General features: G+C 46.5%; 94 protein-coding genes and 2 pseudogenes (2 of these 96 running past the window's edge). 55 read left to right on the top strand and 41 right to left on the bottom strand.

Annotated features, from left to right (window positions below):
- Positions 1 to 623, top strand: the final stretch of a protein-coding gene (locus NST22_RS01785) for an L-lactate permease (protein WP_003246465.1). Its footprint begins 1,003 nt before the window's first position; only the last 623 of its 1,626 coding nucleotides appear in the window; its start codon lies off the left edge, out of view; the stop codon is at positions 621 to 623.
- 44 nt (positions 624 to 667) lie between these two features.
- On the opposite strand, the gene bmr3 is transcribed toward NST22_RS01785, so the two are convergent.
- Entirely contained in the window at positions 668 to 2,206 is a 1,539-nt protein-coding gene (gene bmr3 / locus NST22_RS01790; RefSeq protein ID WP_003246377.1) for a multidrug efflux MFS transporter Bmr3, read from the bottom strand.
- A 112-nt stretch (positions 2,207 to 2,318) separates the two neighbouring features.
- Here bmr3 and NST22_RS01795 point away from each other — a divergent pair, with 112 nt between their 5' ends.
- The 3 genes from NST22_RS01795 (at position 2,319) to NST22_RS01805 (ending at position 4,317) form a co-directional block, all read left to right on the top strand.
- Complete coding sequence (locus tag NST22_RS01795) at positions 2,319 to 2,783, top strand: MarR family transcriptional regulator (RefSeq protein WP_003246360.1); 465 nt, start codon at positions 2,319 to 2,321, stop codon at positions 2,781 to 2,783.
- A 73-nt stretch (positions 2,784 to 2,856) separates the two neighbouring features.
- Positions 2,857 to 3,486, top strand: a complete 630-nt coding sequence (locus NST22_RS01800; protein WP_003246469.1) for a LysE family translocator — start codon at positions 2,857 to 2,859, stop codon at positions 3,484 to 3,486.
- A 69-nt stretch (positions 3,487 to 3,555) separates the two neighbouring features.
- A complete protein-coding gene (locus NST22_RS01805; protein WP_003246374.1) occupies positions 3,556 to 4,317 on the top strand; it encodes a YqcI/YcgG family protein in 762 nt (253 codons plus the stop codon).
- Position 4,318: 1 nt separating this feature from the next.
- Here NST22_RS01805 and NST22_RS01810 read toward each other — a convergent pair whose 3' ends face one another.
- Entirely contained in the window at positions 4,319 to 5,659 is a 1,341-nt protein-coding gene (locus tag NST22_RS01810; protein WP_003246486.1) for an amino acid permease, read from the bottom strand.
- A gap of 129 nt (positions 5,660 to 5,788) precedes the next feature.
- On the opposite strand from NST22_RS01810, the gene NST22_RS01815 reads away from it, so the two are divergent.
- Both NST22_RS01815 and nadE read left to right on the top strand, forming a co-directional pair.
- Positions 5,789 to 6,385: a DUF1989 domain-containing protein gene (locus NST22_RS01815; protein ID WP_003246345.1), complete on the top strand. Its 597-nt coding sequence runs from the start codon at positions 5,789 to 5,791 to the stop codon at positions 6,383 to 6,385.
- Positions 6,386 to 6,514: 129 nt separating this feature from the next.
- The gene (gene nadE, locus NST22_RS01820) at positions 6,515 to 7,333 is read left to right on the top strand and encodes an ammonia-dependent NAD(+) synthetase (protein ID WP_003246440.1); all 819 of its coding nucleotides are present in this window, start codon (positions 6,515 to 6,517) and stop codon (positions 7,331 to 7,333) included.
- Positions 7,334 to 7,382: 49 nt separating this feature from the next.
- On the opposite strand, the gene tmrB is transcribed toward nadE, so the two are convergent.
- Entirely contained in the window at positions 7,383 to 7,976 is a 594-nt protein-coding gene (tmrB, locus tag NST22_RS01825; protein WP_003246258.1) for a tunicamycin resistance ATP-binding TmrB, read from the bottom strand.
- A gap of 275 nt (positions 7,977 to 8,251) precedes the next feature.
- Here tmrB and NST22_RS01830 point away from each other — a divergent pair, with 275 nt between their 5' ends.
- Positions 8,252 to 8,812 (top strand): shikimate kinase, encoded by a 561-nt coding sequence (locus tag NST22_RS01830; protein ID WP_003246473.1) that lies wholly within the window; start codon positions 8,252 to 8,254, stop codon positions 8,810 to 8,812.
- 27 nt (positions 8,813 to 8,839) lie between these two features.
- Here the strand turns inward: NST22_RS01830 and NST22_RS01835 are convergent, their stop codons facing one another.
- Positions 8,840 to 9,796 (bottom strand): methyltransferase domain-containing protein, encoded by a 957-nt coding sequence (locus NST22_RS01835; RefSeq protein ID WP_306148843.1) that lies wholly within the window; start codon positions 9,794 to 9,796, stop codon positions 8,840 to 8,842.
- On the opposite strand from NST22_RS01835, the gene NST22_RS01840 reads away from it, so the two are divergent.
- The 7 genes from NST22_RS01840 to putR all read left to right on the top strand — a co-directional run bounded on the left by NST22_RS01840 (position 9,719) and on the right by putR (position 18,186).
- Positions 9,719 to 10,693 (top strand): LysR family transcriptional regulator, encoded by a 975-nt coding sequence (locus tag NST22_RS01840; protein WP_003246430.1) that lies wholly within the window; start codon positions 9,719 to 9,721, stop codon positions 10,691 to 10,693. The two genes, NST22_RS01835 and NST22_RS01840, sit on opposite strands and share 78 nt — an antisense overlap.
- 71 nt (positions 10,694 to 10,764) lie before the next feature.
- The gene (gene cah, locus NST22_RS01845) at positions 10,765 to 11,721 is read left to right on the top strand and encodes a cephalosporin C deacetylase (protein ID WP_003246400.1); all 957 of its coding nucleotides are present in this window, start codon (positions 10,765 to 10,767) and stop codon (positions 11,719 to 11,721) included.
- 83 nt (positions 11,722 to 11,804) lie between these two features.
- Positions 11,805 to 12,587: a nucleotidyltransferase domain-containing protein gene (locus NST22_RS01850; protein WP_003246492.1), complete on the top strand. Its 783-nt coding sequence runs from the start codon at positions 11,805 to 11,807 to the stop codon at positions 12,585 to 12,587.
- Between the two features lie 190 nt (positions 12,588 to 12,777).
- The gene (gene putB / locus NST22_RS01855) at positions 12,778 to 13,689 is read left to right on the top strand and encodes a proline dehydrogenase PutB (protein WP_003246421.1); all 912 of its coding nucleotides are present in this window, start codon (positions 12,778 to 12,780) and stop codon (positions 13,687 to 13,689) included.
- A 16-nt stretch (positions 13,690 to 13,705) separates the two neighbouring features.
- Complete coding sequence (pruA, locus tag NST22_RS01860; RefSeq protein WP_003234655.1) at positions 13,706 to 15,253, top strand: L-glutamate gamma-semialdehyde dehydrogenase; 1,548 nt, start codon at positions 13,706 to 13,708, stop codon at positions 15,251 to 15,253.
- A 123-nt stretch (positions 15,254 to 15,376) separates the two neighbouring features.
- A complete protein-coding gene (gene putP / locus NST22_RS01865; RefSeq protein ID WP_010886399.1) occupies positions 15,377 to 16,798 on the top strand; it encodes a sodium/proline symporter PutP in 1,422 nt (473 codons plus the stop codon).
- Positions 16,799 to 16,950: 152 nt separating this feature from the next.
- Entirely contained in the window at positions 16,951 to 18,186 is a 1,236-nt protein-coding gene (putR, locus tag NST22_RS01870; protein WP_003234651.1) for a proline utilization transcriptional regulator PutR, read from the top strand.
- Between the two features lie 36 nt (positions 18,187 to 18,222).
- On the opposite strand, the gene NST22_RS01875 is transcribed toward putR, so the two are convergent.
- The 3 genes from NST22_RS01875 to NST22_RS01885 form a co-directional block, all read right to left on the bottom strand.
- Positions 18,223 to 19,080, bottom strand: a complete 858-nt coding sequence (locus tag NST22_RS01875; RefSeq protein ID WP_003234649.1) for a TIGR03943 family protein — start codon at positions 19,078 to 19,080, stop codon at positions 18,223 to 18,225.
- A gap of 4 nt (positions 19,081 to 19,084) precedes the next feature.
- Complete coding sequence (locus NST22_RS01880) at positions 19,085 to 19,969, bottom strand: permease (RefSeq protein WP_010886400.1); 885 nt, start codon at positions 19,967 to 19,969, stop codon at positions 19,085 to 19,087.
- Between the two features lie 99 nt (positions 19,970 to 20,068).
- Complete coding sequence (locus NST22_RS01885; protein ID WP_003246384.1) at positions 20,069 to 20,923, bottom strand: alpha/beta hydrolase; 855 nt, start codon at positions 20,921 to 20,923, stop codon at positions 20,069 to 20,071.
- Positions 20,924 to 21,084: 161 nt separating this feature from the next.
- Between NST22_RS01885 and ffoR the strand changes: the two genes are divergently transcribed.
- Positions 21,085 to 22,095, top strand: coding sequence for a ferredoxin--NADP(+) reductase (ffoR, locus tag NST22_RS01890; protein ID WP_003234643.1), 1,011 nt, complete (start codon positions 21,085 to 21,087; stop codon positions 22,093 to 22,095).
- Positions 22,096 to 22,126: 31 nt separating this feature from the next.
- Here the strand turns inward: ffoR and cobA are convergent, their stop codons facing one another.
- The 5 genes from cobA to nasB all read right to left on the bottom strand — a co-directional run bounded on the left by cobA (position 22,127) and on the right by nasB (position 30,984).
- A complete protein-coding gene (gene cobA, locus NST22_RS01895; RefSeq protein WP_003234641.1) occupies positions 22,127 to 23,578 on the bottom strand; it encodes a uroporphyrinogen-III C-methyltransferase in 1,452 nt (483 codons plus the stop codon).
- 60 nt (positions 23,579 to 23,638) lie between these two features.
- Entirely contained in the window at positions 23,639 to 23,959 is a 321-nt protein-coding gene (nirD, locus tag NST22_RS01900; protein WP_003246252.1) for a nitrite reductase small subunit NirD, read from the bottom strand.
- Positions 23,960 to 23,990: 31 nt separating this feature from the next.
- Entirely contained in the window at positions 23,991 to 26,408 is a 2,418-nt protein-coding gene (gene nasD / locus NST22_RS01905; RefSeq protein ID WP_003234637.1) for an NADPH-nitrite reductase, read from the bottom strand.
- A gap of 121 nt (positions 26,409 to 26,529) precedes the next feature.
- The gene (gene nasC / locus NST22_RS01910; protein ID WP_003246484.1) at positions 26,530 to 28,662 is read right to left on the bottom strand and encodes an assimilatory nitrate reductase catalytic subunit; all 2,133 of its coding nucleotides are present in this window, start codon (positions 28,660 to 28,662) and stop codon (positions 26,530 to 26,532) included.
- Positions 28,663 to 28,668: 6 nt separating this feature from the next.
- Positions 28,669 to 30,984 (bottom strand): assimilatory nitrate reductase electron transfer subunit NasB, encoded by a 2,316-nt coding sequence (gene nasB, locus NST22_RS01915; protein ID WP_003246389.1) that lies wholly within the window; start codon positions 30,982 to 30,984, stop codon positions 28,669 to 28,671.
- A 179-nt stretch (positions 30,985 to 31,163) separates the two neighbouring features.
- Here nasB and NST22_RS01920 point away from each other — a divergent pair, with 179 nt between their 5' ends.
- From NST22_RS01920 to zinU, 5 genes are all read left to right on the top strand, one after another.
- A complete protein-coding gene (locus NST22_RS01920) occupies positions 31,164 to 32,369 on the top strand; it encodes a nitrate/nitrite transporter (RefSeq protein ID WP_003246358.1) in 1,206 nt (401 codons plus the stop codon).
- A gap of 116 nt (positions 32,370 to 32,485) precedes the next feature.
- Entirely contained in the window at positions 32,486 to 33,400 is a 915-nt protein-coding gene (gene folE2 / locus NST22_RS01925; protein ID WP_003246378.1) for a GTP cyclohydrolase FolE2, read from the top strand.
- Positions 33,397 to 33,981: a L,D-transpeptidase gene (locus NST22_RS01930; RefSeq protein WP_003246380.1), complete on the top strand. Its 585-nt coding sequence runs from the start codon at positions 33,397 to 33,399 to the stop codon at positions 33,979 to 33,981. Before folE2 ends, NST22_RS01930 begins: the two co-directional genes overlap by 4 nt.
- Positions 33,982 to 34,076: 95 nt before the next feature.
- Entirely contained in the window at positions 34,077 to 34,262 is a 186-nt protein-coding gene (locus NST22_RS01935) for a hypothetical protein (RefSeq protein WP_003246405.1), read from the top strand.
- Between the two features lie 27 nt (positions 34,263 to 34,289).
- Positions 34,290 to 35,483 carry a zinc metallochaperone ZinU gene (gene zinU, locus NST22_RS01940; RefSeq protein ID WP_003234625.1) on the top strand — a complete coding sequence of 398 codons (1,194 nt, stop codon included), beginning with the start codon at positions 34,290 to 34,292 and terminating at the stop codon, positions 35,481 to 35,483.
- A gap of 48 nt (positions 35,484 to 35,531) precedes the next feature.
- Here zinU and NST22_RS01945 read toward each other — a convergent pair whose 3' ends face one another.
- Positions 35,532 to 36,212, bottom strand: coding sequence for an amino acid ABC transporter permease (locus tag NST22_RS01945; RefSeq protein ID WP_003234624.1), 681 nt, complete (start codon positions 36,210 to 36,212; stop codon positions 35,532 to 35,534).
- 9 nt (positions 36,213 to 36,221) lie between these two features.
- Complete coding sequence (locus tag NST22_RS01950) at positions 36,222 to 37,085, bottom strand: transporter substrate-binding domain-containing protein (RefSeq protein WP_009966510.1); 864 nt, start codon at positions 37,083 to 37,085, stop codon at positions 36,222 to 36,224.
- Between the two features lie 161 nt (positions 37,086 to 37,246).
- On the opposite strand from NST22_RS01950, the gene NST22_RS01955 reads away from it, so the two are divergent.
- From NST22_RS01955 to bglC, 4 genes are all read left to right on the top strand, one after another.
- Complete coding sequence (locus NST22_RS01955) at positions 37,247 to 37,444, top strand: hypothetical protein (protein ID WP_119122841.1); 198 nt, start codon at positions 37,247 to 37,249, stop codon at positions 37,442 to 37,444.
- An 18-nt stretch (positions 37,445 to 37,462) separates the two neighbouring features.
- Positions 37,463 to 37,918 carry an RDD family protein gene (locus tag NST22_RS01960; protein WP_003246356.1) on the top strand — a complete coding sequence of 152 codons (456 nt, stop codon included), beginning with the start codon at positions 37,463 to 37,465 and terminating at the stop codon, positions 37,916 to 37,918.
- A gap of 81 nt (positions 37,919 to 37,999) precedes the next feature.
- Positions 38,000 to 38,332 (top strand): YckD family protein, encoded by a 333-nt coding sequence (locus NST22_RS01965; protein WP_003246247.1) that lies wholly within the window; start codon positions 38,000 to 38,002, stop codon positions 38,330 to 38,332.
- Between the two features lie 153 nt (positions 38,333 to 38,485).
- Positions 38,486 to 39,919 carry a 6-phospho-beta-glucosidase gene (gene bglC, locus NST22_RS01970; protein WP_003246242.1) on the top strand — a complete coding sequence of 478 codons (1,434 nt, stop codon included), beginning with the start codon at positions 38,486 to 38,488 and terminating at the stop codon, positions 39,917 to 39,919.
- 36 nt (positions 39,920 to 39,955) lie between these two features.
- Here the strand turns inward: bglC and nin are convergent, their stop codons facing one another.
- The 5 genes from nin to hxlA all read right to left on the bottom strand — a co-directional run bounded on the left by nin (position 39,956) and on the right by hxlA (position 44,025).
- Positions 39,956 to 40,354, bottom strand: coding sequence for a DNA-entry nuclease inhibitor (nin, locus tag NST22_RS01975; protein WP_003246342.1), 399 nt, complete (start codon positions 40,352 to 40,354; stop codon positions 39,956 to 39,958).
- 26 nt (positions 40,355 to 40,380) lie between these two features.
- Positions 40,381 to 40,830 carry a DNA-entry nuclease gene (nucA, locus tag NST22_RS01980; RefSeq protein WP_003246436.1) on the bottom strand — a complete coding sequence of 150 codons (450 nt, stop codon included), beginning with the start codon at positions 40,828 to 40,830 and terminating at the stop codon, positions 40,381 to 40,383.
- Between the two features lie 167 nt (positions 40,831 to 40,997).
- A complete protein-coding gene (tlpC, locus tag NST22_RS01985) occupies positions 40,998 to 42,719 on the bottom strand; it encodes a methyl-accepting chemotaxis protein TlpC (RefSeq protein WP_003246498.1) in 1,722 nt (573 codons plus the stop codon).
- A 110-nt stretch (positions 42,720 to 42,829) separates the two neighbouring features.
- The gene (gene hxlB / locus NST22_RS01990; RefSeq protein ID WP_003246343.1) at positions 42,830 to 43,387 is read right to left on the bottom strand and encodes a 6-phospho-3-hexuloisomerase; all 558 of its coding nucleotides are present in this window, start codon (positions 43,385 to 43,387) and stop codon (positions 42,830 to 42,832) included.
- A gap of 5 nt (positions 43,388 to 43,392) precedes the next feature.
- Positions 43,393 to 44,025, bottom strand: a complete 633-nt coding sequence (hxlA, locus tag NST22_RS01995) for a 3-hexulose-6-phosphate synthase (protein WP_003246452.1) — start codon at positions 44,023 to 44,025, stop codon at positions 43,393 to 43,395.
- Between the two features lie 232 nt (positions 44,026 to 44,257).
- On the opposite strand from hxlA, the gene hxlR reads away from it, so the two are divergent.
- From hxlR to NST22_RS02035, 8 genes and pseudogenes are all read left to right on the top strand, one after another.
- Positions 44,258 to 44,620: a transcriptional activator HxlR gene (gene hxlR, locus NST22_RS02000; protein WP_003246265.1), complete on the top strand. Its 363-nt coding sequence runs from the start codon at positions 44,258 to 44,260 to the stop codon at positions 44,618 to 44,620.
- Positions 44,621 to 45,193: 573 nt separating this feature from the next.
- Positions 45,194 to 55,957, top strand: a complete 10,764-nt coding sequence (gene srfAA / locus NST22_RS02005; RefSeq protein WP_010886402.1) for a surfactin non-ribosomal peptide synthetase SrfAA — start codon at positions 45,194 to 45,196, stop codon at positions 55,955 to 55,957.
- A gap of 12 nt (positions 55,958 to 55,969) precedes the next feature.
- Positions 55,970 to 59,062, top strand: a pseudogene (gene srfAB / locus NST22_RS02010) (surfactin non-ribosomal peptide synthetase SrfAB); the annotation flags it as partial.
- A 43-nt stretch (positions 59,063 to 59,105) separates the two neighbouring features.
- On the top strand, positions 59,106 to 59,246 hold the full coding sequence (gene comS / locus NST22_RS02015; protein WP_010886404.1) for a competence protein ComS: 141 nt from the start codon (positions 59,106 to 59,108) through the stop codon (positions 59,244 to 59,246).
- A pseudogene (gene srfAB / locus NST22_RS02020) lies at positions 59,192 to 66,721 on the top strand (surfactin non-ribosomal peptide synthetase SrfAB); the annotation flags it as partial. The gene comS and the pseudogene srfAB (NST22_RS02020), both read left to right, overlap by 55 nt.
- Positions 66,722 to 66,757: 36 nt before the next feature.
- The gene (gene srfAC / locus NST22_RS02025; protein ID WP_003234570.1) at positions 66,758 to 70,585 is read left to right on the top strand and encodes a surfactin non-ribosomal peptide synthetase SrfAC; all 3,828 of its coding nucleotides are present in this window, start codon (positions 66,758 to 66,760) and stop codon (positions 70,583 to 70,585) included.
- A gap of 28 nt (positions 70,586 to 70,613) precedes the next feature.
- A complete protein-coding gene (gene srfAD / locus NST22_RS02030) occupies positions 70,614 to 71,342 on the top strand; it encodes a surfactin biosynthesis thioesterase SrfAD (RefSeq protein ID WP_003234568.1) in 729 nt (242 codons plus the stop codon).
- Positions 71,343 to 71,442: 100 nt separating this feature from the next.
- Positions 71,443 to 72,669, top strand: coding sequence for an MFS transporter (locus tag NST22_RS02035; RefSeq protein WP_003246562.1), 1,227 nt, complete (start codon positions 71,443 to 71,445; stop codon positions 72,667 to 72,669).
- A 14-nt stretch (positions 72,670 to 72,683) separates the two neighbouring features.
- Here NST22_RS02035 and NST22_RS02040 read toward each other — a convergent pair whose 3' ends face one another.
- A complete protein-coding gene (locus NST22_RS02040; protein ID WP_003246703.1) occupies positions 72,684 to 73,241 on the bottom strand; it encodes a YcxB family protein in 558 nt (185 codons plus the stop codon).
- A gap of 53 nt (positions 73,242 to 73,294) precedes the next feature.
- Complete coding sequence (locus NST22_RS02045) at positions 73,295 to 74,233, bottom strand: DMT family transporter (RefSeq protein WP_003246664.1); 939 nt, start codon at positions 74,231 to 74,233, stop codon at positions 73,295 to 73,297.
- 123 nt (positions 74,234 to 74,356) lie between these two features.
- Between NST22_RS02045 and NST22_RS02050 the strand changes: the two genes are divergently transcribed.
- On the top strand, positions 74,357 to 75,691 hold the full coding sequence (locus tag NST22_RS02050) for a PLP-dependent aminotransferase family protein (RefSeq protein WP_003246711.1): 1,335 nt from the start codon (positions 74,357 to 74,359) through the stop codon (positions 75,689 to 75,691).
- On the opposite strand, the gene NST22_RS02055 is transcribed toward NST22_RS02050, so the two are convergent.
- The 6 genes from NST22_RS02055 to bsdA form a co-directional block, all read right to left on the bottom strand.
- Positions 75,686 to 76,360 (bottom strand): 4'-phosphopantetheinyl transferase, encoded by a 675-nt coding sequence (locus NST22_RS02055; RefSeq protein WP_003246659.1) that lies wholly within the window; start codon positions 76,358 to 76,360, stop codon positions 75,686 to 75,688. The genes NST22_RS02050 and NST22_RS02055 overlap by 6 nt on opposite strands.
- A 104-nt stretch (positions 76,361 to 76,464) precedes the next feature.
- Complete coding sequence (locus NST22_RS02060) at positions 76,465 to 77,112, bottom strand: YitT family protein (protein WP_003246558.1); 648 nt, start codon at positions 77,110 to 77,112, stop codon at positions 76,465 to 76,467.
- Between the two features lie 320 nt (positions 77,113 to 77,432).
- On the bottom strand, positions 77,433 to 78,176 hold the full coding sequence (tcyC, locus tag NST22_RS02065; protein WP_003246629.1) for a cystine ABC transporter ATP-binding protein TcyC: 744 nt from the start codon (positions 78,174 to 78,176) through the stop codon (positions 77,433 to 77,435).
- Between the two features lie 13 nt (positions 78,177 to 78,189).
- Complete coding sequence (gene tcyB / locus NST22_RS02070; RefSeq protein ID WP_003234541.1) at positions 78,190 to 78,894, bottom strand: cystine ABC transporter permease TcyB; 705 nt, start codon at positions 78,892 to 78,894, stop codon at positions 78,190 to 78,192.
- Entirely contained in the window at positions 78,881 to 79,687 is an 807-nt protein-coding gene (gene tcyA, locus NST22_RS02075) for a cystine ABC transporter substrate-binding lipoprotein TcyA (protein ID WP_003246699.1), read from the bottom strand. The genes tcyB and tcyA overlap by 14 nt, the downstream gene beginning before the upstream one ends.
- Before the next feature lie 115 nt (positions 79,688 to 79,802).
- Positions 79,803 to 80,675, bottom strand: a complete 873-nt coding sequence (gene bsdA / locus NST22_RS02080) for a transcriptional regulator BsdA (RefSeq protein ID WP_003246552.1) — start codon at positions 80,673 to 80,675, stop codon at positions 79,803 to 79,805.
- Between the two features lie 89 nt (positions 80,676 to 80,764).
- Between bsdA and NST22_RS02085 the strand changes: the two genes are divergently transcribed.
- The 5 genes from NST22_RS02085 to NST22_RS02105 all read left to right on the top strand — a co-directional run bounded on the left by NST22_RS02085 (position 80,765) and on the right by NST22_RS02105 (position 84,420).
- A complete protein-coding gene (locus tag NST22_RS02085; protein WP_009966530.1) occupies positions 80,765 to 81,379 on the top strand; it encodes a non-oxidative hydroxyarylic acid decarboxylases subunit B in 615 nt (204 codons plus the stop codon).
- A gap of 2 nt (positions 81,380 to 81,381) precedes the next feature.
- Positions 81,382 to 82,803: a phenolic acid decarboxylase BsdC gene (gene bsdC / locus NST22_RS02090; protein WP_003246683.1), complete on the top strand. Its 1,422-nt coding sequence runs from the start codon at positions 81,382 to 81,384 to the stop codon at positions 82,801 to 82,803.
- A gap of 16 nt (positions 82,804 to 82,819) precedes the next feature.
- Positions 82,820 to 83,047: a phenolic acid decarboxylase subunit BsdD gene (gene bsdD, locus NST22_RS02095; RefSeq protein ID WP_010886405.1), complete on the top strand. Its 228-nt coding sequence runs from the start codon at positions 82,820 to 82,822 to the stop codon at positions 83,045 to 83,047.
- Positions 83,044 to 83,508 carry a pyridoxamine 5'-phosphate oxidase family protein gene (locus NST22_RS02100; protein ID WP_009969257.1) on the top strand — a complete coding sequence of 155 codons (465 nt, stop codon included), beginning with the start codon at positions 83,044 to 83,046 and terminating at the stop codon, positions 83,506 to 83,508. Before bsdD ends, NST22_RS02100 begins: the two co-directional genes overlap by 4 nt.
- Before the next feature lie 66 nt (positions 83,509 to 83,574).
- A complete protein-coding gene (locus tag NST22_RS02105; RefSeq protein ID WP_003246662.1) occupies positions 83,575 to 84,420 on the top strand; it encodes an alpha/beta hydrolase in 846 nt (281 codons plus the stop codon).
- Between the two features lie 39 nt (positions 84,421 to 84,459).
- Here the strand turns inward: NST22_RS02105 and NST22_RS02110 are convergent, their stop codons facing one another.
- A complete protein-coding gene (locus NST22_RS02110) occupies positions 84,460 to 85,938 on the bottom strand; it encodes a peptide MFS transporter (RefSeq protein ID WP_003246610.1) in 1,479 nt (492 codons plus the stop codon).
- A gap of 279 nt (positions 85,939 to 86,217) precedes the next feature.
- On the opposite strand from NST22_RS02110, the gene NST22_RS02115 reads away from it, so the two are divergent.
- Entirely contained in the window at positions 86,218 to 87,972 is a 1,755-nt protein-coding gene (locus NST22_RS02115; protein WP_003246729.1) for a right-handed parallel beta-helix repeat-containing protein, read from the top strand.
- A gap of 15 nt (positions 87,973 to 87,987) precedes the next feature.
- Here the strand turns inward: NST22_RS02115 and NST22_RS02120 are convergent, their stop codons facing one another.
- The gene (locus NST22_RS02120) at positions 87,988 to 88,209 is read right to left on the bottom strand and encodes a hypothetical protein (RefSeq protein ID WP_003246546.1); all 222 of its coding nucleotides are present in this window, start codon (positions 88,207 to 88,209) and stop codon (positions 87,988 to 87,990) included.
- 125 nt (positions 88,210 to 88,334) lie between these two features.
- Here NST22_RS02120 and gerKA point away from each other — a divergent pair, with 125 nt between their 5' ends.
- Genes gerKA through gerKB form a run of 3 tightly spaced genes read left to right on the top strand, consistent with a single transcriptional unit; the run spans position 88,335 to position 92,328 of the window.
- Complete coding sequence (gene gerKA, locus NST22_RS02125) at positions 88,335 to 89,969, top strand: spore germination protein GerKA (protein ID WP_003246515.1); 1,635 nt, start codon at positions 88,335 to 88,337, stop codon at positions 89,967 to 89,969.
- The gene (gerKC, locus tag NST22_RS02130; protein ID WP_003246578.1) at positions 89,959 to 91,182 is read left to right on the top strand and encodes a spore germination protein GerKC; all 1,224 of its coding nucleotides are present in this window, start codon (positions 89,959 to 89,961) and stop codon (positions 91,180 to 91,182) included. Before gerKA ends, gerKC begins: the two co-directional genes overlap by 11 nt.
- Before the next feature lie 24 nt (positions 91,183 to 91,206).
- Positions 91,207 to 92,328, top strand: a complete 1,122-nt coding sequence (gene gerKB / locus NST22_RS02135) for a spore germination protein GerKB (RefSeq protein WP_003234509.1) — start codon at positions 91,207 to 91,209, stop codon at positions 92,326 to 92,328.
- Positions 92,329 to 92,432: 104 nt separating this feature from the next.
- On the opposite strand, the gene NST22_RS02140 is transcribed toward gerKB, so the two are convergent.
- Together NST22_RS02140 and NST22_RS02145 are read right to left on the bottom strand one after the other, a co-directional pair.
- Positions 92,433 to 93,113: an ABC transporter ATP-binding protein gene (locus tag NST22_RS02140; protein ID WP_003234507.1), complete on the bottom strand. Its 681-nt coding sequence runs from the start codon at positions 93,111 to 93,113 to the stop codon at positions 92,433 to 92,435.
- 15 nt (positions 93,114 to 93,128) lie between these two features.
- Positions 93,129 to 94,589, bottom strand: a complete 1,461-nt coding sequence (locus NST22_RS02145) for an ABC transporter permease (RefSeq protein WP_003234506.1) — start codon at positions 94,587 to 94,589, stop codon at positions 93,129 to 93,131.
- Between the two features lie 212 nt (positions 94,590 to 94,801).
- Here NST22_RS02145 and yclJ point away from each other — a divergent pair, with 212 nt between their 5' ends.
- The 4 genes from yclJ (at position 94,802) to phrC (ending at position 98,310) form a co-directional block, all read left to right on the top strand.
- Positions 94,802 to 95,485, top strand: coding sequence for a two-component system response regulator YclJ (gene yclJ / locus NST22_RS02150; protein WP_003246532.1), 684 nt, complete (start codon positions 94,802 to 94,804; stop codon positions 95,483 to 95,485).
- On the top strand, positions 95,472 to 96,893 hold the full coding sequence (gene yclK, locus NST22_RS02155) for a two-component system sensor histidine kinase YclK (protein ID WP_009969263.1): 1,422 nt from the start codon (positions 95,472 to 95,474) through the stop codon (positions 96,891 to 96,893). The genes yclJ and yclK overlap by 14 nt, the downstream gene beginning before the upstream one ends.
- A 162-nt stretch (positions 96,894 to 97,055) precedes the next feature.
- Entirely contained in the window at positions 97,056 to 98,204 is a 1,149-nt protein-coding gene (rapC, locus tag NST22_RS02160; RefSeq protein WP_003246686.1) for a response regulator aspartate phosphatase RapC, read from the top strand.
- The gene (phrC, locus tag NST22_RS02165) at positions 98,188 to 98,310 is read left to right on the top strand and encodes a phosphatase RapC inhibitor PhrC (RefSeq protein ID WP_003224994.1); all 123 of its coding nucleotides are present in this window, start codon (positions 98,188 to 98,190) and stop codon (positions 98,308 to 98,310) included. Before rapC ends, phrC begins: the two co-directional genes overlap by 17 nt.
- A gap of 99 nt (positions 98,311 to 98,409) precedes the next feature.
- Here phrC and NST22_RS02170 read toward each other — a convergent pair whose 3' ends face one another.
- The 3 genes from NST22_RS02170 to NST22_RS02180 all read right to left on the bottom strand — a co-directional run bounded on the left by NST22_RS02170 (position 98,410) and on the right by NST22_RS02180 (position 100,212).
- A complete protein-coding gene (locus tag NST22_RS02170; protein WP_015482794.1) occupies positions 98,410 to 98,499 on the bottom strand; it encodes a YjcZ family sporulation protein in 90 nt (29 codons plus the stop codon).
- 81 nt (positions 98,500 to 98,580) lie between these two features.
- On the bottom strand, positions 98,581 to 98,694 hold the full coding sequence (locus NST22_RS02175; RefSeq protein ID WP_003234495.1) for a YjcZ family sporulation protein: 114 nt from the start codon (positions 98,692 to 98,694) through the stop codon (positions 98,581 to 98,583).
- 153 nt (positions 98,695 to 98,847) lie between these two features.
- Complete coding sequence (locus NST22_RS02180; RefSeq protein ID WP_003234493.1) at positions 98,848 to 100,212, bottom strand: aspartate kinase; 1,365 nt, start codon at positions 100,210 to 100,212, stop codon at positions 98,848 to 98,850.
- Between the two features lie 384 nt (positions 100,213 to 100,596).
- On the opposite strand from NST22_RS02180, the gene yclN reads away from it, so the two are divergent.
- From yclN to yclQ, 4 genes are read left to right on the top strand one after another with little or no spacing between them, the layout of a single operon-like run.
- Entirely contained in the window at positions 100,597 to 101,547 is a 951-nt protein-coding gene (gene yclN / locus NST22_RS02185) for a petrobactin ABC transporter permease YclN (protein ID WP_003234491.1), read from the top strand.
- Positions 101,540 to 102,487 carry a petrobactin ABC transporter permease YclO gene (gene yclO, locus NST22_RS02190; RefSeq protein WP_003246705.1) on the top strand — a complete coding sequence of 316 codons (948 nt, stop codon included), beginning with the start codon at positions 101,540 to 101,542 and terminating at the stop codon, positions 102,485 to 102,487. The genes yclN and yclO overlap by 8 nt, the downstream gene beginning before the upstream one ends.
- Positions 102,481 to 103,239 carry a petrobactin ABC transporter ATP-binding protein YclP gene (gene yclP / locus NST22_RS02195; RefSeq protein ID WP_003234487.1) on the top strand — a complete coding sequence of 253 codons (759 nt, stop codon included), beginning with the start codon at positions 102,481 to 102,483 and terminating at the stop codon, positions 103,237 to 103,239. The genes yclO and yclP overlap by 7 nt, the downstream gene beginning before the upstream one ends.
- 21 nt (positions 103,240 to 103,260) lie before the next feature.
- The gene (gene yclQ, locus NST22_RS02200) at positions 103,261 to 104,214 is read left to right on the top strand and encodes a petrobactin ABC transporter substrate-binding protein YclQ (protein ID WP_003246619.1); all 954 of its coding nucleotides are present in this window, start codon (positions 103,261 to 103,263) and stop codon (positions 104,212 to 104,214) included.
- Positions 104,215 to 104,260: 46 nt separating this feature from the next.
- Here yclQ and NST22_RS02205 read toward each other — a convergent pair whose 3' ends face one another.
- From NST22_RS02205 to NST22_RS02220, 4 genes are all read right to left on the bottom strand, one after another.
- The gene (locus NST22_RS02205) at positions 104,261 to 105,679 is read right to left on the bottom strand and encodes an MDR family MFS transporter (protein WP_003246604.1); all 1,419 of its coding nucleotides are present in this window, start codon (positions 105,677 to 105,679) and stop codon (positions 104,261 to 104,263) included.
- A 19-nt stretch (positions 105,680 to 105,698) separates the two neighbouring features.
- On the bottom strand, positions 105,699 to 106,577 hold the full coding sequence (locus NST22_RS02210; RefSeq protein WP_003246592.1) for a TetR/AcrR family transcriptional regulator: 879 nt from the start codon (positions 106,575 to 106,577) through the stop codon (positions 105,699 to 105,701).
- A gap of 163 nt (positions 106,578 to 106,740) precedes the next feature.
- Positions 106,741 to 107,490 carry an oxygen-insensitive NADPH nitroreductase gene (nfsA, locus tag NST22_RS02215; protein WP_003234479.1) on the bottom strand — a complete coding sequence of 250 codons (750 nt, stop codon included), beginning with the start codon at positions 107,488 to 107,490 and terminating at the stop codon, positions 106,741 to 106,743.
- Between the two features lie 16 nt (positions 107,491 to 107,506).
- On the bottom strand, positions 107,507 to 107,794 hold the full coding sequence (locus tag NST22_RS02220) for a putative quinol monooxygenase (RefSeq protein WP_003234477.1): 288 nt from the start codon (positions 107,792 to 107,794) through the stop codon (positions 107,507 to 107,509).
- A 139-nt stretch (positions 107,795 to 107,933) separates the two neighbouring features.
- Here NST22_RS02220 and NST22_RS02225 point away from each other — a divergent pair, with 139 nt between their 5' ends.
- Positions 107,934 to 108,248, top strand: a complete 315-nt coding sequence (locus NST22_RS02225) for a metalloregulator ArsR/SmtB family transcription factor (RefSeq protein ID WP_003234476.1) — start codon at positions 107,934 to 107,936, stop codon at positions 108,246 to 108,248.
- A gap of 1 nt (position 108,249) precedes the next feature.
- On the opposite strand, the gene gabR is transcribed toward NST22_RS02225, so the two are convergent.
- Positions 108,250 to 109,689 (bottom strand): transcriptional regulator GabR, encoded by a 1,440-nt coding sequence (gene gabR, locus NST22_RS02230; protein WP_003246571.1) that lies wholly within the window; start codon positions 109,687 to 109,689, stop codon positions 108,250 to 108,252.
- Between the two features lie 106 nt (positions 109,690 to 109,795).
- Between gabR and gabT the strand changes: the two genes are divergently transcribed.
- From gabT to gdh, 4 genes are all read left to right on the top strand, one after another.
- Positions 109,796 to 111,106 carry a 4-aminobutyrate--2-oxoglutarate transaminase gene (gabT, locus tag NST22_RS02235; RefSeq protein WP_003234459.1) on the top strand — a complete coding sequence of 437 codons (1,311 nt, stop codon included), beginning with the start codon at positions 109,796 to 109,798 and terminating at the stop codon, positions 111,104 to 111,106.
- A gap of 68 nt (positions 111,107 to 111,174) precedes the next feature.
- Positions 111,175 to 112,563 (top strand): succinate-semialdehyde dehydrogenase, encoded by a 1,389-nt coding sequence (gene gabD / locus NST22_RS02240; protein ID WP_003246615.1) that lies wholly within the window; start codon positions 111,175 to 111,177, stop codon positions 112,561 to 112,563.
- 122 nt (positions 112,564 to 112,685) lie between these two features.
- Positions 112,686 to 113,549: a glucose uptake protein GlcU gene (glcU, locus tag NST22_RS02245; protein ID WP_003234455.1), complete on the top strand. Its 864-nt coding sequence runs from the start codon at positions 112,686 to 112,688 to the stop codon at positions 113,547 to 113,549.
- Positions 113,550 to 113,568: 19 nt separating this feature from the next.
- Complete coding sequence (gene gdh, locus NST22_RS02250; protein ID WP_003246720.1) at positions 113,569 to 114,354, top strand: glucose 1-dehydrogenase; 786 nt, start codon at positions 113,569 to 113,571, stop codon at positions 114,352 to 114,354.
- Between the two features lie 44 nt (positions 114,355 to 114,398).
- On the opposite strand, the gene NST22_RS02255 is transcribed toward gdh, so the two are convergent.
- Complete coding sequence (locus NST22_RS02255; RefSeq protein WP_003246657.1) at positions 114,399 to 115,013, bottom strand: DUF1775 domain-containing protein; 615 nt, start codon at positions 115,011 to 115,013, stop codon at positions 114,399 to 114,401.
- Positions 115,014 to 115,025: 12 nt separating this feature from the next.
- On the bottom strand, positions 115,026 to 115,343 hold the 3' portion of the coding sequence (ycnJ, locus tag NST22_RS02260) for a copper transporter YcnJ (protein ID WP_003246637.1). It continues 1,308 nt past the right edge of the window; 318 of the gene's 1,626 nt are visible here — the last part of the coding sequence; its start codon lies beyond the right edge, outside the window; it ends in the stop codon at positions 115,026 to 115,028.

A 115,343-nucleotide genomic window follows, 5' to 3' on the forward strand; every position in this document is an offset into this window, starting at 1 on the left:
TTCTGCATCAGCAAATTATGAAAATGCCGCCGATTGCGCCATCTGCCATGCCGTTAGATGCAGTTTTTAAAGTTGATCTGCTGTCAGCGACTGGTACAGCGATTTTAGCGGCGGTCATCGTGACAGGGCTGTTCAGCAAAAAGTTCTCCTCTCGGGATGCCTTTGCTTCCTTGAAGGAGACGGGAAAAGAGCTGTGGGTGCCGATTATGACGATCTGCTTCGTGATGGGGTTTGCCAATCTGGCCAACTTCGCAGGGCTCAGCTCTTCAATTGGGTTAGCATTGGCGAAAACAGGAGACCTGTTCCCGTTTGTCAGTCCTGTTCTCGGCTGGATTGGCGTGTTCATCACCGGTTCTGTTGTCAGCAATAATGCTTTGTTCGGCCATTTGCAGGTTGTCACGGGAGCGCAGATCGGTGCGGGTTCAGATTTGCTGTTAGCCGCAAATACGGCGGGCGGTGTCATGGCGAAACTTGTTTCTCCTCAATCTATCGCCATCGCTGCCGCAGCGGTCGGCCAAACAGGCAAGGAATCTAAACTGTTTAAAAGGACAGTGGCGTACAGCCTGATTCTGTTATTGATCATTTGTATATGGACGTTTATTCTTGCAAGATTAGGAGTGTAATAGAAAAAAGCAGTACATGCCCAGCATGTACTGCTTTTTTTATGTTAATTTGCTTTCTTTGTCATTTCGGCTGTTGTTTTCACTCTGGCTTTTCCCATAAATAAAATGGTAACCGCCGCGAGGACAATTGGAATCAAAGCGAGCAAAAAGACATACGTGATACTTGATGACATCGCGTCAATAATGCGATTCAGGATCGCATCAGGAATCTGGGAACGTGTTCCCGCTTGGAATATCTCCTGCGGGTCGCCAATATTTTGCGCAGCGCCTGATCCCGCTGAGCCTTTCATACCGCTGAAGGCGTCATTCAGCTTGTTTGTGAATACGTTTGTTTGCACCGTTCCGAAAATGGTGACACCTAAGGTCATGCCAAATGATCGCAAAAATGAATTTGTAGAGTTTGCCGTTCCCCGAAAGCGAGGTTCAAGATCATTCATCGATGCCGCCGGCAGCAGGGAGAAGTTAAAGCCTACACCAAAGCCTGAAATCATCATAAAGACTGTCAGCCATACCCGTGCTGTGTCAGGCGTCATATTGGAAAGAAGCAGCATGCCGATAAAGAAAGCTATAACAGATATCAGCATCAAATTGCGGAAGCTTGCCTTCGTTTGGAAGATCCCGCCGATCATGCTTCCGATGACTGATCCAATCATCATCGGCGTCAGAATGAAGCCCGCGCTTGTCGCCGAGCTGCCGTAGACCGCCTGAACGAAAATCGGAATAAATACCGCTAAAATAATAAATGTTCCGCCATACAGGAAAGCGAGAATCTGTGCTGTGGCAAACAAGCGGTTCTTAAACATCCAGAAAGAAATAATCGGCTCTTCTGCTTTTCTCTCCACAATAAAAAAGGCAATGAAGAAAACGGCGAATACAATAAACAGCCCGATGATCTGAATGGAGTTCCAATCGTATGTTTTGCCGCCAAGCTCAAGGGCGAACATCAGGCATACAATGGATACGACTAAGGTAATCGCGCCGCCCCAGTCTATTTTCTGCTTTCTGTGCTCCAGAGATTCTTTGTAGTAGCGAATAATGAAAAACAATGACAATGCGCCGATCGGCACATTGATGTAAAACACCCAGTGCCAGCTGATCGAATCTGTAATGATCGCGCCTAAGAGCGGACCAAGAACACTGGATAATCCAAATACAGCACCGAACATGCCGGACATTTTTCCGCGTTTTTCCGGCGGAAACAAATCAAAGATAATGGTAAAGGCAATCGGCAGGAGCGCGCCGCCTCCGATCCCTTGAATGGCCCGGAAGATGATCAGCTGATTCATCGTCTGGGCAATCCCGCATAAAGCAGAACCGATTAAGAAAAAAATAAGTCCAAACAGGAAAAAACGTTTTCGGCCGTACATATCGGAAAGCTTGCCGTAAATCGGCATGCCAGCCATAACCGCCACCATATAGGATGCCGTCACCCAGGCAAATTTATCGAAGCTTCCAAGATCGGCTACGATATTGCCCATCGCGGTGGCAACAATCGTATTGTCCATTGCAGACATCAAGATGCCCAGCAGGAGACCGAGGACCACAAATTTGGTGGAAGCCTGTTTTGCTGTTGTTGTGTCCATTTGTTCTACCTCCTCTTACTTTTCTATGTAAGTTCTGATATCATGATAATAGTTTGATTGTTGAATATCTCGATTATCAAGATAAACTCGATTTTATAGGGAGGACTGTCAGTTGTCAACAAGAAATTCCAGAAGTGAGTTGGAAAAGACTGCTGTTCAGCTTTTTCGAAAACTGGGCACAAGAACGGTTCTGTTTCATCAGGCAGCCGCTCAAGCTCTCGGTCTGTTTCCCACCGATTTGAAATCAGCTGACATTTTAAATGAAGCAGGGCCGATGACGGCCGGAGAGCTGGGGAAAAAAACCGGCCTCAGCACGGGTTCCGTCACGGCGCTTGTTGACCGGCTGGAAAAAGCGGGGTATGTGGCTCGTGAAAAGGACCCGAACGATCGCAGGAGAGTCGTAATCGTCCCTTTGACTGCTTCGAAAAAACATATAAAGGATTTGTTCCGTCCTCTGTCTGAGTCAACGATGGATTTGTGCCGCGAATATACGGAAGAGGAGCTGGAACTCATTTTCAGTTTTGTAGGCAAAGCTGCCGATATTATGGAGGAAGAGCTTGAACGTCTGAAACAGTAAGTGAATTTGTGCATAGCTTGGCCCGTTCCCGAATAAATTGTACAAGTTACATAAGAGAAGGGAGTACGGGCCGGTGAACATTTTTTTGAGCTATATTGTGCTGGGACTGTCCTTGTCTGCGCCTGTGGGGCCAGTGAATGCGGCGCAAATAGACAAAGGAATTAAAAACGGTTTTTGGCATGCATGGATTTTCGGTTTAGGCGCCATGACAGCGGATGGGCTGTACATGCTTTTTATCTATTTCGGGCTGTCGCAGTTCTTGACCGCTCCATTTGTGAAAACGTTTTTGTGGCTGTTCGGCTTTTTTGTCCTGACCTATACCGGAATTGAAACGCTGAAAAACGTCAGAGAACCGATGGATGTGCGAAGCTCGCGGGGGAAACCGTCATACAGGAAAACATTCGCATCGGGTTTTCTCATTTCATTGTCAAACCCATTGAGCATCCTTTTTTGGCTTGGAATTTACGGAAGCATTCTTGCGAAAACAGCAGAGGCCTACAATATGAATCAGCTTCTAATCTATAGCTCCGGCATCATGATCGGCATTTTAATCTGGGATTTCTGCATGGCTATCACAGCCAGTACGTTCAGAAACCTGCTTCATGAAAAGCTATTGAGAGGATTGACCGGAATCGCCGGTGTATCCCTCCTTGTGTTTGGCTTTTACTTTGGTTATCAGGGCATCAAACAGTTATTGGGCTGATTCATGAAGGACAGTCACCTGCCGCTTCCAGTTTTAATATAGTATCCAGATGATACTGGAGGTGGATCAATGGTGAATGGGATTTACACCAAAAGTTTTCTGGAACGTATTCAGGAAGAGCTTCCTGAATGGCAAAGAATCGCTTTTGAGCTGCTGGCAGAAACTCTGGGGGACGACGCGGATACATTTCCGTGCATTCCCGGACGCCAGGCGTTTCTGACTGATCAGCTTCGGATTGCTTTTGCCGGAGATCCGCGGGAAAACCGCACAGCGGAGGAACTGGCTCCGTTGCTTGCGGAGTACGGCAAGATATCGCGGGACACGGGAAAATACGCATCCCTCGTTGTGTTGTTTGATACACCGGAAGATTTGGCGGAGCATTATTCGATTGAAGCGTATGAAGAGCTGTTTTGGCGCTTTTTAAATAGACTGAGTCATCAAGACGAAAAAGAATGGCCGGAAGACATTCCGGCCGATCCTGAGCATTATAAATGGGAGTTTTGTTTTGACGGCGAGCCGTATTTCATTCTGTGCGCTACACCGGGGCACGAGGCAAGAAGAAGCCGGAGCTTTCCTTTTTTTATGGTCACGTTTCAGCCAAGGTGGGTGTTTGATGACCTAAATGGATCAACTGCATTTGGCCGTAACATGAGCAGGCTGATCCGATCTCGTTTAGAGGCCTATGATCAGGCTCCGATTCACCCGCAATTAGGCTGGTACGGAGGAAAAGATAATCGTGAATGGAAGCAGTATTTCCTCCGTGATGACGAAAAACAGGTATCGAAGTGCCCGTTTTCTTATTTAAAGAACATGTTCAACAAAATGAAATAAATCAAGGACTGGCAGGGCGATCTTTATGACCCTGCTTTTTTTGATAGATCATGGTAACGATGGCGATAATCACGAGAAAACCTATGCTGACGAAAAAACCGGGCCGGCTTGATTTTTCAAACAATGTACCGGACACAGCTGCAGCAATCAGAACCATCGCTAAATAAATTTGCGTTTTTCCCATGCCCTCGGGATCAGTCAGCTTTTTGCTGGAGAACAGGATAAACAGCCAAGTGTATAAAAGCATAAGCCCCGCAGCTGTTGTCATATGCTCATAAATGTTTTTAGGCAGCACTAACGACAAAATAATGGAGAGGACAAGCCCCGCAAACGTCAGCCCAAGTGCCGGCCAGCATATTTTTTTGCCTTCCTTTAGAGTAAAGCATTTCGGCGCGTCGCCGTCATCAGCCATTGTACAAAGCAATGTCGTAACCGCAAATAGCGAAGCGACAAGGGTCGAGAACCCTGCGATGATGAAAATCCCGTTAAATATATCAAGGATGATCTCAAGGTTATATCCTTTTAATGACGTAATGAACGGACTGTCCTGTTCAGTAAACGTGTGTAACGGAACCAAAAGCAGAGCAAGCCCGATTGAAATGATATAAATAATCGCCAGCGTCGCCAGCATCAGTTTCCCTGATTTAGACGCTTCCTCAGGTTTTTTTAAGTGAACCGCCATCAGCCCCATGACCTCAATTCCGCCAAAAGCGTAAAACGCGTAGATTAAACCTGTCCACAGCCCCATGGCGCCGTATGGGAAAAACTCACTCGTCTTATTTGGAACATGTATGCCATGATTTCCGCCGGACAGGATACCGCATAAAGCCAGGATGGCAATGACAATAAACATAAAAATAGCAGCTGTTTTAATGACTGCCAGCACGTTTTCTGTTTTTTCAAAGACGGACAGGCCGGTGAAAATAATAAGGAGCCCAAGTACTGCGTAGATTGAGGCAAACACCCATAGCGGCACTTGAGGAAACCAATGCTTCGTAAAGAGCGAAATGGCTGTCAGCTGGCTTCCGGTAATCAGCATTTCTGATGTCCAGTACACCCAGCCGTTGCTGAAGCCTGCCCATTTGCCGAATGCTTTTCGGGCATACGCACAAAACGAGCCCTTTTCCGGCTGCTTCGCCGATAGCTTGGCGAGCTGTTCAAAGACAAAATACGTACCGATCCCTGCGATCAGAAATGAAAGGAGAACGGAAAAACCGCTTTTTACAATTGCGATGCTGGAACCGAGAAAGAAGCCTGTTCCAATCGTGCAGCCGACTCCGATCAGTGACAGCTGCCACCAAGCCAGATTCCCTTTTGGCTGGTCTTTTTTTGTTTGGCTCATTATTTATTCAACCCCTTTTATCTAAGGTTAGATTGTGATCTGTCCAAAGCTTATATACATCGGATTTTTGCCTCTTTTTACATGGAGAAGGAAGCAGACGCTCATACTAATGAAAAAAGGAGCAAACCAATGACACAGCAATATATTGTGGAGCCGAAAAAAGGGCTTGGGCTGAAGCTGAAAAAGGGGCAGATTTTAAAGGTGGTTGATGTAGAAGGGCAGCAGGTGGCTGATTTTGTCGCATACCATGCCAAGGATTTTTATGAACACCTTGATCAGGGAGCGACGATAGACGCCAATCACTCCATTCATGTGAAGGTCAACGACCATCTCTACTCCAACCTGTATAAGCCGATGTTAACCCTGATTGAAGATACGGTCGGCAAGCATGATCTGCTGTTGCCCGCCTGCCGTCCTGATATGAACAGGCTCTTATATGGGAAGCAAAAGGATGAGTTTCAGGATACGTGCTATGACAATATGAACCGTGCGCTTGAGCAGTTTGGCGTACCGAAGCCCCACATGCATTACCCATTTGCGATTTTTATGAATACTGTCCTTGATGAGAAAGGGAATCTGTCTGTGGAAACGCCGCTTTCGAATGCCGGAGATTATGTAAGGCTCAGGGCGGAGATGGATTTAATTGTCGCGTTTTCTTCCTGCCCGATTGAAAAAGGGAAATGCAATGGCGACAGTGTGACATCCATACGGGTTGAAGTCAGCTGATCTCTCTTGTTCACAGTGAATGAAGACCTGTGCTATATTTAATAGGGATACATAACAGTCATGATTCATTTTCATTGATTTAGGGAAATGATCAGTAATAAGGGAAAATGTACAGGAGGAATGATTGGGATGAGCATGCAGGAAAAGATTATGCGTGAGTTACATGTGAAGCCCTCAATTGATCCAAAGCAAGAAATTGAGGACCGAGTCAATTTTTTAAAACAATATGTAAAGAAAACCGGTGCTAAAGGCTTTGTATTGGGAATCAGCGGGGGCCAGGATTCAACACTTGCGGGAAGACTCGCTCAGCTTGCGGTGGAGAGCATTCGCGAGGAGGGCGGAGACGCTCAATTTATCGCGGTCCGTCTTCCGCATGGCACACAGCAGGATGAAGACGATGCCCAGCTTGCTTTGAAGTTTATTAAGCCGGATAAATCATGGAAGTTTGATATTAAATCGACAGTCAGCGCTTTTTCTGATCAGTATCAGCAGGAAACAGGCGATCAGCTGACGGACTTTAATAAAGGAAACGTAAAAGCAAGAACAAGAATGATCGCGCAATACGCGATCGGCGGCCAGGAAGGTCTTCTTGTGTTAGGAACAGACCATGCTGCTGAAGCAGTGACTGGTTTCTTTACGAAGTACGGTGACGGCGGAGCAGACCTCCTGCCGCTGACAGGCTTGACGAAGCGCCAGGGAAGAACCTTGCTGAAAGAGCTGGGTGCACCGGAACGCTTATACTTAAAAGAACCGACTGCCGATCTGCTCGACGAAAAACCGCAGCAGTCGGATGAAACAGAGCTTGGCATTTCCTACGACGAGATTGACGATTATCTCGAAGGAAAAGAAGTATCAGCGAAAGTATCAGAAGCGCTGGAAAAACGCTACAGCATGACTGAACATAAACGCCAGGTTCCGGCGTCTATGTTTGATGACTGGTGGAAATAAGTTGAAGAAAGCCCGCTCTCGGAGCGGGCTTTTGTCGTGTACAGAAGCTTTATTTGATGCGGATATGATTCAGCTTTACCATTAATCTGTCGGCGAACCTTCGGAGGCTGCCTCTTGTATCAGGATCTAATGGGAGTTCGGCTCTCGCGGCAATGTTCTCTGCCACATCCTGAATCGACAGGTTGTCTGTTTGAATGTGGTCCTCAAAAATGGGTGATGATAATCCTTCAACACAGCGGTCAATTTGTTTGGCGGCCCATGAGTTTTTTCCTTCTGCTCTGGTGCGCAGCCTTTTTAACAAGGTTTCCTTTGAAGCCATTAGTGTAAAGTGGTGAACGATCCTGCCTTCCTGTCTGAGCCTGCCGATGATCTCATTGAAGTATTCAGGGTGTACAATCGTCATAGGCACAATAAGGATGCCGCGGTATGTATCTGTCAGAGAAGCTAGCAAACTGTAATTGAACGCCCGCCATAAAGGATAGCTTTGAAAATCGTCCTTTGCGATCTCCTGCGGCACCATGGAGCGCAGCGCAAAACCCATTTTCTCGGGATCATACACGTAAGATGGGTTCAGCCTTCTGTGCAGTTCGAAGGCTGTTTGTGTTTTTCCCGAACCGAATGCCCCGTTTATCCAAATGATCATCGCCATTTCTCCCTTCCTATTTATCATACAGAAAAAGACCCTTCCATCGAAGAGTCAGCTGGAAAAACAATAAAGGCGGAAGGTTTTAACGCTTTTTTGCGTCGAAGTATTAAAATACCTGCAGAAATGTTGTACAATGAATGTCATTCAGGCAAAAATGGCTACAACAAAGCGCACTATAAGCTTGACCGGTAAAGCCGGTATCTATATAAATATTCGCTAAATAAGCATATAATGAATATATAATTTCATTCCTTAGGAGGATTTCGCCGAAGATGAACGCTAAACGAGCCATCCCAGTAAGAGAAAGAAATATCGTCCTGATCGGATTCATGGGTGTAGGAAAAACAACAATCGGCCAATTGGTCGCTAAAAAATTATATAGAGATTTTATTGATATTGACCAGCAGATCGAAAAGGATTTCAATATGTCAATTCCTGAGATATTTGAGAAAAAGGGAGAAGACTTTTTCCGGAAAACGGAGAAGGAATATATTTTAGACATCTGCCATCATAAACGATTCAAAATCGTATCTCTGGGCGGGGGATCTTTTAAACAAGAAGAAATCAGAAATTGCTGTCTGGAAAACTGTCTCGTGCTTCATCTGGACCTGTCATGGGAGAACTGGAAGCAGCGCGCGGATTTATTGATCGAAAGCCGCCCTGTACTGCATAACCGTTCAATGGATGAAATGGAACAGCTGTTTAACGAAAGAAAAGTCATTTATGACAAGCACAATTCAAAAGTGGCAACAGACAACCTTTCCCCGGAAGAGGTTGCCGATTACATTGTTGAGACATTAAAAATTGGCTGGGATCTTTATCAGCCGATGTAAAAAGCCGTGCGCAGCGCACGGCTTTTTTTATCGTTTTATCCCTTGTATCAAAATCGCTTTTAAACAAAAGGAGATGGGCTGTCCGTTTTGGTTCAATGTAATACAGAACGTGTCGCGTGCTTCGTCTGATGCGTGATTCAAGTGGGTAATGATTTGTTTTTCTCGGTCAGCGGGGGTTCCGCCTCGTTTGATCCAGCTATCGTATTGAATCGGCAAGTTCCACTTTTGGATGTCTTGATAGGCCAGTTGATTGGCGCTGAACATCGCCTGCCATTCTGATAATGAGCTTTCACGAACATGGGAAGGGTCTCGAAGCCGGTTCAAATGATTGACAAACTCATCAAGAACGGGATCTTCAGGCGCGTAATGATCAACTAAGAGAAAACGTCCGTCCTGTTTTAGTACGCGTGCAACCTCTCTGACAGCTTTGCGGACATCTGAAAAATGGTGGGCTGCGTATCGGCAGGTGATGATGTCAAATGAATCGTCGGGGAAGGGGAGTGACTCTGCCGTTCCTTGCTGAAAGCGTACGTTTTCAACTCCTTTTTCTTGCGCGAAGGAGGACGCAACCTCAACCATCTCTTTCGTTGCATCAACACCGATGCACTCCTGTACATAAGGAGAAAATGCCAGCGCCGTATGGCCGGCGCCCGCTCCTATATCCAGCACTCGATGCTCTGCCCGGCATTCCGCTGTTTTGATCATCAACCCCAAATCTTCCCCCTCGGCAAATACCTTTTCATCCCGATACATCTCGGCGTTTTTAGAAAACGGTGTTTCATTTGTCATTTGAACCAGCTCCTTCTTTTCGTAAATGATGATATGGATTATGTTAGCAATTTCTGTTATGATTCGTCCAAGATATAAAAATGATGAAAATGATAGGTTCAACCTATGGAGGCTGAAATGGATATTAAAGTGATGGAATATGCAGCGGAAATTGCCCGGCGCCAAAGCTTTACAAAGGCGGCGGAACATCTTCATATCGCACAGCCGTCTCTCAGCCAGCAAATCAAAAAGCTTGAGGCTGAGCTGGGGCTTACCCTTTTTCACAGATCCCATGGCTCTGTTACACTGACACCTCACGGCAGGCGTTTCATTGAAAAAGCCGAGGACATCATTCGTTCCAGAGATGATTTGCTTCGGGAAATGCAGGAGCGATCACAGGGAATCGGTCATAAATTATCCATCGGGATTCCTGCTGTAACAGGGAGATATCTCTTTCCTCCGCTGCTGAAGCAGTTTTTGGCGCGCTATCCTCATGTGGAGGTTCAGCTTGTTGAAAAAGATCCGGTTTCATTAGAGAAGATGACGGCAAAGGGAGAAGTTGACCTTTCTGTTTTATCCTTGCCCATCGAGGATGAACGGCTCTCCATTACACCCTTGCTCACGGAACCGGTTGTTCTCGCGGTGCCGAAGGAAAAACAAAGGTGGATGCCGCCGGAATTGGTCGCGCTGATTGAGAAAGCGCTGGAAGAAGATGAGGGACGCCAGCCGTGTGTGCCGATTGACATGGTAAGGAACGTGCCCTTTATTCTGTTAAAAGAAGGCTTCGGCTTTCGCAGGACAGTTCTCGATCTCTGTGCGGAAAGCGGCTTTAAGCCGAATGCTGCCTTTAAGACGAGCCATATTGAAACCGCCCAATCTCTTGTGGCTAACGGATTAGGTGTGACAATGGCACCGAATATGGTCAGAAGGGATAAAGATCCGGGTGTGATCTATTTATCGATTCAATCCGCGCCATCACGAACCCTCGTCTTTGTCTTTTTAAAGAACCGCTATGTCAGTCTGACGGCCCAGGCCTTTATGGAACTAAGCCGGGAAAGTCTTAAACAAACGTTTGATGAAGGCTGTCTGGGAAACAAAGATGAAAATATTTAGAAAACAAAGACGAAACGTGGTAGTATAGGAATACAAACTAAATCTTATAAAACAAAGGGGAATAATCGGAAATGCAACTATTCGATCTGCCGCTCGACCAATTGCAAACATATAAGCCTGAAAAAACAGCACCGAAAGATTTTTCTGAGTTTTGGAAATTGTCTTTGGAGGAACTTGCAAAAGTCCAAGCAGAACCTGATTTACAGCCGGTTGACTATCCTGCTGACGGAGTAAAAGTGTACCGTCTCACATATAAAAGCTTCGGAAACGCCCGCATTACCGGATGGTACGCGGTGCCTGACAAGGAAGGCCCGCATCCGGCGATCGTGAAATATCATGGCTACAATGCAAGCTATGATGGTGAGATTCATGAAATGGTAAACTGGGCACTCCATGGCTACGCCACATTCGGCATGCTTGTCCGCGGCCAGCAGAGCAGCGAGGATACGAGTATTTCACCGCACGGTCACGCTTTGGGCTGGATGACGAAAGGAATTCTTGATAAAGATACATACTATTACCGCGGTGTTTATTTGGACGCCGTCCGCGCGCTTGAGGTCATCAGCAGCTTCGACGAGGTTGACGAAACAAGGATCGGTGTGACAGGAGGAAGCCAAGGCGGAGGTTTAACCATTGCCGCAGCAGCGCTGTCAGACATTCCAAAAGCCGCGGTTGCCGATTATCCTTATTTAAGCAACTTCGAACGGGCCATTGATGTGGCGCTTGAACAGCCGTACCTTGAAATCAATTCCTTCTTCAGAAGAAATGGCAGCCCGGAAACAGAAGTGCAGGCGATGAAGACACTTTCATATTTCGATATTATGAATCTCGCTGACCGAGTGAAGGTGCCTGTCCTGATGTCAATCGGCCTGATTGACAAGGTCACGCCGCCGTCCACCGTGTTTGCCGCCTACAATCATTTGGAAACAAAGAAAGAGCTGAAGGTGTACCGCTACTTCGGACATGAGTATATCCCTGCTTTTCAAACTGAAAAACTTGCTTTCTTTAAGCAGCATCTTAAAGGCTGATAAATGTGAAAAGCCGCCGCATATCATCAGGCGGTTTTTTTCTGCAAACTGCCGGAATGAGAACAGACTGGAGACGAATAGATATGAAACAAAGAATCATTGATGAATTAAAACGGATCGAGCAGTCATACGGAGTCAAAATCGTGTATGCCGTCGAGTCAGGAAGCCGCGCATGGGGATTTCCCTCGCAGGATAGTGATTACGACGTCCGCTTTATTTATGTTCCGAAAAAGGAGTGGTACTTTTCAATTGAGCAGGAGCGTGATGTCATTGAGGAACCGATTCACGATTTGCTGGATATCAGCGGCTGGGAGCTGAGAAAAACGCTTCGGCTTTTCAAAAAGTCAAACCCTCCGCTACTCGAATGGCTGTCCTCAGACATTGTGTATTATGAAGCATTTACGACCGCAGAGCAGTTAAGAAAACTCCGCACGGAGGCATTTAAGCCTGAAGCAAGCGTGTATCACTATATCAATATGGCGAGAAGGAACGTCAAGGATTATCTACAAGGACAAGAGGTCAAAATTAAAAAGTACTTCTACGTTCTTCGGCCTATTTTGGCCTGCCAATGGATTGAAAAGCACGGAACCATACCGCCAATGGACTTTACTGTTTTGATGAATGAACTTGTTGCTGAACCCGAGCTGAAGGCTGAAATGGAAACCTTGCTTGAACGGAAAAGAAGAGGGGAAGAGCTTGACCTCGAAGCAAGAATCGATGTTATTCACCAATTCATTGAAACGGAAATCGAAAGAATCATGGAAGCGGCAAAAGAACTGAAGGCAGAGAAAAAAGATATGACATCTGAATTGAACCGTTTGCTTTTGAATACGGTTGAAGAAGTGTGGAAGGATGGAGGAAGCTGATGTTTTTTGTCGCTTCCTTTTCTCCTTTATTCGACAGAATCCCCCCCCGACTTTCTAACTATCTGATTGTGGCAAACCCACAAAAATAATCAGAATCTTTGTATTTTGAGAATATTGTGAACGCTGGTTTTGTCCATTTACAATAAACTCATACAAATACTTCTTAGATTGCGGGGTGTTGAGGTTGGAAGTGATCACAAGAGATTTTTTCTTATTTTTATCCAAAAGCGGCTTTCTCAATAAAATGGCGAGGAACTGGGGAAGTCGGGTAGCAGCGGGTAAAATTATCGGCGGGAATGACTTTAACAGTTCAATCCCGACCATTCGACAGCTTAACAGCCAAGGCTTGTCAGTTACTGTCGATCATTTAGGCGAGTTTGTGAACAGCGCCGAGGTCGCACGGGAGCGTACGGAAGAGTGCATTCAAACCATTGCGACCATCGCGGATCAGGAGCTGAACTCACACGTTTCTTTAAAAATGACGTCTTTAGGTTTGGATATAGATATGGATTTGGTGTATGAAAATATGACAAAAATCCTTCAGACGGCCGAGAAACATAAAATCATGGTCACCATTGACATGGAGGACGAAGTCAGATGCCAGAAAACGCTTGATATTTTCAAAGATTTCAGAAAGAAATACGAGCATGTGAGCACAGTGCTGCAAGCCTATCTGTACCGGACGGAAAAAGACATTGACGATTTGGATTCTTTAAACCCGTTCCTTCGCCTTGTAAAAGGAGCTTATAAAGAATCAGAAAAAGTAGCTTTCCCGGAGAAAAGCGATGTCGATGAAAATTACAAAAAAATCATCCGAAAGCAGCTCTTAAACGGTCACTATACAGCGATTGCCACACATGACGACAAAATGATCGACTTTACAAAGCAGCTTGCCAAGGAACATGGCATTGCCAATGACAAGTTTGAATTTCAGATGCTGTACGGCATGCGGTCGCAAACCCAGCTCAGCCTCGTAAAAGAAGGTTATAACATGAGAGTCTACCTGCCATACGGCGAGGATTGGTACGGCTACTTTATGAGACGCCTTGCAGAACGTCCGTCAAACATTGCATTTGCTTTCAAAGGAATGACAAAGAAGTAAAAAAGGAGAGATTATCATGACAACACCTTACAAACACGAGCCATTCACAAATTTCCAAGATCAAAACAACGTGGAAGCGTTTAAAAAAGCGCTTGCGACAGTAAGCGAATATTTAGGAAAAGACTATCCGCTTGTCATTAACGGCGAGAGAGTGGAAACGGAAGCGAAAATCGTTTCAATCAACCCAGCTGATAAAGAAGAAGTCGTCGGCCGAGTGTCAAAAGCGTCTCAAGAGCACGCTGAGCAAGCGATTCAAGCGGCTGCAAAAGCATTTGAAGAGTGGAGATACACGTCTCCTGAAGAGAGAGCGGCTGTCCTGTTCCGCGCTGCTGCCAAAGTCCGCAGAAGAAAACATGAATTCTCAGCTTTGCTTGTGAAAGAAGCAGGAAAGCCTTGGAACGAGGCGGATGCCGATACGGCTGAAGCGATTGACTTCATGGAGTATTATGCACGCCAAATGATCGAACTGGCAAAAGGCAAACCGGTCAACAGCCGTGAAGGCGAGAAAAACCAATATGTATACACGCCGACTGGAGTGACAGTCGTTATCCCGCCTTGGAACTTCTTGTTTGCGATCATGGCAGGCACAACAGTGGCGCCGATCGTTACTGGAAACACAGTGGTTCTGAAACCTGCGAGTGCTACACCTGTTATTGCAGCAAAATTTGTTGAGGTGCTTGAAGAGTCCGGATTGCCAAAAGGCGTAGTCAACTTTGTTCCGGGAAGCGGAGCGGAAGTAGGCGACTATCTTGTTGACCATCCGAAAACAAGCCTTATCACATTTACGGGATCAAGAGAAGTTGGTACGAGAATTTTCGAACGCGCGGCGAAGGTTCAGCCGGGCCAGCAGCATTTAAAGCGTGTCATCGCTGAAATGGGCGGTAAAGATACGGTTGTTGTTGATGAGGATGCGGACATTGAATTAGCGGCTCAATCGATCTTTACTTCAGCATTCGGCTTTGCGGGACAAAAATGCTCTGCAGGTTCACGTGCAGTAGTTCATGAAAAAGTGTATGATCAAGTATTAGAGCGTGTCATTGAAATTACGGAATCAAAAGTAACAGCTAAACCTGACAGTGCAGATGTTTATATGGGACCTGTCATTGACCAAGGTTCTTATGATAAAATTATGAGCTATATTGAGATCGGAAAACAGGAAGGGCGTTTAGTAAGCGGCGGTACTGGTGATGATTCGAAAGGATACTTCATCAAACCGACGATCTTCGCTGACCTTGATCCGAAAGCAAGACTCATGCAGGAAGAAATTTTCGGACCTGTCGTTGCATTTTGTAAAGTGTCAGACTTTGATGAAGCTTTAGAAGTGGCAAACAATACTGAATATGGTTTGACAGGCGCGGTTATCACAAACAACCGCAAGCACATCGAGCGTGCGAAACAGGAATTCCATGTCGGAAACCTATACTTCAACCGCAACTGTACAGGTGCTATCGTCGGCTACCATCCGTTTGGCGGCTTCAAAATGTCGGGAACGGATTCAAAAGCAGGCGGGCCGGATTACTTGGCTCTGCATATGCAAGCAAAAACAATCAGTGAAATGTTCTAAGCGGGACTAAATGGGCATCCTCCCTGCGGGGGTGTCCATTTCATCCATATACTATAAAAAAGAGGAGGAAGTGCCATAGAAAACACACAGCTGATTATTTCGATTTGTATTTATATGGCGGGAATGCTGCTAATCGGCTACTTTGCTTACAAGCGTACGTCGAATCTGACGGATTATATGCTGGGAGGACGCTCTTTGGGTCCGGCAGTAACCGCTCTCAGTGCCGGCGCTGCCGATATGAGCGGCTGGCTGCTAATGGGGCTTCCGGGCGCCATGTTTTCTACTGGTCTGAGCGGCGCTTGGATCGTCATCGGACTTTGCCTTGGAGCGTGGGCGAACTGGCTTTACGTCGCACCACGGCTGAGAACCTATACTGAAAAAGCGGGGAATTCTATTACAATTCCCGGATTCCTGGAAAATCGCTTCGGAGATCAAACAAAGCTTCTCAGACTGTTTTCGGGAATTGTCATTTTAGTCTTTTTCACGTTTTATGTATCGTCCGGAATGGTGTCCGGCGGCGTCTTATTCAACAGCATCTTGGGGATGGATTATCACACCGGCCTGTGGATTGTGACGGGTGTTGTTGTGGCATATACCCTGTTTGGCGGCTTTTTGGCAGTCAGCTGGACAGATTTTGTTCAGGGGATTATTATGTTTGCCGCACTCATTCTTGTGCCGATCGTTACGTTTTTCCACACGGGAGGAGCAGGTGATACAGTTGCTGAAATCCGCTCTGTAGATCCTGATATGTTTAATATTTTCAAAGGAACGAGCGTCCTTGGCATTATTTCTTTGTTTGCCTGGGGGCTGGGATACTTTGGCCAGCCGCATATTATTGTGCGTTTTATGGCGATAACGTCTGTCAAAGAGATCAAAAGAGCGCGCAGAATTGGGATGGGCTGGATGATTTTGTCTGCAGTAGGCGCAGTGCTGACCGGTTTGGGCGGAATCGCTTATTACCATCAGCGCGGCATGACACTGAAGGACCCAGAGACGATTTTTATTCAATTAGGGAATATCTTGTTCCATCCGATTATCACGGGTTTTCTGATTTCAGCGATTTTGGCCGCGATTATGAGTACAATTTCTTCCCAGCTGCTTGTGACATCAAGCTCTCTGGTAGAAGATTTGTATAAGTCGATGTTCAGACGCTCAGCTTCAGATAAAGAACTGGTGTTTTTAGGCCGACTGGCTGTTCTGGCTGTTTCAATTGTCGCGTTGGTTCTGGCTTGGGAGAAAAATAACACCATCCTTGGATTGGTCAGCTACGCGTGGGCGGGCTTCGGTGCATCATTCGGGCCAGTTGTACTGCTCAGTCTGTTTTGGAAACGAATGACCAAATGGGGGGCACTCGCCGGCATGATTGTGGGAGCAGCGACTGTAATCATTTGGGCGAATGCCGGTCTTTCGGACTTTCTGTATGAAATGATACCTGGTTTTGCTGCGAGTCTATTATCTGTCTTTTTTGTCAGCATATTGACGCAGGCTCCGTCACAAGCTGTCACAGACCAGTTCAACGACTACCAAGATACAATGTCGCAATAAAGATCGAAAGGAGGAGGAAGGGGCTGTCCCTTTTTCCTCTTTTCTCCTTTTAAGCGGCCATTTTTTTCTTTTGGAAACAAACGTATTTTTTTCTATACAAAAAGACCCCGTATGGATATGATTAAAGTAAAAAAAGTATAGGAGAAAAAGGTATGGAAGAGCTTTTAGAGAGAGTTTTTTCATTTTCAGATGTTGATAAGCTAATTGATTTTATTAGCTATGAACTGCAAAAGCCAGTGATACTGGAAAGCGCGGATTTCTTTTTGTTAGCCTATAATTCTTACTATATTAACCATTTTGATTCTGCCAACCAGCAGACTATTTTTTCGAAAAAGTGTCCGGTCCAGATTTTTGAGAGGTTTCTGAAGGACGGAATTATTGAAAAATTGAAAACAGAGCCTGAGCCTTTTCGCGTCAATAAAATTGAAAGCATTGGGTTAAACCAGAGGGTGGTCGTGAGTGCAAAGCACAAAGGGGAAGTCATGGGCTACATCTGGATTCAGGAGCTGGACCAAAATCTGACGGATGAAGAGCTCGACTTTTTGTACGAGACCTCCTTCCATGTCGGGAAAATCATTTATAAAACGAATAAATTGAAACAGGAAAAGGAAGAAAAAGCAGAGGATCTCATCAAACGGGCGATCTATCAGCAATTTACCTCTGAGAAGGAACTCAGACGGGAAGCTGAAAGGATCAACACCGTGCTGCCTTCCATGTTTTCAGTTGTTATCCTGCACGCCGCAAATGGGGATGGGGAAGCGGTTGAGGATTTAAAGGAAAATATCAGGTCGTACCTGAATTTACGGGATAAGGTCAGTCATGTCTTAACGATCGAATCAAACATTGTCATCGTCGTAGCGAGTTTTTCCCAAAAAAGCTCCGTCTCCTCAGCAGCTTCTGAGTTTATTAACAAGCTGTTAACACATTTTCACTTTCAAAAAATACCTACCCCTATTTATATCGGTATCGGAAACGAATATAATCACCTATTAAAACTTGGCAAGAGCTACACAGAAGCACTTGAAGTCATCAAAGCCGCAGAAATCACCGGCAATCAGGAAAACATTCCATATGAATATGCCAAACTCGGCATTTACCGCTATTTAGAAAGCATCGAACAGAAAAATGAATTTTTAGAATACGAGAATAAAGATTTAGCTTTATTAAAAGCAAAAGACGAAGAAAGCAGCACTGAGCTGCTCAAAACCTTGGAAATCTATCTCCTCAACAACTGCAAAACAAAACCAGCGGCAGAACAGCTGTTTATTCACCAAAATACATTGAATTACCGCATCAAACAGATTACTGAGATGACGTCGATCGATTTAAGCGATTTCAGAACGCGGTGCCAGCTCTATCTCGATTTGATGCTGATGAAAAAGAAATAAAAAAGAAACCAGTACTTGTACTGGTTTCGTCTTCACTTAAAATCCTCTGTAAACATACGGATCATCAGGTTTTTTAATGGTATTCCAGTCAGTTACTTTGACGACAGGGAGAGTTGACTTGAATGGCTGGTAATATTCTGAGGCCAGAGTGCCCTTAATGTGAATCCATTCATCATCCTTGATGTCCATGTCCTTCGGAAATTCCACAAGCATCCCGTACACGCCGGAATCAGCGATACAGTGAATGATGCCAAACCTTAATACGAACAGCTGATTTTTGTTAATTGCGTTTCCTTTGTAAGCAAATCCATGAAATTCTATCGTCCGTCCGAGAAATTCACCCGGATAGTTATAGATGGTTTCCATTCCTTTTAGGAAATCGTCATCGGTCAGAGAAATCTCTTTTTTGCTGGAATACTTATTAAACAGCTGTTTCATTTGTTTGTCATAGCTGTCTTGCGCGTAATAAAGGCTGGCATCAGGCCGCAAATACTGTGTTTGGGAGTAGTGATCTCCGCTCTCCATCGCCTTAAACGAGAACCCTTTTGTTTTGACTATGGATGAGTCAAGCGTTGCAATCGGGAAGAAGATGCCTGACACCAAAGGAAAAAGAAAAACAACATAAATCAAATAACGCTGATAAAATGGCTTGTTTTGTTCATGGTCATGCTCGTGATCATGGCCGCACCCGCAATCATGGTCATGGTGATGTCCGCTTTTTTCAGGCGACTTGATAAATAGATATGCTTGGACGGCGGTCAGAATGGCCAGCAGGAAGATCGCAATAAAGGAAAGATAGGCATATTTCATATTGATATATTTTGTTAGATTTCCTGAGGCATGCAGATGATAAAAGAAAAACGTAAATCCCATCAGCACCAATAAACGAAACATCCAATCACCCCTTTACCAGTAGTGATCCCGCTAAAACAATCACGACAATGTATGTAATCAGCAGGAAAACAAATCGTTTTTTGAAGGCCGCAAGCATCATCAATAGATTCTTAATATCCACCATTGCACCAAAGACGAGAAAGGCGATTAACGATCCTAATGAAAACGTGCTGCTGAAGGAAGACGCGATGAACGCATCAACTTCTGAACAAAGCGACAGGACAAACGCCAGACCCATCATCACGAGGGAAGAGGATACATCATTCTGCCCGATCGCAAGCAGAGTGGATGTTTTGACATACGTCTGCATAGCGGCTGCGATAAAGGCGCCGATGATTAAATATTTCCCCACGGAGAAAAATTCATCAATGGCATGCCGCAAGGTCCCGCCCAGTTTTTGGAGCAAGGTGCCGTGATGATGATGGTGGTGCCCGGGTTCATCAGGCTTTAAAAGCTGGTTATCCTTAAATTGATAGGATAAGATGACCCCGATGATCAGCGAAACGGCGAGAGCCAGTCCGCCTCTGTAAAAGACCACGCTCCATCTATTCCCGAACGCAATATAAGTAGAAAATAAAACGATAGGATTAATGATAGGCGCGGTCAGCATGAAAGCAACGCCCGCATGCAGAGGAACTCCCTTTAACAGAAGCCGCCTCGTAATCGGGATGATGCCGCATTCGCAGGCGGGAAATAAAACGCCGGCCAGCGCACCGAATAAAACGGCGAGAAAACGGTTTTTCGGCATGATTCTTGCAATCATTTCTTCAGAAACAAACATTTGAATGATTCCGGAAAGTATGACGCCAATCAGAATAAACGGAATGGCTTCTATTAAAATGCTGATAAAAATAGAATTCAGCTGAAGAAAAGATGATTGTGCTGTCACAATAAAACCTCCGCTCATGTTAAGCTGCCTTTCTTATGATACCAGAAAAAAAGGCACTGCTTGTTTGACGGAGGAGGGGAAAGGATCGTTTCACTTTGGTTAGGATTCCAAAAAGCCGAGTAGGATACTGCCTGTTTCTGCAGCTTCTTTTCCGAGCCAAATCAGGTGTCCCCATGAGTGAAGCAAACAGAGAACAGCGCCACGAATGTGCTCTTTTGCATGATGTGCATGTGACAAGTCAACCAATCCGTCATAAACACTTTGCATAATCAGCACGGGACATATGATGGCTTGCAGGTCTTTTAAAGAGACAGCGGCGGTTTGTGACAAGTCAATCAGAAATCCTTCACCCGAGCGCTGCCGGCTGTTCATTTTCCGAAATGCTTCTATGTCTTTTTCATTCATCAAGGACTTGATTCGCTGAAACGGAAGCGTGCTGAATTGGGGGCTCATAGCTCGAAACATCAAACGCGGGAAAGCGTTATTCAAGGAAGAAATCAGCTTCCATATCCACTTTTCCACCGGCGGGCGGAAGAGAATTTCCCCCAATTTATATTCAGTGTCTTTTGGGGTGAGCCACTCTTTGGTGACTGCGGATTGCAGGGTCAATGTATTTACTCTTTCCGGATAATGTGAGGCAAAGCATATGCCGCTCGGCCCTCCTGCTGAGATGGCGATCACATGGACACTCTCGATTTGTAGATGATCTAATAATTTCACATAGAAACGGCAGGCATTGGCAAGACTTTTTCCAATTTCTTTTGACGTCCGTCCATAGCCAGGCCTTGAAGGCGTAATGATGGAATACCCTTGTTCAATCAACGCTGTGTATCCGAATTCCTCGTAACAATTTGAATGCCCGCCATGCATGACAAGGATCGGAGTTCCCTTGCCTGTCACAGAATATTCTAGTGTACCGCCATCGAAGGTGATCGTTTCAACTCGTCTTTTCATCTGTTTCACCCAATTGGTTTTTGCCTATTATAGAGTTTTCAGCAATTGACCACAAGGTAGAAGAAATGAATAAACAAAGGCCCTTGAAATATGATATACTTTGTATTGATATTCATTCTCAATTAAAACTTTGATATAGATGTGAACGGGAGGCAGGACGGATGGCTGAGAATCAAGAGGTATATGACGTTACGATTATAGGCGGGGGGCCGATCGGGCTGTTTACTGCTTTTTACTGCGGGATGCGGGAGCTGAAAACAAAGGTAATCGAATTTTTGCCGAAGCTCGGAGGGAAGGTGTCTTTATTCTTTCCTGAGAAAATCATTCGCGATATCGGCGGCATACCGGGGATTGCGGGAAAGCAGCTGATCGAGCAGCTGAAGGAGCAGGCGGCAACGTTTGATCCTGATATCGTATTGAATCAGCGTGTGACCGGGTTTGAACGCCTAGATGACGGCACCATTGTTCTGACGGGTTCTGAAGGGAAAAAGCACTATACAAGAACTGTGATTTTGGCTTGCGGCATGGGTACACTTGAGGTCAATGAGTTTGACAGCGAGGATGCGGCCCGATATGCGGGCAAAAATCTTCATTATGGAGTGGAGAAGCTCGATGCGTTTAAAGGGAAACGCGTGGTGATATCAGGCGGCGGAGATACTGCGGTCGATTGGGCTAATGAGCTTGAACCGATTGCGGCGTCTGTGACTGTCGTTCATCGGCGTGAGGAATTCGGCGGAATGGAAAGCAGCGTGACGAAAATGAAGCAATCATCGGTGCGGGTGCTTACGCCTTATCGGCTGGAGCAGTTGAACGGAGATGAAGAGGGCATCAAAAGCGTGACCGTTTGTCATACTGAGTCTGGCCAGAGGAAAGACATAGAAATTGATGAGCTGATCATTAATCATGGGTTCAAAATTGATCTCGGGCCGATGATGGAGTGGGGGCTGGAGATTGAAGAAGGAAGGGTGAAAGCTGACAGACATATGCGAACGAATCTTCCGGGCGTGTTTGTGGCGGGCGACGCGGCTTTTTATGAAAGCAAGCTGAGATTGATTGCCGGCGGATTTACGGAAGGCCCGACAGCGGTCAACAGTGCCAAGGCTTATCTGGACCCTAAGGCCGAGAATATGGCGATGTATTCCACCCATCATAAAAAATTGGTGCATAAATAAAACAGCCCTTGAGGAAAAGGGCTGCTTGCCATCAGGTGTGAAGGAGTTTTTTCTCTGCATGTTGATTGTGGATGAAAGCTAGCAATTCATCCTGTTCTTGTACGGCTGTGAATCCATAAATGCCGGCAGCTGAGTCATCGCCTATGCAGACGATAGGAGGGCGGCTTGCTGACGGTTCCGGCAAAATGCCAATTTGTTCGCCACCATTGATCAATTGCTGAACGGACAGCTTGTTTGGGCAAATGACCATGTGCAGCGGGGATTCACTGATGGTACGCTGAATCATGTGGGTGAACCGGTCATCTATGACGTTTTCATGAGTGATATAAAACGAACAGGATTCATGCTTTTGCATGTTTTCCACTGCATGGCGGCTCCCGACAACAAGACGTTTCTCTGAATCAGGCTGAATGGCGGTGACAAGAAAGCCCCGTTTCTCAAGCTCTGTCTTTGCTTGCTCAGATGCTGCACTCAGTTTGGCTGTCAGCTGGCGGATGTCGATTTTCTGAGAAGCCAGTGCTCTGAAAAATTCACAAACCGCCCGGCGCGATGTGAAAAAAACGTCTTCAAAGGTGCCAATCTTTCGAAGAATTTCTTCATTGACAGGCATGTTTTCGGTCCGCCATTTCGGCCACTCGATGAGATCGGCGCCGGAATCGCGCAGCTTGTCTGCAAGCGGGTCTTCATCTTCGCCATGAGTCACAACCATCAAATGCCGTCCGATGAGCGGTTTGCTTTCAAACCAGCTGTGTGTTTGAAAGTTGACGATGTCTCCGATGACGATAATCGCAGGGTTTGTAATCTGGTGTTCCTGCACTTTTTGCTGAATGTTCTCAAGTGTTCCTTTCACACTCCGCTGGCGGCCCCACGTTCCCCATTGGATGACAATGACAGGGACAGAAGGCGATTTCCCGTATGAAATAAGCTGCTGGCAAATATAAGACAAGTTCTTGACACCCATGTAAAAAACAAGGGTTTGAACGCTTCGGGCCAGCCCTTCCCAGTCAAGGTTCGGCGTGCCTTTTAATGATTTATCATGCGCTGTAATCATGGCAAAAGACGATGCAAAATCCCGATGCGTGACGGGGATGCCCGCATATAGCGGCGCTGCAATTCCAGAGGTGATTCCCGGCACCATTTCATAGCGAATGCCGTGCTCATGAAGAGCATCTGCTTCCTCGCCGACTCTGCCGAATACGCTCGGATCTCCGCCCTTCAAGCGAACGACGGTTAACCCATTTAATGCTTTTTCAACCAGCAGGGCGTTAATTTCTTTTTGTTTCATAAAATGGCGGTTTGGCAGTTTTCCGCAATAAATAAACTGGCAGTCCGGTGATGCAAATTCGAGCAGCTTCGGGTTGGCGAGCCGGTCATATAAAATCACATCTGCTTCCTTGAGCGCCTGTTTTCCTTTGATGGTGAGCAGGCCTGGGTCGCCGGGTCCGGCTCCCACGAAATATACGATTCCGTTCTTCATGATCATGTCATCCTTCCGTCACTGTAAAAAATGAAGGACCACTAGAAAAGTGATCCGGTCTTTTGATCAATATACGAGATAAACATGTTCTCCTTCGATCAGCGTTTCATATGTTTTGACGCATCCGTGGTCAGGTTCTTGGACGATTCCGTCTTCTAAGGAAATTTTCCAGTCGTGCATCGGGCAGAAAACATATTGACCGCTGACGATGCCTTCTGCCAGGACGCCGCCCTTATGCGGACAGCGGTTTTCAATGGCGCGGATGCTTCCGTCTGAAAGCTTGAAAACCGCGAGCTCCTTATCTTCAATATACACTGTTTTGCCTAATTGTTCAGGCAATTCTTCAATTTTTCCGATACATACTTTTGTTACGTCTTTGTTTACCATGTCCATTCCTCCTCAATGATAGTTTTTGTCATTATGATGTGGTCACGACATTTTCAAATAATTCTTTAGAGGTTTGTTTATCCTCTAAAAAGTCTTTCCACGGATCCTTGTGGACAGAGAGTGTTTCATTCATTCGGCCGTTCAGCTCCTGCCGCTTTTCCGGATCGTTTAACACGGATTGGACATGGGATAAACCGACGCGCTCAAGCCATGCGGACGTACGCTCCAGATAGTTTGCGGTTTCCCTGTAATATTGCAGGTAAGCGCCCGCGTATTCTAAGACTTCTTCATTTGTTTTCACCTTCATCAGCAAATCGCCGGCACGCAAATGGGTTCCGCCGTTTCCGCCGACATAAAGCTCCCAGCCTCCGTCGATGCCGACAACGCCAAGGTCCTTAATGCCGGATTCCGCACAGTTTCGCGGGCAGGCAGACACGGCCATTTTGACTTTGTGAGGCGTGTTCAGCCCTTCGAATTTTTTCTCAAGCGCAATGCCCAGTGCCATGGAGTCTTGTGTGCCGAAGCGGCAGAATTGCTCGCCTACACATGTTTTCACTGTGCGGAGCGTTTTTCCGTACGCGTAGCCCGATGGCATATCAAGATCTTCCCATACCTTCGGAAGGTCTTCTTTTTTCACGCCGATAAGATCAATTCGCTGGCCGCCTGTCATTTTCACGAGCGGGATCTCATATTTGTCAACGACATCGGCGATCTTGCGCAAATCTGTGGAGTTGGTCACGCCGCCGTACATCCGAGGAACGACTGAGTATGTTCCGTCTTTTTGAATATTGGCGTGCATTCGTTCATTAACAAAGCGGGATGTCCGGTCATCCTCGTATTTGGTTGGATTGATCATGCCTAAGTAGTAGTTCAGAGCGGGTCGGCATTTAGAACAGCCTTCTGGCGTTTTCCAGCCGAGCACATTCATGACTTCTCTTGTATGTGACAGCCCTTTGGCTTTGATTTCTTCTACGACTTCATCTCTCGACAATGTGGTGCAGCCGCAAATGGCTTCTTTTTGCGCTGACGCATCAAAGTCTGATCCGAGCGTATGCTGGAGGATTTCTTCTACGAGCGGCTTACAGCCTCCGCATGAGCGGGATGCGCCGGTGCATGCTTTGATTTCGTCCGTTGACGAGCAGCCCTTTTCCTGTATGGCTTGAATAATCGCACCTTTTGACACGCCGTTACAGCCGCAGATGATTTCATCGTCGCTCATCGCTGCGGTTATGCTTGTGCCTGCTTCCTGGCTGAGGGGCTGTAAGATTGATATTTTAGAGGTTTCAGAGATATCGGCTTCTTTTTGAATCATAGAAAACAGGCGATTGCCTTCGCTGCTGTCGCCGAATAAAACAGCACCGACAATTTGATTGCCTCTCAGGACAATTTTTTTATAGATGCCGTCCTGCTCATCGAAGACTTTAATCGCTTTTTTCTCCTCTGATTCGTTAAAGTCACCGGCAGAGAAGACCTCGACGCCTGATACCTTTAACTGTGTGGAGAGAACGGAGCCCTCATACGGTTTTGTTTCGATGCCGCACATATGCTTTGCCAGCACTTTTGCCTGTTCATACAGCGGCGCCACAAGCCCGTAGGCGATTCCTCGGTGCTCGGCACATTCGCCGACCGCGTAAATGTGCGGGATTTCAGTCTGCATATAATCGTTGACGATGATGCCGCGGTTAACCGGAATGCCGCTCTCGGCCCCGAGCGTTGTATTTGGGCGGATGCCGACAGCCATGACGACTAAATCAGCTTCAATGCTTGTGCCATCCTTGAATCGGAGGCCTTCGACACGGTCGTCACCGACAATTTCTTCTGTTTGCTTTTCAAGTAAAAAGGTCATACCTTGTTTTTCTAACTCGTTTTGCAGCAGGCGTCCTGCCGTTGCATCAAGCTGGCGCTCCATCAGGAATGGGGCAAGGTGGATGACGGACACGTCCATGCCGAGATTCAGCAGTCCGCGAGCTGCTTCCAAACCAAGTAGTCCTCCGCCGATGACGGCAGCTTTTTTATATTGTTTTGACGCGGCGAGCATTGTGTCTGTATCTTTTATGTCCCGGAAAGCTGTGACGCCTTTTTTGTCTGCGCCCGGAATCGGAAGGATAAAAGGGACCGATCCTGTCGCCAGGATCAATTCATCGTAAGGCTGGATTCTGTCTGCATCTGTGATGACTGTTTTGTTTTCCGTGTCCACTTTGATGACTGTTTCATTTGTATACAATTGAATGTTGTTTTCTTCGTACCAGTCCCAATCGTTTAACGTAATATCTTTAATATCTGTATCGCCTTGAAGCACTTTTGACAAAAGGATTCGGTTGTAATTGGGATGCGGTTCGGCACCGAAAATTGTGATCTGAAACTCGTCTTTAGCAACACTCAGTATCTCTTCAATGGCCCTTACCCCGGCCATTCCATTACCAACAAGAACTAGCTGTTTTTTTCCCATCAGATGATCCGCTCCTTATCAAATGTTTTTTCCAGCGTAGCACAGCAAAAAGGAATATTTAAGATACATGTTATAAAATGTAACAAAATATACGAAAAGTTCTAAAAATTTTATGAAAAATTTAAATAGGTATGATTCGGACGGCGCATACCTTAAAACCGGGCATTTTACAGGCTGGATCTAAGGCTTCCCCGATTAAATCATTCACATTTTGAGCGTCTGCCCAATGGATGGGAACAAAAACGGTATCTTTTCTGATTTGTTCTGATAATTTGCTGCGGACGGTGATGCTTCCCCGCGGCGATTCTATTTTTACCAGTACACGGTCCTCGATATTGTAGGTCGCTGCTGTTTGCGGATGGATCTCCATAAACGATTCAAAATGTCTCGCGGCAAGGGCGGCGCTTTTTCTTGTTTGGACGCCTGTTAAGTAGTGAGACATGACTCTGCCTGTCGTTAAATAAAGCGGATAATCGGCTGTCGGCTTCTCTTTTGGAACAGGTGGTTCGTTTGGAATCACACTTAATGCCGCTTTTTGATCCGGATGAGCAAATGATTCTGTAAACAAGCGCCCAGTTCCGGGATGATCAGATTCCGGACACGGCCAATGAATGCCGCCTTCACGTCTGAGCCTGCCGTATGAGATGCCTGAATAATCGGCAATCCCGCCTCGGCTCGCTTCTCTCAATTCATTGAAAATATCCTCCGCTGACGTATAAGAAAAGTAGCGGCCCTTGCCGAGAGCGGATGCGAGATCACAAATGATCTGCCAATCATGCTTTGCTTCGCCGGGGCATGGCCGGCTTGCTTCTCTTAATGTCACGCGTCCTTCTACATTTGTCATGGTGCCTTCATCTTCTAAGTAAGAGGAGGCAGGTAAAATCACATCTGCGTATTTCGCAGTCTCAGAAATAAACAAATCGATTGCGACAAAGAATGTCAGTCTTCTTAAAGCCTTTTTCACGAGATTTGCATTTGGACTGGAAACAGCAGGGTTGGAGCACATGAGGAACAGTCCTTTGATGTCGCCGTCATTGATTTTTTCCATCATTTCATAGGCTGAGACACCTTTTCGCGGGAGTTCATCCTGATGGATTCCCCACACTTTCGCAATATGCGCCCGGTGTTCTTCGTTTTCGATAGAACGGTAGCCTGGAAGCTGATCGGCTTTTTGGCCATGCTCTCTGGCGCCTTGCCCGTTGCCTTGTCCGGTGATCGCCCCGTAGCCCGAGTAAGGTTTGCCGATTTTTCCTGTGATCAGCACCATGTTTAAGAAGCCTTTCACAGCCGCTGTTCCATCGGTTTGCTGTTCAATCCCGCGGGCTGTAAACAGCATGCCGGACGTTTCCTTGGCAAACTTCACAGCAGCTTTTCTTATATCCACCAGCGAGACACTCGTCTGTTCGGCGATGTCATTCAGGTCCAACGAGTCAGTATGCTGCTTCAGCTCTTCGAATCCATTTGTTCGTGATTGAATGAAATCCTCGTTTATAAGCTGTTCGTCAATGATGATTTTGACGAGACCGTTGGCAAGGGCGGCGTCTGTGCCGGGTTTGATTTTCAGATGAAGATCGGCGATTTTCGTTGTCGCTGTTTCACGAGGATCAATGGCAATGAAGTAAGCTCCGTTTTCTTTCGCTTTTTCAAAATACGGCATAATCGTAGGCTGGCATTCCGCAATATTGGTGCCGGCCAGAATGATCACACGGGTGTGGGGGATGTCTGATAAAGGATTCGTTAAGCCTCTGTCCGCGCCGAATGTTTGGTTGGCTGCGGTGGCTGCTGCGGACATACAAAGTCTCCCGTTGTAGTCGATGTATTTTGTCTGTAAGCCTACTCGTGCGAACTTCCCTAACAAATACGCCTCTTCATTTGTAATCGAGGCGCTTCCGTATACCGCCATGGCGTCATGTCCGTGTTCAGTTTGGATCATTGTCACTTGGTCTTTGATATGATTCAGTGCTTCTTCCCAGGAAACAGGCATAAACTCGCCGTTTTTCTTCAGCAGCGGCCGGGTGATGCGGGAGGAGTTCAAGGCATGCTGGTGAGCATTCATGCCCTTGATGCATAGCCGACCCTGTGTCGTAGGATTATCAATCCCGATCGCAGTGTACTTTTTGCGCGTGACGATGGTTTGTTCCACGAGCTGCATTTTGCACTGCATGCTGCAAAACGGGCATTGAGTGTCATATGTTTTTTCTGATTGGACGTCTTGCTGTTTATCACGGAAATATCTAAGCAGTCGTTCAGTCAAAATGCCTCATCCTTTCTTATATGCGCCCGTCTCTACAGTCGGGTTTTGAATCAGTGACAGATCTGTTTGGAGGCTTTCCAGCAGCTGTGCCCTTAGGTCTTCTTCGAATAGCACTTCTCTGATATGAACGATCCCGAGACGGTCTATCCACTGATGAACACCTTCTAAGTAATGAGCCGTTTCCCGATAATACTGGATCAGTCCTTTGATCATGCCGGCAGTGCTGTCTTCGTTCTCAGTCACGCAAAACAAAGCTCCTGAACGGGCATGAGTTCCCCGGACGCCGCCGATGTGAATGTCCCAGCCAGCTTGTGTCCGAATTGCGCCGACATCTTGCAGGGCGGCCTCGGTGCAGTCTGTTTCACATGATAAGCTGATAGAAATGGGAGCGGGTAAGGGAAGCATCTCAAGTTGTCTTTCGATTTGGGCTGCCAGCTGCTGAATCGATCGATTTTGCCCGCATGTACATGCTTTGATGCTTTGCAGCGCGTGTCGGTGTTCATTAGTGTAAACGGGCATTTTCAGGTCTTTTTTCATGTTCGGGAGATCCGCAGGCTTGATCCCGGAAAGCTTCAGCCTTTGGCCGTGAGTGATGGATACGTCGGGAATGCTGTATGCCTCAATGATGTTGGCGATGGTTCTTAGCTGCTCCGCGTTTGTCCGCCCGCCGTACATTTGCGGAATCAGGATGCATGTCTCTTCAGTGGCTGGCTCAGGCTGGACAAACCCAGGGTACAGCATTTCCAGATAGTATTGAATCGCAGGAACACAAGTACTGCATCCGTTTTTTGTTTTCCAGTCAAGCTGGTTCATCACTTCTGCCGGATTAGTGAATGGCCTGCGCTGAAGCTCAGCGATGATGTCGTCTTCTGTAAAATCAGTACAGCTGCAAAACGAAGGTGTGCTGGCGGGCTTCGTATATTCGCTGTTGGTCATGTATCTCAAAAGGTCTTCAACGAGCGGTTTGCATCCTCCGCAGGACCCAGTGGCTTTGGTGCAGTGCTTGACTTCCTCAACAGTTGTTAAGCTATTCGTGTGCACCGCGTCTTCAATCGCGCCTTTCGTCACTGTGTTGCATTGGCAAATCGTTTCACTGGAAGGCATGGATTCAAATAAAGGGCCGCTTGTCTCCGGTTCGATGATCTGTTTTTTGGCAATGGAGATGTCTCGTTGTTTAAGCAGGCTGTCGAGAAGCCGCTGCTTGTCACGGGTGTCTCCGAATAAAATAACGCCGGCCAGTTTGTCATCTACAAAAAGCGCTTTTTTATAAACGCCTGCTTGTTCGTCGTAGATTTTGATGCTCGTCGTGCGTTCATCCTCTTGGATCTTTCCTGCTGACCACACATCGATTCCAGCTATTTTTAACGCCGCAGATGGTGCTGAGCCTTGATATTCCTCACATGGAACGCCGCAAATATGACTGGCGAGCGCTTTTCCCTGCTCATAAAGCGGAGCCACCAATCCGTACACCGTTCCGTTATGCTCAGCGCATTCACCAACGGCGTAGATATTCGGTTCGCTTGTCTGCATGAAGTCATTCACGATGATCCCGCGGTTCACTTTGATTCCAGCGGATACAGCCAATTCAATATTCGGTTTGACGCCGGCCGCCATCACAATCAAGTCTGCTTTTAATGAAGAGCCATCTTTAAAATGGATTCGGTCTGCCTTCGTGGCGCCGGAAATGGAGACGGTGTCTTTCTCCAAAAGAAAGGTTAGGCCTTTTTGTTCCAGCTCTGTTTGCAGCAGCCGCGCCGCTGTTTGATCGAGCTGTTTTTGCATAATGCCGGCGGAGTGGTGAATGACGCTGACATCCATACCGAGATGCTGTAAACCTACTGCAGCTTCCAGTCCTAATAAGCCGGCTCCGATTACCGCAGCCTTTTGAAAGTGCTGGGCCATGTTCATCAGCGCTTGGCAGTCTTCTATTGTCCGAAATCCATAGACACCTTTTTTGTCTGCCCCGGGGATAGGGAGAATATGAGGGGAGGAGCCTGTTGCCACTATTAATTTGTCATACGACAGAGTGCGTTTCCGATCTGTGATGACCTGCTGCTGATCTGTATCAATCTGAATAACCGTTTCGCCTGTGTAAAGCGTGATCCCGTGCTTGTCGTACCAATCCTTGCTGTTCAGTGTAATATCATCGAGTGACGCTTCACCCTGCAATACAGAGGATAAGAGAATGCGATTGTAATTGGGATGCGGCTCGCTTCCGAAAATGACAATCTCAAACATGTGGCGATTCAGCTTTAATACTTCTTCAATACAGCGGATTCCGGCCATGCCGTTTCCCGCTAACACTAATCTTTGTTTCTTCATGTATCAGACCTCCTTTGGCGAAGCTCGTAAGTTTTCTCCTATTAAAAATTATGTCACAATGCATTGTTAACGCATTAAACGTGTCACAAAAACTTACACATGTCTTTTCCAGAAAATAATGGTCCTATATCCTTGATTCAGAAAATGTAAAATAATGAGGGTCTAGAAAGGGGAATCTTATGAAGCTGTCGGAACTGAAAACTAGCGGTCATCCACTCACTTTGCTCTGTTCCTTTTTATACTTTGATGTCAGTTTTATGATATGGGTTATGCTTGGGGCGCTGGGTGTTTATATTTCTCAGGATTTTGGCCTGTCTCCTTTTGAGAAAGGGCTTGTCGTAGCTGTGCCGATTTTATCTGGATCTGTGTTTCGTATCATTCTTGGTATTTTAACGGACAGAATCGGACCGAAAAAAACGGCAGTGATCGGGATGCTGGTGACGATGATTCCGCTGCTTTGGGGGACATTCGGCGGCCGTTCCCTGACTGAGCTGTATGCCATCGGGATTCTGCTTGGCGTGGCGGGAGCAAGCTTTGCTGTAGCGCTGCCTATGGCCAGCCGCTGGTATCCGCCTCATTTGCAGGGACTTGCGATGGGGATTGCCGGAGCGGGGAACAGCGGCACGTTGTTTGCAACCCTGTTTGGCCCTCGTCTGGCAGAGCAGTTCGGCTGGCACATTGTCATGGGAATTGCGCTAATTCCATTATTGATCGTCTTTATTCTTTTTGTATCCATGGCAAAGGATTCCCCTGCACAGCCGTCTCCCCAGCCGCTCAAAAGCTATCTGCATGTGTTTGGGCAAAAGGAAACATGGTTTTTCTGCCTGCTGTACAGCGTCACATTTGGCGGATTTGTCGGGCTCTCAAGCTTTTTATCTATTTTCTTTGTTGATCAATACCAGCTGTCAAAAATTCACGCAGGGGACTTCGTTACATTATGTGTGGCGGCGGGGAGCTTTTTCCGGCCTGTCGGGGGCTTGATTTCAGATCGTGTCGGCGGCACGAAAGTTCTTTCTGTATTGTTTGTCATCGTGGCACTGTGTATGGCCGGAGTCAGTAGCCTGCCATCTCTCTCAATGGTTATTGTTCTATTGTTTGTCGGAATGATGGGGCTCGGAATGGGAAACGGCGCAGTATTCCAGCTCGTGCCGCAGCGCTTCCGCAAAGAAATCGGCATGGTGACGGGAATCGTCGGTGCGGCCGGAGGAATCGGAGGGTTTTTCTTGCCGAACATCTTAGGATCTCTCAAACAGATGACAGGCACATATGCTATCGGTTTTATCACGTTTTCCTGTATCGCGCTGCTGGCGTTTGCACTTGTGCTTGCCGCAGGCTATTACTGGCGGAAAAGCTGGAGCGCGGAAAGCAGCCCGGCGGATGTTTAGGATTTTGACGGACACGCGTTTGTGCGTGTCTTTTTTATTTTCTCTTGATTTTCAACAGTGAACCGATCAAAATAAATAGTAATTATTACGATTTGTTAGTGAGAGGAGTTTTCTGAATGAATCAACATACGCTGCTCCCGAAAAAAACGGAGCGTCTTCAATACTTTGGATCGGTCAGTCCGATCAAAGGCGAGAAACCAGTGGAAAAAGAGAAAATGAAGGACCTGCAAAATATCAGGAAGGATTATTTTTTTGACATTCAGCATGTAGGTGTAGCTAATGTGTCCCATCCAGTCACAATCACTTCTGCCATGATGCCTGCCGAGCAAACAACGGCTGCGAACTTTACAATGACTTGTAATTTGCCGAGAAATCAGAAGGGGATTAACATGAGCCGGTTAACAGAGCTGCTGCAAGTCTATCATCAAAATGGCTGGATTCTCTCATTTTCCTCTCTTCAGCAATTTACGAAAGAGCTTGCAGAAAACATGGACACATCATCTGCCACAGTTGAAGTGAGGTTTCCGTGGTTTTTCGAACGGAAAAGCCCGAAGCTTGAGAAAGCGGGTTTGATGCATGCTGATATATTCATGTCTGTCACCTATCGCAAAGATCAGCCGTTTAAACAGCGTGCCGGCATCTCAGCAAAAGTAACGACTCTGTGCCCTTGCTCCAAGGAAATCAGCGAATACAGTGCCCATAATCAGAGGGGAACGGTCAGCATTTGGGCGGATATTCACCCGGCCGCATCGCTGCCAAGTGATGTTAAAGCTGATTTGCTTCACGCCGCAGAATCAAATGCTTCTGCGAGACTGCATCCGGTATTGAAGCGGCCTGATGAAAAAGCCGTGACAGAAACGGCCTATGAAAACCCGAGATTTGTTGAGGATCTCGCCCGGCTGATTGCTGCAGATTTGTTTGAGCTTGAATGGGTGTCAGCCTTTGAGATTGAATGCCGAAATGAAGAATCGATCCATCTTCACGATGCCTATGCGAAGCTGTGTTTTTCGAAGGAAGTGGATAAAATATGAAACTCTCATTATTCATTATTGCAGTTCTTATGCCAGTCATCCTGCTGTCAGCCTGCTCCGATCATGCAGAAGAACACGCAAGTATCAATACAAAGAAAACGGTCGAAAACATAACGGACGTTCGAAAAACAGCAAAAACAAGCATTGATTGGACAAAGCCTTCGGGCGGAGAATACCCGGATATTAAACAGAAGCATGTCTGGATTGATGTGAATGTGAAGGAGCAGAAGGCTTACATCAAGGAAGGAAGCAACACCATCTATACAATGATGATTTCTTCTGGTCTTGATCAAACAAAAGATGATGCTACGCCAAAGGGCACCTTTTATGTAGAGCCTGAACGGGGAGAATGGTTTTTCTCCGAAGGATACCAGGAAGGCGCAGAATACTGGGTATCATGGAAAAATCACGGTGAATTTTTATTTCATAGTGTGCCAATGACTAAGGATCAAAAAGTCATCAAAACGGAAGCAGAAAAACTAGGAACGAAAGCATCTCACGGATGTATCAGGCTGACCATTCCAGATGCGAAATGGGTATATGAAAATATCCCTGAACATACAAAAGTGGTGATCAGCTGAATTGAAAACCGTTGACAAAAAGGAAAAAAGACCATACAATTTAAATCGTAACAATTACGTTTTATGATAAATGGCTTATCATTGTCTGTGCATCTGTGAAAAGCGGAAAGGCATCGATTAAGGATCTTGCTGTCGGCAAAGGCAAGGATTTGCGATGGGGAAAAGGATTAAACGCGGTTGGAGTCTTTACTGATTTAGAAATCGGGCGGCAGCGAGAAATGAGCGCGAAAAGCTGCTCTACACCATTGTACATACGGCGAAGTATTCAATTTAAATCGTAATCATTCTATTTTAATGGAGGCACTATTATGAAAAAAATTCCGGTTACCGTACTGAGCGGTTATCTCGGTGCGGGAAAAACAACATTGCTGAACAGCATTTTGCAAAATCGCGAAGGCTTGAAAATAGCGGTTATCGTAAACGATATGAGCGAGGTGAACATTGACGCGGGCTTGGTTAAGCAGGAAGGTGGCCTTTCCAGAACAGATGAAAAGCTTGTGGAAATGTCAAATGGCTGCATTTGCTGCACGCTTCGCGAAGACTTATTAATTGAAGTTGAGAAGCTGGCAAAAGACGGACGGTTTGATTATATCGTCATCGAATCGACAGGAATCAGCGAACCGATCCCGGTGGCCCAGACTTTCTCTTATATCGATGAAGAGATGGGAATCGATCTTACAAAATTCTGTCAGCTGGATACGATGGTGACGGTTGTTGATGCCAACCGTTTTTGGCATGATTATCAGTCAGGCGAAAGCCTTCTGGACCGCAAAGAAGCATTGGGGGAAAAGGATGAAAGAGAAATCGCCGACCTCTTGATCGATCAAATTGAGTTTTGCGATGTACTGATCTTAAATAAATGTGATTTGGTCAGCGAGCAAGAGCTCGAACAGCTTGAAAACGTTCTTCGTAAACTGCAGCCAAGAGCCAGGTTCATTCGTTCCGTCAAAGGAAATGTAAAACCGCAGGAGATTTTGCATACAGGGTTATTTAACTTCGAGGAAGCGAGCGGATCGGCCGGCTGGATTCAAGAGCTGACGGCAGGCCATGCGGAACACACCCCGGAAACAGAAGAATACGGTATCTCTTCATTTGTATATAAGAGACGTTTGCCGTTTCATTCTACACGATTTTACCGTTGGTTGGATCAAATGCCAAAGAACGTGGTACGTGCCAAAGGAATCGTCTGGTGCGCATCTCATAACAACCTCGCTTTGCTGATGTCGCAAGCAGGTCCGTCGGTTACGATTGAGCCTGTATCTTATTGGGTGGCGGCGTTGCCGAAGCTTGAGCAGGAGCAAGTCAAACAGCAGGAGCCGGAAATCCTGGAGGAGTGGGACCCGGAGTTCGGCGACCGCCTAACGCAGCTAGTTTTTATCGGAACTGACCTGGATGAAGAAACGATCACGAAAGAGCTTGATCAATGCCTGTTGACTGAGTATGAATTTGATTCCGACTGGTCGCTGTTTGAGGACCCGTTTAAATGGAAGCTGAATCAATAGAAAAAAAGCCGTCCCATGGGGAACGGCTTTTTTTAATGAAACGTTTGTTTAAACATAATGAGCGTATTTTTTCTCAAGGATATTCTGAAAGACCGCGGCAATGGAGCAGATGGCCCAATAAATGAGAGCGGTCAGAATATACATGGTCATATAATCAAACTCTCTGCCCCCGATGATTTTCGCATGCTGGAGCAATTCCGGCACTGTAATCATCGCAGCGAGAGAGGACGCCTTGATCAAGTCGAGCAATACATTGGCAAGCGGAGGCAGCGCAATACGTATCGATTGCGGCAAAATGATGCCCCTCATCGTCTGCCAATAGGAAAGACCCAGCGAGGATGCGGCTTCCCACTGTCCTTTTTCGACGGATGAAATGGCTGAACGGTTAATTTCCGCAATGTAGGCGGCGCTGTTTAGGCTAAAGCCGATTAAAGCAGCCGTGACAGCGGAAAATTCAATGCCGATATAAGGAAACCCGAAATAAAGGATAAACAAAATCACCAAAATCGGAACGCCTCGCATAAATGAGATATAGAGCTTCGCCGGCCATCTTAACAAAGCAAGTTTAGACATTCTGGCGAGTGATATGAACAGGCCGATCACAGTTCCCGCAAACATGCTTACAAAAGAGATGAGCAGTGTATAACCAATGCCTTTTATGACATAAGGGAACGATTCAATGGCCAGCTTCGTGTTGAAAATATATTCCCACTGAATGCTATTGATCATGGCGTCCGATTACAAATCAACGTCCTGAACGTCGGCATCAATTTTTTTTGATACATCTGCTTTATTGAAGAATTGTTTCGACAGTTTAGTCAAAGAGCCATCCTTGCTCATCTCTTTCAATGCTTCGTTCATCTTTTTCTGAAGTGCCGCATTGCTTTTTTTCATGACAAGGGCCTGTTTGTTCGGCATGTACTTGATGTCAGGATGAATTGTAATGTTGAGATCCGGGAATGCCGCGAGCGCAAGTGTCTGCAGGTAATAGTCGTTTAAAATGACGTCAGTGCGTCCGTTGGCAACATCTTTTAAATATTGCTCATTCGTCGCATTATCATAAATCACTTCTTTGGCGCCGTATTTTCTCGCGACCTCCATGTAGACGGTTGTAGCCGCGCCAGCCGCTTTCTTCCCTTTTAAATCCTTGAGCGTTTTAATCCCTGATAAATCGTCTTTTCGGACAATTGCCGTGCCGTATGAATATTTATATGGAGTGGAAAATGCGAACTTCTCCTCACGGTCCTTCGTCACATCGATGTCATTCGCGGCTGCGTCAACCTGTCCGCTGTTCACCGCTGTCAGCATCCCGTCAATGCCCATCTCCTTGAACTCAACCTTCAGCCCCAAGCGTTTTGCCGCTTCACGAACAACTTCAACCTCGTAGCCCGTCAGCTTATCAGAGCCAGAGTCAGTATCGTGATAAGAAGTGGGATAGAGCGTACCTGATGTAGCGACTACGATTTTCCCTTTATCCTTAATCTGCTCCCAGCCTGTATCCTTGGAATCGGCTTCATTTTTGCCGGAACAGGCTGCCAATATAAGAAAGAAAGCCATTGTGAAACTGAATATAACGGCTTTGGAATGCATGAATGATTTCACCTATAGTTCCCCCAATCTGTTAATCAACTAAAAAGATAGCATTGAACATAAGGGGTTGCAATATGTTGATCGCGTTTTCAAAAAGTTCGAATTGTGTATACAAAAAGCATGGGTGGGTGTTTAAAAGCGTCTATGAAGGGAAGAGGTGATGAAAAAAGGAATTGTCCAAGGATGAATGCCAGACGTACCAAGGAAACGCATGTGAAAGTGAAGGATGCAGCAGACCCGTCACTCATCTATGCCAATACCGGAAGAAATGGTCAAGAGGCATGAAACCGATCTTCAGAATAAATTTAAGTCTTGCTGATGCCCCTAAGGCATATGATATATTCGATGAGAAAGAAAATGGAAACATTTAAACCATAATGGGGAGTCAAATGAATATTTACAAACCAGCCGGATTTTGGATCAGACTTGGAGCTGCATTGTTAGACTACATTATAGTCTCCGTGCCGCTTTTGCTGATCTATTGGCTGATTACAGGAAAAGACCCAAACGACAGCATGTTCATCAGTTTGGTTGTTCTGCTGTATTCTATTTTGCTGCCGATGTTTTGGCGCGGTTATCTTATCGGAAAAAGGATCTGCGGAATCAGAATCGTAAAAAAAGACGGATCACAGGTCAGTCTGTTAACAATGTTTTTACGGGTTATTGTAGCCGGCCTGGTTTACTGTATAACCTTCGGACTCGGCTTGATCGCCAGCCTGATTCTGATTGCCGTACGAGAAGACAAACGGACCCTGCATGATTTAATCGCGGGAACATATGTCACTTATGCGACACCAGGTGAAGAGGAACTTAATGCTGACGAAGAGATTAGAAAGAGCGAATAATGGTTCGCTCTTTTTATTTTTATGCATAAAAAATACAAGGCAGCAAAACATATGAAAAATAGGATTGGAGGAATAAAATGGATGAAACGAATAACCATCAACATTATCACAATGTTCATTGCAGCGGCTGTCATTTCTCTGACCGGTACAGCTGAGGCCGCTGAAAAACAGCAGCAGTCTCCCGCAAATGTTACACTGACAGATCAGCAAAAGAAAGAGATTGAACAACTGGAAGCAGAGATTCTTAAAAAGCGCAAAGACGTGATCTCAAAGTATGTACAATACGGTATCCTGCCTAAAGAAAGAGGAGAACACATCAAAAATCACTTGGACAAACACTTTGAAATGATGAAACAAAACGGCTTTGTTCCAAAGCACCATCCTCATCCGCATAAATTTGAAAAAAGACATTAAGATTTTAAGCATCCAATGGGAATTGGGTGCTTTTGCGTTATTTACAGGTAGGCAATATTAGCTGAGCTGTTCCGCGACTAACATCGAGTTGATATGAAACGCGTTTCATAGCCTATGATAGGTTTATCAAATAATTCAGGAGTGATAAACACTATGATCCACCAGCATCCAGAATCTTTTCCGAAACATTTTTTGTGGGGCTCTGCTTCTGCAGCGTACCAGATTGAAGGCGCTTGGAATGAAGATGGCAAAGGCCCTTCTGTTTGGGATGTGTTTACGAAAATACCGGGCAAAACGTTTAAAGGAACCAATGGCGAGATTGCGGTTGACCATTATCACCGATTTAAAGAAGATGTCGCTCTGATGGCTGAGATGGGGTTAAAAGCATATCGATTTTCCGTCAGCTGGCCACGGGTTTTTCCAAAAGGAAAAGGAGAGATCAATGAAGCAGGTCTAGCGTTTTACGATAGTCTGATTGATGAATTGCTTTCTCATCACATCGAGCCGGTTCTGACTTTATATCACTGGGATTTGCCTCAAGCGCTTATGGACGAATACGGCGGGTTTGAATCCAGAAACATCATAGAGGATTTTAATCACTACTGTATTACTCTTTATAAACGTTTTGGAGACAGGGTGAAATATTGGGTTACGTTAAACGAACAGAACTACAATTTTAATCACGGATTTATTACAGCCATGCATCCGCCTGGAGTGAAAGACAGAAAACGATTTTACGAAGCAAACCATATTGCGTTTCTGGCTAATGCAAAAGCCATCGAATCATTTAGAGAATATGTGCCTGAAGGCAAAATAGGTCCTAGCTTTGCTTATTCTCCGGCTTACCCTTTATCAAGTCATCCAGAGGATATACTGGCATTTGAAAACGCCGAAGAATTTACGAACAATTGGTGGCTTGACATGTATTGCTGGGGAACCTACCCGCAAATTCCATTCCGCTGCTTGGAAAAACAGGGATGGGCGCCGACAATTGAAGCAGGAGATATGGACCTGCTCGCCAAAGGGAAGCCTGATTTTGTAGGTGTCAATTATTATCAGACGATCACCTATGAACGAAATCCGCTTGATGGTGTGTCAGAAGGGAAAATGAATACGACAGGCCAAAAGGGAACCAATCAGGAGACGGGGATACCCGGAGTGTTCAAAACGAAAAAAAATCCGCATCTGACAACGAGCAACTGGGATTGGACAATTGACCCAATTGGGCTGCGTATCGGTCTTCGCCGAATTACAAGCCGCTATCAGCTTCCAGTGTTTATAACAGAGAACGGTTTGGGTGAATTTGATAAAGTTGAGGACGGCACTGTACAGGATGATTATCGAATTGATTATTTGCGTTCGCATCTTGAGCAATGCAGACAAGCCATCAGTGACGGTGTCGATTTAATCGGCTATTGCAGCTGGTCGTTTACTGATCTGTTAAGCTGGCTGAACGGCTACCAAAAAAGATACGGATTTGTATATGTCAATCGTGATGAAGAAAGCACATCCGATTTAAAACGCTTGAAGAAAAAAAGCTTTTATTGGTATCAAGATGTCATCAAGACAAACGGAGAAAGTTTATAAAGAGTCCCTGAGAGTTATTCTCTCAGGGGTTTTTCATTACACAGAAACAGCATCAATAATATAAGTGTCGGCGTGCAAATCTGACATTTCAGCCGGCACAGTCCAGCATGTCAATTGATAGTCTCCTTTAGGCAGATCAAAGGACAGTCTTTTAGACATGATGCTTTCAATATGAATTCCGTTTTCTGTGACATGAAAAGGAACAGTCACTTTTTTTTCGTAGGAGTTTACTGTTTCTGAACTGTTCAGGCGAAAAAGAATAAAGGCCTTTGTATTTCGCTGTGCCTCAAAGGAAATGGCTCCGTCTGCCGCAGCATATCCTTTTTCAATCGCTTCGTCAGTCCAATCCATTACAGGAGGTGTAGAATCCTTTTGAAATACAGTAAATTGATGATATGAAATCGAAAGTTCTTGCGGCTTCCATGATTTGATCAATGTGCTGTTCCTCCTCTATGTACTGTTTACTGAATTGTGAATAAAACCTTTGTGCCGTCTGGGTAATCGGTAAGCCGATGCCCGACCCAAGAGCCTGCTCCGCGGTTGTCAGCGGGAGAAATGTATTCTACAGAAGCTCCCTCACCGCCTTCTTTGCACATGGCCATTGGCCATTCATCTCTGTCATACCCCTTTTTGGAAGGTACGTCCTTTAATGATTGCTCGCGGCGTTCTTCAGCTCCGTCTCTGTCAATAGTGCACACCTCTGAGTGCCCCTCATTTATCGCATCCTTAATATGCTTGGCAGTTTCGGGATACCGGTCAGATGGGAAGGCCATTGTTTCATCATATTCTTTCGTTTGAGACGTTTTTTGATCAGCTGAGAAAAAGTCTCCTTTTATCAGGCCGACAGCTGCAGCTGCTATGATGACGATGACGAGAAGTATCGTTTTTATGATGTCCGTCGTGATGTTCACCTCCCGCTTTTAAAACTGACACAAGAGTAATCCAGAAAGCATTTGGTGTAAAGGTTTAAATTTTATGTTTTACGATCAGTTTATTGCAGAAATCGTAATTTTAGCAGATCGAAATATTTGTTTTCAGCAAAATACGATTGCCAATTTACAATAATGATAGTAAGTCATCAGCCGTTTTCGGCTTGATTAATCATTTTAAATTGGCTTATGATACCGGTAAGCTCCTCAGCTAATTGAGAAAGTGTTTCAGAAGCTGCGGTAATCTCCTCCATTGCAGCAAATTGCTCCTCTGTTAATGCAGCCGCTTGCCGGGTATTTTTAGTAGATTCTTTAATGTCGGCCGTATTGGCTGCAAAGGAATCATTTATTTGATGTGCACTGGCTGAAATGTTTGTTACAGATGCTGATAAATCACTAATCTCGGCGCTGATTTCACCTGTTGCAGCTGCAATTTCCTTAAATGCATCTCTGGTGCGCTGGATCATGGTGACTCCTTCTGCAGCTTCTGTTTTCACATGCTCAACAGATCTTGCAGACCGGTTCATATCCTTTTGTATTTCTATGATCAGTTTTGAAATCTGCCCCGCAGACTGTTGAGACTCTTCTGCTAATTTCCGTACTTCATCAGCAACAACAGCAAAGCCTTTTCCTTGTTCACCGGCTCTGGCAGCTTCAATCGCTGCATTCAGCGCAAGCAGGTTTGTCTGATCAGCAATTTGGGTGATGACCGATAAAATTTGCTCAATTTGTTTAGAGCGGCCGTCTAACTGGTGTATGATTTCTCCGCTTTTCTGAATTGACTGGTGAATCGCATCCATTTGCGCCTGTACATTTGCAATTTCCTTTTGTCCAATGTCTGCTTTTGATTGAGCGAGCTGCCCTTTGTCAGCGATAGCGGCAGTATTTGCAGAAATATCCCGGATGTCTGCTGAAGCTTGTTTTAATGAGCTTTCACTATTTTCAATTCGGGTGATCTGATCTTGGGCTCCATTTGCAATCTGCTGTACAGCTTCTGTGATTTTTTCTGAAGCTTGATTTGTTTCCTCTGCTCCGGCTGAGAGCTGCTGAGAGGCTGACGCAAGCTGAAGGGCTGATTGTTGTACGGTTTGTATGGTATCGTTCAGCTTCATTCTCATCTTATTATAATAGACGCTTAGTTCTGAAAGCTCGTCACCGGTTTTGTCTGACACCTCTATTGTCATATCTCCGTTTCCGGCACTTTCAAAGGCGCTTTTTAAAGCGTTCAGCCGCTTGTTGATTTTTCTGGTGAAAACCAAGACAAGGATGACTGATACCATAATGACGATAACAAGAACGATAGCGAATTGAGTGAAAAGTGATTGTGTAAGTGATGCTAAAATACTTTGATTAGCTCCGGTATACAGCATGCCGATGATGTTCCCATTTTGATCTTTTAACGGCATGTATGCAGTCTGATAAGAAGAACCTGCTACATCTGCTTGTCCGTAAAAACGCTTTCCTTTCTTTAAAACAGCGGCAATAACTTCAGAAGAAGCCTGGGTGCCGACGGCTCTTTCGCCATTTTTCATGACATTGGTTGCAACACGAGTATCGCCTTGGAAAATGGTAATGGTATCACCTGTCTTTTCACCAAGCAGATCAACAATATCTTCATTTCCATTGATTTGTGTTTGCCCTTTATAGAGCTTATTGTTTTTCACCTGCCAGTCGCCTGACATGACATCATCAATATAAGTGCTGCTTAAAGCGAGATCACCTTTCGCTTTTTCAGTTGCCATTTGTTTCATGCTTTCTGTAATTTCCTTAAGCATCACAGTGCCAACTGATGCCGAAAACAAAAGAATCACCACGAAAACGAGGCAAAGAATTTTAGTTCCTAGCTTCATCTTAAATCGTTTTATCAACATAATTCCTCCCTTTACGATTTGCAGGTCATATTACTTATCGGGTTTTTGGGTTTAAAGTTTTATTTTAGAAAAAATAAAACCGGCCTGATCTTCAGGCCGGTTGTGTGATGCTATTCAAGGTTTGCGTGGTGAGTGAACATAGTTTCAGAATCGAGACCTTTTTTCTCCATGAGTTTTAAAATCACTGCATCATAGAAGAGCAGCAAAGTTTGTTCAAATAATGATCCCATTGGCTGAATGGTTTTATAGCTTCCGTTAGACTGGTCTTTAGGGGAACCAGGCATTCTGATGATGAGGTCCGCTTGTTTTCCGATGCTTGATTCCGGATTGATGGTTAAAGCGGCAACAATTCCGTGTAAGCTTTTTGCTTTTGCTGCGGTATGAATCAAGCTCTTTGTCTCGCCTGATCCTGAGCCGATAATAACTAGATCTCCTTCGGCGAGCGGCGGAGTGAGAATCTCACCTACTATATGGGCGTTGAAGCCCATGTGCATCAGTCTCATCGCGAAGGATTTTGCCATCAGGCCAGACCGCCCCGCACCCGCGGTGAAAATTTGGTGGGATGAAAGAATGTGATCGGCAAGCTGGTCAGCTTCTTCATTAGAAATATAAGCTGCTGAATTGTGTAACTCATTGAGAATTTCCGCTACGTATTCAGTCGTTTTCATCGGAGTTATCCTTGGACAATCAGCTGCTTCATTTTTGAAGCTGTTTCCGCCTTATCAGCTGCGCTTGTAATTCCGCCCCCGACAATGACAAGGTCAGGCTTTTGCTGGATCACTTCTGGCAGTGTATCAAGTTTGATGCCGCCCGCGATTGCGGTTTTTGCGTTTTTTACGGTATTTTTGATTGTCGTTAATTCTTCGAAAGAGTTTTTGCCCTCTGCTTGAAGATCATAGCCAGTGTGGACGCAGATGTAGTCAACACCGAGTGCGTCAATTTCTTTCGCACGGGATTCGATATCTTTCACGTTAATCATGTCCACTAAGATTTTCTTCTTTTGTTTTTTGGCTTCTTCTACTGCGCCTTTAATCGTTGCATCGTCTGTAGCCCCTAAAACGGTGATGATGTCAGCGCCTGCTTCCGACGCTTTCATAATTTCGTAGCCTCCGGCATCCATGATTTTCAGGTCTGCAAGAACCTTCAATTGAGGAAATGCTTCTTTTATTTCTTTAACGGCTCTTAGGCCTTCATTGATGACGACCGGTGTTCCGATTTCAACTACGTCGATGTATTGTTCTACCTCTTTGACAAGCTCAATGGCTTCCGGGATGTTGACGAGGTCTAATGCAAGCTGTAATTCCATTGTTGATCCACTCCCTTTTTCGAATTATTGTTCATTCTATAGGTTCCTTCTTTTGTTGAGAAGTAGGCACTTTGAAGTCAACAAGTTACTTGGAGGATACTGTGAGGAGAGACAATCAGATTTCTTTCGCTTGATTTTATGAGTGAGTATAATGAAAAAAGAGTCTGCAAAAAAGTAAGTAAGTGATGATACGTATCTAACATACAAAAAGGTTACTAAGGGGGGGATTCTATTGAGCCGGATGGACGACAAAAGGTTTAATTGTGAGAAGGAATTAACGCTTGCAGTGATTGGCGGTAAATGGAAAATGCTCATTTTATGGCATTTAGGAAAAGAAGGCACAAAACGGTTCAATGAATTAAAAACATTGATTCCTGATATTACGCAGAAGATCCTCGTGAATCAGCTGAGAGAGCTTGAGCAGGATATGATTGTTCACAGGGAAGTGTATCCAGTTGTCCCGCCGAAGGTTGAATATTCTCTGACCCCGCACGGAGAAAGCCTCATGCCTATTCTTGAAGCCATGTATGAGTGGGGGAAAGGCTATATGGAATTGATTGATATCGACAAAAATGTCATGAAAGAATCGTTGTAAGACGCTCTTCGCAAGGGTGTCTTTTTTTGCCTTTTTTTCGGTTTTTGCGCGGTACACATAGTCATGTAAAGATTGTAAATTGCATTCAGCAATAAAAAAAGATTGAACGCAGCAGTTTGGTTTAAAAATTTTTATTTTTCTGTAAATAATGTTTAGTGGAAATGATTGCGGCATCCCGCAAAAAATATTGCTGTAAATAAACTGGAATCTTTCGGCATCCCGCATGAAACTTTTCACCCATTTTTCGGTGATAAAAACATTTTTTTCATTTAAACTGAACGGTAGAAAGATAAAAAATATTGAAAACAATGAATAAATAGCCAAAATTGGTTTCTTATTAGGGTGGGGTCTTGCGGTCTTTATCCGCTTATGTTAAACGCCGCAATGCTGACTGACGGCAGCCTGCTTTAATAGCGGCCATCTGTTTTTTGATTGGAAGCACTGCTTTTTAAGTGTAGTACTTTGGGCTATTTCGGCTGTTAGTTCATAAGAATTAAAAGCTGATATGGATAAGAAAGAGAAAATGCGTTGCACATGTTCACTGCTTATAAAGATTAGGGGAGGTATGACAATATGGAAATAACTTTTTACCCTTTAACGGATGCACAAAAACGAATTTGGTACACAGAAAAATTTTATCCTCACACGAGCATTTCAAATCTTGCGGGGATTGGTAAGCTGGTTTCAGCTGATGCGATTGATTATGTGCTTGTTGAGCAGGCGATTCAAGAGTTTATTCGCAGAAATGACGCCATGCGCCTTCGGTTGCGGCTAGATGAAAACGGGGAGCCTGTTCAATATATTAGCGAGTATCGGCCTGTTGATATAAAACATACTGACACTACTGAAGATCCGAATGCGATAGAGTTTATTTCACAATGGAGCCGGGAGGAAACGAAGAAACCTTTGCCGCTATACGATTGTGATTTGTTCCGTTTTTCCTTGTTCACCATAAAGGAAAATGAAGTGTGGTTTTACGCAAATGTTCATCACGTGATTTCTGATGGTATCTCCATGAATATTCTCGGGAATGCGATCATGCACATTTATTTAGAATTAGCCAGCGGCTCAGAGACAAAAGAAGGAATCTCGCATTCATTTATCGATCATGTTTTATCTGAACAGGAATATGCTCAATCGAAGCGGTTTGAAAAGGACAAGGCGTTTTGGAACAAACAATTTGAATCGGTGCCTGAACTTGTTTCCTTGAAACGGAATGCATCCGCAGGGGGAAGTTTAGATGCTGAGAGGTTCTCTAAAGATGTGCCTGAAGCGCTTCATCAGCAGATTCTGTCGTTTTGTGAGGCGAATAAAGTCAGTGTTCTTTCGGTATTTCAATCGCTGCTCGCCGCCTATTTGTACAGGGTCAGCGGCCAGAATGATGTTGTGACGGGAACATTTATGGGCAACCGGACAAATGCGAAAGAGAAGCAGATGCTTGGCATGTTTGTTTCTACGGTTCCGCTTCGGACAAACATTGACGGCGGGCAGGCGTTTTCAGAATTTGTCAAAGACCGGATGAAGGATCTGATGAAGACACTTCGCCACCAAAAGTATCCGTATAATCTCCTAATCAACGATTTGCGTGAAACAAAGAGCTCTCTGACCAAGCTGTTCACGGTTTCTCTTGAATATCAAGTGATGCAGTGGCAGAAAGAAGAGGATCTTGCCTTTTTGACTGAGCCGATTTTCAGCGGCAGCGGATTAAATGATGTCTCAATTCATGTAAAGGATCGATGGGATACTGGGAAACTCACCATAGATTTTGATTACCGCACTGATTTATTTTCACGTGAAGAAATCAACATGATTTGTGAGCGCATGATTACCATGCTGGAGAACGCGTTAACGCATCCAGAACATACAATTGATGAATTAACACTGATTTCTGATGCGGAGAAAGAGAAGCTGCTTGCGAGGGCCGGCGGTAAATCTGTGAGCTACCGTAAGGACATGACGATACCAGAGCTGTTCCAAGAAAAGGCTGAACTGCTTTCTGATCATCCAGCGGTTGTATTTGAAGATCGCACATTGTCCTATCGAACGTTACATGAGCAATCTGCACGCATCGCCAATGTGCTGAAACAGAAAGGGGTTGGCCCGGACAGTCCTGTCGCGGTTTTGATTGAACGCTCTGAACGGATGATTACAGCTATCATGGGAATTTTAAAAGCCGGCGGAGCCTATGTGCCGATTGATCCGGGTTTTCCTGCTGAGCGCATTCAATATATTTTGGAGGACTGCGGGGCGGATTTCATCCTGACTGAATCGAAGGTTGCGGCGCCTGAAGCCGATGCTGAGCTGATTGACTTAGATCAGGCGATTGAGGAAGGTGCAGAAGAAAGCCTGAATGCAGATGTGAACGCTCGGAACCTTGCCTACATTATTTACACATCGGGAACAACCGGACGCCCGAAAGGCGTTATGATCGAGCATCGCCAGGTTCATCATTTGGTTGAATCTCTGCAGCAGACGATTTATCAAAGCGGCAGCCAAACCCTGCGGATGGCATTGCTTGCGCCGTTCCACTTTGATGCGTCAGTGAAGCAGATCTTCGCGTCGCTTCTTTTGGGCCAAACCCTTTATATCGTACCGAAGAAAACAGTGACGAACGGGGCCGCCCTTACTGCATATTATCGGAAGAACAGCATTGAGGCGACGGACGGAACACCGGCTCATTTGCAAATGCTGGCAGCAGCAGGCGATTTTGAAGGCCTAAAACTGAAGCACATGCTGATCGGAGGAGAAGGCCTGTCATCTGTTGTTGCGGACAAGCTGCTGAAGCTGTTTAAAGAAGCCGGCACAGCGCCGCGTTTGACTAATGTGTACGGGCCGACTGAAACGTGCGTTGACGCGTCTGTTCATCCGGTTATCCCTGAGAATGCAGTTCAATCAGCGTATGTGCCGATCGGGAAAGCGCTGGGGAATAACCGCTTATATATTTTGGATCAAAAAGGCCGGCTGCAGCCTGAAGGCGTGGCGGGTGAGCTTTATATCGCGGGAGACGGTGTGGGCCGAGGCTATTTACATTTGCCTGAATTAACGGAAGAGAAGTTTTTACAAGATCCATTCGTGCCGGGCGATCGCATGTACCGGACCGGGGACGTGGTGCGCTGGCTTCCAGATGGAACAATCGAATATTTAGGCAGAGAGGATGACCAGGTCAAAGTCCGCGGATACCGGATTGAGCTTGGGGAAATTGAAGCCGTGATTCAGCAGGCGCCAGACGTTGCAAAAGCCGTTGTTTTGGCACGCCCTGACGAACAGGGAAATCTTGAGGTTTGCGCATATGTTGTGCAGAAGCCTGGAAGCGAATTTGCGCCAGCCGGTTTGAGGGAGCATGCGGCCAGACAGCTTCCTGACTATATGGTGCCGGCTTACTTTACAGAAGTGACAGAAATTCCGCTTACACCAAGCGGCAAAGTCGACCGCCGCAAGCTGTTTGCACTAGAGGTGAAGGCTGTCAGCGGCACTGCCTATACAGCGCCGCGAAATGAGACTGAAAAAGCAATCGCAGCCATTTGGCAGGACGTGCTGAACGTTGAGAAGGCGGGGATCTTTGACAATTTCTTTGAAACTGGCGGACATTCATTAAAAGCCATGACCCTTTTAACAAAGATTCATAAGGAAACAGGCATTGAGATTCCGCTTCAATTTTTGTTTGAGCATCCGACGATTACGGCTCTTGCAGAGGAAGCTGATCACAGAGAAAGCAAAGCTTTTGCGGTGATTGAACCTGCTGAAAAACAGGAGCATTACCCGCTTTCATTGGCACAGCAGCGAACATATATCGTCAGCCAGTTCGAGGATGCGGGAGTCGGCTATAACATGCCAGCAGCAGCAATTCTGGAAGGGCCTTTAGATATTCAAAAGCTGGAGCGCGCATTTCAGGGATTAATCCGACGCCACGAGTCATTGAGAACATCATTTGTTCTTGAAAACAGCACGCCGAGACAGAAAATTCACGATAGCGTTGATTTCAACATCGAAATGATTGAAAGAGGCGGCCGCTCAGATGAGGCAATTATGGCTTCATTCGTTCGGACATTTGATTTGGCGAAAGCTCCGCTGTTCAGAATCGGTTTGCTGGGGCTTGAAGAGAACCGTCATATGCTGCTGTTTGACATGCACCATTTGATTTCTGACGGTGTATCCATTGGCATTATGCTGGAGGAGTTAGCACGCATTTATAAAGGCGAACAGCTTCCTGATCTTCGTCTCCAGTATAAGGACTACGCTGTATGGCAAAGCAGACAGGCTGCTGAAGGGTACAAGAAGGACCAGGCTTATTGGAAGGAAGTCTTTGCAGGCGAGCTCCCGGTGCTTCAGCTTCTGTCCGATTACCCAAGACCACCTGTTCAAAGCTTTGAAGGGGATCGGGTGTCAATCAAGCTGGATGCGGGGGTAAAGGATCGCCTCAATCGTTTGGCTGAACAAAACGGCGCCACTTTATATATGGTGATGCTTTCCGCTTACTATACGCTTTTGTCAAAGTATACGGGGCAGGATGACATCATTGTCGGGACACCGTCAGCGGGCAGAAATCACTCCGATACAGAGGGCATTATCGGGATGTTCGTCAATACGCTTGCGATTCGCAGTGAGGTGAAGCAGAATGAGACGTTTACCCAATTGATCTCGCGTGTCCGCAAACGGGTGCTGGATGCCTTTTCTCATCAGGACTATCCGTTTGAGTGGCTTGTTGAAGATTTGAACATCCCGCGTGATGTTAGCAGGCATCCGCTGTTTGACACGATGTTCAGCCTTCAAAACGCGACAGAGGGCATTCCGGCTGTCGGCGATCTTTCCTTGTCTGTTCAAGAGACCAATTTCAAGATTGCCAAATTTGATTTGACGGTGCAGGCGAGAGAAACCGATGAAGGCATTGAGATTGATGTGGATTACAGCACAAAGCTGTTTAAACAAAGCACGGCAGACAGGCTGCTTACGCATTTTGCGCGTTTGCTTGAAGATGCTGCGGCTGATCCAGAGAAGCCGATTTCTGAGTATAAGCTTCTTTCTGAAGAGGAGGCTGCTTCGCAAATTCAGCAGTTTAACCCGGGCAGAACACCTTATCCGAAAGATAAAACAATTGTTCAGCTGTTTGAGGAGCAAGCGGCGAATACGCCAGACCACACTGCGCTTCAATATGAAGGCGAATCACTCACTTATCGTGAACTGAATGAACGGGCCAATCGTTTAGCCCGCGGCATTCTTTCTCTTGGAGCTGGCGAAGGCAGAACTGCGGCTGTCTTATGCGAGCGGTCAATGGATATGATTGTGTCGATCTTGGCAGTATTAAAATCAGGTTCGGCTTATGTTCCGATCGATCCGGAACATCCGATTCAGCGGATGCAGCATTTCTTCCGTGACAGCGGAGCAAAGGTGCTTCTCACTCAGAGGAAATTAAAGGCTTTGGCGGAAGAAGCGGAATTTAAGGGCGTTATCGTGCTAGCCGATGAGGAAGAAAGCTATCATGCCGATGCGCGAAATCTCGCACTGCCTCTTGATTCTGCAGCAATGGCCAACCTGACGTATACTTCCGGAACGACTGGAACACCTAAGGGGAATATCGTGACACATGCCAATATTCTCCGCACGGTGAAGGAAACGAATTATCTCAGCATTACAGAACAGGATACGATTCTCGGTCTTTCCAATTACGTGTTTGACGCGTTTATGTTCGATATGTTCGGCTCTTTGTTAAACGGAGCCAAGCTGGTGCTGATACCGAAGGAAACCGTTTTGGACATGGCTCGCCTGTCCCGCGTCATTGAACGGGAGAACATCAGCATTCTCATGATTACAACCGCTTTGTTCCACTTGCTTGTGGACTTGAATCCGGCATGCTTGTCAACGCTTCGCAAGATTATGTTTGGCGGGGAACGGGCTTCGGTTGAGCATGTCAGAAAAGCTTTGCAAACGGTTGGAAAGGGCAAGCTCCTTCATATGTATGGACCGTCTGAAAGCACGGTTTTCGCGACGTATCATCCGGTTGATGAATTGGAGGAGCACACGCTGTCTGTTCCGATTGGAAAACCGGTCAGCAATACGGAAGTATACATTCTTGACCGTACGGGACACGTGCAGCCTGCCGGGATTGCCGGAGAGCTTTGCGTCAGCGGCGAAGGACTCGTGAAAGGCTATTACAACCGTCCAGAACTGACTGAGGAGAAATTTGTTCCCCATCCGTTTACATCCGGCGAACGCATGTATAAAACGGGAGACCTTGCGAGATGGCTGCCGAATGGCGACATCGAATTTATCGGGCGAATCGACCATCAGGTGAAGATTCGCGGACAGCGCATCGAGCTTGGAGAAATCGAACATCAGCTGCAAACCCATGATCGTGTTCAGGAAAGTGTTGTGCTTGCCGTTGATCAAGGAGCGGGAGATAAACTGTTGTGTGCTTACTATGTCGGAGAAGGAGACATCTCATCACAAGAGATGAGAGAGCATGCTGCGAAGGACTTGCCGGCATATATGGTTCCTGCGGTGTTTATCCAAATGGACGAGCTGCCGCTGACAGGGAACGGAAAAATTGACCGGAGAGCGCTGCCGATTCCTGATGCCAACGTTTCAAGAGGTGTTTCATATGTTGCGCCACGCAATGGAACGGAACAAAAAGTCGCGGACATTTGGGCACAGGTACTTCAGGCAGAACAAGTCGGCGCTTATGACCACTTCTTTGACATTGGCGGACATTCATTAGCAGGCATGAAGATGCTTGCCTTGGTTCATCAGGAACTGGGCGTTGAGCTGTCACTCAAGGATCTCTTCCAGTCACCGACGGTTGAGGGCTTGGCACAGGTGATTGCCTCTGCTGAAAAAGGGACAGCCGCAAGTATCAGCCCGGCAGAGAAACAAGATACGTATCCTGTTTCTTCACCGCAAAAACGGATGTACGTGCTTCAGCAGCTTGAGGATGCGCAAACGAGCTATAACATGCCGGCGGTTCTGCGCCTGACAGGTGAGCTTGATGTTGAAAGGCTTAACAGCGTCATGCAGCAGTTAATGCAGCGTCATGAAGCCTTGAGAACCACGTTTGAAATAAAAGATGGAGAAACGGTGCAGCGGATCTGGGAAGAGGCTGAGTGCGAGATAGCCTATTTCGAAGCCCCGGAAGAAGAGACAGAGCGGATCGTTTCTGAGTTTATTAAGCCTTTCAAAATCGACCAACTTCCACTGTTCAGAATAGGGCTTATCAAGCATTCAGACACTGAGCATGTGCTGCTGTTCGATATGCATCATATTATTTCTGATGGTGCATCTGTCGGTGTGCTGATTGAGGAGCTTTCAAAGCTGTACGACGGAGAAACCCTTGAGCCGCTCCGTATTCAATATAAGGATTATGCCGTGTGGCAGCAGCAGTTCATTCAGTCTGAGCTTTACAAGAAGCAAGAAGAGCATTGGCTGAAGGAGCTGGACGGAGAGCTGCCGGTGCTGACGCTTCCGACTGATTACAGTCGGCCTGCCGTTCAAACATTTGAGGGAGACCGCATTGCATTTTCATTAGAAGCAGGCAAAGCTGATGCTCTGCGCAGGCTTGCAAAAGAAACGGATTCCACGCTTTACATGGTGCTTCTGGCTTCATACAGTGCGTTTTTATCAAAAATTAGCGGGCAAGACGATATCATCGTCGGTTCACCTGTGGCCGGACGATCTCAAGCGGACGTCAGCCGCGTCATCGGAATGTTCGTCAATACATTGGCGCTGCGCACGTATCCGAAGGGTGAAAAGACGTTTGCTGACTATCTTAACGAAGTGAAAGAAACGGCACTCAGCGCTTTTGATGCGCAGGATTACCCACTTGAGGATTTGATCGGAAATGTTCAGGTTCAGCGTGACACAAGCAGAAATCCGTTATTCGATGCAGTTTTTTCAATGCAAAATGCGAATATAAAGGATTTAACAATGAAAGGGATTCAGCTTGAGCCGCATCCGTTTGAACGGAAAACAGCCAAGTTTGACCTCACGCTGACGGCTGACGAAACCGACGGAGGGCTTACATTCGTACTCGAATACAATACAGCTCTGTTTAAGCAGGAAACGATTGAACGATGGAAGCAATATTGGATGGAGCTTTTAGATGCAGTTACTGGGAACCCGAACCAGCCGCTTTCCAGCCTGTCACTGGTCACCGAGACAGAAAAGCAAGCGCTTCTTGAGGCATGGAAGGGCAAAGCGCTGCCTGTGCCGACAGACAAAACGGTTCATCAGCTATTCGAAGAGACTGCCCAGCGCCACAAAGACCGCCCGGCTGTCACATACAACGGCCAGTCTTGGACGTACGGCGAGCTGAATGCGAAGGCAAACCGTCTCGCGCGGATTCTGATGGACTGCGGCATCAGCCCGGATGACCGCGTCGGCGTTCTCACGAAGCCGTCGCTTGAAATGTCCGCCGCGGTGCTCGGCGTCTTGAAAGCCGGAGCGGCGTTTGTGCCGATTGATCCTGACTATCCGGATCAGCGGATTGAGTATATTTTACAGGACAGCGGCGCGAAGCTTCTCTTGAAACAGGAAGGCATTTCAGTGCCGGACAGCTATACGGGAGATGTCATTCTTCTCGACGGAAGCCGCACGATTCTAAGCCTGCCGCTTGATGAAAACGACGAGGAAAATCCAGAAACCGCTGTAACCGCGGAGAACTTGGCGTACATGATTTACACGTCTGGAACGACCGGACAGCCGAAGGGTGTCATGGTCGAGCACCATGCGCTTGTGAACCTGTGCTTCTGGCACCACGACGCGTTCAGCATGACAGCGGAGGACCGCAGTGCGAAGTACGCGGGCTTTGGGTTCGACGCTTCCATTTGGGAGATGTTCCCGACCTGGACGATCGGTGCCGAACTTCACGTCATTGAGGAAGCGATCCGCCTCGATATCGTCCGCCTGAACGATTATTTTGAAACGAACGGCGTAACGATCACGTTCCTGCCGACACAGCTTGCGGAACAGTTCATGGAGCTTGAGAACACATCACTTCGCGTATTGCTTACTGGAGGAGACAAGCTGAAGCGCGCAGTGAAAAAGCCGTACACACTCGTCAATAACTACGGGCCGACAGAGAATACGGTCGTTGCCACAAGCGCAGAAATCCATCCGGAGGAAGGCTCGCTTTCCATCGGAAGGGCCATTGCCAATACGAGAGTATACATTCTCGGCGAGGGCAATCAGGTGCAGCCGGAAGGCGTAGCCGGAGAGCTTTGCGTGGCGGGGCGCGGACTGGCACGCGGCTATCTGAATCGAGAAGACGAAACCGCGAAGCGGTTTGTCGCTGATCCGTTTGTGCCGGGTGAGCGCATGTACCGCACCGGCGATTTGGTGAAATGGACGGGCGGCGGCATCGAATACATCGGCCGGATCGACCAGCAGGTCAAGGTCCGCGGCTACCGGATCGAGCTCTCAGAAATTGAAGTCCAGCTCGCCCAGCTTTCTGAGGTGCAGGATGCGGCGGTGACAGCTGTCAAAGATAAAGGCGGCAACACAGCGATCGCGGCGTATGTCACACCGGAATCAGCTGACATAGAAGCACTGAAATCAGCACTGAAGGAAACCCTGCCGGATTACATGATCCCGGCGTTCTGGGTGACGCTGAACGAGCTTCCGGTTACGGCAAACGGCAAAGTGGACCGCAAAGCCTTGCCTGAGCCGGACATCGAAGCGGGAAGCGGAGAATACAAAGCGCCGACGACCGACATGGAAGAGCTGCTTGCCGGCATCTGGCAGGACGTGCTTGGAATGTCTGAAGTCGGTGTCACCGACAATTTCTTCTCGCTTGGCGGAGATTCCATCAAAGGAATTCAAATGGCGAGCCGCTTGAACCAGCACGGCTGGAAGCTGGAAATGAAAGATCTCTTCCAGCACCCGACGATCGAAGAGCTCACCCAGTACGTAGAGCGTGCCGAAGGCAAACAGGCAGACCAAGGCCCGGTGGAGGGCGAAGTCATCCTGACGCCGATCCAGCGCTGGTTCTTTGAAAAGAACTTCACGAACAAGCACCACTGGAACCAATCTGTGATGCTTCACGCCAAGAAGGGCTTTGATCCTGAACGGGTGGAGAAAACATTGCAGGCGCTGATCGAGCATCATGACGCGCTCCGCATGGTCTATCGTGAGGGACAGGAAGACGTCATTCAATACAACAGAGGTCTTGAAGCTGCTTCAGCTCAATTGGAGGTCATCCAGATTGAGGGCCAAGCTGCAGATTACGAAGACCGAATAGAGAGAGAAGCGGAGCGTTTGCAAAGCAGCATCGACTTGCAGGAAGGCGGCTTGTTAAAAGCAGGCTTGTTCCAAGCGGAAGACGGAGATCACTTGCTTCTTGCCATTCACCACTTAGTGGTTGACGGCGTGTCGTGGCGGATTTTACTGGAGGATTTCGCCGCGGTATATACACAGCTTGAGCAAGGCAATGAACCGGTTCTCCCGCAGAAAACACATTCATTTGCAGAGTATGCAGAGAGATTGCAAGACTTCGCGAACTCCAAAGCCTTTTTGAAAGAAAAAGAGTATTGGAGACAGCTTGAAGAACAAGCTGTTGCGGCAAAGCTTCCGAAAGACCGCGAATCTGGTGATCAGCGAATGAAACATACAAAGACAATTGAATTCTCGCTGACTGCTGAAGAGACAGAACAGCTCACCACAAAGGTGCATGAGGCATATCACACAGAAATGAATGATATTTTGCTGACGGCATTCGGATTGGCAATGAAGGAGTGGACGGGTCAAGATCGAGTAAGTGTTCATTTAGAGGGGCATGGACGTGAAGAAATCATAGAAGACCTGACCATTTCTCGCACAGTCGGCTGGTTTACAAGTATGTACCCAATGGTGCTCGATATGAAGCATGCGGATGATCTGGGCTACCAGCTGAAGCAAATGAAAGAAGATATCAGACATGTGCCGAATAAGGGAGTCGGATACGGCATTCTGCGCTATCTGACGGCACCGGAACATAAAGAAGATGTGGCGTTCTCGATTCAGCCGGATGTCAGCTTCAACTATTTAGGTCAGTTTGACGAAATGTCGGATGCAGGTTTGTTTACGAGATCAGAGCTGCCATCAGGACAGTCATTAAGCCCTGAAACAGAAAAACCGAATGCGCTGGATGTTGTCGGATATATCGAAAACGGAAAACTGACGATGTCACTGGCCTATCATTCTCTTGAATTTCATGAAAAAACAGTACAAACATTCAGTGACAGCTTTAAAGCGCATCTTCTCAGAATCATTGAACATTGCCTATCTCAAGATGGTACGGAACTGACCCCGAGTGATCTTGGTGACGACGATTTGACGCTGGATGAGCTGGATAAATTAATGGAAATTTTCTAATAGAGGTGGCATATGAGCAAAAAATCGATTCAAAAGGTGTACGCACTGACACCAATGCAGGAGGGAATGCTGTATCATGCGATGCTTGATCCGCATTCTTCCTCGTACTTCACACAATTAGAGCTTGGGATTCACGGCGCTTTTGATCTTGAAATCTTTGAGAAAAGCGTCAATGAACTGATTCGGTCATACGATATTCTCCGTACGGTATTTGTGCATCAGCAGCTGCAAAAACCGCGTCAGGTCGTGTTAGCGGAACGCAAAACAAAAGTGCATTATGAGGATATCAGTCATGCAGACGAAAACCGCCAGAAAGAGCACATTGAGCGTTACAAACAAGACGTTCAGCGCCAAGGCTTTAACCTGGCAAAAGACATATTGTTCAAGGTAGCGGTTTTCCGCCTTGCTGCAGATCAGCTGTATCTTGTCTGGAGCAATCATCATATTATGATGGACGGCTGGAGCATGGGCGTCCTCATGAAAAGCCTGTTCCAAAACTATGAAGCGCTCAGAGCAGGCAGGACACCGGCAAACGGTCAGGGCAAGCCTTATTCCGATTACATCAAGTGGCTTGGAAAACAGGACAATGAAGAAGCGGAGAGCTACTGGAGCGAGCGCTTGGCGGGTTTTGAACAGCCAAGCGTGCTCCCGGGCCGCCTGCCTGTGAAAAAAGACGAATACGTCAATAAAGAATATTCATTTACATGGGACGAAACACTGGTTGCCCGTATTCAGCAAACCGCAAATCTCCATCAAGTGACAGGGCCTAACCTATTTCAGGCCGTTTGGGGCATTGTTCTCAGCAAATACAACTTTACGGATGATGTGATCTTCGGAACGGTCGTCTCGGGACGACCGTCTGAAATCAACGGAATCGAAACGATGGCGGGGCTGTTTATCAACACCATTCCAGTGCGGGTGAAAGTTGAACGAGATGCTGCATTCGCTGATATTTTCACAGCTGTTCAGCAGCATGCAGTAGAGGCAGAGCGTTACGATTACGTGCCGCTCTATGAGATTCAAAAACGCTCAGCTCTTGATGGCAATCTCTTAAACCATCTGGTCGCGTTTGAAAATTATCCGCTTGATCAAGAGCTTGAAAACGGCAGCATGGAAGACCGCCTCGGGTTTTCGATTAAGGTAGAAAGCGCATTTGAACAAACGAGCTTCGATTTCAACCTGATTGTGTATCCGGGCAAAACGTGGACCGTCAAAATTAAATATAACGGAGCCGCCTTTGATTCCGCTTTTATCGAACGGACAGCGGAGCACCTTACCCGCATGATGGAAGCAGCTGTCGATCAGCCGGCCGCTTTTGTGCGTGAGTACGGGCTTGTGGGAGACGAAGAGCAGCGGCAAATTGTCGAGGTGTTTAACAGCACGAAAGCCGAACTCCCTGAAGGAATGGCTGTTCACCAAGTGTTTGAAGAGCAAGCGAAACGGACGCCGGCGAGCACCGCCGTCGTATATGAAGGAACCAAGCTGACGTACCGCGAGCTGAATGCAGCGGCTAACCGTCTGGCGAGAAAGCTTGTCGAACATGGGCTTCAAAAAGGGGAAACAGCAGCGATTATGAACGACCGCTCAGTAGAAACCGTTGTCGGCATGCTGGCTGTTTTAAAAGCAGGCGCCGCATATGTGCCGCTTGATCCAGCGCTTCCTGGGGATCGTCTTCGTTTCATGGCAGAGGACAGCTCCGTTCGAATGGTTTTGATCGGAAATTCTTATACAGGGCAGGCACATCAGCTGCAAGTGCCGGTTCTTACACTGGACATAGGCTTTGAAGAGAGTGAAGCGGCTGACAATCTCAACCTGCCATCCGCCCCGTCTGATTTGGCGTACATCATGTACACATCCGGTTCAACGGGCAAACCGAAAGGCGTCATGATCGAACATAAAAGCATTCTGCGCCTCGTCAAAAATGCCGGGTACGTTCCTGTTACTGAAGAAGACCGCATGGCGCAAACGGGAGCTGTCAGCTTTGATGCCGGAACGTTTGAGGTATTCGGCGCACTGCTGAATGGCGCAGCACTTTATCCGGTCAAAAAAGAGACACTGCTTGATGCGAAACAATTTGCTGCATTCCTGCGTGAGCAAAGCATCACAACTATGTGGCTGACATCACCTTTATTCAACCAGCTTGCTGCAAAGGATGCGGGTATGTTCGGCACACTGCGCCATTTAATCATCGGCGGAGATGCCCTTGTCCCGCATATTGTCAGCAAAGTAAAACAGGCATCGCCGTCGCTTTCATTGTGGAACGGATACGGCCCGACAGAAAACACGACGTTTTCAACCAGTTTTCTGATCGACCGCGAGTATGGCGGCTCTATCCCAATCGGGAAGCCGATCGGAAATTCCACTGCCTATATTATGGATGAGCAGCAATGCCTGCAGCCAATCGGCGCGCCTGGTGAGCTTTGCGTAGGCGGAATCGGTGTAGCGCGTGGGTATGTCAATCTCCCTGAGCTGACGGAGAAGCAATTTCTGGAAGACCCGTTCAGACCGGGTGAGAGAATTTACCGCACTGGTGACTTGGCAAGATGGCTGCCGGACGGCAATATCGAATTTTTAGGCAGAATCGACAACCAAGTGAAGGTGCGCGGCTTCCGAATTGAGCTTGGCGAAATTGAAACAAAACTGAACATGGCTGAGCATGTGACAGAAGCCGCGGTGATCATACGCAAGAACAAAGCAGACGAAAATGAAATTTGCGCGTACTTCACGGCGGATCGTGAAGTGGCTGTGAGTGAGCTGAGAAAAACACTGTCTCAGTCTTTGCCTGACTATATGGTCCCTGCCCACCTGATTCAAATGGACAGCCTGCCGCTCACGCCAAACGGGAAAATCAACAAAAAGGAACTGCCTGCACCGCAATCAGAAGCCGTGCAGCCGGAATACGCAGCACCAAAAACAGAGAGTGAAAAGAAATTAGCGGAGATCTGGGAAGGAATACTCGGCGTCAAAGCAGGCGTTACCGATAACTTCTTTATGATCGGCGGCCATTCTTTGAAAGCGATGATGATGACGGCGAAAATTCAAGAGCATTTTCATAAGGAAGTTCCGATAAAAGTGCTTTTTGAAAAGCCGACTATTCAAGAACTGGCACTGTATTTGGAAGAGAACGAAAGCAAGGAGGAGCAGACGTTTGAACCGATCAGGCAAGCATCTTATCAGCAGCATTATCCTGTATCCCCGGCCCAGCGGAGAATGTATATCCTCAATCAGCTTGGACAAGCAAACACAAGCTACAACGTCCCCGCTGTACTTCTGCTGGAGGGAGAAGTAGATAAAGACCGGCTTGAAAACGCGATTCAGCAATTAATCAACCGGCACGAAATCCTCCGTACATCGTTTGACATGATCGACGGAGAGGTTGTGCAAACCGTTCATAAAAACATATCGTTCCAGCTGGAGGCTGCCAAGGGACGGGAAGAAGACGCGGAAGAGATAATCAAAGCATTTGTTCAGCCGTTTGAATTAAACCGCGCGCCGCTCGTCCGTTCGAAGCTTGTCCAGCTGGAAGAAAAACGCCACCTGCTGCTCATTGATATGCATCATATTATTACTGACGGAAGTTCAACAGGCATTCTAATCGGTGATCTTGCCAAAATATATCAAGGCGCAGATCTGGAACTGCCACAAATTCACTATAAAGATTACGCAGTTTGGCACAAAGAACAAACTAATTATCAAAAAGATGAGGAATACTGGCTCGATGTCTTTAAAGGCGAACTGCCAATACTGGATCTTCCCGCGGATTTCGAGCGGCCAGCTGAACGGAGCTTTGCGGGAGAGCGCGTGATGTTTGGGCTTGATAAGCAAATCACGGCTCAAATCAAATCGCTCATGGCAGAAACAGATACGACAATGTACATGTTTTTGCTGGCGGCGTTCAATGTACTCCTTTCCAAGTACGCGTCACAGGATGATATCATTGTCGGCTCGCCGACAGCTGGCAGAACACATCCTGATCTGCAAGGTGTGCCGGGTATGTTTGTCAACACGGTGGCACTCAGAACGGCACCAGCGGGAGATAAAACCTTCGCGCAATTCCTTGAAGAGGTCAAAACAGCCAGCCTTCAAGCATTCGAGCACCAGAGCTATCCGCTTGAGGAGCTGATTGAAAAGCTTCCGCTTACAAGGGATACAAGCAGAAGTCCGCTGTTCAGCGTGATGTTCAACATGCAGAATATGGAGATTCCTTCATTAAGATTAGGAGATTTGAAGATTTCCTCGTATTCCATGCTTCATCATGTTGCGAAATTTGATCTTTCCTTGGAAGCGGTCGAGCGTGAAGAGGATATCGGCCTAAGCTTTGACTATGCGACTGCCTTGTTTAAGGACGAGACGATCCGCCGCTGGAGCCGCCACTTTGTCAATATCATCAAAGCGGCCGCGGCTAATCCGAACGTTCGGCTGTCTGATGTAGATCTGCTTTCATCTGCAGAAACGGCTGCTTTGCTAGAAGAAAGACATATGACTCAAATTACCGAAGCAACCTTTGCAGCACTTTTTGAAAAACAGGCCCAGCAAACACCTGACCATTCTGCGGTGAAGGCTGGCGGAAATCTGTTGACCTATCGCGAGCTTGATGAACAGGCGAACCAGCTGGCGCATCATCTTCGTGCCCAAGGGGCAGGAAATGAAGACATCGTCGCGATTGTTATGGACCGGTCAGCTGAAGTCATGGTATCCATTCTCGGTGTCATGAAGGCGGGGGCAGCTTTCCTTCCGATTGATCCTGATACACCTGAAGAACGAATCCGTTATTCATTAGAGGACAGCGGAGCAAAATTTGCGGTCGTGAATGAAAGAAACATGACGGCTATTGGGCAATATGAAGGGATAATTGTCAGCCTTGATGACGGTAAATGGAGAAATGAAAGCAAGGAGCGCCCATCATCCATTTCCGGGTCTCGCAATCTTGCATACGTCATTTATACGTCCGGTACGACCGGAAAGCCAAAGGGCGTGCAGATTGAGCATCGTAATCTGACAAACTATGTCTCTTGGTTTAGTGAAGAGGCGGGCCTGACGGAAAATGATAAGACTGTATTGCTTTCATCTTACGCATTTGACCTTGGCTATACGAGCATGTTCCCTGTACTTCTGGGCGGGGGCGAGCTCCATATCGTCCAGAAGGAAACCTATACGGCGCCGGATGAAATAGCGCACTATATCAAGGAGCATGGGATCACTTATATCAAGCTGACACCGTCTCTGTTCCATACAATAGTGAACACCGCCAGTTTTGCAAAAGATGCGAACTTTGAATCCTTGCGCTTGATCGTCTTGGGAGGAGAAAAAATCATCCCGACTGATGTTATCGCCTTCCGTAAGATGTATGGACATACCGAATTTATCAATCACTACGGCCCGACAGAAGCAACGATCGGCGCCATCGCCGGGCGGGTTGATCTGTATGAGCCGGATGCATTTGCGAAACGCCCGACAATCGGACGCCCGATTGCGAATGCCGGTGCGCTTGTCTTAAATGAAGCATTGAAGCTTGTGCCGCCTGGAGCGAGCGGACAGCTCTATATCACGGGACAGGGGCTCGCGAGAGGGTATCTCAACAGGCCTCAGCTGACAGCCGAGAGATTTGTAGAAAATCCATATTCGCCGGGAAGCCTCATGTACAAAACCGGAGATGTCGTACGAAGACTTTCTGACGGTACGCTTGCATTTATCGGCCGGGCTGATGATCAGGTGAAAATCCGAGGCTACCGCATTGAGCCGAAAGAAATTGAAACGGTCATGCTCAGCCTCAGCGGAATTCAAGAAGCGGTTGTACTAGCGGTTTCCGAGGGCGGTCTTCAAGAGCTTTGCGCGTATTATACGTCGGATCAAGATATTGAAAAAGCAGAGCTCCGGTACCAGCTTTCCCTAACACTGCCGTCTCATATGATTCCTGCTTTCTTTGTGCAGGTTGACGCGATTCCGCTGACGGCAAACGGAAAAACCGACAGAAACGCTCTGCCGAAGCCTAACGCGGCACAATCCGGAGGCAAGGCCTTGGCCGCACCGGAGACAGCGCTTGAAGAAAGTTTATGCCGCATTTGGCAGAAAACGCTTGGCATAGAAGCCATCGGCATTGATGACAATTTTTTCGATTTAGGCGGCCATTCATTAAAAGGGATGATGCTGATTGCCAACATTCAGGCGGAATTGGAGAAAAGCGTACCGCTTAAAGCACTGTTCGAGCAGCCGACAGTTCGCCAGCTGGCGGCTTATATGGAGGCGTCTGCTGTTTCAGGCGGCCATCAAGTACTCAAACCGGCTGACAAGCAGGATATGTATCCATTGTCATCCGCACAGAAACGAATGTACGTGCTCAATCAGCTTGACCGCCAGACGATAAGCTACAACATGCCATCTGTTCTTCTAATGGAAGGAGAGCTTGATATTTCGCGCCTGCGCGACTCACTCAATCAGCTTGTGAACCGTCACGAATCATTGCGGACGTCATTTATGGAAGCTAATGGTGAGCCTGTTCAGCGCATCATTGAGAAGGCGGAGGTTGATCTTCATGTGTTTGAAGCCAAAGAAGACGAAGCGGACCAAAAGATTAAGGAATTTATCCGGCCATTCGACTTAAACGACGCACCGCTCATTCGCGCAGCTTTGCTTCGAATAGAAGCGAAAAAACATTTGCTGCTTTTAGATATGCATCATATCATCGCAGACGGCGTCTCAAGAGGCATCTTTGTAAAAGAATTGGCGCTGCTTTACAAAGGAGAGCAGCTTCCGGAGCCGACGCTTCATTATAAAGATTTCGCCGTTTGGCAAAATGAAGCTGAGCAAAAAGAACGGATGAAGGAGCATGAGGCGTACTGGATGTCAGTTCTTTCAGGCGAGCTGCCAGAGCTTGATCTCCCGCTCGATTATGCCCGTCCGCCTGTGCAAAGCTTTAAAGGAGATACGATCCGTTTCCGTACGGGAAGTGAGACGGCAAAGGCGGTAGAAAAACTGCTTGCCGAAACCGGAACGACCTTGCACATGGTGCTCCATGCTGTTTTCCACGTCTTTTTAAGCAAAATTTCCGGACAGCGGGATATCGTCATCGGCTCCGTTACTGCCGGCCGGACGAATGCTGATGTTCAGGACATGCCGGGAATGTTCGTCAATACACTTGCCCTGAGAATGGAAGCGAAAGAACAGCAAACATTTGCGGAGCTTTTGGAGCTAGCAAAGCAGACGAACCTGTCAGCCCTTGAGCATCAGGAGTATCCGTTTGAAGATCTGGTTAATCAGCTTGATCTCCCTCGGGATATGAGCCGAAACCCATTGTTTAATGTGATGGTGACGACAGAAAACCCTGATAAAGAACAGCTTACATTGCAAAATCTGAGCATTTCACCTTATGAGGCTCATCAGGGAACTTCTAAGTTTGATCTGACACTGGGCGGATTTACTGATGAAAATGGCATTGGCTTGCAGCTCGAATATGCGACAGATCTGTTCGCAAAAGAAACAGCTGAAAAATGGAGCGAATACGTTCTGCGGCTACTAAAGGCTGTTGCGGATAACCCGAACCAGCCGCTTTCCAGTCTGTTACTGGTCACCGAGACAGAAAAGCAAGCGCTTCTTGAGGCATGGAAGGGCAAAGCGCTGCCTGTGCCGACAGACAAAACGGTTCATCAGCTATTCGAAGAGACTGTCCAGCGCCACAAAGACCGCCCGGCTGTCACATACAACGGCCAATCTTGGACGTACGGCGAGCTGAACGCGAAGGCAAACCGCCTCGCCCGGATTCTGATGGACTGCGGCATCAGCCCGGATGACCGCGTCGGCGTTCTCACGAAGCCGTCGCTTGAAATGTCCGCCGCGGTGCTCGGCGTCTTGAAAGCCGGAGCGGCGTTTGTGCCGATTGATCCTGACTACCCGGATCAGCGGATTGAGTATATTTTACAGGACAGCGGCGCGAAGCTTCTCTTGAAACAGGAAGGCATTTCAGTGCCGGACAGCTATACGGGAGATGTCATTCTTCTCGACGGAAGCCGCACGATTCTAAGCCTGCCGCTTGATGAAAACGACGAGGAAAATCCAGAAACCGCTGTAACCGCGGAGAACTTGGCGTACATGATTTACACGTCTGGAACGACCGGACAGCCGAAGGGTGTCATGGTCGAGCACCATGCGCTTGTGAACCTGTGCTTCTGGCACCACGACGCGTTCAGCATGACAGCGGAGGACCGCAGTGCGAAGTACGCGGGCTTCGGGTTCGACGCTTCCATTTGGGAGATGTTCCCGACCTGGACGATCGGCGCTGAACTTCACGTCATTGATGAAGCGATCCGCCTCGATATCGTCCGCCTGAACGATTATTTTGAAACGAACGGCGTAACGATCACGTTCCTGCCGACACAGCTTGCGGAACAGTTCATGGAGCTTGAGAACACATCACTTCGCGTCCTCTTGACCGGAGGAGACAAGCTGAAGCGGGCAGTGAAAAAGCCGTACACACTCGTCAACAACTACGGGCCGACAGAAAATACGGTCGTTGCCACAAGCGCAGAAATCCATCCGGAGGAAGGCTCGCTTTCCATCGGACGGGCCATTGCCAATACGAGAGTATACATTCTCGGCGAGGGCAATCAGGTGCAGCCGGAAGGCGTAGCCGGAGAGCTTTGCGTGGCGGGGCGCGGACTGGCACGAGGCTATCTGAATCGAGAAGACGAAACCGCGAAGCGGTTTGTCGCTGATCCGTTTGTGCCGGGTGAACGCATGTACCGCACCGGCGACTTGGTGAAGTGGGTGAACGGCGGCATCGAATACATCGGCCGGATCGACCAGCAGGTCAAGGTCCGCGGCTACCGGATCGAGCTCTCAGAAATTGAAGTCCAGCTCGCCCAGCTTTCTGAGGTGCAGGATGCGGCGGTGACAGCTGTCAAAGATAAAGGCGGCAATACAGCGATCGCGGCGTATGTCACACCGGAAACAGCTGACATAGAAGCACTAAAATCAACACTAAAGGAAACCCTGCCGGATTACATGATCCCGGCGTTCTGGGTGACGCTGAACGAGCTTCCGGTTACGGCAAACGGCAAAGTCGACCGCAAAGCCTTGCCTGAGCCGGACATCGAAGCGGGAAGCGGAGAATACAAAGCGCCGACGACCGACATGGAAGAGCTGCTTGCCGGCATCTGGCAGGACGTGCTTGGAATGTCTGAAGTCGGTGTCACCGACAATTTCTTCTCGCTTGGCGGAGATTCCATCAAAGGAATTCAAATGGCGAGCCGCTTGAATCAGCACGGCTGGAAGCTGGAAATGAAAGATCTCTTCCAGCATCCGACGATCGAAGAGCTCACCCAGTACGTAGAGCGTGCCGAAGGCAAACAGGCAGACCAAGGCCCGGTGGAGGGCGAAGTCATCCTGACGCCGATCCAGCGCTGGTTCTTTGAAAAGAACTTCACGAACAAGCACCACTGGAACCAATCGGTGATGCTTCACGCCAAAAAGGGCTTTGATCCTGAACGGGTGGAGAAAACATTGCAGGCGCTGATCGAGCATCATGACGCGCTCCGCATGGTCTACCGCGAGGAAAACGGGGACATCGTTCAGGTGTATAAACCGATCGGTGAGAGCAAGGTCAGCTTCGAAATCGTGGATCTGTACGGCTCCGATGAAGAGATGCTGAGAAGCCAGATTAAGCTTCTCGCGAACAAGCTGCAAAGCAGTCTCGATCTGCGAAACGGGCCGCTTTTAAAGGCGGAGCAATATCGCACAGAAGCTGGGGATCACCTGCTCATTGCTGTACACCATCTCGTGGTCGACGGTGTGTCATGGCGGATTTTGCTTGAAGACTTTGCTTCAGGCTACATGCAGGCTGAGAAAGAAGAGAGCCTTGTCTTCCCGCAAAAAACAAACTCCTTCAAGGATTGGGCGGAAGAACTGGCGGCATTCAGCCAATCAGCGCATCTTTTACAGCAGGCTGAATACTGGTCGCAAATTGCCGCTGAACAGGTTTCTCCTTTACCTAAGGATTGTGAAACAGAGCAGCGGATCGTCAAGGATACATCATCTGTCCTATGTGAATTAACGGCAGAAGACACTAAGCATCTTTTAACAGATGTTCATCAGCCATATGGAACTGAAATCAACGATATTCTTCTCAGCGCGCTCGGTTTGACAATGAAAGAATGGACAAAGGGGGCCAAAATTGGCATTAACCTTGAGGGACACGGCCGGGAGGACATTATCCCGAATGTGAATATCTCCAGAACGGTCGGCTGGTTTACGGCACAATACCCTGTTGTGCTCGACATATCTGACGCAGATGCCTCAGCTGTGATCAAAACAGTCAAAGAAAACCTGCGCCGCATTCCGGACAAAGGTGTTGGCTACGGCATTCTTCGTTATTTCACAGAAACAGCGGAAACAAAGGGCTTCACACCGGAGATCAGCTTCAACTATTTGGGCCAATTCGACAGTGAAGTCAAAACCGATTTCTTTGAACCGTCCGCTTTCGATATGGGGCGCCAAGTAAGCGGAGAATCAGAGGCGCTGTACGCATTAAGCTTCAGCGGCATGATCAGAAACGGCCGGTTTGTGCTTTCCTGCTCCTACAATGAGAAGGAGTTTGAAAGAGCTACAGTCGAGGAGCAAATGGAACGGTTTAAAGAAAACCTCCTGATGCTAATCCGCCATTGCACGGAAAAAGAAGACAAGGAATTCACACCAAGCGACTTCAGCGCCGAAGACCTTGAAATGGACGAGATGGGAGATATCTTTGACATGCTTGAGGAGAATTTAAAATAAAACGCAAGGGAATTACAGAAGGCGGGAGCGAAACATATGAGTCAATTTAGCAAGGATCAGGTTCAAGATATGTATTACCTATCGCCGATGCAGGAAGGGATGCTTTTTCATGCCATCCTGAATCCCGGCCAAAGCTTTTACCTTGAACAAATCACGATGAAAGTAAAAGGCAGCTTGAATATCAAATGTCTTGAAGAAAGCATGAATGTGATCATGGACCGGTACGATGTATTTCGTACCGTGTTCATTCACGAAAAAGTAAAAAGGCCTGTCCAAGTCGTATTGAAAAAACGGCAGTTCCATATAGAAGAAATCGATCTGACACACTTAACGGGCAGCGAGCAAACAGCCAAAATCAATGAGTACAAAGAACAGGATAAGATCAGGGGTTTTGATTTGACGCGGGATATTCCGATGCGGGCAGCCATTTTCAAGAAAGCTGAAGAAAGCTTTGAATGGGTGTGGAGCTACCACCACATTATTTTGGACGGATGGTGCTTCGGCATCGTCGTACAGGATCTATTTAAGGTATACAATGCTCTGCGCGAACAAAAGCCGTACAGCCTGCCGCCCGTCAAACCGTATAAAGACTACATCAAGTGGCTTGAAAAGCAGGATAAACAAGCATCACTGCGTTACTGGCGCGAATATTTAGAGGGCTTTGAAGGACAAACGACGTTTGCGGAGCAAAGAAAGAAACAAAAGGACGGCTATGAGCCGAAAGAGCTGCTCTTTTCACTGTCGGAGGCGGAAACAAAGGCCTTTACCGAGCTTGCAAAATCGCAGCATACCACTTTGAGTACGGCGCTGCAGGCAGTCTGGAGCGTATTGATCAGCCGCTATCAGCAGTCTGGCGATTTGGCCTTCGGTACAGTTGTTTCAGGGCGTCCCGCGGAAATCAAAGGCGTTGAACATATGGTCGGGCTGTTTATCAACGTTGTCCCGAGACGTGTGAAGCTGTCTGAGGGTATCACATTTAACGGCTTGCTCAAGCGGCTGCAGGAGCAATCGCTGCAGTCCGAGCCGCATCAATATGTGCCGCTTTATGACATCCAAAGCCAGGCCGATCAGCCGAAACTGATTGACCACATCATTGTTTTTGAGAACTATCCGCTTCAGGATGCGAAAAATGAAGAAAGCAGTGAAAACGGCTTTGATATGGTGGATGTTCATGTTTTTGAGAAGTCGAATTATGATCTCAACCTGATGGCTTCCCCGGGAGATGAGATGCTGATTAAGCTTGCCTATAATGAGAATGTGTTTGATGAGGCGTTTATCCTGCGCTTGAAATCTCAGCTTCTTACAGCAATTCAGCAGCTCATCCAGAATCCTGATCAGCCTGTCAGCACGATCAACCTCGTTGACGACAGGGAGAGAGAATTTTTGCTAACCGGCTTAAACCCGCCGGCTCAAGCTCATGAAACAAAGCCTCTGACGTATTGGTTCAAGGAAGCAGTGAACGCCAATCCGGATGCACCGGCGCTTACGTATTCCGGCCAGACCCTGTCTTATCGCGAATTAGATGAGGAAGCGAACCGCATTGCACGCCGGCTGCAAAAACACGGTGCGGGCAAAGGCTCTGTTGTAGCGCTGTACACGAAGCGCTCACTTGAACTGGTGATCGGCATTCTCGGTGTATTAAAGGCGGGAGCAGCCTATCTGCCGGTTGATCCGAAGCTGCCAGAGGACCGAATCTCGTATATGCTGGCTGACAGTGCGGCAGCCTGTCTTCTGACGCATCAGGAGATGAAAGAACAAGCGGCTGAGCTGCCGTATACAGGCACAACGCTCTTCATTGATGATCAAACACGGTTTGAAGAACAGGCAAGCGATCCTGCAACCGCGATTGATCCTAATGATCCGGCATATATCATGTACACGTCCGGCACAACCGGAAAGCCAAAGGGCAATATCACCACTCATGCCAATATTCAAGGATTGGTCAAGCATGTAGACTACATGGCATTTTCTGATCAGGATACGTTCTTGTCTGTTTCGAATTACGCCTTTGATGCATTTACCTTTGATTTCTATGCTTCTATGCTGAATGCGGCACGGCTCATTATCGCAGATGAACATACGCTGCTTGATACAGAACGGCTCACAGATCTGATCCTGCAAGAGAATGTCAATGTCATGTTTGCGACAACCGCACTATTTAATCTTCTCACAGATGCGGGAGAGGATTGGATGAAGGGGCTTCGCTGTATATTATTCGGCGGAGAGCGCGCGTCAGTGCCTCATGTCAGAAAAGCGCTGCGGATCATGGGGCCGGGCAAGCTGATTAACTGCTACGGGCCGACTGAGGGAACAGTGTTTGCGACAGCTCACGTCGTGCATGATCTGCCGGATTCCATCTCCTCATTGCCGATCGGAAAGCCGATCAGCAATGCCAGTGTTTATATTCTGAATGAGCAAAGCCAGCTCCAGCCATTCGGGGCGGTCGGTGAACTGTGCATCAGCGGAATGGGCGTGTCAAAAGGGTATGTAAATCGTGCTGACCTCACGAAGGAAAAGTTTATCGAGAACCCGTTCAAGCCGGGAGAAACGCTTTACCGTACAGGGGATTTAGCGCGCTGGCTGCCGGATGGAACGATTGAATACGCCGGCCGTATTGACGACCAGGTCAAAATACGCGGACACCGGATTGAGCTTGAAGAAATCGAAAAGCAGCTGCAGGAATACCCAGGTGTGAAAGATGCGGTCGTTGTGGCGGACCGCCATGAGTCTGGCGATGCATCAATCAATGCCTACCTTGTGAACCGAACGCAGCTTTCAGCTGAAGACGTGAAGGCGCACCTGAAAAAACAGCTTCCTGCTTACATGGTGCCGCAAACCTTTACCTTCTTGGATGAGCTTCCTTTAACGACGAACGGGAAAGTCAATAAACGGCTGCTCCCAAAACCTGATCAGGATCAGCTGGCGGAAGAATGGATTGGACCGCGGAACGAGATGGAAGAAACAATCGCACAAATATGGTCTGAGGTTCTCGGCAGAAAGCAAATTGGCATTCATGACGATTTCTTTGCGCTCGGAGGGCATTCCTTGAAGGCCATGACCGCCGCGTCCCGCATCAAGAAAGAGCTCGGGATTGATCTTCCAGTGAAGCTTTTGTTTGAAGCGCCGACGATCGCCGGCATTTCAGCGTATTTGAAAAACGGGGGCTCTGATGGCTTGCAGGATGTAACGATAATGAATCAGGATCAGGAGCAGATCATTTTCGCATTTCCGCCGGTTCTGGGCTATGGCCTTATGTACCAAAATCTGTCCAGCCGCTTGCCGTCATACAAGCTATGCGCCTTTGATTTTATTGAGGAGGAAGACCGGCTTGACCGCTATGCGGATTTGATCCAGAAGCTGCAGCCGGAAGGGCCTTTAACATTGTTTGGATATTCAGCGGGATGCAGCCTGGCGTTTGAAGCTGCGAAAAAGCTTGAGGAACAAGGCCGTATTGTTCAGCGGATCATCATGGTGGATTCCTATAAAAAACAAGGTGTCAGTGATCTGGACGGACGCACGGTTGAAAGTGATGTCGAAGCGTTGATGAATGTCAATCGGGACAATGAAGCGCTCAACAGCGAAGCCGTCAAACACGGCCTCAAGCAAAAAACACATGCCTTTTACTCATACTACGTCAACCTGATCAGCACAGGCCAGGTGAAAGCAGATATTGATCTGTTGACTTCCGGCGCTGATTTTGACATGCCGGAATGGCTTGCATCATGGGAAGAAGCTACAACAGGTGTTTACCGTGTGAAAAGAGGCTTCGGAACACACGCAGAAATGCTGCAGGGCGAAACGCTAGATAGGAATGCGGAGATTTTGCTCGAATTTCTTAATACACAAACCGTAACGGTTTCATAAATGAAGTGATGAAAGGAGGAGACAGCCAATGAGCCAACTCTTCAAATCATTTGATGCGTCGGAAAAAACACAGCTCATCTGTTTTCCGTTTGCCGGCGGCTATTCGGCGTCGTTTCGCCCTCTCCATGCTTTTTTGCAGGGGGAGTGCGAGATGCTCGCTGCCGAGCCGCCGGGACACGGCACGAATCAAACGTCAGCCATTGAGGATCTCGAAGAGCTGACGGATTTGTACAAGCAAGAACTGAACCTTCGCCCTGATCGGCCGTTTGTGCTGTTCGGACACAGTATGGGCGGAATGATCACCTTCAGGCTGGCGCAAAAGCTTGAGCGTGAAGGCATCTTTCCGCAGGCGGTTATCATTTCTGCAATCCAGCCGCCTCATATTCAGCGGAAGAAAGTGTCCCACCTGCCTGATGATCAGTTTCTCGATCATATTATCCAATTAGGCGGAATGCCCGCAGAGCTTGTTGAAAATAAGGAGGTCATGTCCTTTTTCCTGCCTTCTTTCCGATCAGATTACCGGGCTCTTGAACAATTTGAGCTTTACGATCTGGCCCAGATCCAGTCGCCTGTTCATGTCTTTAACGGGCTTGATGATAAAAAATGCATACGAGATGCGGAAGGGTGGAAGAAGTGGGCAAAAGACATCACATTCCATCAATTTGACGGCGGGCACATGTTCCTGCTGTCACAAACGGAAGAAGTCGCAGAACGGATTTTTGCGATCTTGAATCAGCATCCGATCATTCAACCGTGATCAAAAGCGGACAGCTTCGGCTGTTCCGCTTTTTTTGTGTTGAATGCCAATTTCTGCATGGTATAATAGTCGAAATACTCAAATAAAGGCAGGTCGAAACATGCGCACGTCTCCCAGGATGAAATGGTTTGTATTGCTGTTTACGTTTGTTTTCGCCATCGGAATGAACTCATTCAGAAATTCCTTTCAATTTTTTATGCTGCCAATGGCAGACGCCTTCCATGCCGACAGGTCGCTGATTTCGGTTTCTGTCAGCATTTTTATGATCACAACCGGCATCGTCCAGTTTTTTGTCGGTTTTTTTATCGACCGTTTCAGTGTCAGAAAAATTATGGCGCTGGGAGCTGTTTGCATCAGCGCAAGCTTTTTGGTGCTTCCTTATTCACCGAATGTTCATGTGTTTTCCGCCATTTACGGTGTGCTTGGCGGAATCGGGTATTCCTGCGCGGTCGGCGTGACGACCCAGTATTTCATCAGCTGTTGGTTTGACACACACAAAGGTCTGGCGCTTGCTATTTTGACCAATGCCAACTCTGCGGGCCTGCTGCTTCTCTCGCCCATTTGGGCTGCGGCTCCGTATCATGCCGGCTGGCAGAGCACCTATACCATTTTGGGAATCGTCATGGCGGCTGTTCTGCTGCCGCTCCTCGTCTTTGGGATGAAGCACCCGCCACATGCGCAAGCGGAAACTGTGAAAAAATCTTATGATTGGCGAGGGTTTTGGAACGTGATGAAGCAATCCCGCCTCATTCATATCCTGTACTTCGGCGTGTTTACTTGCGGATTTACAATGGGAATTATTGATGCTCACCTCGTCCCGATACTGAAGGATGCGCATGTCTCTCATGTCAACGGAATGATGGCCGCGTTCGGGGCATTTATCATCATTGGCGGATTATTGGCGGGCTGGCTGTCAGATCTCCTCGGCAGCAGAAGCGTCATGCTATCCATCTTATTTTTCATTCGGCTGCTCAGCCTCATTTGCCTGCTCATTCCCATTCTCGGAATTCATCACAGCGACCTTTGGTACTTCGGGTTTATCCTGTTATTCGGGCTCAGTTACACAGGCGTGATCCCGCTGACCGCGGCGTCAATTTCGGAAAGCTATCAAACAGGATTGATCGGATCGCTGTTAGGCATCAATTTCTTTATCCATCAGGTTGCCGGAGCTCTCAGCGTGTATGCGGGCGGTTTGTTTTTTGACATGACTCATGGTTATTTACTGATTGTCGCTGTGTGCATCGTGTTTGTGGGTTTATCGGCTGTAATAGAGCTGGTGCCGTTTTTAGATAAACAGAAGGCAAAAGAAACCCACCATTCAATATAAAAGGATCAGCACTGTCAATGCTGATCCTTTTTAAATTTGAGTTTTTTTGTTTCGGTATTTTTAAGGATAATCTCCTTGAATCTGTTCATCTCCTCTTCGGAGTGAAAAAAATGTTTGGGGATCGCAATATATTGGCCACTTGATGTATTGACCCTGAAGATATTTTTATATTCGAAAACAGCTGTAATTTCATCCCAATTGAAAATGAGGTCATATTTTTTAGAACATATACGAATTCCTTCTTGGTTCAGAGTATATGTTCTTTTGGATTTCATCCGTTCGTTCTTCTTGTATGCTCTGGAAAACTTCACATATAGAAGAAGGAGGAGCAGCAGTGTAAACAGAACGGACATCACGATAATCAACATACTGTTCATAAACAAGTTAAGCGCGTCACTTCCATAAACGATACGGGGCCATCCGTTAATGAAGTTAACTGCAGCAAATATGGCGCAAAACAATAGAAAGTAAAAGCATGATATTTTTGCGATTTGATAAAAAAAGATTTCTCTTACATCCTTAAAAGTGATTTCTCCTGGAAGATTGATACTTTCACTAGCATATTGAATCATACGGTAAACCTACACCTCTAACCATGTTTTTCCTTTTAGTCTAGCATAATTTCTCATTTTTTTGCAGGCATACCAGGGCGCTTTGTTTTTTTCTCCAGATTGATATTGCTCCCCACCACGCCAATCATAATACAAACAGCCCCGGCAAGATGATACCAGGCCAGGCTTTCGTTGAGAATCACAAATCCTGCAATCATCGTCACAATGGTAGATACATGATTAAAAGCGCTCATTTTAAACGCCTCAATTCGCGACAGCGTATAGTTAGACAGAAATGAAGTGACAAGTGAAGACAGCACGCCCAAATACACAATGGCGAGAACGAAGCCGGGCTCCCGGAACGGCAGAAAATAAGTGCCGACTGTTCCCGCCGCTCCGTGACGCACAAGGGCGATGGCGTTGAAGACGACAAAGCCGATGGCTGACATGATGTAGGTGAGCTCGGTCAGCTTGAACCGCTGCGTCATTTTTCTGGCAGCAGTATTGTACATCGCTGAAGACAAAGCGGACAATAGGATCAGCAAAGACCCTTTTAAGCTGGCTGATTCCACGTCAACGCCTTTCATCACAAAAATAAACATGACGCCGGCAACGGATAAAACCGTGAACCCCTTTTGCGTCCACGTTGGGCGTTCCTTTAAAACATAAGCGGCAAAGACCATCGTGAAAATCGGAATGGCTGCCTGAATAATTCCCGCTTCAGAGGAGGACGAGTACACAAGGCCGAATGCCTGAAAGCTGAAAAATAACGCGGGATACAGCAGGGCGAGCGGCAAAATGTCAATGACGTCCTTTACGCGGATTGATAGCTTTACCCAGCCGAATAAGATCGGTACAGTGGCCGCAGCAAACGCAATGGTGAACCGATGCGCCAAAATATCAAACGGCTCTGCTGTTTGCAGTGCGATTTTTACGAATAGAAAGGATAAACCGATAATGAACGAATATAAAATAGCCGCTATATAAGCGGGGGTTTGCTGATGTTTAACCATAATGGGAAGGGCTCCTTTACCTGAATTGCAGCGCCGGTCGCTCCCTTTATTGTATGGCCGCGGTCAGAACGGTACAATGAGAAAAACAATGAACTGTACCGGTACAAAACAGGGGGAGAAGGCATGGAGAAATATATGAGTCTATTAACGAGGATAGAGGAGATGATGCAAAGCACCTCATATCAAGAAGGAGACAGGCTTCCATCTATCCGTCAGCTGTCCGCCCGCTACCAAGTCAGCAAAAGCACAGTGATCCGCGCGCTGCAGGAGCTGGAAAAGCGCCACCTTATCTATTCTGTTCCGAAAAGCGGCTATTATATTGTGAAAAAGTCAGGGAAATCAAAAAGCGGGCAGCCTGGCCCCATCGACTTTGCCACATCTGCGCCGGATCCCGATGTGTTTCCGTATCTTGATTTTCAGCACTGCATCAACAAAGCGATTGATACATACAAAAACGATTTGTTTATTTATGGGACGCCAAAGGGGCTTCCATCACTCATCCGCGTACTCCGAAAGCTCTTGGCCACTCAACAGGTATTTGCGGATGAACGGCATATTTTCATTACATCAGGTGTCCAGCAGGCGTTATCCTTGCTTTGTGCCATGCCGTTCCCAAATGGGAAAGAGAAGATCGCCATTGAACAGCCGGGCTACCATTTGATGGTCGAACAGCTTGAGACACTTGGGATTCCCGCCATCGGGGTGAAACGAACGGAAGAAGGGCTTGATATAGCCAAGGTTGAGCGGTTATTTCAAACAGAATCGATTAAATTTTTTTATACGATGCCGCGCTTCCATAACCCGCTTGGGTGCTCATTGTCAGAGCGTGATAAACAGGAGCTTGTGAGACTGGCAGAAGCGTATGATGTCTATCTCGTTGAGGATGATTACCTCGGTGATCTGGAGGAAAATAAAAAGGCAGATCCGCTGTACGCATATGATCTGTCCTCACATGTCATCTATTTGAAAAGCTTCTCGAAAATGATGTTCCCCGGCCTCCGCGTGGGGGCGGCTGTTTTGCCCGAAGCGCTGACTGACACGTTCTATGCGTACAAAAAGCTGAACGACATCGACTGTTCGATGATTTCTCAAGCGGCATTGGAGATTTACCTGAAAAGCGGTATGTACGGCAGGCATAAGGAGAAAATCAGAGATTCTTATAAAGAGCGGTCGCTGAGGCTACATCAAGCCATTCGAACTCACAGGCAGCTGGGAAGCGGACGCTTTACGTTCTCCAGCGGGCAGGCACCCTGTATGCACACCCATCTGGTGCTTCCTCAGGATCTGCCCGCCTCAAGAGTGATTCATAGACTGGAAAAACAAGGGGTTCTCCTTGAGGCGATAGACCGTCATTATTTATCAGATTATCCGAAAGAAAATCTATTAAAAATCAATATTTCCAATGTGAAAACGGAAGATATTGAGCGCGGTGTCAAGCTGTTGATGAGCCATTTATAAAAGCTCTTCGTACGAGACCATTGTGATATCCTCGGGGAAATCAGGGTGTACGGCGCATACAGCCATTTTGTAGCCGGGATCGACCTCATACGTTTTGATATAGCATGGGGAATGGCTGTCCGGAAGCTCAATGGATACTTGTCCGTCCTGGTGCAGGCGCACTGAAAAGGAATCAAGCGGAAGCGATAAGCCTTTGCCTTCCTGTTTGATAAAGCTTTCTTTCATTGACCATAGATGATAAAAATAGTCTGTCTGCTCGTCCTTGTCTTTTGCTAAAAGGTCGCTGTACTCTGTTTTTGAAAAGAAGCGCTTGGCGATCTCAAGGCTGATCGGTTTCGTTTTTTCGATATCTATGCCGATCGGCTGTGAATCAAACGCGCAAATGACCCAGCGTCCGGAGTGAGAAATGTTGAAATGAGCGTCGGGAAGATCAGGGATGCACGGCTTCCCGTATTCCTGCGTGCTAAAGCGGATATCGGATTTGTCCAACTGATACTGCCTGCTTATGACTGAGCGAACGAGCACATCTCCCAGCAGGGTGCGGTGAGCATCTTCTTTATGATAAAATCTCCGGCATTTCTCCCGTTTTTCAGGTGATATGAAAGACATGAACCGTTCATTTTCTTCCTGTGAAAGCGGGCGGTCCATATAAATTCCGTAAATCTTCATTCTAGATCCTCCGTCTGCAAAAGATTGTCAAAACCATCCTATCATACTTCCACAAGACTCATATAGAGGAGAAAATAAAAAAACAAAGCCAAGGCGGCTTTGTTTTAGTGTACAGGCGGAGATGCTTTCACTGCGGCTGTCCGCCTTGCCACAGCATAATTCAGCAACTGGATTGACTGGGGCAATGAAAAACGCAAAATAAGTCCGGTGAGGATGGCGGTCAAAATGGTGCCAAAACCGATCGGTCCGCCCATGCCCCATGCCGCAAACAAAATGGTTAATTCCATGCCGTTCCGCACCCATTGCACATTCCAGCCGGTTTTTTCTGTAATCAGCATCATCAGTGAATCACGCGGCCCCGCGCCAAGGCCTGCTGATACATAAACACCGACGCCGTAACCAATCAGCACCACGCCTAGAGAGAAGACGATGATCGAGCCTGTGTAGGTCGAGAGGGCAGGCAGAATGAAATTGAAAAAATCTATAAATACACCAATGAGCACCATATTCAGGAGGGCACCAATTTTCGGCCAAGCTCTCGTAAACAATGACGTGAATCCGACGATGAGCGCTCCAATAATGATGGACCACTGGCCGACGGTAAGCCCGAAGTGCTGAAACAGGCTGTAATGAAATGCATCCCACGGACTAATGCCGAGTGCTTTTCCTTCTATCGTCAGGGATACACCAAAAGCCAAAATGATCAAACCGGCAAAATAAAATGTCCAGCGCAGAACAAGTTCTTGCTTCACGTGAGGTCCCTTCTTTCGTAAAAATCAGTCGATTGTCATTGTAGCACATCTGACAGAAGGGCGGAATAGGCGAAAGGGGCTCAACAAAAAAACAGGGCCGCCGGAGGCGCCCTGTTTCAGCGTGTTGGCAAACCCTTGCATTCGTTGTCAGGCCTGTGCTTCGGTGCTCACGAATTTAACATTAGCTGTGCTCCAATGCTCGCCCTTCCTAGACTTCAAAGGTTTTCAATCACGCTGAAAATCACAAAATCCTAAAACGAATATCGTTTTAGGATTTTGTCAATAATCTGAAACAGGGCGCTGACGCTCTGTTTTTCTTATTACAGCGGGTTCAAAATCCGGTTTAAGAACCGCTGTGTCCGTTCTTCTTTTGGTGCGGAGAAAATTTGCTCCGGCGGTCCCTGCTCCACGATAACGCCGCCGTCGATGAAGATGACTTCATCCGCAACCTCCTGCGCGAACTTGATTTCGTGGGTCACGACGACCATGGTCCAGCCTTCATTGGCCAAGTCCTTGATAACCTTCAGCACCTCTCCGACAAGCTCGGGATCAAGCGCTGAGGTCGGTTCGTCAAACAGCATGAGCTCAGGCTGTATCGCCAGTGCGCGGGCGATGCCGACGCGCTGCTGCTGGCCGCCGGAAAGCTGGAACGGATATAAATCCATTTTGTCCTTCAATCCGACTTTATCAAGAAGCTGAATCGCTTCTTTTCTGACTTCCTCTTTGTTCCGTTTTTGCACCTGAACAGGGCCCTCCATCACGTTTTCGAGGGCTGTGCGGTGCGGGAACAGGTGATACGCCTGAAACACCATTCCGGATTTTCGGCGAAGCTTTAGGATATCCGCCTGTTTCACCTTTTTGGAGAAATCGATGGAGAAATCATCAAATGCAAGCTCTCCGCGATTCGGGATCTCCAGAGCGTTCAGGCAGCGGAGCAGCGTCGTTTTCCCTGAACCTGAAGGCCCAAGTATGGCGATGACTTTTCCTTTTTCAATCTTCATATCTATCTTTTTTAAAATTTCATTTTCACCGAATGATTTGTTTAATCCTTTAACGGTAAGCATACTCGGAACCTCCTTATTTGGCCACGTAGCGGTCAAGACGCCGTTCGATGACATGCTGGACGAGTGAGAGCAGGAAGCAGATAATCCAATAAATAAAGGCTGCTTCAATATAGATCACTAAAATTTGATCAAGATTCCGCGCGCCGATTTCCTGGGCTTTTCTGAACAGCTCAGCGACCAGAATTTGAGAGGCGAGGGATGTATCTTTAATCAGGCTGATAAAGGTATTGGATAATGGCGGGATCGACACACGAAACGCCTGCGGCAAAATGACGCGGAACAGCGTTTTTTGATGTGTCATGCCAATTGTGTAGCCGGCTTCCCATTGCCCTTTCGGCACGGATAAAATAGATGCCCGAATGATTTCAGATGCATAGGCGCCGACGTTTAATGAAAAGGCGATAACTGCGCTTGGAAATGGATCTAATGTGACGTTAAAGGCCGGGAACAGATAGAAAATGATGAACAATTGAACGAGAAGAGGAGTGCCGCGTATTGCGGATACGTATACGCTGAACACCCATCTCAAAGGTCTCACTTTCGACATTCTGGCAAGCGCCGTAATCAGCGCCAGGATCATTCCGAATATAAAGGAAAGAATCGTAAGGGGAATCGTATAGTAGATTCCCCCTGAAAGTATCGGCCAGAATGACTGCTGCACCAGATCCCACGGGATCGCCGTGCCAAGCGTCAATGCCGGCAGATTATTTAGAAACATCTTCGCCGAACCATTTTTTAGAAATTTTAGAAAGAGTCCCGTCCTCTTTCATTTCTTTTAATGCTTTGTTGACTTGATCAACAACCTCGCCGCTTCCTTTACGGAACGTGAAATATGTTGACTGAGGCTCACCTGTTTCAAACGCGATTTTCACGTTTTTATTGCCAGATGTTTTTAAGTAGTTCAATACGGCAAGCTTATCGTTGTATGTCATATCGACGCGGCCTTGCTGGATCATTTGAAGGGCCTGCGCCATGCCTTCAACGCCTTCTACTTTAGCGCCGGCATTTGTAGCTAATTTGTTGTAGTTGCTTGTCAGTGATTGAGCTGACGTTTTTCCTTTTACATCTGCTTCAGACTTAATATCGTTGTTGTCTTTTTTCGTTACGACAACGGCTCTTGATGTTGTGTATTTATCTGAGAAATCATATTTGTCTTCACGATCTGTTTTTCCGACTTGGTTGGCAACAACGTCAAACCGTTTGGAATTCAGGCCGGCAAACATACTGTCCCATTGTGTTTCCTTAAAGTCGACTTTAAGCCCGAGGCGTTTTGCGACTTCTGTGATAACTTCGACATCATAGCCAGTCAGTTTATCAGTGTCTTTGTCGTGGTAAGTGAACGGCTCATATGTTCCTTCCGTTCCGACTGTGAGCACACCTTTTTTCTTAATTGAAGCCCAAAGATCGCCATCTTTGGCATTATCTTTTGACTGATTGTCATTTCCTGCTCCGCAAGCTGCAAGAGCTGCAATACTTACGACCATGAATAAAGCCAATAATGCTTTTTTCATCTTATTCCCCACTTTTCTGGTTGATTTTATTGAAATAAAAAATTAGCTTACAAATCTAAAGGATAACTTTTTTTTAGTATGAGTCAAGTATTTGGTTTTCATAAGACAAAATCTTTTAAAATAAATCCAAAAATTGCTGTGCCGGTTTAGGCAAATAACTGTCCGTTCTCCACATGACAGCCGGTGTCATAATGAAGGGATTATTTTCGATATGGACGGTGTGAACGTGATTTCTCATATGAACGGGAATCATTGTGACAGGCAAAATAGACGCGCCGAATCCGGATGACACGAGGCTGAGCAAAGTTGCAGAGTCGTGGCATTCACAAACAATGCGCGGCTCCAGGTTCAAACGATGAAATTCATTCATGACCTGATTATAGACGCCTTTTCCGTTGACAGGCCGCAGCAGGATCAGCGGAAATGAAGGAATGTCCACCATCTTAATGGTGTCTCCGCACGGATATCCGGCTTCATCTGAAAGCACGAGCACACATGGAATGTCATCAAGCTGCTTGAATTGTACTGTGTCACTTTTGATCAGTGTTGTCGTGACCGCCGCATCGATTTGCCGGCTTTCCAGCAGTTCCAACAGTGTCGCGGGTTCATTTTCCCAAATATTAAAGGTGAGATGGGGGTATCTCTCTTTGATCTGTGTTACTTTTTCAAGCATCAGAGCCGCGCAATAAATCGTTGATCCCACGGCAAGTGTACCGGCTACTTCCTCCTTCAGCTCCTGTACCTCAATGACTGCATCTTCAAACCTATGCAGAATCTCTTTTGCTCTTTTTAGAAAAACAGCTCCTTCATATGTAAGAGTCATTTGTTTTTTCTTGTTACGGTCAAACAGAACAACACCAAGTTCGTCCTCCAGCTGTTTGAGCTGCCTGCTTAAAGGCGGCTGCGCCATGTGAAGCTTTTTGGCTGCGGACGTAATTTTCTGTTCTTGGGCAATGGTAATGAAGTATCGAAGCTGGCGAATATCCAAAAGAAAGCGCCTCCTTATCATACCTTTTAGGTATTAATTATAGATTTAATAGATATTTTTCATATGGATATATCAGGAGTATGATTGAAATGAAAGCAGAATTCAAGCGTAAAGGAGGGGGCAAAGTGAAACTCGTTGTCGGAATGACAGGGGCAACAGGGGCCATTTTCGGGGTCAGGCTGCTGCAGTGGCTGAAGGCCGCCGGAGTGGAAACCCATCTCGTTGTGTCTCCTTGGGCAAACGTCACGATCAAACACGAAACAGGCTATACGTTACAAGAAGTAGAACAACTGGCCACATACACTTACTCACATAAGGATCAGGCGGCAGCCATTTCAAGCGGGTCGTTTGATACCGATGGAATGATTGTTGCGCCGTGCAGCATGAAATCTCTCGCAAGCATTCGCACAGGAATGGCGGATAATCTGCTGACACGTGCGGCGGATGTCATGCTCAAGGAGAGAAAAAAACTCGTCCTCTTAACGAGAGAGACGCCTTTGAACCAAATTCATCTCGAAAATATGCTAGCGCTTACGAAAATGGGCACCATCATTCTTCCTCCGATGCCGGCATTTTATAATCGGCCGAGAAGCTTAGAGGAAATGGTTGACCATATTGTTTTTAGAACGTTGGACCAATTCGGCATTCGGCTTCCTGAAGCGAAGCGCTGGAATGGGATTGAAAAACAAAAAGGAGGAGCTTGATCATGGCTTATCAAGATTTCAGAGAATTTCTCGCTGCCCTTGAAAAAGAAGGACAGCTGCTTACAGTGAATGAAGAGGTAAAGCCGGAACCGGATTTAGGGGCCTCCGCACGGGCAGCCAGCAATCTTGGCGATAAAAGCCCTGCGCTCTTATTTAACAACATTTACGGCTATCATAACGCGCGAATTGCGATGAATGTCATCGGCTCTTGGCCAAACCATGCCATGATGCTGGGCATGCCGAAAGACACACCGGTAAAAGAACAGTTTTTTGAATTCGCAAAGCGTTATGACCAGTTTCCGATGCCGGTCAAACGTGAGGAAACAGCGCCATTTCATGAAAATGAAATCACAGAAGATATCAATTTGTTCGATATACTGCCTCTTTTCAGAATTAACCAGGGTGATGGAGGCTACTATTTAGACAAAGCATGTGTCATTTCCCGTGATCTTGAGGACCCTGACAACTTCGGCAAACAAAATGTCGGCATTTACAGAATGCAAGTCAAAGGAAAAGACCGCCTTGGCATTCAGCCTGTCCCGCAGCACGATATTGCAATCCATCTGCGCCAAGCTGAAGAACGCGGCATCAACCTTCCGGTCACTATTGCGCTCGGCTGTGAGCCGGTCATTACAACGGCGGCATCGACTCCGCTTCTCTATGATCAATCAGAATACGAAATGGCAGGTGCGATTCAAGGCGAACCATATCGCATCGTCAAATCAAAGCTGTCTGATCTTGATGTTCCGTGGGGCGCTGAAGTGGTGCTTGAAGGTGAGATTATTGCCGGAGAGCGCGAATATGAAGGGCCGTTCGGTGAATTCACAGGCCATTATTCCGGCGGACGCAGCATGCCGATTATCAAAATTAAACGCGTCTATCACAGAAACAATCCGATCTTTGAACATTTATACTTAGGCATGCCTTGGACAGAATGCGATTACATGATCGGCATTAACACATGCGTGCCGCTTTATCAGCAGTTAAAAGAAGCGTATCCGAACGAAATTGTGGCAGTGAACGCCATGTACACACACGGTTTAATCGCGATTGTTTCCACAAAAACCCGCTATGGCGGATTTGCGAAAGCGGTCGGCATGCGCGCACTCACAACGCCGCACGGACTCGGCTACTGCAAAATGGTCATAGTCGTTGATGAGGATGTCGATCCATTCAACCTTCCGCAGGTCATGTGGGCGCTTTCGACCAAAATGCATCCGAAACATGATGCGGTCATCATTCCGGACTTATCTGTCCTGCCGCTTGATCCGGGATCCAATCCATCAGGAATCACTCACAAAATGATTCTCGACGCCACTACACCGGTTGCGCCGGAAACAAGAGGCCATTATTCACAGCCGCTTGATTCTCCGCTAACAACGAAAGAATGGGAACAAAAACTAATGGACTTAATGAATAAATAAGGAAAGGATGTTCGAAATGCATACATGTCCTCGATGCGACTCAAAAAAGGGAGAAGTCATGAGCAAATCGCCTGTAGAAGGCGCATGGGAAGTTTATCAGTGCCAAACATGCTTTTTTACATGGAGATCCTGTGAACCGGAAAGCATTACAAATCCCGAAAAATACAATCCAGCGTTTAAAATTGATCCAAAGGAAACAGAAACAGCAATTGAAGTTCCGGCGGTGCCGGAACGAAAGGCTTGATCCGCGTGAACTGTATGTCAGACCGTCTCTTTGAGCTGCTTGACGGGAGCTGCCTGAATGAGAAGCAGCATGAGGCCTTCGTTCTGCAAACAGTATCAGAGGATGGCTGGCCGCATGCCGCTATGATCAGTGCAGGTGAAATCATCGCGCTGAGCCGAACTGATATCCGAATCGCTCTGTGGAAAAACACAATGACTTCGGCCAACATCCTTCGCACAGGAAAAGCACAGTTCACGGCGTGGTGGAAGGGAGCGGCCTATTATGTAAAGCTTGAATGCGCGCCTTTACCGCCTTTGAAAGATGCCGAATATGAAAGAGACCGTTTTTCCTGCCGCATCGTTTCAGTGAAAGAGGACGTTGCGAAATACGCTGATTTGACTTCAGGTGTCCGTATACAGCTTCACAGCCCTGAAGAGGTGCTGAGCAGATGGAAAAAGACCCTGGAAGATTTAAAACGGTAATATCGATAGCCTGACGCCATGCGTCAGGCTTTTTTTATATAATGAAAACAAAAGGGGGCGTGAGAAATGGAACGTGCGGGGATCTGTCACTCGGACGGCTTTGATTTAGCTTATCGAATTGAGGGCGAGGGCGCACCCATCCTTGTGATCGGGAGTGCGGTTTACTATCCGCGCCTTTTTTCCTCAGATATCAAACAGAAATATCAATGGGTCTTTGTCGACCATAGGGGATTTGCTAAGCCTAAGCGGGAGCTTCGTGCGGAGGATTCGAGGCTTGATGCTGTCTTGGCTGATATCGAAAGGATGAGAACATTTCTTCAGCTTGAGGATGTTACTATCCTGGGACATTCCGGGCACGCTTTTATGGCTTTAGAGTATGCCAGGACATATCCCAAACAAGTTCGGAAGGTGGCGCTCTTTAATACTGCGCCTGATAACAGTGAAGAAAGACAGCGAAAAAGCGAATCATTTTTCATGGAAACAGCCAGTCTTGAGAGAAAGAAACGCTTTGAAAAAGACATCGAGAATTTGCCGCAGGACATCGACAAAGATCCTGAAAGGCGCTTTGTGCACATGTGTATTCGCGCTGAAGCGAAAAGCTTTTATCAAGAGCGGCCGCATGCTGCTGCCTTATGGGACGGTGTATTCACGAATATGCCGATCATTGATGAATTATGGGGCAATACATTTGCCCGGATTGATCTTCTTCAGCGGTTAGCTGATGTTCGTATGCCGGTGTATATCGGATTAGGGAGATATGATTATTTGGTTGCGCCCGTTTCGCTATGGGATGCTGTTGACGGTTTATATCCCCATGTTGATAAGGTTATTTTTGAAAAGAGCGGCCATCAGCCGATGCTGGAAGAACCGGAAGCCTTTGATCAAAGCTTCAGGAAATGGCTTGATCAATAAAAAACAGCCCGCAGATCAACATCCGCGGGCTGTTTCTGATTATAAGACCCCTTTCATCGCGCGTTTGATCACCGGCGAGAGCAGCAGGAGAATGCCGCCAAGAACGATAGAAATCAAACCGATGGTGCCGAAGTACATTGTTTCAGGAATTTTATCAAACAATCCGGCTACTTGGGCATTGATCGCTTGGGCTGCTGCGTTCGTCAGAAACCACATACTCATTGTCTGTGCAGAGAAGGCAGCTGGTGCCAGTTTCGTTGTCACGGATAAACCGACTGGAGACAGGCACAGCTCTCCAAGCACGACAAGCAGGAAGCTGAGAACGAGCCAAAGCGGGCTTACGAGTGCTTCTTTTCCTTGCATAGCAGGGAATACCATAATGATAAATGACAATCCGGCTAAAATAATTCCGATTGAGAATTTAACTGGTGTAGACGGCTGACGTTTGCCAAGCTTCATCCAGAGCCATGCGAATATTGGCGCAAAAATGACAACAAACAATGGATTTAATGATTGGAACCATGATGACTGAAGTTCGAATCCGCCCAATGAAAGTCTTATGCGTTCATCAGCGTATACCGCAAGAATGGTCGCTCCCTGTTCCTGAATGGCCCAGAACATGACAGCACCGATAAACAAAGGAACGTAAGCGGCAAGACGGGATTTTTCTGTTTTGTCCGCTTTTTTGCTTGTAAACATGATGATGAAATAAATCACAGGAATCAAAATACCGAGAATACTTACAAGGTCAATGAAACGTTTGATCGTCAGCACGCCTGTTTGTACAGAGATAATCACTGCGATCGCCACAATGATAACACCGATTCCGGTGCCAATTGCAGATTTTTTAGACAGCGGATTCGGCACATTGGAACCTGCAAGCCCGAGGTTTTTCTTTCTTGTCAAAGCAAATACGATAAGTCCGAGAAGCATTCCGACCGCGGCAGCTCCGAATCCGAGATGATAGTTGTACTTCTGTCCGAGTGTTCCGACAATTAACGGCGCGAGTAAACCACCGAGGTTAATCCCCATGTAGAAAATACTGAAACCTGAGTCGCGGCGCGGGTCTTCTTTCGTGTAAAGATCCCCAACTACGCTTGAAACGTTTGGTTTTAATAAGCCTGTTCCGACAATGATAAGCACCATACTGATATAGAATGCTATCGAACTGCCCGGATAGGCGAGTGCAATGTGGCCGAACATAATGAATATGCCGCCGTAAAACACGGTGTTTGCGGTACCGAATACCCGGTCAGCGAGCCATCCGCCAATAATGGTGGACATGTATACGAGTGATCCGTAAATCGACATAATGGCAACCGCAGTGCCCTTGTCAAAGCCGAGCCCTCCGTTTACCGTCTCTGTATACAAATAGTAAAGTAAGATTGCTCTCATTCCATAGTAAGAGAAACGCTCCCAAAATTCGGTGAAAAATAGTGTAAATAGTCCTCGCGGGTGACCAAAGAACCCTTTTTGCGGGACGCTTTTAATGATACTTTCGTTATCAATCGAAGCCATGTCAGCCAAACCCTTTCTAAAAAAAGTGTATTATAAAAATCATATTCTTATATAATACTTGTGTCAATATAATTTATACTCATTTCAAATAGTTCCATATTGGAAAAATTATAAATACCTAAAAATAGTGATTTCCTCCTAATTTTTAAACTTTTTATCGTGAGATTTTCTTACACAACTATTCCTTTATATTTTTTTAATAAAATTTTAGAGAAATGTACAAGCAGATCGGGCCTTTGTGAGTAACATGATAGTAATCATAGAGAAGGAGGCTCGCAATTGGCTGAATTCATATTAAATGCAGCGGATTTCGGTGTTCCTAGAGATGGTAAAACGGATTCGACAGAACGGATTAATCAGTGCCTCAGTACAGCTGTTTCGAAAGGCTATCATACTGTCTGGTTTCCAAAGGGAACATATTTAATAGACGCAACGCTTGGCGGAGATCTTAATCAGAGGTTTCGAAACGCGGGGATCATTGTTCCCGGCAACCTTGAGATTATGATGGACCCCGAATGTATCATGAAAGTGATACCGAATAGTTCGTGGGGTTATTCCGCATTTTATGTAGGCAAGCAAGAGAATATAACTATTTCCGGAGGACAAATTATCGGCGAACGGGATGAGCATACGTATGCCTCGGCGGGGATAAGGTCAACCCATGAATGGGGCTTTGGCATATGTATTGAAGGATGCTCGAATGTTGTCATTGATGATGTGAAAATTTCCGATTTTACCGGCGATGGGATCATAGTCAGCCCAAGGGGATTAAAGACCAATCAAGATTATCGAACGTCAGAGCAAATTATCATCCGCCGCTGTGAGGTTCGGCGGTCGAGGAGAAATAACATTTCCATTACCGGATGTGACATGGTCACGGTGGAGGAATGCTTGATTGAAGATGCCGGAACGGGGAATGGAACAGCGCCGAAATTCGGAATTGACATTGAAGGATATGGCGAAGGTGACGTTGATTATGAGGAACCGATTAATGTATCAATTCGCAATAACCACTTTGTTGGAAACGTTTCAAGTTCTGTGACCAATTTTAACGGGTATGGCATTTTAATAGAAGGAAATCACTCAGACAATACAATCAGCTACGGATATGGGACGCAAACAGTGATCAAGGGCAATATTCTGAGACGCCCTGAAGACGCGGCGGCTGCGCCAAGAGTCGGGATAACCGGACTCGGTGTATCACAAGGAAAAGAGACCAGTGATGCAGTGATCGCTGGCAACCTCATTACCGGATTTTCAACTGGAATTGATGTCAGGGGAAAGAGCGTTCTTGTGACGAACAACAAAATCAGCAACTTTGAAAACACAGGGATATTGGTTTATCAGTCCTCCGACGTAAAGGTAGACGGAAACCAAATTCAAAACGGACTGTCTGAAACAAGGCGCAGCATCGGTCTTCGCGCAGTGCTGTCAGATGACATCGCATTTCTGAATAACTGTCTCATTCAAGTCGTTGACGGTGTGAACGTTTCCGGCGGAAATATGATCATTAAAGATAATCTCCTGAGAAAATTCAGCCGGGGCATTTGGATTGCTCAAGGGAACGCGGTGATTGAAGGGAATACACTGAATCCTGACGCGTTTGAAGCAGTGCCGGAATCATATTCTGTTTCCGTCACAAACAATGCCGGCGCCATCATCAAAAACAATACATTTAAAGAGTTCAAAAATTACCCCATTTATTGCTCCACAAGTGCAAAAACCTCAATTATCGGCAACCACTTAGAGCGATCCCCGCTTTTGGTCACCATCTATATCAGCGCAGGTGTGCATGAGATTTTTGATAATACCATTTCAGTCAACAGAACAGCCGGGAATCCGATTGTGATTTATCTCAATGGCTCTGCAGGCTCTATCATCTCTGGAAACACCATCAATAACCTCTCCGCGGGCACTGCGACAGCTATTCAAACAAACACGTCAACCAATTCCAAAATCATCGGCAACCGCATTTTTAAAGGGACCATCAACAAACACAGCAGTGATACAATAGACGGCAATATGATTGTCTGAAAAAAGCGCCCCCCTTTAGGGGTTCTTTTTTTTCGATTTATAGATCACGTACATTTCTCTCACAAGTACTAACACAAAAAATAAAAGCACGACCCATTCCGCAAATGTTGTCATCTTAAAGCTGGACATATTGTTATAAACGGCTTTTGTTAAACTGAACCCTTGAAGCATGTCCATCAACACAGAAATAGCTAATAAACAAATTAATATGAATCCGGTCACGCCCAATATCTTCATGCTTCATCATCCTCCGCTTTTAGTGTCTATCTTTGGCGGAGAAGTTATACCGCATCTAACCCTAATGCATAATCTCAATTTTAAAAGGAAGAATATGAGAAAACGACAAGGAAAGGTATTTGTGTATGCCTTTATTTTCTAAGCGAAAGAACAATACCGATTCAAAAGACAAGCAGAATACAGACGAAAGGAATCAGGAACAGCAGCAAGAAAAAGAAAGGCCGGTTCTCATTTCTCCAAGTTTAGCAAAGAATATAGCGGAAACGAAAAAGGAAGTCGGAAGCAGCTCTGACGTCATCATTCGCGAGATTAAAATCGGGGAGCAGGATCATGTCCACCTAGCTGTTATCTATATTTCTGGGCTGGTCGATAATAACACGATCCATGAGTCGTTAATTGACCCATTGGTACAGGATGAGTCTATCCAGAATACTCATGCGATCCAGCAAATTCTTGAAAAAACGCTCCCGCTGGGCGGGGTGAAAGCGGAAAAGAGCTGGGACAAGCTTTTTTCCGAGTTAATGCTTGGCAATGCGCTCATTTTTGCTGATGGCCATGATGAAGCTTTGATTTGCAGCACTCAAGGGGGAGAGCAGCGCTCCATCCAAGAGCCGAGCACCCAGGTGTCATTCCGCGGCCCGCGCCAAGGGTTTACAGAGTCTCTGCAAACCAATATTTCCATGATCCGGCGATACATTAAAAATCCGAATTTATGGGTTGAAAAAATGAAAAAAGGTTCTGTTACGAATACGGATATCGCTCTCATGTACATTCAAGGAATATGTGATGAAAAGGTGCTGAAGGAAGTGAAACAGCGCCTGGAAAAAATAGATATTGACAGTATTTTGGAATCTGGATATATTGAGCAGCTGATTGAAGATGAAACCTTTACGACGTTTCCGACTATGTATCATACAGAACGCCCTGATGTTGTAGCGGGTAATCTGTTAGAAGGAAGATTCGCGATTATTGTGGACGGAACACCGTTTGTGCTTATTGCCCCAGCCTTATTTGTCCAGTTTTTTCAGTCTGTTGAGGATTATTATTCGCGTTTTGACATTGCGACAAGCATAAGAATTCTTCGTGTTTTAGTCTTTTTCATTTCGCTTGTGGCACCAGCTGTATACGTGGCAGCCACGACGTTTCATCAAGAAATGATACCGACTCAGCTGTTAGTGGTCATTGCGGCCCAGCGGGAAATTGTCCCGTTTCCGGCTGTTGTGGAGGCGCTGACGATGGAGGTTGCTTTTGAGATTCTGAGGGAAGCGGGAGTCAGGCTGCCCCGGGTTGTCGGCTCGGCAGTGTCAATCGTAGGCGCGCTCGTAATCGGCCAGGCTGCCGTACAGGCTGGTATCGTCTCTCCGGCAATGGTGATTATCGTGGCACTCACCGCGATTGCGAGCTTCGCAACACCGGCGTTTGCAATGGCGATTTCAGCCCGGCTTATTCGGTTTATCTTTATTATTGCCTCAGCTGTTATGGGTTTTTACGGGCTGATTTTAGGGATCATTATGATGTTTGTCCACTTATGCAGTCTTCGTTCATTCGGCGTTCCATATATGTCGCCGCTTGCACCTTTTTCTTCACAAGGCGTAAAGGACGCGCTTTTCCGGGTTCCGTGGTGGGCCGATGAAAAAAGGCCGGAATCGGTCAGCAAGGAAGATAAGGTGCGGCAGGGGAAAGATCAACGCCCAGAGCCGGCCGCTTCACGAGGAATGGTGAACAAAGATTTGGAAGAAGGGGATCAGAATGGTACGTAAATGTCTATTAGCCGTTCTCATGCTTTTGAGCGTCATTGTGCTGCCCGGCTGCTGGGATAAGCGGGAGCTGACGGATCTTGCGATTATCTCGGCGATTGGCATCGATCGGACAAACGACAGCAACTACGTGCTGCATCTTCAAATTATCAATCCAGGAAATGTTGCCGGCGGCCTTCAGGGAGGCGGTGCTGGAGACAGGCCGCCTGTATCTGTCTATTCGATTGAAGGTAACAATATAACGGAAGCACTCAGAAAAGCCTCCATGAAGGTATCACGGCGGCTTTATTTTGCCCATACCAATCTAGTCGTGATCAATGAAAAGCTGGCAAAAGAAGAAGGTTTGGATTTTGTATTAGATAATCTTGACCGGGACACAGAATTCAGGACAACAGCAACATTCGTCGTTGCCCATAAAACAAAAGCAGAAAATATTGTGAAAATCTTGACGCCGATTGATAAAATTCCGTCAAATAAAGTCAATAAAACACTCGATTTCACGGAGGCACAATACGGGCGGGTGGTCAAAATCAATATTCAGGACGTTTTGAAAACACTTGCCGCCAACACTATGGCACCGGTCATCCCCGGATATATGATGATTGGTGACGATAAAAAAGGAGTCAGCATGGAAAACACGCAGGCGACTGACCCGAAAGCCATTCTTCAGGCAGATGGTTTGGCGGTTTTTGATAAGGCAGGATATTTAAAGTATTGGCTGGAAGATGATGAAAGCGTGGGGGCAGTCTGGCTTATGAATAAGATCCAGCATACGTTTATTAATGCTGACTGGGGCAAGACGAAGGATGCGGTCAGCTTGCAGGTTACCCATCAAGATACAAAGCTGGTACCGAAAATGCGGAACGGACGCCCGTACATCCATGTGAAAGTGTCGGTTGAAGGTATTATAGATGCTGTCAAATACCCTTTCCAATTGTCTGATCCCAAGGTGCTGGCCGCTATTGAAAAAGCGCTCAACAAAGAGCTTGAAAAGGAAATCAGCCATACTGTGAAAAAGATTAAGAAGAATAAAATAGATTTTATCGGTTTTGGTGACACGATATATAGAAAGTATCCGGAGCAGTGGGAGAAAATGAAGGACACTTGGGACAAAGAATATTTGCCGGAACTGCCCATCGATGTGAAGGCCGAGACGTATATCAGAAGGACGGGATTGCGAAACAATCCGATCAAACACCAGTTTAAAGATGATTAGGTCTGAAGAAAGGGGAAGTGACAGATGGAAAAAGCCAGAATAAGCATAAGGCAGTTGTTTGTCATGATTATCATTTTTGAACTGGGCAGCTCCTTATTGATTACACCGGGATCAATGGCGGGCAGGGATGCTTGGATAGCAGTTTTATTAGGCTGTGCGATCGGACTGTTTCTTTTCTATTTGTATCAAGGCATTTATCAATGTTATCCGAATTCTTCTCCGAAAGAATATATGGATGATATGCTGGGAACCAAGCTGAGCTGGCTGTTTTCATTTCTCTATATCTTGTACTTTGCCTATATTGCCGCAAGGGTGCTGCGTGACTTTGGAGAAATGCTGCTGACGTTTGCTTATCATGATACACCTATCATTATTGTAAATGCTTTATTAATGGTAGTAAGCATATATGCCGTAAGAAAAGGAATTGAAGTACTCGCACGCGCGGCCGAACTTCTTTTCGGGGCCATGTATTTACTGGGCGCGATCGGCCTTGTGCTGATTATTGTCTCAGGGACTATAGACCCGCACAATTTAAAGCCGGTTTTGGCAAACGGCATTTCTCCTGTCCTTCACTCTGTTTTCACACAGACCATGTACGTTCCATTTGGTGAAGTTGTTTTATTTGTGATGATTTTCCCTAACCTGAATGACAGAAAAGATGTGAAAAAAATGGGGATGATCGCCATGGCTATTAGCGGATTGATTGTGGCGCTCACCGTGGCGATTAATATTAGCGTGCTTGATGTTGATCTTACACTCAGATCCCAGTTTCCGCTTTTAAGCACGATCCAGACAATCAAGGTCGAAGAATTTTTAGACCGGCTCGATGTCTTTTTTATGCTGGCGCTGATCATCGGCGGCTTCTTTAAGGTCAGCCTCTACTTATATGCCACTGTGGTTGGGACATCTACGCTCTTTAAGGAAAAGAACCCCTCTCAATTGGCTTATCCGATGGGATTGGGCATCTTAATCCTTTCTATAACGATCGCGACTAACTTTTCGGAGCACTTGAATGAAGGCCTGAACGTGGTGCCGCTGTATATTCATTTGCCTTTTCAATTATTGTTTCCGCTCTTTCTGTTTATTGTGGCCGTTTGGAAAAAGAAACGAAGAGAGAAGTCAAAAGGGGAGGAAGCAAAAAAATGATAAAAAGAGCGGGGGGATGCGGCCGCCGCTCTTTTTATGTTCACTTCTATATAAAAGGGGGATATAGGGTGCGCCCCTGTCTGCACTGGCAGAGGCGCGTTTTGTTATACGACTGCGACGTTTTCCTTCACAGTAAAACTTCCTCTTGAAAGTCTGATATTGATGTCTGACACTTTTGCAATTTGTTCATCGTGCGTCACCATAATGACGCATTTATCTTCCTTGTGCGCCAGATCCTGAAAGAGCCGTACGATCTCTTTTGATGTGTCCTCATCAAGGTTTCCGGTCGGTTCATCGGCTACGATAAGATCCGTGTCACAGCAGAAAGCCCTTGTAATTGATACCCGCTGCTGCTGTCCGCCGCTCAGTGTGAGCACTTTTTGCCGGGCTTGTTTTTCGTTGATGCCAACCTTCTGCAGCATGTCAAGCGCATATGATTCTTTGTTCTTTTCTTTAGAACCTGTGATTTCCATAGCGGTTGTGACGTTCTGCAAAGCCGTCATATACGGGAGCAGGTTGTACGCCTGAAAGACGATTGATACATATTGATTTCTGAAATTGGTTAAGCCGATTTTAGAAACCGCTTTTCCGTCGTAAAGGATGTTTCCTTCTTTTGGTGCGTCAAGTCCGCCTGCCAGAGACAGGAAAGTGGTTTTCCCCGTCCCTGATGTTCCGACGATTGTGTAGAATTTTCCTTTTTGAAAGCTGATGTTAATATCCTGAAACAATGGCTGGCTTTTGTTTTTATACCAGTAGCCGACTTGTTGAAATTGTAATAAGCTCATAGGTTCCGCCTCTTTCTATTCCTGTTTTGTCAATATCGTTTTCGGATGAAGCCGCAGTACTGAAATTGACGGCAGCAATGTTGCAATGATTGCGATTAGGATGCCGATCCCGCCAAGTATAAGCATGTCGTTCATAGAAACCGCGACGTTCAGTGAATCGATAACGTCCACGTTGGATGAACTGTGGCCGAACATTTTGCCGCCCATGCCGCCACCGCCGCCGGGCATTTGTCCGCTTGCGGTTTGCGTTGAATCGGTTGATGAACTGATTTGCTGGGATAAAAGCTGATTTCCAAGCTGATTCGCGACGAGATTTCCCGTCACAGATGCAAGGCCGATAGCGATAACGGCCACAATCAGAATCTCAGTCAAGAACTGTCCAATCAATTTCCATCGTTTTTCACCGATGGCCATTAACACGCCCATTTCGTATTTGCGCTCCCTGATTGACATCATGACAATCAGGCCAAGAATGACGGCGCCTGCCACTGATACAAGATACACCACGTTTTTAGAGAAAGAAGCCACATTTTCAATCGGTCCGACCATTTGCTGGTAAAGCTGATCGTTTGTATTCAGTGTGTACGTATCAAAGTCAATTGATGTTTTCTTCGCTGCTTTTACGAAAGTATCCATATTTTTCGCGTCGTCCATATAGTAAACAGCTGAGTCAATCGTATTTTTATAGTCGTCGCCTTTCAATGCCGCTGTTGCTGTGTAAGGCGTATAAAGCTTGTTATAAGGATTTAAGAAAGAGAAATTTTGGGCTTGGTCATCACCTGAAGATGTTGTTTTATAAATACCGACGATCTTCAGTTTTACTGTTGTATCCTCATCCGTTGCTGATTCAATTGTGATCGAATCGCCAACGCTTAAATCATTTTCTTCCGCTAATGTTTCGTTGATCACTGTTACTTTTTTGCCGACATCTGATTTTGTAATCGCGCGTCCGTCTGTGATTTTTGAATCTCCGTCAGAGAAATCATCGACTAACGCTGTGCTGATGACACCTTCAATAGAAAGATCAGCTTGAACCATTTGCGGTCCGCCTTGTCCTCCGCCTTGACTGTTTTTAGCGTTTGAGCTTGAACTGCTGGAGCTGGAATCACTTGAACTAGAGCTTTCAATCGCATCAAAGTTTCCCGCGTTGGCTGAAGCTGATGTGGTGTAATTGTAGCTCTTCACATGATCAAGCGCTGCAAGCTTATTCGCATCAGACACTTTGATCGGTGTGGATTCGAAGCTGCGCTTTTCACCGCTGTCCTGCTGTTTTTCCATTTGCTTTTGGCGGTCAACCTGAAGTGTCACGCTTCCACCGAGTTCCTGTCTGGCCAGTTCGCTTGACTTTTGTGCTGCCGACTGGATGGCGAGGCCTGATAGAACAAAGACACATATGACTGTAAACACAAATAATTGCAATAACGTTTTTCCCTTTTTAGCCTTCATATTCCAAAAGGCCCGTTTGATAAAGTTCATTTATGTTCCTCCGTATAGGTATTTTTATTGATAAGACCGCCTCTGGGGCGCGTCCCCTTGCTGATAAATTAATAGTAGTCCAAAGGTATGAAAAAAATATGAACAATCTATTTCTAGTTGATGAAATAAAAACTAACAATTGTGAAACGCAAAACCTTCTGTTTAAAATGGTGCTATTATATAAAAAAGCATCAAAACAACCGGAGGATATAATGAAAATATTAATGATAGAAGATAATGTTAGTGTATGTACGATGACGGAGATGTTCTTTTTTAAAGAAGGTTTTGAAGCCGAATTCGTTCATGACGGGTTAGAAGGGTACCAGCGTTTTACGGAAGAAAATTGGGATCTAATCATTTTGGATATCATGCTTCCATCTATGGACGGCGTGACCATCTGCAGAAAAATAAGAGAGACAAGCACGGTGCCGATTATCATGCTGACTGCCAAAGACACTGAATCAGATCAGGTCATCGGTTTTGAGATGGGGGCGGACGATTATGTCACAAAGCCGTTCAGCCCGCTGACATTGGTTGCCCGCATCAAAGCCGTCATCAGAAGATATAAGGCGACAGGCAAAGCGGTTATTGATGAAGATATGATTGAAACGGAATGCTTTACCATTAATAAGAAGACGAGAGAAGTATTATTAAACGGAGAGCCTGTAGAAAATCTCACGCCGAAGGAATTCGATCTGCTTTATTACCTTGTCCAAAATCCGCGGCAGGTGTTCTCCAGAGAACAGCTGCTTGAGCAGGTATGGGGCTATCAATTTTATGGAGATGAGCGAACGGTTGACGTTCATATCAAACGGCTGCGGAAAAAGCTTGCCAGCGAGGACAAGCCTTTCCTGTATACTGTGTGGGGAGTAGGGTATAAATTTGATGAAGATTAAATATTTATATCAGCTGCTGCTAAGCCATATCAGCATTTTGATTTTAGCGTTTGTCATTATCATTTCTCTGTTTTCCCACTTTGTGAAGGAATTTGCCTATCAGAACAAAGTAGAGGAATTGACGTCATATGCGGTGCAGATTGCAAATGAATTCCAATCCGGCCAGGTGGACATGCGCAGGCTCTATCCTTATCAGGACATTTTAAGCACAAGAAAGACGCAATTTATCATCTTTAATGAAGAGCAGCAGCCTTATTTTCTTCCTGAAGGCTTTCATCACCCACCAAGGGAACAGCTGAAGAAATCAGAATGGAATAAGCTGAAAAAAGGGCAGACTGTCACGATCAGGGCAGATGGCCGTTTTGATGATGAAGTGTCCCTTGTGGCGCAGCCTATATTTGTTCAGAACGAATTTAAAGGCGCCGTTCTGCTGATTTCTCCGATCAGCGGTGTTGAACAGATGGTCAATCAGGTCAACCTCTATATGTTTTACGCTGTGATCAGCACGCTTGTGATTACGATTCTTGTGAGCTGGCTTCTGTCCAAATTCCATGTCAAGCGGATTCAAAAGCTGAGAGAAGCGACAGATAAAGTGGCTTCCGGCGATTATGACATCCATTTGGAAAACAGCTACGGGGACGAAATCGGCGTACTGGCGTCTGACTTTAATATCATGGCGAAAAAACTAAAGCAGTCAAGGGATGAAATCGAGCGCCTTGAGAAGCGGAGAAGGCAGTTTATCGCTGACGTGTCACATGAATTAAAAACACCGCTGACGACGATCAACGGTTTGGTTGAAGGGTTGAACAGCCATACGATTCCTGAGGATAAAAAGGATAAATGCTTCTCGCTGATCAGTGAGGAAACGAAGCGCATGCTGCGGCTCGTAAAAGAAAATCTGGATTATGAAAAAATCAGATCCCAGCAAATTACCTTGAACAAGCTAGACGTTCCTCTGATCGAGGTGTTTGAAATCGTGAAAGAGCACTTGCAGCAGCAGGCGGAAGAAAAACAAAACAAGCTGATGATCCAAGTAGAGGATCACGTCATCGTACATGCCGATTATGACCGGTTCATTCAAATTCTCGTCAACATTACGAAAAACAGCATCCAATTTACGCAAAACGGTGACATTTGGCTGCGCGGAATGGAAGGTTATAAAGAGACGATTATTGAAATTGAAGACACGGGTATCGGCATTCCAAAAGAGGATATTGAGCATATTTGGGAGCGATTCTATAAAGCAGATATTTCAAGAACGAACACAGCATACGGTGAATACGGACTCGGTCTCTCGATCGTCAGGCAGCTCGTTGAAATGCACCAGGGCACAGTAGAAATCAAGAGTGAAGAAGGGAAAGGCACAAAGTTCATCATCCGCCTTCCTTTAACGGCAAAACAGCAATAGCATACAGGGCGGCGCATCAACTGATGCATCCGCCTTTTTTGCACACCGCTTCGGTTTATTGCGTGCTCCCGAAAACAAAGATTGCGTGTTTTTCGGGTTGGGACGGCCTATAAACATGATAAAATATGACATAAACAGTTTTTGATGGGAGAGGGTGAAGGAATGAAGAGTGGGGTAATTCCTTCTTCAGCGGTCGGTCAAAAAATTAACGAGTGGTACAGATATATCCGGACATTCAGCGTGCCGGATGCCGAAGTGTTAAAAGCTGAAATCCAGCAGGAACTGAAACACATGCAGCATGATTCCAACTTGCTGCTTTATTATTCACTAATGGAATTCCGGCACCAGCTTATGCTGGATTATCTTGAGCCGTTAGAGAAATTAAATATCGAAGACCAGCCAAGCCTGTCTGAATTATCAAGAAACATTGACAGCAACCAGGCAGATCTCAAAGGGCTGCTCGACTATTACGTGAATTTTTTTCGCGGGATGTATGAATTTGATAAGCGGGAATTTATTTCTGCCATTACATACTATAAACAGGCGGAGAAAAAGCTCTCCTTTGTCGCAGACCATATTGAACGGGCTGAATTCTATTTTAAAATCGCGGAAGCTTATTATTATATGAAGCAAACGTATTTTTCATTGATTAATATAAAAAACGCCTATGAAATTTACGTGGAGCAGGAAACCTATAATGTGAGAATCATTCAGTGCCATTTCGTCTTCGGGGTCAACCTGATGGATGAAAGAAATTTCGAACAAGCCGCACGCCATTTCAAATTGGCGCTCAACATGGCCCAAGCAGAACAAAAAGCCCAGCTGGTTGGAAGAGCATACTACAATCTCGGGTTATGCTATTACAATCAAGACCTTCTAGACCCTGCCATTGATTACTTTGAAAAAGCGGTCTCCACATTTGAAAGCAGCAGGATCGTCAATTCTCTCCCGCAAGCCTATTTTTTAATCACCCTGATTTATTATAAACAGGGAAAACATGATAAAGCTTCGGAATATCACAAGCGGGGCTATGAATATGCTAAAGAAACAGACGATGCAGACTATGCCGTAAAATTCGAGTTTTTGCAATCCCTATATCTGGATCAGCCCAATGAAGAAGGAATCGAACGATGTTTCCAGTACTTAAAAAATAAAAATATGTACGCTGATATAGAGGATTTAGCCCTAGAAGTAGCAAAATATTACTATGAACAGAAATGGTTTAAACTGTCTGCTTCCTACTTTCTACAAGTTGAAGAGGCAAGAAAACAAATACAAAGGAGTGAAGGTTTGTATGAAATTGAAATCTAAGTTGTTTGTTATTTGTTTGGCCGCAGCCGCGATTTTTACAGCGGCTGGCGTTTCTGCTAATGCGGAAGCACTCGACTTTCATGTGACAGAAAGAGGAATGACGTAAGAACAAGCCCCTTCTCATTAGCGAGAAGGGGTTTTTCTTTTCAAAAAAACACCGCAAGACATAGTCTTGCGGTGCCGCCTTCATGGAGATTACGTTTATTTAGTAGCCTCCTACAAATGCAGTTCCCACAATGATCAAGAGGATAAATAACACAACAATCAAAGCGAAAGAAGTTCCGTAACCTGACATTTTGTGCACCTCCTTGCGAGATTGCTTCAGCAAATGCTGCAAAACTGTGGCGGACAGGGTCCCGCAGAGACGGTCAGCAGCTTAGAAGCCGCCAACAAACGCAGTCCCTACGATAATTAATAGAATAAACAATACAACGATTAAAGCGAAAGAACTGATGCCGCCGTAACCGCCGCCGTTAGAGTATCCTGACATAAGGTTTCACCTCCCTATGAAGGATACTATAAGATATGCTGAACCGATCCATTTGGCAGGGATAATAGTGGACAAGAGAAAAAATGAAGAATTCGGCTATATGAAGGTGATATAAAAAAATAGCGGGCGCTGCCGCCCGCTATTTATGTACGATTAAGAGATCAGCACGCCCGCGAAAAATTCCTGGTATAACGCTTGAACGGCTTTTCTTTCTTCGGCTTCTTTTACGCCAAACATCATGCTCACTTCAGAAGACCCCTGATTGATCATTTCGATATTCACCTGTGCCTCTGATAATGCTTTGGCGGCTCTTGCCGTTGTACCGACATTGTGGCGCATCGCTTCCCCTACAACCATAATCAGGGCGAGATGATGCTCGACGATGACTTCATCGGCATGCAAATCCTCTTCGATCCGTTTGATGACGCTGCGTTCAGTGGCGGCATCCATTTGCCCCTGCCGTAAAATGATTGTCATGTCATCGATTCCCGATGGAACATGCTCATACGTCAAACCATGCTCCTCCAGGATTTGAAGGGCTCTGCGGCCAAAACCGATTTCTCTGTTCATGAGATACTTGCTGATATAAATGCTGCAAAAACCGGTGTCGCTGGCAATGCCGACGACAGGCCCGTTTGTGTTATCCCGCTTGCTGACGACGCGGGTGCCTTCGGCTGAGGGGTTGTTCGTATTTTTGATCTGAACAGGAATCCCCGCTCTGAATGCCGGAATGAGCGCTTCATCATGAAACACTGAAAAACCCGCGTAGGACAGCTCCCGCATCTCTCTATATGTCAGCTCGCTGATTTCCTTTGGATTCTCAACGAAGGACGGATTGACAGAATACACAGCGTCTACGTCTGTAAAGTTTTCGTACAAATCGGCTTGTAGTCCGTTGGCAAGAATCGAACCGGTAATATCAGAACCGCTCCGTGAGAATGTGATCACATCGCCATCCTTGCTGAATCCGAAAAAACCGGGAAAAATGATGAGTCCGTCACGTTCCCGAAGACGATAGAGGTTTTGATAGGATTCAGGAAGAACTTGCGCGTTGCCGGGTTCATTTGTCACAAAGAGGCCGGCATCCTTCGGGTTTACATATTCCGCTTTGACGCCTTTATAACGGAAGTAAGCGGCGATCAGTTTGGCATTGTTATCCTCTCCGCTGGCCTTGACTGCGTCAAGGTATTGTTCGGGATTGCTTTTGTCTCCTTCTAAAAGCGTAAACAGATCATCTCTGATTTTTTCGATAATGCTTTGCCCCAGCTGAAGCTCATTGGCGATGAGAGCGTACCGTTCCACAACAGCTTCCGCCAGTTCAGGTGCGCTGCCTGTTGCCAAATATTGTTCTGCACATGCGATTAAGAGATCAGTCACTTTCGTATCCTCGGCATAGCGTTTTCCCGGAGCTGAAACGACTACAGCTTTCCGTGCCGGATCTGAGGTAACGATGTGAAACACCTTGTCAAGCTGGGCGCCTGAAGCAAGTGAGCTGCCTCCGAATTTAACGACCTTCATGTTTACATCTCCTAATGTTTAAAATTTTCACACAAATTTAGTATTTATTATCTCTCTTTCAGTACTGTAAATCAAGGGGGAATTTCTTTCTCAGGAGAACATTTGTATTTTTCACGAGGAATAATGTTAGGTTTGCTGACCGTATGCCTGCGTTATAAAGATAAATATGGTAAACAGCCTAACGTTTTGGGATGGAAAATGGTTAGAATGATTAGTAAAATTGATAAATGACTAGGTTAATATTTTTAAAGAATATTGACTAACCCTATAAAAATGGTAATATGTAAATGATAATGATAATCAATTACTATATGGCCATATTGTTTTGAGTCCTTGCGGAGTAGGAGATACGTTCTTTTTGCTGTAAGGATGTAAGGAGGCAGCATGAAGCTACGTTACTTATTTATTCTACTTATCATATTAGCAGTCACATCTGTATTTATCGGTGTAGAAGATCTGTCGCCGCTTGATCTCTTCGATTTAAGCAAACAAGAGGCGTCAACGCTGTTTGCAAGCCGTTTGCCGCGATTGATCAGCATTGTCATTGCGGGATTAAGCATGAGCATCTGCGGTTTGATTATGCAGCAGATCAGCAGAAATAAATTCGTGTCACCGACGACGGCGGGCACGATGGATTGGGCGAGGCTCGGCATTTTAATTTCCTTGCTGCTGTTTACATCCGCCAGTCCTTTAATCAAAATGCTGGTCGCGTTTGTCTTTGCCCTTGCAGGAAATTTTCTGTTTATGAAAATCCTTGAAAGAATCAAGTTTAACGACACCATCTTTATTCCGCTTGTCGGTTTAATGCTCGGGAATATCGTCAGTTCAATCGCGACATTTATCGCATATAAATATGACTTGATCCAGAATGTGTCATCATGGCTGCAGGGAGACTTCTCTTTAGTCGTGAAAGGAAGATACGAGCTTCTTTATCTGAGTATTCCGCTCGTCATCATTGCCTATGTGTATGCGGATAAATTCACATTGGCCGGTATGGGTGAAAGCTTTTCTGTCAACCTCGGCCTCAAGTATAAACGGGTTGTGAACATCGGGCTCATTATCGTGTCCCTGATCACGTCTCTTGTCATTTTGACTGTCGGTATGCTGCCGTTTCTCGGTTTAATCATCCCGAATATTGTATCGATTTACAGAGGAGACAATCTGAAGAGCAGCCTGCCGCATACTGTGCTGTTGGGAGCGGTTTTTGTGCTGTTTTGCGATATACTGGGCAGAATCATTATCTTCCCTTATGAAATCTCGATTGGCCTGATGGTCGGAATCATCGGCAGCGGCATTTTCCTGTTTATGCTGTTAAGGAGAAAAGCCTATGCGTAACCAGATGAAAATAGCTTTGCTCGTTGGTTTAGCCATTGTATGTATTGGCTTGTTTTTGTTTTATGACTTAGGCAATTGGGATTACACCCTGCCGAGACGAATCAAAAAAGTCGCTGCCATTGTGCTGACTGGGGGAGCGATTGCGTTTTCGACCATGATCTTTCAAACGATTACGAACAACCGCATCCTGACGCCGAGCATTTTGGGCCTTGATTCTCTCTACATGCTGATTCAGACTGGCATTATCTTTTTGTTCGGTTCTGCGAATATGGTCATCATGAATAAAAACATCAACTTTATCATCTCTGTTCTGCTGATGATCCTGTTTTCTCTTGTTTTGTATCAGATCATGTTCAAGGGTGAGGGGAGAAATATCTTTTTCCTTCTGCTTATCGGAATCGTGTTTGGCACGCTGTTCAGCAGCCTGTCTTCTTTTATGCAGATGCTGATTGATCCGAACGAGTTCCAAGTTGTGCAGGACAAGATGTTTGCCAGCTTTAACAATATCAATACGGATTTGTTATGGCTCGCGTTCATCATCTTCCTGCTGACAGGCGTTTATGTCTGGCGTTTTACAAAATTTTTCGATGTGCTGTCGCTCGGACGCGAGCACGCCGTGAATTTGGGCATTGACTACGACAAAGTGGTGAAGCAGATGCTGATCGTGGTTGCGATTTTGGTTTCTGTTTCAACAGCGCTAGTCGGGCCGATTATGTTTTTAGGCCTTCTGGTCGTCAACCTGGCGAGAGAATTCCTGAAAACATATAAGCATTCATACTTAATCGCAGGCTCCGTTTTCATCAGCATCATTGCGCTGGTCGGAGGGCAGTTTGTGGTTGAGAAAGTGTTTACCTTCTCAACGACGCTGAGCGTCATTATTAATTTTGCCGGCGGGATTTATTTTATCTACTTGCTGTTAAAGGAGAATAAATCATGGTAGAGGTCAGAAATGTAAGCAAACAATATGGCGGGAAAGTTGTTCTTGAAGAGACGTCAGTCACGATTCAAAAGGGCAAAATCACCTCGTTTATCGGTCCTAACGGCGCCGGCAAAAGTACGCTGCTGTCTATCATGAGCCGCCTGATCAAAAAGGATTCCGGCGAGATTTACATAGACGGACAAGAGATTGGAGCATGTGACAGCAAAGAGCTTGCCAAGAAAATGAGCATTTTGAAGCAGGCGAACCAAATCAATATCAGGCTCACGATCAAAGACCTCGTCAGTTTTGGCAGGTTTCCGTACTCACAGGGCCGGCTGACAGAGGAAGACTGGGTTCATATCAACCAGGCGCTTAGCTATATGAAGCTGGAAGACATTCAAGACAAATACTTGGATCAGCTGAGCGGCGGACAGTGCCAAAGGGCATTTATCGCCATGGTCATTGCCCAGGACACAGATTATATCTTTCTGGATGAACCGCTGAACAATCTGGATATGAAACACTCAGTTGAAATTATGAAACTGCTGAAACGGCTGGTAGAGGAGCTTGGAAAAACGATCGTGATCGTCATTCACGATATCAATTTTGCTTCAGTCTATTCTGACTATATCGTCGCTTTGAAAAACGGCCGAATCGTTAAAGAAGGACCGCCTGAAGAAATGATAGAAACATCAGTGCTTGAGGAAATCTACGATATGACCATCCCGATTCAGACGATTGATAATCAAAGAATAGGTGTTTATTTTTCTTAATATATAGAAGAGGTGAGGAGCATGAAAAAGTTCGCGTTACTATTCATCGCTTTGGTCACTGCCGTTGTCATTTCTGCATGCGGAAACCAAAGCACAAGCAGCAAAGGTTCTGATACAAAGAAAGAACAAATCACAGTGAAACACCAGCTCGACAAAAACGGCACAAAAGTACCGAAGAACCCTAAAAAAGTTGTCGTATTTGACTTTGGAAGCTTAGATACATTAGATAAACTAGGACTTGATGATATAGTAGCGGGCCTGCCGAAACAAGTCCTTCCTAAATATCTGTCCAAATTCAAGGATGACAAATACGCTGATGTCGGCAGCTTAAAAGAGCCAGACTTCGACAAAGTGGCAGAATTAGATCCTGATCTGATCATTATTTCAGCAAGACAATCTGAGTCTTACAAAGAATTCTCTAAAATTGCGCCGACGATTTACCTTGGTGTAGATACAGCGAAGTACATGGAATCATTTAAATCAGACGCTGAAACAATCGGTAAAATCTTTGATAAAGAAGACAAAGTGAAAGATGAGCTCGCAAACATTGATCACTCAATCGCAGATGTAAAGAAAACCGCTGAAAAGCTTAACAAAAACGGTCTCGTCATCATGGCGAACGATGGAAAAATCAGCGCGTTCGGCCCTAAATCAAGATACGGCCTGATCCATGACGTATTCGGCGTGGCTCCGGCTGATCAAAACATCAAAGCGTCTACGCACGGACAAAGTGTTTCTTACGAGTACATTTCAAAAACAAACCCTGATTACTTGTTTGTTATTGACCGCGGTACAGCAATCGGAGAAACATCATCTACAAAACAAGTCGTGGAAAACGATTATGTGAAAAACGTAAACGCAGTGAAAAATGGTCATGTCATCTACCTTGATTCTGCTACTTGGTATTTATCAGGAGGCGGACTTGAGTCTATGACGCAAATGATTAAAGAAGTGAAAGACGGTTTAGAAAAGTAAAACCAAAAAGAGCCTCCGCTAAATAGCGGGGCTCTTTTTTTGTTAATCAGCGTGCCGGCTGCTGTTCGGCAGGGCGCTGAGGTTTCTTTAATGTGAATGAGAGAAGGAAGCCGACAAGTGCAATGACGGCAGCCACTATAAAAGCGGCGTTCATGCCGTGCAGGGCGGCGTGCTTCACATTTGTCGTGCCTGCATGTGCCGCCTGGTTGCTCATCACGGAAACCAATAGTGCGGTTCCGATCGAGCCGCCGACTTGGCGAATCGTGTTGTTCATCGCAGTTCCGTGCGGAATCAAGTGGCGCGGCAGCGCATTGATTCCGGCTGTTGTCACCGGCATCATGATCATGGCGGTGCCTAAGAGACGAACGGTGTATAAAACGACAATCCAAGCGAGTGACGTATGGTCAGTCAGCTGCATAAACGGCAGAGATGTCAGGAAGATGATGCAGAAACCGGCAATCGCCAGCCCTCTTCCGCCGACACGGTCAAAAATTCTGCCGATAATCGGCGACATAAAGCCCATCACAACGGCTCCCGGCAGGAGCATAAGCCCTGTATCAAAAGCTGTGACGTCTCTGACATTTTGTGTATAAAGCGGCAGGATGGTTTCCGTACCGATCAATAATGCAAAGACGAGGGTTCCCAGCAGTGTTGTTAAGCTGAAAACGCCAAACGTGAAGACGCGGAATTCCAGCATCGGTTTTTTAAGCTTCATTTGTCTTGTGATAAACAAGAGCAGCGCGATGACACCCACCAGCAGTGAAATCAAGACGGTTGAACTGGACCAGCCATAAGAGCCGACGCTTGAGAAGCCGTACAGAAGGCCGCCGAACCCAAATGTTGAAAGGATGACTGATAAAATATCAATCTGTGTTTTTCTTAAAGTCGTCACGTTTTTCATCAGGATGCTGGCAAGAATCAAATCAATCACAGCAAACGGAAGAATAATATAAAACAATGATCTCCAAGAGAAAGCTTCGACAGCCCATCCGGAAAGAGTCGGTCCGATCGCAGGCGCGAATGAGATGACCAATCCGACCATACCCATAGCCTGGCCGCGCTTTTCAATCGGAAAGATTGTCAGGAATACAGTCTGCATGAGCGGCATCATAATGCCGGCTCCAGCCGCTTGAATGATACGCGCTGTCAGCAGAACCGGGAAGTTCGGCGCGAACGCTCCGACGACTGTTCCGGCAGTGAAAATGCTCATTGCTGTGATGAGCAGCGCCCGGCTTGTGAATTTCTCAATTAAAAACGCGGTAATCGGAATTAAAATCCCGTTGGTTAACATAAATGATGTTGTCAGCCATTGTGCTTGGTTGGCATCGACATTGAAATCCCTCATGATATGGGGAAGTGCAGTAATCAACAATGTCTGGTTCAAAATCGCCACAAACGCTCCGGCTAACAAAATGCCGACAATGACAGAACGGTTAAAAGGTTTTTGTTCAATACTTGTGTTCAATACATATCCCTTCTTTTCTCTAAGTAATTAACAGTGTTTTTAACATGGAAACGGGCTGTGTTAAAACACCGGTTTGTTCCAGATAGCCAATCAGTGATTTGAGTAAAAAAGCGCGGGGTTCTTCCTTCTTCGCTTCTTCCTCCAGCATAGCGGCTGCGGATGTCAGTTCATCTACGTCATAGTCCGCGGCGGACAGGGAAGAGATGCCTTTATGTAATTCCTTCAGGCTTTCCGATAATAGGACTGATTTATCCTTTGGCTTGTAGGAGGATGCTGAATGAATATAAAGCTCGATGGCTTCGGGCGGAAGAAGAGACTGGCGGGTTTCCCTGTTTTTGATAATCTGATTGAGGGTGCTGATGATAAACTCTGCGATCGGGTCAAGCTCAAGCGGTTTTTCCTCGATTTTGATCAGCATTAAAAACTCACGCATCATGCCGTGAAGAATGATAACCAAATCCCACACAAACGGGAGAATGGTTTCTCCATACGCCTGGATCAGCGAATCGCGGTGCCAGCAGATAATCGTCGATCTGGTCTGATGGATATGCTGTTTGACCCGGTCATTGTGCAGCTTGGGGTTTCCGTAGGTCAGCATATTGAAAAACTGCTGATTCCGCCTGAAGCCCTCCAGTTCCATTTTGACCTTTTGCGTCAAACGCTCCTCCGGTGTAAGTGCTGTATTTTCCTGAAGTCTTGAGGCCGCGGCCACCATTTGCTTCTGGTTAAATGACAGCAGCTCCAAAAGCAGATCTTCTTTAGATTGGAACAGCTTATATATCGAAGCTTTTGACATCTTACATTCTTCTGCGATCGCCTGCATGGAAACCGACGTAAAATCCTTTTCCGAAAAAAGCTTTCGCGCGGCTAACAAGATATCTGTTTTTTTATCAAGCATCTCATGGCTTCCTTCTTTCTTGAACATTAGAAAACCCATTGGTTCACAGAAAACCAATGAGTAACAATGAAAAAATTTTACCAGATAAACAAAATAGAAGTCAATGGATTTTAACCGGGTAAATGAAAGGCCTGCCGGAAAATCCGACAGGCCGAATAAGAGCTTATTTTTCAACTTTAAATCCTTGTTTTTCAAGCATTTCACGGATGTGCGGATAGTACAGGCGCTCATAGTAGGAAGCGATGCTCTGTGACCAGTTTCTTGTTTCTTTTCCGTTTGTCCGTTTATTCATGTATTCAGACATCTGTTCGTCGTATGCCTGAATGTGAGACGTCAGCTCATCCTGATTCAAATAAGTTTCCTGATGATTGACAGCTTCCTGCGGCAAGCGCGGTTTTTTCGCTGAACGGTCGGCAGGATGCCCAATGACAAGGCCGGATAAAGGGAACACGTATTTCGGAAGCTCAAGCAGTTCGATCAGCTCTTGAGGGTTTCCGCGAACTGCACCGATCGGAACTGTGCCAAGTCCGAGTGACTCAGCCGCTGCTGTTGCTGTGCCGAGGGCAATACCAGCGTCTACTGCGCCGACAAGAACAGATTCCAATCCATTTGTGATTTCCATTTTGAAATCATGCAGATCTTCAAGCGCAATTTTGGCCCGGTTAAAATCTGCGCAGAACAGCAGGAAAACAGGAGCTTGATCGATCCATGGCTGGCCGCCTGCCAGCTCGGAGATTTTCTTTTTGCGCTCTTTATCCTGGACTGTGATCACAGTCACTTGCTGTCCGTTGATAGAAGAAGGGGCTGATTGCACCGCTTCAATGATTTGGTCCAATTGCTCCTGAGCTACAGGCTCATCTGTGTAGCTGCGAATCGAGCGGTGGTCTGTTAAAGATTTAATCACTTCATTCATATGAGACACCCTTCCTTTACTCGCTAAGCTCTGTGCGGACAACATCAAGAGGAGCGCTCAGCAGTTCTTTTCCTTTTGCGACAAACCCTTGGAAATGCGCAGTTTCGTTATGGAATTTCATTGCCGCTTCATCTTTCCATTTTTCAAGCATGACAAATGTATTTTCTTCGCCTACTTTTTCGAATAGGTCGTATTGCGCGTTGCCTTCCTCAGCTCTTGAATGCTGAACAAGTGATTGAGCCTCGCTCAAAAATTCCTCGCGTTTTTCTGGTTTTACTTTGATGTAAGCTTGTAATACGATCATGTAAATCTCCTCCGTCGTTATGCGAATTTATTGTTCGAATTTCATCGAACTAAATGTAACATGTATTCTAAATGAGGTAAAGGAAAAACCCTTATATAGTAAAATTGTCATTCTAATTGTTGTATGATACATTTGTGTCATGAACATTCCAAACCATCCAGAAACAGAAACATTGCAGCTGACAAAGGTTCTTCATGCACTTAGTGATCCGCTTCGTTTAGAGCTCGTCAAGCAATTAGCTGAAGCAAAAGAAAAAACGTGCAGCACCTGTGCAGATGTGCAGGTTGCCAAATCGACTTTGTCGCATCATTTTAAAGTTTTGAGAGAATCAGGCATCGCTCAAGTTCGGATAGAAGGAAAGCGCCGGTATTATTCGCTTCGCGCTGAAGACCTTGAAAAGGCATTTCCGGGACTGCTTGAAGCCGTGCTGAATGTAGACCAGGACCGCTGGTGAATCAATCCCCTGTAACGGGGATTTTTTTATGTCCGTAAACCGCTTTGAAAAGCCGCTGCACACCCTCCTGAATATCTTCTTCCTTCAGCCGTGCAAAGCCGATAATGAGAGCAGGCCTGCCCGTTTGCCGCTTGTTTTCCTTCAAGTTAAATCGGCTCATTCCGAATATTTCAAGCTGCAGCCCGGCAGCATGTGACAGGATGTCTTGTTCGGTGCGCCTGGTATCAAATTCGGTAACAAAATGCAGCCCCGCATTTGCCCCTTTTACGGTAACCTCTCCGCTGAACTCTGCTTCTAAAGCGGTGATCAGGCGTTCTCTCTTTTCTTTATAATGCTGCTTCATTTTTTTTATATGCTTCTGATATTCACCAGACTCGATAAATTCCTGCAGGGTGAGCTGTGTGAGTGATGAGCAAGTCTGCAGATCATAGCCCCGCTGTTTGTATGCCCTCAACAGCTCAGGCGGCAACACCATATAGCTGATCCGTAAGCCGGGGAGAAGGGACTTTGAAAAGGTTCCCATATAGATGACATTTTGAAAACGGTCGAGGCTTTGCAGCGCCGGAATACTGTCTACATCATATGTGAATTCACTATCATAATCGTCCTCAATGATATATCGGCGCGGCTCCTCGGCTGCCCAGTTCAGCAGCTGAATTCTTCTGGATACAGGCATAATCGTTCCGGACGGAAACTGATGCGACGGGGTGGTCACCAGCACATCTGGCTGCTGTCTGGTGATTTCAGCAATCGACATGCCTTTTTCATCCAGCATGATCGTCTTTACTTGTTTTCCGGCATTCTTCAAAAGCTGATACATGCGCCTGTAGCCAGGCTCCTCCATCGCATACACGGCTTCCTTGGGTAAAAGCTCAGTCAACAGCTGCATGAGCACCTGTGTGCCTGCCCCTATGATCATTTGTTCCGGCCTGCATTTTACACCCCTCGTCAGGGAAATGAGCCTCGTAATGGCCGCTCTCACTTCATATATCCCTTGCGGATGTGACATATCGCCGAGCGTGCGGTATGAGCGGGAGGCCGCTTTTTGCTCGCAGCGGAACCAGCTTTTGATCGGAAAATGGTCTGTATCGGAACTCATGTGTGAAAACGATATCCAATCGCTCTGGTCGATGTGAATCTCTTTTAGGTCATCCGGCAGTGCAAATGGAGGGTGCTCCTCGGCGGAAAACATGTCTAGTTCCTCCACGAAGAAACCCTTTCGTTCAATGGCGTACAAATACCCCTCAGCCAGCAGCTGCTGATAGGCTGAATTCACTGAATTTACGCTGACCTTGAGATTTTCAGCCAGCTCCCGCTTGGAGGGAACCTTCGAGTGCGGCAGCAGATTGCGGCTGAGGATTTCTTTTTTCAGCTTTTGATAAATTTGCTGATAGATATAATCGGCTTGTTCTGAACGATCGAGTGTAATCGTGATATCCATTTTGTAGTTTCTCCTTCTGATACCATCAAAAAGTTATAATTGGTACTTTTCATCATACCAAAGAGAAGTCAGAATGATAAGAAAATACCGACAGGGGGATATTCACATGAGTCAAACAACAGCAAGCATCACAACTGCACAATGGCAGCAAAAACGGGATCAATTTGTGTCAAAAGGTGTGAGCAACGGCAACCGCAGTCTGGCGGTCAAAGGAGAAGGGGCCGAGCTGTACGATCTGGATGGCCGGAGATTTATTGATTTTGCAGGCGCCATCGGCACGTTAAATGTCGGACACTCGCATCCGAAGGTGGTTGAGGCTGTGAAGCGGCAGGCGGAGGAGCTGATTCATCCTGGTTTTAATGTCATGATGTACCCGACTTATATCGAATTAGCAGAAAAACTGTGCGGCATCGCGCCGGGCAGCCATGAGAAAAAAGCGATTTTTCTTAACTCAGGGGCAGAAGCGGTCGAAAACGCTGTGAAAATCGCCAGAAAGTATACAAAGCGCCAAGGCGTTGTCTCGTTTACACGCGGGTTTCACGGGCGCACGAATATGACGATGAGCATGACAAGCAAGGTAAAACCTTATAAATTCGGTTTCGGGCCTTTTGCGCCAGAGGTTTATCAAGCGCCGTTCCCTTATTATTATCAGAAGCCGGCCGGCATGAGTGATGAAAGCTATGACGATATGGTCATTCAAGCATTCAATGATTTCTTTATCGCTTCAGTGGCGCCTGAAACGGTGGCGTGTGTCGTGATGGAGCCAGTGCAGGGAGAAGGCGGATTTATTATTCCTTCGAAACGGTTCGTACAGCACGTCGCTTCATTCTGCAAAGAACACGGCATTGTTTTTGTTGCTGATGAAATCCAAACCGGCTTTGCCAGAACTGGCACTTATTTCGCAATTGAGCACTTTGATGTAGTGCCCGATCTGATCACGGTTTCTAAATCGCTTGCGGCAGGCCTGCCATTAAGCGGTGTGATCGGGCGTGCGGAAATGCTTGATGCGGCAGCGCCAGGGGAGCTGGGCGGCACGTATGCCGGCAGCCCGCTCGGCTGCGCGGCGGCTTTGGCAGTCTTGGATATTATCGAAGAAGAAGGACTGAATGAGCGATCTGAAGAAATTGGCAAAATCATTGAAGACAAGGCGTATGAGTGGAAACAAGAATTCCCGTTCATCGGTGACATCCGCAGACTCGGGGCGATGGCCGCAATCGAAATCGTCAAGGATCCTGACACGCGTGAGCCTGATAAGACAAAAGCAGCAGCGATCGCGGCCTATGCGAATCAAAACGGATTACTTTTGCTGACAGCGGGAATTAACGGTAATATCATCCGCTTTTTGACACCGCTCGTCATCTCAGACAGCCTATTAAATGAAGGGCTCAGCATCTTGGAGGCGGGCCTGCGAGCTTAATCATTGGAAAGAAAATGGCCGGGTCTGCTATCATTTTAAGTAATCATGAAAAGAAAGGAATGTTCAATATGCCAGATCAATTAACGGTCTACAACCCGGCTACGGGCGAGGAGATCAAAACGATTCCTCAGCAATCAGCCACAGAGGTAGAAGAAGCCATTGAACGTTCACATCAAGCGTTTAAAACGTGGTCTAAAACATCAGCGAACGAAAGAACGTCTCTTTTGAAAAAATGGTATGAGCTGATTGTTGAACATAAAGAAGAGCTTGCAGATTTAATTACAAAGGAAAACGGAAAACCATACCAGGAAGCAGTCGGCGAGGTACTTTACGGCGCAGGCTATATCGAATGGTTCGCAGAGGAAGCGAAGCGTGTGTACGGAAGAACGGTCCCGGCCCCGACAACTGGTAAACGAATTGTTGTCACACGCCAGCCGGTCGGCCCCGTTGCTGCTATCACGCCCTGGAATTTCCCGAATGCGATGATTACACGCAAAGCGGCGCCTGCTCTTGCCGCCGGCTGTACATTTATCATCAAGCCGGCGCCGGACACACCGCTGTCTGCTTATGAACTAGCGCGCCTCGCATATGAAGCGGGCATTCCGAAGGATGTTCTTCAGGTTGTGATCGGCGATGGAGAAGAAATCGGAAATGTGTTCACAAGCAGTCCGAAAATCCGCAAAATCACGTTCACAGGCTCAACACCTGTAGGGAAAATCCTTATGAAAAACAGCGCTGACACCGTAAAGCACGTCTCAATGGAGCTCGGCGGACACGCCCCGCTGATCGTAGATGAAGATGCGGACATTGACCTTGCCGTTGAACAGGCGATGGCGTCCAAATACCGAAACGCCGGCCAAACCTGCGTATGTGCCAACCGCCTGATCGTTCATGAATCCATTAAAGATGAATTTGCTGCGAAACTGAGCGAGCAAGTGTCTAAGCTGAAAGTCGGAAATGGACTTGAGGAAGGCGTCAATGTCGGCCCGATTATCAACAAACGAGGCTTCGAAAAAATCGTCAGCCAAATAGATGATGCGGTTGAAAAAGGCGCGAAAGTGATTGCTGGGGGCACATATGACCGAAACGATGACAAAGGGTGCTACTTTGTGAATCCGACAGTGCTCACCGATGTCGATACGTCCATGAACATCATGCATGAGGAAACATTCGGCCCGGTCGCCCCGATCGTCACGTTTTCTGATATTGATGAAGCGATTCAGCTTGCCAACGATACACCGTATGGCTTGGCTGCTTACTTCTTCACAGAAAACTACCGCCGCGGCATCTATATTTCCGAGAATCTAGAGTATGGCATTATCGGCTGGAATGACGGCGGACCGTCAGCGGTTCAAGCGCCATTCGGCGGAATGAAAGAAAGCGGCATCGGCCGTGAAGGCGGTTCAGAAGGTATCGAGCCGTACCTTGAAACAAAATATTTGTCCATCGGTTTATAAAAGAATGCACGCTCCTGAGAGCTGCCGGATTTTCCGGCAGCTCTTTTTGTGTTCCGGCGAATAATCACAACAATTCCAGCCAAAATAACAGCAAATACATTTTGAAAGAAGGTTCCCCAACAATGGATTTATTATTGGCTCTTCTCCCGGCTTTGTTTTGGGGGAGCATTGTTCTCTTCAATGTGAAATTAGGCGGCGGGCCGTACAGCCAGACACTGGGAACGACGATCGGGGCACTCATTGTTTCTATCGTTATTTACTTTTTTGTTCAGCCCGTTCTGTCCCTTCGCATTTTTATTGTTGGAATCGTATCCGGCTTATTTTGGTCACTTGGACAGGCCAACCAGTTGAAAAGCATTCAATTGATGGGCGTGTCGAAAACAATGCCGATTTCCACAGGAATGCAGCTCGTTTCCACCTCGCTGTTCGGTGTGATCGTGTTCCGCGAATGGTCAACACCGATTGCGATTACGCTTGGCGTTCTCGCTTTGATCTTTATCATTGTGGGAATCATTCTCACGTCCTTGGAAGATAAGAATGATAAAAAAGAGGGCGAGCCAAGCAATTTGAAAAAGGGCATTTTGATTCTCCTTGTTTCGACTCTTGGTTATTTGGTTTATGTAGTCGTGGCTAGATTATTCAATGTGTCCGGCTGGTCCGCGCTGCTGCCACAGGCAATTGGCATGGTGGTCGGGGGGTTAGTTTTAACCTATAGACACAAACCCTTTAACAAGTATGCGATCAGAAATATTCTCCCAGGGTTAATCTGGGCAGGCGGAAATATGTTTTTGTTTATTTCTCAGCCGCGAGTCGGCGTTGCAACGAGCTTTTCCCTTTCACAAATGGGAATTGTCATTTCTACGCTCGGCGGTATTTTCATCCTGCGTGAAAAGAAAACGAAACGCCAGCTAATAGCAATTGCGATCGGGATTATCCTGATTATTGCCGCCGCCGTATTCTTAGGAATCGCCAAAACAAATTCATAACAAATGGAGGAGGATGTATATGTATCCGGATTTAAAAGGAAAAGTCGTCGCTATTACAGGAGCTGCTTCAGGGCTCGGAAAGGCGATGGCCATTCGCTTCGGCAAGGAGCAGGCAAAAGTGGTTATCAACTATTATAGTAATAAACAAGATCCGAACGAGGTAAAAGAAGAGGTCATCAAGGCGGGCGGTGAAGCTGTTGTCGTCCAAGGAGATGTCACGAAAGAGGAAGATGTAAAAAATATCGTGCAAACGGCAATTAAGGAGTTCGGCACACTCGATATTATGATTAATAATGCCGGTCTTGAAAATCCTGTGCCATCTCACGAAATGCCGCTCAAGGATTGGGATAAAGTCATCGGCACGAACTTAACGGGTGCCTTTTTAGGAAGCCGTGAAGCGATTAAATATTTCGTAGAAAACGATATCAAGGGAAATGTCATTAACATGTCCAGTGTGCACGAAGTGATTCCTTGGCCGTTATTTGTCCACTATGCGGCAAGTAAAGGCGGGATAAAGCTGATGACAGAAACATTAGCGTTGGAATACGCGCCGAAGGGCATTCGCGTCAATAATATTGGGCCAGGTGCGATCAACACGCCAATCAATGCTGAAAAATTCGCTGACCCTAAACAGAAAGCTGATGTAGAAAGCATGATTCCAATGGGATATATCGGCGAACCGGAGGAGATCGCCGCAGTAGCAGCCTGGCTTGCTTCGAAGGAAGCCAGCTACGTCACAGGCATCACGTTATTCGCGGACGGCGGTATGACACAATATCCTTCATTCCAGGCAGGCCGCGGTTAAACATAAAAAGCGACCCAGACATGACATCTGGATCGCTTTCTTTATTAGGCACGCTTTTTCTTTACAAGTGCTGCTACAGATAAAATAATGGCAGCCGCAGACAGCACCATCGCTGTAATGTCTAGAGCTGAAGAACCTGAGTTTTCGGAATCGTCTTCTGTTTTCGTGGCGCCGTGCTCATCTGTCACTTGCTTTGCAGACGTGATGTTTGTAATGGAATGAGGTGTATCGGCATCCTCGTCACCTGTCCACTCAACAATGCTGCCGTCTTTGTAATATTGGTATGCGTCCCAAGCAGCTTCCTCCGCTTTGTCAGGGTTTTTGGCAACAAAGGTAAACTGCTGGAACTGGCCTTCCTGAATGCCTCCGTCAGTCGCCTCCCATGTCACGGATACTGATTTGTCATCATGTTTTTGAGTGGAAACCTTCCAGCCCGGAATTGGCTCATATTGCTGGAATTCAACATCCTTCGGCATTTTGAGGACAACCTTCGTTGTCGGCAGATTTTTCTCAGAAGGAACCTTCATTGTATACGTTTCCCAAGAGCCTGCAGCAGACTCAGCCGGTTTTACAGAAACATGCGCGCTGGCAGGGGCCGTAAAGAATAAGAGGGAGCCGACAATAGCCGGACATAGTGTCAATGCGATTTTTTTCAACAACGTAAACACTCCTTAATTGGTCTTTGTAAACATGATATTGATTTCGTTAAAGTCGCCGGTCAGGCCGTGGACTTTGATCTTCCAGTTTCCTTTTTCATTAATCGACAGGTTTTGATCTTGGAAGACGCCTTTTGTTTTTTCTTTTAATGTAAAGGTGCTTTTGTTTTCGCTGCCTGACAGGCCTGTTTTATAAACGGTTAACGTGATTTGCTGGATGTTTTTCACGGGATCACCGTTATGGTCGGTGACCCGCAGCTCAAAAACATTTTTTCCAGGCTGGTTTGGGCTGATGCTGAGAGAAACGCTTTGTCCGTTCTCTATCGCTTTGGT

Source organism: Bacillus sp. PS237 (genome assembly GCF_037963345.1).
GTDB lineage: Bacteria > Bacillota > Bacilli > Bacillales > Bacillaceae > Bacillus > Bacillus subtilis.

Coding starts and splice junctions, on each gene's coding strand:
- bmr3 (WP_003246377.1), bottom strand. CDS start 2,206: ATGGACACAACAACAGCAAAACAGGCTTCCACCAAATTTGTGGTCCTC.
- NST22_RS01805 (WP_003246374.1), top strand. CDS start 3,556: ATGGTGAATGGGATTTACACCAAAAGTTTTCTGGAACGTATTCAGGAA.
- NST22_RS01810 (WP_003246486.1), bottom strand. CDS start 5,659: ATGAGCCAAACAAAAAAAGACCAGCCAAAAGGGAATCTGGCTTGGTGG.
- NST22_RS01815 (WP_003246345.1), top strand. CDS start 5,789: ATGACACAGCAATATATTGTGGAGCCGAAAAAAGGGCTTGGGCTGAAG.
- nadE (WP_003246440.1), top strand. CDS start 6,515: ATGAGCATGCAGGAAAAGATTATGCGTGAGTTACATGTGAAGCCCTCA.
- tmrB (WP_003246258.1), bottom strand. CDS start 7,976: ATGATCATTTGGATAAACGGGGCATTCGGTTCGGGAAAAACACAAACA.
- NST22_RS01830 (WP_003246473.1), top strand. CDS start 8,252: ATGAACGCTAAACGAGCCATCCCAGTAAGAGAAAGAAATATCGTCCTG.
- NST22_RS01840 (WP_003246430.1), top strand. CDS start 9,719: ATGGATATTAAAGTGATGGAATATGCAGCGGAAATTGCCCGGCGCCAA.
- NST22_RS01835 (WP_306148843.1), bottom strand. CDS start 9,796: ATGAAGATGTTCCGCCGCCTTTGTAAAGCTTTGGCGCCGGGCAATTTC.
- cah (WP_003246400.1), top strand. CDS start 10,765: ATGCAACTATTCGATCTGCCGCTCGACCAATTGCAAACATATAAGCCT.
- NST22_RS01850 (WP_003246492.1), top strand. CDS start 11,805: ATGAAACAAAGAATCATTGATGAATTAAAACGGATCGAGCAGTCATAC.
- pruA (WP_003234655.1), top strand. CDS start 13,706: ATGACAACACCTTACAAACACGAGCCATTCACAAATTTCCAAGATCAA.
- putP (WP_010886399.1), top strand. CDS start 15,377: ATGCTGCTAATCGGCTACTTTGCTTACAAGCGTACGTCGAATCTGACG.
- putR (WP_003234651.1), top strand. CDS start 16,951: ATGGAAGAGCTTTTAGAGAGAGTTTTTTCATTTTCAGATGTTGATAAG.
- NST22_RS01875 (WP_003234649.1), bottom strand. CDS start 19,080: ATGTTTCGTTTATTGGTGCTGATGGGATTTACGTTTTTCTTTTATCAT.
- NST22_RS01885 (WP_003246384.1), bottom strand. CDS start 20,923: ATGAAAAGACGAGTTGAAACGATCACCTTCGATGGCGGTACACTAGAA.
- ffoR (WP_003234643.1), top strand. CDS start 21,085: ATGGCTGAGAATCAAGAGGTATATGACGTTACGATTATAGGCGGGGGG.
- cobA (WP_003234641.1), bottom strand. CDS start 23,578: ATGATCATGAAGAACGGAATCGTATATTTCGTGGGAGCCGGACCCGGC.
- nirD (WP_003246252.1), bottom strand. CDS start 23,959: ATGGTAAACAAAGACGTAACAAAAGTATGTATCGGAAAAATTGAAGAA.
- nasD (WP_003234637.1), bottom strand. CDS start 26,408: ATGGGAAAAAAACAGCTAGTTCTTGTTGGTAATGGAATGGCCGGGGTA.
- nasB (WP_003246389.1), bottom strand. CDS start 30,984: ATGAAGAAACAAAGATTAGTGTTAGCGGGAAACGGCATGGCCGGAATC.
- NST22_RS01920 (WP_003246358.1), top strand. CDS start 31,164: ATGAAGCTGTCGGAACTGAAAACTAGCGGTCATCCACTCACTTTGCTC.
- folE2 (WP_003246378.1), top strand. CDS start 32,486: ATGAATCAACATACGCTGCTCCCGAAAAAAACGGAGCGTCTTCAATAC.
- NST22_RS01930 (WP_003246380.1), top strand. CDS start 33,397: ATGAAACTCTCATTATTCATTATTGCAGTTCTTATGCCAGTCATCCTG.
- zinU (WP_003234625.1), top strand. CDS start 34,290: ATGAAAAAAATTCCGGTTACCGTACTGAGCGGTTATCTCGGTGCGGGA.
- NST22_RS01945 (WP_003234624.1), bottom strand. CDS start 36,212: ATGATCAATAGCATTCAGTGGGAATATATTTTCAACACGAAGCTGGCC.
- NST22_RS01960 (WP_003246356.1), top strand. CDS start 37,463: ATGAATATTTACAAACCAGCCGGATTTTGGATCAGACTTGGAGCTGCA.
- NST22_RS01965 (WP_003246247.1), top strand. CDS start 38,000: ATGAAACGAATAACCATCAACATTATCACAATGTTCATTGCAGCGGCT.
- bglC (WP_003246242.1), top strand. CDS start 38,486: ATGATCCACCAGCATCCAGAATCTTTTCCGAAACATTTTTTGTGGGGC.
- tlpC (WP_003246498.1), bottom strand. CDS start 42,719: ATGTTGATAAAACGATTTAAGATGAAGCTAGGAACTAAAATTCTTTGC.
- hxlB (WP_003246343.1), bottom strand. CDS start 43,387: ATGAAAACGACTGAATACGTAGCGGAAATTCTCAATGAGTTACACAAT.
- hxlA (WP_003246452.1), bottom strand. CDS start 44,025: ATGGAATTACAGCTTGCATTAGACCTCGTCAACATCCCGGAAGCCATT.
- srfAA (WP_010886402.1), top strand. CDS start 45,194: ATGGAAATAACTTTTTACCCTTTAACGGATGCACAAAAACGAATTTGG.
- srfAC (WP_003234570.1), top strand. CDS start 66,758: ATGAGTCAATTTAGCAAGGATCAGGTTCAAGATATGTATTACCTATCG.
- srfAD (WP_003234568.1), top strand. CDS start 70,614: ATGAGCCAACTCTTCAAATCATTTGATGCGTCGGAAAAAACACAGCTC.
- NST22_RS02035 (WP_003246562.1), top strand. CDS start 71,443: ATGCGCACGTCTCCCAGGATGAAATGGTTTGTATTGCTGTTTACGTTT.
- NST22_RS02040 (WP_003246703.1), bottom strand. CDS start 73,241: ATGATTCAATATGCTAGTGAAAGTATCAATCTTCCAGGAGAAATCACT.
- NST22_RS02045 (WP_003246664.1), bottom strand. CDS start 74,233: ATGGTTAAACATCAGCAAACCCCCGCTTATATAGCGGCTATTTTATAT.
- NST22_RS02050 (WP_003246711.1), top strand. CDS start 74,357: ATGGAGAAATATATGAGTCTATTAACGAGGATAGAGGAGATGATGCAA.
- NST22_RS02055 (WP_003246659.1), bottom strand. CDS start 76,360: ATGAAGATTTACGGAATTTATATGGACCGCCCGCTTTCACAGGAAGAA.
- tcyC (WP_003246629.1), bottom strand. CDS start 78,176: ATGCTTACCGTTAAAGGATTAAACAAATCATTCGGTGAAAATGAAATT.
- tcyB (WP_003234541.1), bottom strand. CDS start 78,894: ATGTTTCTAAATAATCTGCCGGCATTGACGCTTGGCACGGCGATCCCG.
- tcyA (WP_003246699.1), bottom strand. CDS start 79,687: ATGAAAAAAGCATTATTGGCTTTATTCATGGTCGTAAGTATTGCAGCT.
- NST22_RS02085 (WP_009966530.1), top strand. CDS start 80,765: ATGAAAGCAGAATTCAAGCGTAAAGGAGGGGGCAAAGTGAAACTCGTT.
- bsdC (WP_003246683.1), top strand. CDS start 81,382: ATGGCTTATCAAGATTTCAGAGAATTTCTCGCTGCCCTTGAAAAAGAA.
- bsdD (WP_010886405.1), top strand. CDS start 82,820: ATGCATACATGTCCTCGATGCGACTCAAAAAAGGGAGAAGTCATGAGC.
- NST22_RS02105 (WP_003246662.1), top strand. CDS start 83,575: ATGGAACGTGCGGGGATCTGTCACTCGGACGGCTTTGATTTAGCTTAT.
- NST22_RS02110 (WP_003246610.1), bottom strand. CDS start 85,938: ATGGCTTCGATTGATAACGAAAGTATCATTAAAAGCGTCCCGCAAAAA.
- NST22_RS02120 (WP_003246546.1), bottom strand. CDS start 88,209: ATGAAGATATTGGGCGTGACCGGATTCATATTAATTTGTTTATTAGCT.
- gerKA (WP_003246515.1), top strand. CDS start 88,335: ATGCCTTTATTTTCTAAGCGAAAGAACAATACCGATTCAAAAGACAAG.
- gerKC (WP_003246578.1), top strand. CDS start 89,959: ATGGTACGTAAATGTCTATTAGCCGTTCTCATGCTTTTGAGCGTCATT.
- gerKB (WP_003234509.1), top strand. CDS start 91,207: ATGGAAAAAGCCAGAATAAGCATAAGGCAGTTGTTTGTCATGATTATC.
- NST22_RS02140 (WP_003234507.1), bottom strand. CDS start 93,113: ATGAGCTTATTACAATTTCAACAAGTCGGCTACTGGTATAAAAACAAA.
- NST22_RS02145 (WP_003234506.1), bottom strand. CDS start 94,589: ATGAACTTTATCAAACGGGCCTTTTGGAATATGAAGGCTAAAAAGGGA.
- yclJ (WP_003246532.1), top strand. CDS start 94,802: ATGAAAATATTAATGATAGAAGATAATGTTAGTGTATGTACGATGACG.
- rapC (WP_003246686.1), top strand. CDS start 97,056: ATGAAGAGTGGGGTAATTCCTTCTTCAGCGGTCGGTCAAAAAATTAAC.
- phrC (WP_003224994.1), top strand. CDS start 98,188: ATGAAATTGAAATCTAAGTTGTTTGTTATTTGTTTGGCCGCAGCCGCG.
- NST22_RS02170 (WP_015482794.1), bottom strand. CDS start 98,499: ATGTCAGGTTACGGAACTTCTTTCGCTTTGATTGTTGTGTTATTTATC.
- NST22_RS02175 (WP_003234495.1), bottom strand. CDS start 98,694: ATGTCAGGATACTCTAACGGCGGCGGTTACGGCGGCATCAGTTCTTTC.
- NST22_RS02180 (WP_003234493.1), bottom strand. CDS start 100,212: ATGAAGGTCGTTAAATTCGGAGGCAGCTCACTTGCTTCAGGCGCCCAG.
- yclN (WP_003234491.1), top strand. CDS start 100,597: ATGAAGCTACGTTACTTATTTATTCTACTTATCATATTAGCAGTCACA.
- yclO (WP_003246705.1), top strand. CDS start 101,540: ATGCGTAACCAGATGAAAATAGCTTTGCTCGTTGGTTTAGCCATTGTA.
- yclP (WP_003234487.1), top strand. CDS start 102,481: ATGGTAGAGGTCAGAAATGTAAGCAAACAATATGGCGGGAAAGTTGTT.
- yclQ (WP_003246619.1), top strand. CDS start 103,261: ATGAAAAAGTTCGCGTTACTATTCATCGCTTTGGTCACTGCCGTTGTC.
- NST22_RS02210 (WP_003246592.1), bottom strand. CDS start 106,577: ATGCTTGATAAAAAAACAGATATCTTGTTAGCCGCGCGAAAGCTTTTT.
- nfsA (WP_003234479.1), bottom strand. CDS start 107,490: ATGAATGAAGTGATTAAATCTTTAACAGACCACCGCTCGATTCGCAGC.
- NST22_RS02220 (WP_003234477.1), bottom strand. CDS start 107,794: ATGATCGTATTACAAGCTTACATCAAAGTAAAACCAGAAAAACGCGAG.
- NST22_RS02225 (WP_003234476.1), top strand. CDS start 107,934: ATGAACATTCCAAACCATCCAGAAACAGAAACATTGCAGCTGACAAAG.
- gabR (WP_003246571.1), bottom strand. CDS start 109,689: ATGGATATCACGATTACACTCGATCGTTCAGAACAAGCCGATTATATC.
- gabT (WP_003234459.1), top strand. CDS start 109,796: ATGAGTCAAACAACAGCAAGCATCACAACTGCACAATGGCAGCAAAAA.
- gabD (WP_003246615.1), top strand. CDS start 111,175: ATGCCAGATCAATTAACGGTCTACAACCCGGCTACGGGCGAGGAGATC.
- glcU (WP_003234455.1), top strand. CDS start 112,686: ATGGATTTATTATTGGCTCTTCTCCCGGCTTTGTTTTGGGGGAGCATT.
- gdh (WP_003246720.1), top strand. CDS start 113,569: ATGTATCCGGATTTAAAAGGAAAAGTCGTCGCTATTACAGGAGCTGCT.